A 115,343-nucleotide genomic window follows, 5' to 3' on the forward strand; every position below is an offset into this window, starting at 1 on the left:
AGGGCGGTTTCCCGGGTGGAGTGGTCTGCGGCGGTGGTGCTGGGGCGGCGGCTGACGGCGGTTCCCCGGGCAGGGCCGCCTCCGACGGTGCTCGGGGGCAGGCCGGGGCCGGTGGTGCTCAAGGCTCCCGATCCGGTGGCGGCGGCTCATCGGGCCCGGCGACACCCGACGGCACTACCCGGAGTGCTCGGGCCCCTGCCGGCGGCTCTCCGGGATCCGGGCGCTCGGTCTACGACGTACCGGCCCCGGCCGAACTCGCCGCCGACCCCGACGGCTCCGCCCGCTGGCGTCTCACCGGTGCGAAGTGCTGGATCTCCAACGCGCCCGAGGCCGACTTCTACACCGTCTTCGCGCGGACCACCCCGGGGGCGGGGGCGCGTGGCGTCACGGCGTTTCTCGTGCCGGCCGACCGTCCGGGGCTGACCGGGTCGGGGCTCGACATGCTCTCCCCGCATCCCATCGGCGCGCTCGACTTCGACGCCGTGCCGGTGACGGCCGGCGACGTGCTCGGCGAGGTGGACGGGGGGTTCCGGGTCGCCATGGGGACGCTCAACCTGTTCCGTCCCAGCGTCGGCGCCTTCGCGGTCGGCATGGCCCGCGCGGCGCTCGACGCGACCCTCGCGCACACCGCCGGGCGGGACGCCTTCGGCGGCAAGCTGAGGGACCTGCAGGTCGTCTCCCACCAGGTAGCCGAGATGGCCCTGCGCACGGAGGCGGCCCGGCTGATGGTCTACGCGGCGGCGACGGCCTACGACGAGGGCGCCCCGGACGTGCCCCAGCGGGCCGCCATGGCGAAACTGCTCGCCACCGAGACCGCGCAGTACGTCGTCGACACGGCCGTCCAGCTGCACGGCGCCCGCGCGCTGCAACGCGGTCACCTGCTCGAACACCTCTACCGGGAGGTGCGCGCCCCCCGCATCTACGAGGGGGCCAGCGAGGTCCAACGCGGCATCATCGCCAAGGAGTTGTACGCGGCACACCAGGAGGCCGGATGACCATCGAACGCGTCAACCCGCCCGGCCTCGCCCCGCCGGCGGGCTTCTCGCACGCCGTCGTGGCCTCCGGGTCCAGGCTGGTGTTCCTGGCGGGACAGACCGCCCTCGACGGCGACGGCAAGGTGACCGGCGCGAGCCTGCCGGAACAGTTCGAGAAGGCCCTCACCAACCTGCTGGCCGCCCTCGCGGCGGCCGGCGGCAGGCCCTGCGACCTGGCCCGCGTCACCGTGTACGCCACGGACGTCGCCGCCTACCGCTCCCACGCCCGCGAACTGGGCCGCCTCTGGCGGAAACTGGCGGGCCGTGACTACCCGGCCATGGCGGTCGTCGAGGTCGTCCGGCTGTGGGACGAGGAGGCGTTGGTGGAACTGGACGGCTTCGCGGTGTTGCCGTAAGGACGCGGTGGACTCGCCACCGAAGCTCCTGCTCACCGGCACCTACCGCTGCCGGAGCTCCAGCGGCCCGGTCTTCGTCAGCTCGCTACTCCTGTGCGTGCCGGATGGCGTCCAGCACGATGTGTGCCACATGGTCGTCGGTGAGGGTGTACCGCGTCTCGCGGGCCTGACGCCGGGCGCTGACGATCCGGGACGTGCGCAGCACCCGCAGATGCTGGGAGACCAGCGGCTGGCTCACGCCCAGCGCGGTCACCAGCTCATGGACGTACTTGCCGCCGCCGGACAGTTCGCGCACGATCCCCAGCCGTACGGGCGAGGCCAGCGCGCGCAGCAGCTCGCTCGCCACCTGCAGGGTCTGGTCCGGCTCGTCCGTCGGAGGAGAGGGCGTCATTATCATATGCACACATTAGCATATGACAACGATTTCCAGTATGCCGGGCAGGTGCCTCAGTGGTCGTCCCAGTGTCCCTCGTGGGCGGCGTGCCGGTGACCGTCGTGCACGTAGTCGGTGTGGTCGTCGTGCCGCACGGCCATGTGGCCGCAGTTGTCGCCGTGCTGGTGGTCATGGTTCTGGTGCACCGCGTGGCCGCCGTTCGCGCACTCGTCGACGTGGTCCTCGTGCATCCGGTGGATGTGGCCGTCGTGGGCGTAGTCCGTGTGGTCGCCGTGCGGGAAGGCGACGTGGCCGCAGTCGTCGCCGTGGGCGTGCGTGTGGTTGTCGTGGGTGAGGTGTTCGGCGGTGGTCATGGGGGTGGCTCCTCGCGTGTGCTCGTACTGCCCATGGCGCTTCGGCCCGGGCTGTCATGGCGACATTAACATATAGCGATTCCTGCATGTATTGTCCTGGCGGCCGGCGCCGCCCGCGAGCCGAGGGCGGCGCAGGGGTGACGCCCGGGTCAGCGAACCGCGACGACCACGCAGCTGTCGCCGTACTGCCAGACCGGGCCCGCCGTGGCGAAGCCCGCCTGCCGCAGCAGCTCCAGATGGGCGGAGAGGGGCAGTTCGGCGGGGCGACCGGTGCCCGCGGGCGCCTCGCGGCGGCGGCGCTCGGCGAGCAGGTCCGTCAGCTCGGGGTCGTCGGCTACGGCGGCCCACCAGGAGCCCCAGTCCTCGTGTGCGAACACCTGCTGCCGGTCCGCCCGGCACCGCCCGACGTGGGCGGCGATCCCGGCCGGGCCCGTGTCGTCCTGGGGGAGATGGTCGCCGTTGACCAGGACGCCGCCGGGCCGAAGCAGCGCGGCGAGCTGCAGGTAGACGCGCAGCAGGGTGTCGCGGTCGAGGTAGTGCAGGGCCGTCGTGGAGACGGCCGCGTCCAGGGGCCGGTCCAGGTCCAGGGTCCAGGTCCAGCCGGGTGCGCCGATCTCGGCGTCGACGTAGCGGGCCGCGTCCGGGTGGTGGGTCCGGCCCAGCTCCAGCAGCACGGGATCCCGGTCCACGGCGACGATCTCCGCGTCCGGCAGCCGCCGGACCAGCCGGGCCGCCAGGGAGCCGGGCCCGCAGCCCAGGTCGACGACGAGGGGCCGGGAGCCCTGCCCTGCCGTCACGTGCTCGACGACATCGGCGATCACCGTGAACCGCTCCTCGCGGTCGACCGCGTACCGCCGCTGCTGGAGCTCCCAGCGCTCCACCCATCGCTCCGCCGTCGCCAGACTCAGCCCCATCCGGTCGCGCCACCTTGCCGTCTCGCACCTGATCCTTGCCGGTCCGAGCCTACAGGTGGAAACGGTTCCCATTACGCATAGTCGGGGAGTCGCTTACGCCTGGCGGGGGAGTCACTGGAGTGAAGCGAGGACGGACAGCAGCCGGTCGATCTCCTCCACGGTGTTGTACACATGCAGACTCACCCGGACCGAACCGGTCTTCTCGCCCGCGTCGCCCTGGCAGTGGTTGTCCGAGCGGACCATGAAACCTTGGCTGAAGAGGATGAAACCCAGATCGCCCGAGTCGATGGCGCGGTGCCGCAGGGTGACGATGCCCTGGCGCCGTTGCACGGTCGAGTCGGCGGCCAGGCTCAGCGGGCAGCCGAGGATCTCGTAGGCGTCCAGATGGCGCAGCCCCTCGGTGAGCCGGGCCGCCAGGGCGACCGTCCAGTGCTCGACGCGCTCCAGACCGGCGGCGTCCAGCCAGTCCAGGGCCGCTTCGAGCGAGGCGATCCCGACCGTGTTCGGGGTGCCGCTCCACCCGCCGGGCGTGAACGCCGGGCCGCGCTCCTGCCGGGCCCACACCGCCCCGGATCCGGGCAGGGCCAGCGCCTTGTGCCCGGAGAAGACGACGAAGTCGACGTCCAACTCGGCCACGGACACCGGCAGATGCCCGACGCTCTGCGCCGCGTCCAGACAGATCACCGCGTCCGGGCCGACCGCCCGGCGGATGCGCTGCACGTTCATGTCACCGCCGTAGACATGGTGCACATGGGTCGTGGCGACGAACCGCGTGCGCGGCCCGGCCCGTTCGGCCAGCGCACGGTGGTCGTAGTCGCCGGAACCGCTCTGGTACGGCATCGGCACCACCCGGATGTGCGTGCCCTCGCGGGCGAGCAGCCGCTGGGCCTCCCGCCACGGCGCGATGTTGGCCTGGTGGTCGGCGTCCGGTACGACGATCTCGTCGCCCTCGCGCAGGAACCCCGGCAGCCAGTCGCGGGCGATCGTGCGCAGCCCCTCGGTCGTGCCGCTCGTGAAGTGGACGGCGGAGCGCTCCGGTTGCCGGTCGCCCAGGAACCGGGCGACGCGCTCGCGGGTGCGCTCGACCAGCTCCGTCGTCCGGTTGGCCCACGGGTAGGTGCCGCGTGCCGCGTTGGCGTTGCCGGTGGTGAGATACGTCTGCACGGCGTCCAGCACGGCCTGCGGTTTCTGGGCCGTCGCCGCGCTGTCCAGGTACGCCAGCTCCGGGTGCCCGGTGACGATGGGGAACTGGGCGCGCAGCGCCTGCTGCCACAGGCGCAGATCCTCGCGGATCGCGGGTGCGGTCATGGCGGTCAGTCCCGCACCAGGGGCGCGCCCGCGTCCCGCCAGGCGATGATGCCGCCGGCCAGGCTGCGTACGTGCGGATGGCCCATCCGGGTCAGCAGCGCCGCGTACCGGGCGGACTGCTCGCCCACCGGGCACGCCAGCAGCACCGGGCGGCTCCGGCTGAACGGCAGTCCGCCCTGGAGGAGTTCGGCGAACATCTCGTCGACGATGTTGACCGACCCGTCGATGTGCAGCGCCGCGTACGCGAACGGGCTTCGCAGGTCGACCACGAGCGGTCCCTCGGAGTCGATCCACCGCCGGGCCTCGGCCACCGTGACCGACGGCGCCCCGCCGACCTCCGCCTCGGTGAGATCGGCCGGCGAGTTCTTCCGGGGCGGCCGGCCCAGCAGGTCGGGCCGCCGCTGCCGGACGTAGCTCAGATAGCTCTCCACGCGGTCGCAGACGATGAACACCGCCGTCCGGCGCTCGGTCAACTCCTCGTCGACGGCGCGCAGATGACGCACCGCCCCGTGGTAGGCGGCGCCGCCGGTGGGCCCGCCCAGGATGCCGCAGCGGCGGTTCAGGGTCAGCATCCCCTCGATCGCCTCGTCGGAGCTGACCGACTCCATCGTGTCGTAGGTCTCCGGGTCGAACAGGCCGACCTCCTGCACCTCGTCGAGGGTGCGGATCCCGGGGATGAAGTCGGACTTGGCCGCGACCAGCCCGACCACCCGCACCGAGGGATCCTCCTCCCGCAGGGCGCGGGCCACACCTGTGGAGGAACCGGCCGTGCCCACACAGGCGACGAACCAGTCCGGCACCCGGCCGTCCAGGTCCTTGACGATCTCCGGGCCGGTGCCGGTGAGATGCGCCTCGGTGTTGCGCGGGTTGAAGTACTGGTCCGTGTGGAGGTAGGCGCTGCCGGAGGCGGACAGCGTGCGGTGGAAGAGGGTGAGCGGGTCGTCCGTCGCGGTCGGGTCCAGGCACTCGCTCTGTCCCGGCAGCTCCTCGATCTCCGCGCCGAGCAGCAGCAGGAGGTCCTTGATCTCCGGGACCCGCATCCGATTGGTGACGCTCTTGAAACCGAGGCCGTGCATGCCCGCCAGGACCGCCAGTGCCTTCGCCGTGTTGCCGCTGGACAACTCCACGACCTGGCTGCCCTGTTCGACCGCCTCGGCCAGCAGCGGACGCGCCATGTTCCAGGCCGCCCGGTCCTTGACCGAGCCGAAGGGGTTGAGCATCTCCAGCTTGGCGAACAGGTCGATGTTGCGCAGGCCGTGCACGGCCGGGTCGATCCGTACCAGAGGGGTGTTGCCTATCGCATCGGTGATGCTGTCGTACCTCACTGAGCTCCCCCCGAGGGCGTGATCGGCCAGAACTGCTCGTCCAGGCACCAGCGCCAGACGTCACCGTCCTGCCAGGCGGCGACCTTGCGGGCGGCCGGCTGGTGCTGGGCGCGGGTGGCGTGGAAGTCCATGGCGTAACCGGCGGTGTTGGCGAAGGCCAGCAGGTCGCCGGGGGCCGGGCGGCGCGGCAGGAACACCGTGCGCCGCGTGATCAGATCCGTCTCCAGGCACAGGCCGCCGAAGAGGTGCACGGCGACGGGCCCCTCGCCCGGCCCCGCTCCGCTTCTGGGGATGACGACCGGGTCCATCAGCACTCCGTGGTCCTCCAGGGCGATGTCGTCCGCCTTCGCGGCCAGCCGTACGAGCAGTGCGCCGCCCGCGTCGTGGGAGCGGACCTCCAGCACCTTCGCCAGGGTCAGGCCGCACTGGTCCAGCAGCGCCCGGCCGGGCTCGCTGTGCAGGTCGTACAGGTGCTCCAGCAGCAGCGCGGCCAGCGGGCGGCCGCCCAGCGAGGCGGCGGGCTGGGCCAGCAGCTCGTCGAGATAGGCCGCGCCGGCGACGGACCGGTGGGCGGGGTAGAGGCCGAGCGCGCCGCGCAGGGTGCCGGACTCGCCCCGCAACCCGTAGCCGTGGCCGCCCCAGGTCAGCGGTGGGCGGCGGCCCAGGACGGCGGCCGTGAGCGCGCTCGTGTACGCCTCCCACTGCTCCCGCTCGGCCAGGTAACTGACGCCGAACCCGCCCCCGATGTCCACGGCCCGGGGCCGCAGCCCCCGGCTCCGGCATGCCTCCAGGGCCGCGAGTGACCCTTCGAGGGCGGTCGCCTTCTCCGCGACGCTCGTGGTGTCCAGGTGGTAGGCCACGCCCGTCAGCTCGACCGCGTCACCGTGGCGCTCGACCGCCTCCAGCAGGGGATCCAACTCCCGTACGGGCGTGCCGAACCGGCTGCGCCGGCTCAGCGTCTTCACCCCCGACGTCTCGAAGCCCGACAGCCGCAGCAGCACCCGCACCGGGGCGAGCGCGTGCCCCCGCACCAGTGCGGCGAGCTCGTCCAGTTCGGCGACGCCGTCGACGCCGACCGTGACGCCCGTGCGGGCCGCGAGCCACAGGAACTCGCGGTTCTTCGGACCCGTGGCCATGATCCGGTCGGCTGTGAAACCGGCCCCCAGGGCGTGCTGCAACTCGCCCAGCGACGCGACGTCCACGCCCGCGTCCGTGGCGGCGAGCCGGCGCAGCAGCGCGCTGGACCGGTTCGCCTTGTGGGCGTAGTAGACCTGGCCGGACAGGTGGTGCCCGCGGTACACGGAGCGGAACCGCTCCAGGTTCTCGGCTATCTGGTCCGGCACCACGACATGCAGGGGCGAGCCGAGCCCGTCGGTGAGCGAGTGCAGTGTCCCCGTCGCCGCCAGGAGCGACCCGAGCCGCGGCTCCAGTCGGGGTTCGAGATACAAGGGCCGGCCGTCCAAGCGCACTCCCTCCCCTGTAGCGGCTGTGCCCGGCATCCGGGCACGTCCGACACTCCCCGCGTTTCGCCGTATAGCCCATATCCATTCTTCGGTGGCTTTACGCCCTGTAAGGCCCGGTCCTGTCCCCGCGCCGGTGTGAAGCGGATCACGGGCCGACCGGACGGCGCGCGCCGGGCGCGGGGCCGAGGCGTCCGCCGTTCGGCCGAGGCGGCGGCCCTCCGCTACGACGCAGAGTGGGGTGCGGCCCCCGGCCTCCGCACCGGAGGTCCGGGCCGGCCCGGTAGGCGGCACCGTGACGACGTCGAACAGCGTCACGACATGGGGATGATCACGCAACTTGGCCAGGGCGCGGCGTGTGACGGGCCGGTGACATTCGGGACGAACCCGTAGCGGGTGTACGGGGCAACGTGTGCGGGGGGTGACGGGTCGTAGTGGGTGCAAGGGCGGAAGCCCGCGCATTCACACGAAGACCATGGGGAAAGCATGAACGTCCGTACCCGAGGCATCCGTACCACCGTGGCCGCGCTGGCGGCCGCCGCCGGTGTCGCCGCACTCGCCGTCCCGGCCAATGCCGCCACCGCACCGGCTTCCGGCACACCCCGGTTCCTGGAGCCGGCCGAACTGCCGCCGCACCCGACGTCGCCCTGGTACGCCGGTCCGGTCACCGCCGGCCAGCCGGACCCGCTGCCGGCCTGCGTGGGCGATGCCCTGCCGTCCATCGCCTCCCACCGCTCGTACTGGACCGAGTACGACACCAACGCCCAGCAGATCACGGTCGTGGAGCGCAGTGAACAGCGGGCCAAGGACTTCGCGGCGCTGCTGCGCAAGGATCTCGCCGGCTGCGCGAAGAAGCTGATGGAGCAGGACCCCGACATCACGGCGACGCAGAAGAACTACGGGCGGCTGCATGTCGAGGAGGGCGCCCATGTCTACGGCATCCACACCGCTTCGGCGTGGGGTTCCTCCGACATCGGCCTGTTCTCGGTCGGCCGCGACGGCACGACCGTGACGGTCGTCCGCTGGGGCCAGATGGGCAACTTCCAGCATGCCCAGGTGTCCGACTTCAAGGCCACCACCGTCACGGCGGTCAACAAGCTGTACTGACAGCGCTGGCGGTACTGACGGGCTCAGTCGCGCCCGTCGTACACGAGAAGCGCGTCGTCGCGCAGCCGTGCGCCGGGCGTCGGCGCGTGAGCGCTGAGACGCCCGTCGTGCATGAGGTGGTGAGCCGGTACGCCGCGCGCCAGTACAGCGAAGTCGGCGATCAGCCGGCGGTGGCAGCGCCACCAGACCGCCTCGCTGCACATCACGGCGGTGCGGACGTGCGCGGCCTCGCGCAGCACCCGGTCCATCGCGGTGACGAACTCGGGGGTGCGGGTGTGCGCGGCGTAACCGCGGAAGGAGGCGTTGCGCCAGACAGTGTCCGGGCTGTCCACCGGAGGGGTGCGGAACCCGCCGAGAGCGGGTTCCCACCGGTAGGCGATGCCGCGGCCCGGCATCCACTCGGCGAGCCGCCGCCGCGACAGATCGGGGTCGCGGCGGCTGCCGGGTGCGGTCCGCACGTCCACGACGGCCGTGACACCGGCGTGGCCCAGCAGCTCGGCGATCCGGTCCCGGTCGGCGGTGCTGTGCCCGAAGGTCAGCAGAGGCACGTCCACAGCGCCGGACTTTCCCGTTCTCGCGGTCCTACACCCGACACGCGGTCGATGCCCGGGGCGCGGATCATCCCTTCCGCACCGGTACCACGACCATCCCCGCACAGTGACGTGCGGCGGCGCCGACACCGCGAGGCGAAGGCCTCGCCGATGTCCGGCGGCCAGGGGCTCCATCCCGGAGCGCAGGGGGCAGTGGCTTGAGCAGCCGCCGTCGACGGGCGGCACGACACCGCCGTCGCGGGTGGGGGACGGTGCGGGGACCGGGGCCGGTCATGCGGACTGCTCGGTGATCTCGACGAGCTTCGGCGCGATCCGAGCCAGCTCCTGGGGTGCGGACTGCTTCGCCATACGGTGACTCCTTGCGGTGATGCGAACACGTGACCGGCAGTTCCACTCTGTGTGGCGGAGGGTCTGCCCTGCAGCCGCAGCGCGCTCCGTGGTCTGGTCCGGGCGTCGACCAGCTGCCTGCGATATCGAGGAAGCCCCAGGGCTCACGCGTGCGGAAGGTACCGTCGTGACAGGTACCGACAGGGCCCCTCAGGCCGGGTGAAGCGTGTTTGGCCTGGCTGCATGGACACCGCCCACGCCATCCGCGAGTTCCTCGCCACCCGCCGCGCGAAGCTCACCCCCCAGCAGGCGGGCCTGCCCGCCTTCGGCGGCAACCGGCGTGTCCCGGGCCTGCGCCGCGAGGAGGTCGCCCTACTGGCCGGTGTCAGCATCGGCTACTACGTACGCCTGGAGCGCGGCCACCTCGCCGGGGCCTCCGAGGAGGTCCTCGACGCCGTCGCGAACGCCCTTCAGCTCGACGAGGCCGAACGCGCCCACCTCTACGACCTGGCCGCAGCCCAGCGCACGCGCCCGGCCCGCCGCAGCAAGAAACCGCGCGGGCCCCTCCCCGCCAGCATCCAGCGCGTGCTGGACTCCATCACCGAGAGCCCGGCCTTCGTCCGCAACGGGCGCCTGGGCTGGGCTGCGCCCACCTCTACGACCTGGCCGCAGCCCAGCGCACGCGCCCGGCCCGCCGCAGCAAGAAGCCGCGCGGGCCCCTCCCCGCCAGCATCCAGCGCGTGCTGGACTCCATGACCGAGAGCCCGGCCTTCGTCCGCAACGGGCGCCTGGACATCCTGGCCATCAACCGGCTCGGCCGCGCCCTCTACGCGCCGCTGTTCGCCTCCGGCACCCCACGACCGGTCAACATCGCCCGCTTCCAGTTCCTCGACCCGCCGGCCGCGGGTTCTTCCCCGACTGGGACGCCTCGCTCAACACCACCGTCTCGCTGCTGCGCACCGAGGCAGGACGCGCCCCGCACGATGCCGAGCTCACCGGGCTGATCGGGGAGCTGGTCACCCGCAGCGACGAGTTCCGCATCGCCTGGGCCAAGCACAACGTGCGTCTGCACCACACCGGGCGCAAGCCGTTCCGCCACCCCGAGATCGGCGAGATCGTCCTCGACTTCGATGCCATCGCCCTGCCCGCCCAACCCGGGCTGACCCTCACCGCGTACAGCGCTGAGCCGGGCACCGCGGCCCACGACGGATTGCGCCTGCTGTCCGCCTGGGCGGCCACCGAGGACAGCGACCCCGCCGTCCGCGCTGCCGACCAGCCGCAGGACGCGCCGCTTCCACCGAGCGTCCGCACAGGGAGTCCCGAGAATCCGTCGTTCAGATGTCCCGGAAGATCTCGATCTGCGCCCCGATCGAGTTCAGCCGCTCCGCCAGGTCCTCGTAACCCCGGTTGATGACATACACGTTGCGCAGCACCGACGTGCCGTCCGCCGCCATCATCGCCAGCAGGACGACCACCGCGGGGCGCAGGGCCGGCGGGCACATCATCTCGGCGGCGCGCCAGCGGGTCGGGCCCTCCACCAGGACACGGTGGGGGTCCAGCAACTGCAGTCGGCCGCCGAGGCGGTTCAGGTCCGTCAGGTAGATCGCGCGGTTGTCGTAGACCCAGTCGTGGATGAGGGTCTTGCCCTGGGCGACCGCCGCGATGGCCGCGAAGAACGGGACGTTGTCGATGTTCAGGCCGGGGAACGGCATGGGGTGGATCTTGTCGATCGGCGCCTCCAGCTTGGAGGGCCGGACGGTGAGGTCCACCAGCCGGGTGCGGCCGTTGTCGGCGAAGTACTCGGGCGTGCGGTCGTGGTCGAGGCCCATCTCCTCCAGGACCGCCAGCTCGATCTCCAGGAACTCGATCGGTACGCGGCGCACCGTCAGCTCCGACTCGGTGACCACGGCCGCCGCGACGAGGCTCATCGCCTCGACCGGGTCCTCGGAGGGGGAGTAGTCCACGTCGACGTCGATGGTGGGCACGCCGTGCACGGTGAGCGTGGTGGTGCCGATGCCGTCGACCTTGACGCCGAGCGCCTCAAGGAAGAAGCACAGGTCCTGGACCATGTAGTTGGAGGAGGCGTTGCGGATGACGGTGGTGCCGTCGTGCCGGGCGGCGGCGAGCAGCGCGTTCTCGGTCACCGTGTCGCCGCGCTCGGTCAGCACGATCGGACGGTCGGGGCTGACCGTACGGTCCACCTGGGCGTGGTACTGGCCCTCGGTGGCGGCGATGTCGAGACCGAACCGGCGCAGTGCGATCATGTGCGGCTCGACCGTGCGCGTGCCGAGGTCGCAGCCGCCGGCGTAGGGCAGCTTGAAGTGGTCCATGCGGTGCAGCAGCGGGCCGAGGAACATGATGATCGAGCGGGTGCGGCGGGCCGCGTCCGCGTCGATGGCCGCCAGGTCCAGCTCGGCCGACGGCACGATCTCCAGGTCGACACCGTCGTTGATCCACCGGGTGCGGACGCCGATCGAGCCCAGCACCTCCAGGAGGCGGTACACCTCCTCGATGCGGGCGACGCGGCGCAGCACCGTGCGCCCCTGGTTGAGCAGTGAGGCGCACAGCAGCGCGACGCACGCGTTCTTGCTCGTCTTCACGTCGATGGCGCCGGACAGCCGGCGGCCGCCGACCACCCGCAGGTGCATCGGACCGGCGTAGCCGAGCGACACGATCTCGCTGTCGAGGGCCTCCCCGATACGCGCGATCATCTCAAGGCTGATGTTCTGGTTGCCGCGCTCGATCCGGTTCACGGCGCTCTGGCTGGTTCCGAGCGCCTCCGCCAGCTGCGACTGGGTCCAGCCCCGGTGCTGCCGGGCGTCACGGATGAGCTTGCCGATGCGTACGAGGTAATCGTCTGCCATGCGGTTGAGGTTATCTCAGATATGAGATGGCGCCCGGCCCGGGGGTCCATTCGGGTGAGGGGAAGTCAATCCTCCCCGGTGGCTTCAGGGTCGGCGACTCGTGCGCGTGCGCCGCCATCCGAAAGGTCCGGGCAAATCCATGGATGTCGTACGACGTCCCGTACTGCTGCGGGTGTAACGCGGGCCGTTCTTTCCGCCGCCGGTCGTGATGGACCAGGAACGCTTGTTGATGTTCAGGCGCACCCCCGGAAGGATCCGGAAACTCTTGCGGAACGTGAGCGGCATGCCTGTCTCCTCTCCGTTTGCGGCGTGGACTCCTGGTTCGGATACCCCGGAGAGGGGTGTGCATGACCGCACGGCGGACGCCCGGGCATGACCTTCCGGCCCCGGTGTACTAGAGTTATCTCGACATCGAGATATCTGCCGGGGAGCACCGCAGCCGCCAGCCCCGGTAAGGCGTGCCTAACTTAGCCTTACCTTAGCGGATCGGCCGAGATGCCGTGGCGGCAGGATCGTGGTGGTACGCGCACATCAATGAAGGAGACTGTCGTGTCGGCGAACAGCTTCGACGCCCGCAGCACGCTGCAGGTGGGCGACGAGTCGTACGAGATCTTCCGGCTGGACAAGGTGGAGGGCTCGGCCCGCCTTCCGTACAGCCTCAAGGTCCTGCTGGAGAACCTGCTCCGCACCGAGGACGGCGCGAACATCACCGCCGACCACATCCGTGCCCTCGGCGGATGGGACTCGCAGGCCCAGCCCAGCCAGGAGATCCAGTTCACGCCGGCCCGCGTGATCATGCAGGACTTCACCGGCGTGCCCTGTGTCGTGGACCTCGCGACCATGCGTGAGGCCGTGAAGGAACTGGGCGGCGACCCGGCGAAGATCAACCCGCTGGCGCCGGCCGAGCTGGTCATCGACCACTCCGTCATCGCCGACAAGTTCGGCACGAACGAGGCCTTCGCGCAGAACGTCGAGCTGGAGTACGGCCGCAACAAGGAGCGCTACCAGTTCCTGCGCTGGGGCCAGACCGCCTTCGACGAGTTCAAGGTCGTACCCCCCGGCACCGGCATCGTCCACCAGGTGAACATCGAGCACCTGGCGCGCACGGTCATGGTGCGTAACGGCCAGGCGTACCCCGACACCCTCGTCGGCACCGACTCGCACACCACCATGGTCAACGGCCTGGGTGTCCTCGGCTGGGGCGTCGGCGGCATCGAGGCCGAGGCCGCCATGCTCGGCCAGCCGGTCTCCATGCTCATCCCGCGCGTCGTCGGCTTCAAGCTCACCGGTGAGCTCACGCCCGGCACCACCGCCACGGACCTCGTGCTGACCATCACGGAGATGCTGCGCAAGCACGGCGTCGTCGGCAAGTTCGTCGAGTTCTACGGCGAGGGCGTCGCCGCCACCTCCCTGGCCAACCGCGCCACCATCGGCAACATGTCGCCGGAGTTCGGCTCGACCGCCGCGATCTTCCCGATCGACGACGAGACGATCAAGTACCTCAAGCTCACCGGCCGTTCCGAGCAGCAGCTCGCCCTCGTCGAGGCGTACGCCAAGGAGCAGGGTCTCTGGCTGGACCCGGCCGCCGAGCCCGACTTCTCCGAGAAGCTGGAGCTCGACCTTTCGACGGTCGTGCCCTCCATCGCCGGCCCGAAGCGCCCGCAGGACCGTATCGTCCTCGCCGAGGCCGCCCAGCAGTTCGCGAAGGACGTCCTCAACTACGTCGACGCCCCCGTCGCCCAGCAGGCCGCCGCCTCGGCCTCCCCGGTGGACGAGGCGAGCGCCGAGTCCTTCCCGGCCTCCGACGCCCCGGCCTACGGCCACCAGGAGAACGGCGCCGGCGCGCCGCAGCACGCCGACGGCACCGGTGCCGTCGTCCCGTCGAACCCGGTCACCGTCACCGCCCCCGACGGTACGAAGTACGAGCTGGACCACGGCGCGGTGACGGTCGCGGCCATCACCTCCTGCACCAACACCTCCAACCCGTACGTCATGGTCGCCGCCGCGCTGGTGGCCAAGAAGGCGGTGGAGAAGGGCCTGACCCGCAAGCCGTGGGTCAAGACCACCCTCGCCCCGGGCTCCAAGGTCGTCACCGACTACTTCGAGAAGGCGGGCCTGACGCCCTACCTCGACAAGGTCGGCTTCAACCTCGTCGGCTACGGCTGCACCACCTGCATCGGCAACTCCGGCCCGCTGCCGGAGGAGGTCTCCAAGGCCGTCAACGACCACGACCTCGCGGTCACCTCGGTCCTCTCCGGCAACCGGAACTTCGAGGGCCGGATCAACCCCGACGTCAAGATGAACTACCTGGCGTCCCCGCCGCTGGTCGTCGCCTACGCGCTCGCCGGATCCATGAAGGTGGACATCACCCGTGACGCCCTGGGCACCGACCAGGACGGCAACCCGGTCTTCCTGAAGGACATCTGGCCCTCCGAGGCCGAGGTGAACGAGGTCGTGGCCAACGCCATCGGCGAGGACATGTTCTCCAAGTCCTACTCGGACGTCTTCGCGGGCGACGCCCAGTGGCAGGCGCTGCCGATCCCGACCGGCAACACCTTCGAGTGGGACCCGCAGTCCACCTACGTGCGCAAGCCCCCGTACTTCGAGGGCATGACGATGGAGACCACCCCGGTCTCCGACATCTCCGGCGCCCGCGTGCTGGCCAAGCTGGGCGACTCGGTCACCACCGACCACATCTCCCCGGCCGGTGCCATCAAGGCCGACACCCCGGCCGGCAAGTACCTCACGGAGCACGGCGTCGAGCGTCGCGACTTCAACAGCTACGGCTCGCGCCGCGGCAACCACGAGGTCATGATCCGCGGCACGTTCGCCAACATCCGCCTGCGCAACCAGATCGCGCCGGGCACCGAGGGCGGCTACACGCGTGACTTCACGCAGGAGGGCGGCCCGGTCTCCTTCATCTACGACGCCTCGCAGAACTACCAGGCCGCCGGCATCCCGCTGGTCGTCCTGGCCGGCAAGGAGTACGGTTCCGGCTCGTCCCGCGACTGGGCCGCCAAGGGCACCGCGCTCCTGGGCGTCAAGGCCGTCATCGCCGAGTCGTACGAGCGCATCCACCGCTCGAACCTCATCGGCATGGGCGTCCTGCCGCTGCAGTTCCCGGAGGGCCAGTCCGCCGAGTCCCTCGGCCTGACCGGTGAGGAGACCTTCTCCATCTCCGGCGTCACCGAGCTCAACGAGGGCACCACCCCGCGCACGGTGAAGGTCACCACCGACACCGGCGTCGAGTTCGACGCGGTCGTCCGCATCGACACCCCCGGTGAGGCGGACTACTACCGCAACGGCGGCATCATGCAGTACGTGCTGCGCAGCCTGATCCGCAAGTAAGCGGGCACGTAAGGCAGTTCAGGGTAGTTCGAGGGCCGCGTTCCCGGGTGACCGGGGGCGCGGCCCTCGCCTTGGTGCAGGTCCTGGCGCCGGGTCACTCGCCCCGGTACTTCGCCGCCGCCGCGTGTGCGAGGTCCTGCGACTTCTCCAGGGCCTGGTCCACCGACTGCTGCCCGGCGATGGCAGCGGCGATCTGCTCGGAGACCGCCGTACCGAGCACGGCGAACTCGGGGATGGCCAGGAAGCCGATACCGCTGTAGGGACGGGGGCCGACGCCGGGGTTCCTCGGGTCGGCGGAGTCCGTCGCCGCCGTGTACTCCTGCCGGTACCAGGCACCGGCCGCCTGCTGGTACTCGGGGTTGGCGTAGAGCGACTTGCGGTTCCCGGCGGGCGCCGCGGTCCAGCCCATCTCCTGCCCGACCAGCTCCTGGTACTCCTTGGAGGAGGCCCAGGAGATGAACTTCCAGGCGGCGTCCTTGTTGTCGCTGGCCTTCTGGATGCCCCACGCCCAGGTCCACAGCCAGCCGGCCTTCTCCGTCCTGTCATGCGGCGCCGGGACGTAGCCGACCTTGCCCTTGACCGCCGAGCTGTCGGCCTCGACCGACGAGGCCAGGACGGTGGCGTCGTACCACATGGCACACCTGCCCGCCACGAAGGCGTCAAGGACTTCCAGGAAGCCCATGCGGTGGGCGTTGGGCTGACCGTGCTCGCGCACCAGATCGACGTAGAACCGCACCGCCTTGCGGAACTCCGGTGAGGTGAGCCGGGCGTTCCACTCCATGTCGTACCAGGCGCCGCCGAAGGTGTTCACAACCGTGTTGATCGGGGTCAGGTTCTGCCCCCATCCGGGCAGACCGCGCAGACAGATGCCGCTTGTGCCGTCGGTGCCGTCGATCTCCGCCGCGAGCGAGGCGACCTGGTCCCAGGTCGGGTTCGCGGGCATGGACAGTCCTTCCTTGCGGAAGAGGTCCTTGCGGTACGCCAGGAAGGAACCCTCCCCGTAGAACGGCTGGGCGTAGAGCCTGCCATCGGCCCCGGTCAGAGATTCGACGAGGTTGGGGAAGATGTCGTCCTGGTCGAAGTCCTTGTCCGCCTGCACGTAGGAGTCCAACGGGGCGAGCCAGCCGCGCTCCGAGTAGATCGGCACTTCGTACGCGCTCACGCTTGCCACGTCGTAGTGCCCGGCCTGGCGGGCGAACTCGCTGTCCATCCTCCTGCGGACGTCGTTCTCCGGCAGCAGCGTGTAATTGACCTCTATGCCGGTCTCCGCGGTGAAGTACCTCTTGGTGAGCTTCTTCAGGTCCTGCATCGGAGGGTTGCCCACGCTGAGTACGTTGATGCTGTCGTTCGATCCGCCTGGCGGTGGCGGGTCCGCATCCCCGCAGCCCGAGAGGATCAGGCCGGTGACGGCCATGGCAACCATGGCCAGCCGGGCGAGGCGGCTACGTTTCATGACGCTCCGATGGACAGGATGCCGGTCCTTGGCCCTCGCGTGGCCCCCTACCCACCCCCATCGCACATTTAGACATTTAACCAGAAGAAAGGTCTATCGGGCATAGCGGGTGTCACGGACGGCCTCTCCGGGCCTCCGCGCGTCTGGTGAGCGCGTCGGCCGCGACGGCGGCCAGCAGTACCCCTCCGGTGATCATGAACTGCACGGCGTCCTCCACCCCGAGCAGCCCCATGCCCGAGGCGATCGACTGGATCACCAGCACACCGAGCAGCACGGACCAGGGCGAGCCGCGTCCGCCGAACAGACTCGTACCGCCGATGACGGCCGCCGCGATCGCGTTGATCAGCAGCATCCCGGAGCCGGCGGCACGGGCCGTCGTGGGGCTCGCCGAGGTGAGACCCGAGGCCACGAAGAGGCCACCGAAGGCGGCCAGCGTTCCCGACACCATGAACATCGCGATCCGCACCCGCTCCACCGAGATGCCCGCCCTGCGCGCCGCCTCGACCCCGCCGCCGAGCGCGTACACGCGCCGGCCGTAGCGGGTGCGGCGCAGGACGTAGTCGGAGACGACGAGGACCGTCAGGAGGATCAGCAGGGCGAGCGGAAGCCCCTGGAACCGGTTGAGGGTGTAGGCGGAGGCGAAGGAGATCGCCGCGAGGACACCGGCGCGCACCACGATCTCGGGCGTCTGCCGGTAGGGCATCCCGGCGGCCCGGTGGCGGCTGCGCTTGCGGTGGGCGGCCAGGAGGTACCCGGCGGTCCCCAGCGCCGCCACCGCGTACGCGGCCACGTCGTCGCCGAAGTGCCGACTGGTCAGGGAGGCGACCAGGCCCTCCTCGTCGATGTTGATCGTGCCGCTCGCGCCCAGCAGGTAGAGCGTCAGGCCGTTCCAGATCAACAGCCCCGCGAGGGTCACGACGAACGCGGGCACGCCGAGCCAGGCGAAGAAGAACCCGTGGAAGGCGCCCACGACCATGCCCCCGGCGATCGCCACGAGCACCGCGAGCCCCTCCGGCATCCCCTGGTTCACGTTCAGCACGGCGAACACGGCACCCGCCAGGCCGCTGACCGAACCGACCGACAGATCGATCTCCCGGATCAGCAGCACGAACACGATGCCGACGGCGACCAGGCCGGTCCCGACGATGTCCACGCTGAGGTTGGACAGGTTCCGCGGCGAGAGGAAGTTGTCGTCCAGCGCCTGGAAGAGGCCCCAGATCACGATCAGCCCGGCGATCACCAGGAGCGGTCCGCGCTCGCCCTCCCGCACACTGCCGCGCACCTCCAGGGCGTAGCCGCGCAGCGTGCCGGACCAGCCGCGGGTGCGCGGCGCGCGGCCGGGCGCGACCGGCGGCCCGGCGTCACCGCCCGGCGCGGCCGGCCCACCGCCGCGGTGCGGCCCGCCCCCGGTCACGGCCATGCCTCCCCGCCGCCCTTCGTACGATGTGCCACGGCGTTGTCCGCCGCCCCGGTGACGGAGGAGATGATCTGCTCCTGCGTCACGGTGCTCACGTCGAACAGACCGTTGTTGCGGCCGAGGCGCAGCACGGCGACCCGGTCCGCGACGGCCTTGATGTCGCCCATGTTGTGGCTGATCAGGATGATCGCCATACCGCGGTCGCGCACCTCCTCGATGAGGTCGAGCAGATGGCTGGTCTGCTCGACGCCCAGGGCGGCGGTGGGCTCGTCGAGCAGCAGGACCTTGGGCGCGCCCATGAGCGAGCGGGAGATCGCGACGGCCTGCCGCTGCCCGGCGGACAGCGCCGCGACCGGCATCCGCACGTCGGGGATACGGATCGACAGGGTCCGCATCAGGTCGCGGGCCCGGCGCTCCATCTCCACCTCGTCGAGGATGCCCACCCGGTCGATCTCCCGGCCGAGGAAGAGATTGCCCACGACATCGAGGTTGTCGCACATGGCGAGGTCCTGGTAGACGGTCGCGATGCCCAGGGCGTGGGCGTCGTGGGGGCGTTTGATCTGTACGAGGTGCCCCTCCCACTCGATGACGCCCCGGTCGGCGGGGCTGACGCCCGAGATCACCTTGATCAGCGTGGACTTGCCGGCACCGTTGTCGCCCGCCAGGGCCACGACCTCACCGGCCCGGACCTGGAGATCGACGTCCACGAGCGCCTGCACGCCACCGAACCGCTTGGAGATGCCGCGCAACGCCAGTACGGGCGGATGGGCCACGGGGATCACCTCCCTCACCGGGTGAGCCCGATCCGGTCGCAGGCCGGCCGGAGCTTCGGAGTGCAGATCTGGTCGATCGTGTAGACGCCGTCGCGGACGAGCGTCCGACCGATGGTCTCGGCCGTCACGGCGACCGGATCGAGCAGCAGCGCCGGGACGTCCCGCGTGGTGGGACTGTCCACGGTCGACGTCACGAGCGCGTCCAGGTCGTTGCCGCGCGCCAGGGCGACGGCCATGGCGGAGGCCGCCTCGGTCTCCTGCCGGAAGGGCTTGTAGACGGTCATGTACTGCTCGCCCTTGACGATGCGCCGCACGGCGTCCAGGTCGGCGTCCTGGCCGGTGACCGGGGGCAGCGGCGAGACACGGGCGCTCTTGAGCGACGCGATGACGCCGGCGGCGATCGAGTCGTTGGCCGCGAGCACCCCGTCGATCTGGTTCGGGCCGAGGGCGCTGATCGCGGCGGACATGTGGTCGTGCGCGTTCTCCGTGCGCCACCCGAGGGTGTTGTACGACTTGAGGATGCGCACCTTGTCCCGGAGGACGGACCGGGCGCCGCCCTCGTACCAGGCGGCGTTGGGGCTGGACGGGTCGCCGTTCACCATGACGACGCCGCCGTCGTCGGCCCTGGCTCCCATGCCCTTCAGCAGCGCCTCGCCCTGGAGCCTGCCGACCTGGCCGCCGTCGAAACTGACGAAACCCGAGATCGGGCCCTCGGCGAGCCGGTCGTAGGCGATGACCGGGATGCCCGCGCGGTCAGCCGCGCGGACGGAGGAGCGCAGCGCCTTGGGGTCGACGACGTCCAGGAGCAGGACGGACACACCCCTGGTGATCATGGAGTTCATCTGCTGCCGCTGGCTCGCCGCGTCGTTCTCCGCGTTGGCGTACAGGACCCGGCAGTCGGAGCACAGCTCCTTCACCCGCTTCTCGATCATGGGCTTGTCGGACTGCTCCCAACGGGGCACCGCGCGGCTCGGCAGCAGCAGCCCGACGGTGGACCCGTCCTCGCCGCCGTCCTCGCTGCAGCCGGCCAGCGCCACCGCCATGACAGCCGCGACGAGCCAGGCCCCCACCCGGCACCTACGGCCCCTCATCCCGCCACTCCCTCCTGGGCCCGGCGTCGTTCCCGACGGCGCCCCGGCCCGGGGCCCGGCCCCGGCTCGCGTCGCTGTCCGGGCGCCCGTCCTGGCTCCGGGCCCGACCGCGGTCCGGGGGCTGGCCTCGGTTGCTGTCCGGGGTCTGGTCTCCGCCCGGGTTCGGGTTCCGGTTTCGGTCTTTGGCCTGGTCGTCGTGGTCCGGGGCGCGGTTCTCGCCCTGGTCACGGTCACGGTTCCGGTTCCGGCCCGATCCGGGAGTCCGGCCTTCGCCCGGGTTCGGGTTCCGGTTTCGGCCTTTGGCCTGGTCGTGGTCCGGGGCGCGGTTCTCGCCCTGGTCACGGTCACGGTTCCGGTTCCGGCCCGATCCGGGAGTCCGGCCTTCGCCCGGGTCCGGGTTCCGGTTTCGGTCTTTGGCCCGGTCGTCGTTGGGGTCCGGGGCGCGGCTCTCGCCCGGGCCCTGCTCGCGGTCGCGGTTCCGGTTTCGGCCTGAGCCCCTGGAGCCTCTGCTCCGGTCGCGGCTTCGGCCCATGACCCAGTCTCGGCTGCGGCCGATGCCCCAGCCCCGGTCCCGGGGCGGCTGCGGTTCCTCCGTCGGCGCGCTCGCCGGCTCCGCCTCCGGCGCCGGTTCCGCTTCCGGTTCGCCGTCCGCCTCCGGGCGGGACACGACGATCTCGCTCCACACCTGCTTGCCGCCGCCGACCGGCACCGAGCCCCAGGCCGCCGACAGCGCCTCGACCAGGAAGAGCCCGCGGCCGCCGGTCGACTCCCAGTCGACGACCACCGGCTTGGCCGGGGCCCGCGGCGAGGAGTCGCTCACGGTCACCCGCAGCCGGTCCGCGGCCAGAGTCAGGTCCAGCCGGAGTGCGCCCTGCGTGTGCACCAGCGCGTTGGTGACCAGTTCCGACACCACCAGCAGCACGGTGTCGGCCTCGTCCACGACGTCCCACGACCGCAGCGTGCGCGCGCTGAACCGGCGGGCGTGCATGACCGCGTCCGGCAGCCGCCACACCACCCAGCCCGCCCGCACCGGCCGCACCCGCATCCCGTCGTAGCGCAGCAGCAGCAACGCCACGTCGTCCTCCCGGCGCCCGGCCTCGCCCAGCAGGTCGTCGGCCATCCGCCCCGGGTCGGCAGGGTCCGCCGCGGCGAGCAGCTCACGCACGATCCGCATGCCCTCGTCCACGTCCAGTTCGGCCGACTCGACCAGGCCGTCCGTCACCAGCGCGAGCACCGAGCCGGGCGCCAGCGCCACCGCCGTCAGCGGGAACTCCGCGTCCTCCAGCACGCCCAGCGGAAGCCCGCCCTCGACCGCGATCTCCTCCGTGCCGCCGTCGGGATGACGTACCAGCGGGGACAGATGCCCGGCCCGCACGAACAGCGCGTTGCCCTCCTCCATGTCCAGCTCGACATAGCAGCACGTGGCGAACAGGTCGGTCTCCATGCCGACGAGCAGCCGGTTGGCGTGCGCGACGACCACGTCCGGCGGATGACCCTCCACCGCGTAGGCCCGGACCGCCGTGCGCATCTGGCCCATGATCGTCGCGGCCCCGGCACTGTGCCCCTGCACATCCCCGATGACCAGGGCGACCTTCCCGTCCGACAGGGCGATCACGTCGTACCAGTCGCCGCCCACCTGGAGTCCGCGCCGGGCGGGCAGATAGCGGGCCACGGCGATGCCCCCGGGCAGCTGGGGGAGACGGCGCGGCAGCAGGCTGCGCTGCAGCATCGTCGCGAGTTCCTGCTCGGCGTCGTAGGCGTGCGCGCGGATCAGGGCCTGCCCCACGAGGCCCGCGGTCGCCGTCAGCAGGGCCCGCTCCTCGGGCGCGAACTCGTGCGGCGCGTCCCAGCCGACCAGGCACACCCCGGCCACCCTGCTCTTGGCCGGCAGTGGCAGGACCGCGAGTCCGCCGGGGCCGATCCCCGCGAGGCCGGGTTCCAGCGCGGTACCCGCCGGCCACAGGCTCATACGCCCGTCCCGCAACGCCGCATGGAGCGTGGGCAGGGCGGTGACCGGCGCGTCGGGCCACTCCGAGCGCCACTCGGAACGCCACAGCTCCGGCCAGGCACCGGCACCCGGTGGATCGAGCACGGTGACCGCCAGCCGGTCCTCCAGCAGTTCGGCGAGCGCCACCCGGTCGGCACCCAGCGGCTCGCGCAGCGCGGCGACCACCACGCGGCTGACGTCCCGGACGGTCGTGGCGTCGTCGAGCGCGGCCGTCAGCCACTGGATCCGGGCGACGTCGCTGGCGCTCCGCCGCAGGACCGGAGCCGCGGTCACCACGCCCAGCACCCGCTCCGGGGCGCCGTCGGGCCCCTTGAGCACCCGGCAGCTCAGGCGCAGCCAGCACAGTTCACCGGTGGCCCGGCGGGTCCGGAACTCCAGTTCCCGGCGCCCGGGGGTCTGCGGGGACGGTTCGATGACCGACAGCAGCGCCGGGACGTCCTCCGGGAGGCTGTACGAGAGCAGGCTGTCGGTCTTGCCGTCGAAGCCGCCCTCGGGGATGCCGACCAGTTCGAGCAGGGCCGGATCGGTCTCGACCAGACCGGTGCCGGGTGTCAGGGCGAAGGAACCCACCCCCAGGGCACGCAGCGCGGAATCCAGCAGGGGCGAGGGGGCGGACCGGTCGGCCTCTCCCCGGAGCCGCCCGGAGACGGCCTCGGCGTACCGCTCCAGGAACTCCCGCTGCTCGGCCCCGAACCCCTCCCCGGACTCTCCCACCACGGCCAGGCATCCCAGCCACCCGCCGGCGGCGCCCAGCGGCACCGCCCCGAGCGGCGGGCCCGTGGCCCCGCCCTCCTGCCGGCCCGCGAGCCACAGCGGCCGCCCGCTCCGGAAGGCCTCGACCACGACGGAGCCGCTGTCCCCGGACACCGCCGCATAGCCAGGCGCCGGAGTGGGCGAGGTGCCCCCGCCGTGCCGCACCCGACCCGGCAGCCCGTACCGCTCCGGATCGGCACCGGCGGACTCCACCAGCTGGAGCTCCGCACCGTCCTCGCTCCGTACGTACACAGCCGCCAGTGCGACTCCGGCGAACGCCAGGACTCGCTCCCGCGCGGCGGACTCCGGCGTGGGGCGAGGCAAACCTGCGCCCCCGTTCCCCGGCGCCCGAAGACCGGGAACCGCGGCCCGGGCATCGCCGTAATGGGGCATGTCCGCATCCACCTCCCGTCCATGCCGCAGCCACCGGCAGGTGGGAGTCCCCGGAACTCAGGCGACGACGACGCGGCGGATCCACGCCCACATGAGCGGCAGGACACCCTCACAACAGAATCGCATACCTGGATAACAGCGACATATGGGATGAAGCAGAGAATCGTCCAGGGCTCCACGGAGACCTGCACCCCGCCTACATCCTCACCGGCGACGGCACCTCTCGCGGCGTGATCGACTTCGGCGACTTCTGCGCGGTGCCCCGGCCCTCGGCCTCGCCGCCGCCTGGTCCCTGCTGCGCCGCACCCGCGGCCGGCATGCCGGGCGGTAGGCGCCGGCACGGCCCTCACGCTCGGCTGCCCGTTGGTCCTGAGCGACCTTGTCAACACGGACGTCCGGCGGAGAAGCGTGAGCGGCCTGCTGGAGCGAACGGGCCCGGTGGCCGACGTCCACCGGGCCCGCCCGAAGCGATGGTTCAGCCCACCCGGCAGGGCAGGCTCGTCGTACTGTCACCGCCCGAGCCCGAGACGGTGTATCCGAACGTCGCGCTCCTGCCCGGAGCGAGGGAGCCGTTCCAGCCGGCGTTGTGGACCATCACCGACTGGCCGTTGTAGGTGGCGTTGCCGCTCCACAAGCTCTCGATCTTCTGGCCGGACGGCAGCGTCCAGTCGACCATCCAGCCGAGCATCGGGACGGTGCCGGTGTTGGTGACGGTCACCTCGGACTGGTAGCCGCCGTTCCAGCTGCCGGTCGTCTTGCGGGTGGCCGTGCAGGTGCCGGGTACCGGCTCGGAGGGGGTGCCCGGCTCCTTGATGCCGGTCACCTCGCCCTTGCCGCCGTCGAAGACGACGTCCGAGCAGGAGTAGAAGGTCTCCTGGCTGTCGGAGCGCTGCCAGACCATGTAGATGATGTGGCGGCCCGACTTGCCCTCGGGGAGCTTGCCGGTCCAGGCGTAGTTGGCCTCGACCGTGCCCGGGGAGCCGTTCAGCGGCGGGTGGTCGACGCTCAGGAACGGCCTCTCCTCCATGTCGTTCCAGGTGAGGGTCTTCGTCGGGTCGAAGCCGTCCTTGGTGATGTAGACGTAGAACCAGCCCGGATGCGCCGCCCAGGCGTTGTACGAGAAGTCGACCGTCGCGCCCGAGGTGAGGTGGGTGAGCGGCCAGTCCTTGCTGGGCGTGTTGAATCCGGTGAAATTGGTGTTGCCGCCGCTGCACAGCTCGCCGTCCGGTACGAAGCCCCGGGTGCGGCCGGCGCCGTCCGAGCGGAGCACCGAGAACCAGTTGTAGAACGGCGTGGTGCCGCTGACCTGCTGCGCGGCCCGGCACGCCGGGTTGACCGGCTTGATCTCGCCGGTGTCGGTCAGACCGTCTTGCCAGCACAGGAAGGTACGGCTGCCGGGCTTCATGGGCGTGCCGTGCGCCTCGGCCTCGCCGCCGGCCGTCATGACCAGGCCGAGGGCCGGAACGGTGACGAGGAGGGAGAGCAGGACCAGGAAGAAGGCTCTGGCCCGGGCGGGGGGTGCTAAGCGGGGCGTCGGGGGTCCCCCCGAATTTCTTGTCAGGATCATGACAGCACCGTCCGTTCCTCGAGGATACGGGCCTGTGGATGCGTGCACGTGGATGCGCGGGGTGGGGGCGACTCGAGGGCGGGTTCCGGTCCACCGTTATGGGAGCGCTCCCACCCCGCTGTTGCGGAAGTTAGCGCCGGACGGCGCAGTTGTCTACGGCCGCGGCGCAAGAGCACCGGTCGGGAGGGGCGGCTGTACAGGCGGGCTCATGCAGCCTCACCGTCGCCCGGCCAACTGGCTTTGGGTTTTGTGAAGTTGACTTTGCCTTCCCTTCACGGTTGGCTGCCGATCCGACCTTTCATGATCCGGGGGGATTCCTTTGGACCGCACCATCCGTGCGAACCGCACCATCCGTGCAGCCGTCTGCGCGGTCGCCGCCGCCTCTCTCGCGCTCGGTCTCAGCTCCTGTTCCGAGGCGGTCGACCAGGTCGACAAGGCGGTGGACGAGACGTACGAAGTCACCTACGAGGTCACGGGGAAGAACGTCGACTCGATCGAGTTCCACGGCGGTGGCGGCAAGGCCATGGACCCGAAGATCGAGTCGGTGTCGAAGCCCGAACTGCCCTGGAAGAAGACGGTCACGCTGCGCGGCATCATGCCCGCGGCGGTCATGCCGGTCGCCGCCGATCCCGAGGGTGCCCAGGTCACCTGCAAGATCATCCACAAGGGCAAGGTGATCGAGGAGCAGAGTGCCGACGGCCTGGTGACCGCCGGCGGCTGCACCGCGGAGTCCCCGATCGGGAAGTAGCCCGAGTCGCGAGGCCCTGGGCGGTCCGGCGTCCCGATCCGGGGTCCCGGTCGGACCTCAGGTCGGCGCACCGGGTCCCGGTCGGACCTCAGGTCGGCGCACCGGGTCCCGGCCGGACCTCAGGTCGGCGCACCGCGTTCCGGCCGGACCTCAGGACGCCGCACCCCGAACGGTGACCGAACGGTGACCGCGAACCCTCGCGGTCATCACTCCGGGCCGCTCAACACCTCCCGCACCCATCTCAGTTGACGCGCCACCTGTACCGCGTCACCCCCCTCATGCCCGTTGAACGGATACGCGTGGATCTCCTTGCGAGGAGCCGTGCCCGTCAGCTCGGCGTAGCGGTTGAACGCCGCATACGCCCCGCTCGGCGGACACACCGTGTCCCGCAGCCCCACGCCGAAGTGAGCCGGGGCCTGCGCGCGACGGGCGAAGGAGACGCCCTCGACGTAGGACAGCGTGCGGTAGGCGTCGTGCTCGGTGCCCCGGTGGACGGCGAGGTAGGACGCGATCTCCCCGTACGGCCCCACGTCCGTGAGGTCGAGCGCGCGGCGGATGCCGCACAGCAGCGGGGCGGTGACGAGCAGCGCCGCCAGGTCGGGGACGAGCCCCGCGACGGCGAGTGCCAGTCCGCCGCCCTGGCTGTTGCCGACGGCGACGGTCCGCGCGGGGTCGACGCCGGGCAGTTCCCGTACCGCCGTGACCGCGCGGACCGCGTCCGTGATCAGACGGCGGTAGTGGTAGTCCTCGGGTGAGAGCAGGCCGCGTACCGCCGGGCCGGGCCCGCCCGGCGCGGTGGCGTGCGGATCGGGCGTGTCACCGCCGCACCCGTACGCGTCGCCCTGGCCGCGGTTGTCCATGAGCAGGTGCGCGTACCCGGCGTTGACCCAGGTGAGGCGTTCGTGCGGGAGGCCCCGGCCGCGCCCGTACCCGGCGAACTCCACGACGGCGGCCAGGGGTTCGTCTACCCCGGCGGGTCTGCTGAACCAGGCGCGCACCGGGTCACCCGCGAAACCCCGGAACGTCACGTCCCAGGTCCGGATCAGCCGAAGCCCCGTCTCCACCGGCCGCACCGACACCAGCGGGTCCCGCTGGGCGGCCTCCTTCAGGGTGCGCAGCCAGAACGCGTCGAAGTCGGCGGGCTCCCCGATGTCCGGGCGATGGCGCTCCAGTTCCGTCAGCGGCAGGTCGAACGCGGGCACAGCGGCACCTCGCAGGAGTCGGTGGTCATCCAGAAAGTTGCGATGGACCACGGGAGCAGGCCCCTGGGGTCTACCCAGCTTCGACGCGATTCCAACGCGGCCCAGAGGCCCCAACCGACTGTCGCTGCACCCATTGACAGCGCTTTCTGCTGCCCTTAAGTTGCCGCGAAGTTACCGGTAGAAGCTCGAAAGTTTCGGTTCCGCGTCCCATGCCCACGGGAGGCCCGAGCAATGAGCACGTCCACCACATCGGCCCCGCCGGGCACCGAGGATCCGCCTCCGGCCAGAGCCGCACCCCGACGCGGCAAGCGGGCCCCCGCCCGGACCGGCTGGCGGCGGGCGCTGCGCCGCGACTGGCAGTTGTACTCGCTGGCGGTCCTGCCGCTGCTGTTCTTCCTGGTCTTCCGCTACCTGCCGATGATCGGCAACGTCATCGCCTTCCGGCGTTTCGAGCCGGGCGGGTCGATGTTCGGCGAGGAGTGGGTGGGGCTTCGCTATGTGCAGATGTTCCTCAACGACCCCACCTTCTGGCAGGTGTTCCGCAACACCCTGTGGATCGGCGGGCTCACGCTGCTGTTCTGCTTCCCGGTCCCCATCGTGCTGGCGCTGCTGCTCAACGAGGTGCGCCGGCGCTCCCTGAAGCGGTTCGTGCAGTCGGTGTCGTACCTTCCGCACTTCCTGTCCATCGTGATCGTCGCGGGCATCACGATGCAGATGCTGGCCAGTGACGGACCCGTCAACCACATCCTCGGCTGGTTCGGGCACGACCCGATCCGCTTCATCCAGGAACCCGAGTGGTTCCGCACGATCTACGTCGGCTCGGAGATCTGGCAGACCGCCGGCTGGGGCACGATCCTCTATCTCGCCGCGCTCACCACGATCGATGAGGAGCTGTACGAGGCCGCGCGCATCGACGGCGCCAACCGCTGGCAGCAGATCTGGCACGTCACCCTGCCCGGCATCCGGCCCACCATGGTCACGCTGCTGATCCTCAACATCGGCACGTTCATGGCGGTCGGCTTCGAGAAGGTCCTGCTGCTGTACAACCCGCTGACGTACCCGACCGCCGACGTGATCTCGACGTACGTCTACCGGGCCGGTGTGGAGTCCAACAGCTTCAGCTACGCCGCCGCCATCGGACTGTTCGAGGCGATCATCGGCCTGGTCCTCATCACGTCCGCGAACCAGCTCTCGCGCCGCACAGTGGGGACGAGCCTGTGGTGAAGCCGAGTCGTTCCTACCGGGTCTTCCAGGGCGTCAACGGGGTCGTGCTCACCCTCGTCGTGCTGGTGACCCTGTACCCCTTCGTCAACATCCTCGCGCGGTCCTTCAGCGGGGAGCGGCAGATCCGGGCCGGTGAGGTGACCCTGCTGCCCAAGGGGTTCAACCTCACCACGTACGAGATCGTGTTCCAGGACTCGATGTTCTGGCGGAACTACGGCAACACCGTGCTCTACACGGTCGTGGCGACGGCCGTGGCCATGGTGCTGACGACCTGTTACGCCTATGTGCTGTCGAAGAAGCAGCTCAAGGGCCGCGGTCTGCTCGTCGGTATCGCCGTGTTCACCATGTTCTTCACCGGCGGTCTGATCCCGAACTACATCCTGGTCACCAGCCTCGGCCTGAAGAACAGCGTCTGGGCGATCGCCCTGCCCAACGCGATCAGCGTCTTCAACCTCCTGGTCATGAAGGCCTTCTTCGAGAACCTGCCGACCGAACTGGAGGAGGCCGCGCAGATCGACGGCCTCAGCACGTACGGCATCCTGCTCAAGATCGTCCTGCCGCTGTCCAAGGCGGTCGTCGCGACGATGGTGCTGTTCTACTCGGTGTCCTTCTGGAACTCCTGGTTCAGCGCCTTCCTCTACATGGACCGCACGGATCTGATGCCGGTCACCGTCTACCTCCGCAACCTCATCCAGGGCGCCACCGGCGGCGGCAACGCCGGCGCGGGCACGGAGCAGCTCAGCCAGGTCGGCGCGAACATCCAGTCGGTGACCATCGTCCTCACCGCCCTGCCGATCCTCTGCGTGTACCCGTTCGTCCAGCGCTACTTCGTCTCGGGCGTGATGCTCGGCGCGGTCAAGGGCTGACGCCGCCTTCCCGGCTCGCTTACGGAACAACTCGCTTACGGAACAAAGGAGTCTCCGTGAAGAACGCAGGACAGCTGTCGCGGCGCCAGGTACTCGCCGCCGCCGGCTTCATCGGCCTCGCCACGGTCACCGGCTGCGGCAGCTCAGACGACGGCGGGGACGGCAAGGACCTGTCGAAGAAACAGAACGGCGCGATGAAGAACTACCGGGCCGGGCAGCAGTTCAAGGCCGCCAAGCCGCTGTCCTTCTCGGTGCTGCACAACAACAACCCGGTCTACCCGATGAAGGACGGCTGGCTGTTCTGGAAGGAACTCACCCAGCGCACCGGCGTCACCCTCAAACCGGTCGACGTTCCCCTGGCCGACTACGAGAAGAAGCGCAGCGTCCTCATCGGGGCCGGGGACGCCCCGTTCCTCATCCCGAAGACGTACCACCCCTCCGAGGTCGCCTTCGTCTCGTCCGGCGCGATCCTCCCGGTCAGCGACTACGTGCACCTGATGCCCAACTTCCGCGACAAGGTGCGCAGATGGAAGCTGGAGCCCGAGCTCGACTCCATCCGGCAGTCCGACGGCAAGTACTACCTGCTGCCCGGACTGCACGAGAAGGCCAAGGCCGGTTACTCGCTGTCCTTCCGCACGGACGTCCTCGACAAGCACGGCCTGAGCCTGCCCACCACCTGGGACGAGGTGCACGACGTCCTCAAGGCGCTCAAGGAGGAGTACCCCGGCACGTACCCCTTCTCCGACCGGTGGAGCACCAACACCCCGTTCCCCTGCGGCGCCTTGTTCGGCTACCTCGGCCAGGCCTTCGGCGTCCGGGCCGGATGGGCGTACGACAACATCAGCTTCGACCACAAGGCGCAGAAGTTCGTCTTCACCGGCGCCCAGGACGGCTACCGCCAGATGGTCGAGTATCTGCGCGGGCTCGTCTCCGACAAGCTCATGGACCCCGAGAGCTTCAGCCAGACCGACGACCAGGCCGTGCAGAAGCTCCTCGCGGAGAAGTCCTACGCGATCAGCGCCAACCCGCAGGAGCTGGTGCAGAACTACCGCTACAACCTGGAGAAGCAGGTCGACGGGGCCAGGATCGAGATGGTCCCGGTGCCCCTCGGGCCGGCCGGCCCGGTCGTGCTCGGGGGCACCCGTCTGGAGAACGGCGTCATGGTCGCCGGCAAGGCCCTCAAGAGCGACAGCTTCGTCGCGATGATGCAGTTCCTCGACTGGCTCTGGTACTCGGACGAGGGCCAGAAGTTCTGCAAGTGGGGTGTCGAGGGCGTCACCTACACGGAATCCGGCGGCCGGCCCAAGCTGAAACCCGGCATCTCCCTGATGGGCTCCGACCCGGACGCCCCGAAGGACCTCCAGAAGGACTACGGCTTCTTCAACGGCGTCTTCACCTACGGCGGCAGCTGGGCCCTGGTCTCCTCCTCGTTCAGCCCGGACGAGAAGAAGTTCCAGGACGCCATGGCCCAGCGCCGGCAACTGCCCATCGACCCGGCCCACCCCCTGCAGTCCTTCGAACAGGAACAGGCCACCCTCTGGGACACCCCACTCAAGGACACCGTCATCCAGAACACCCTCAAGTTCGTCCTCGGCAAACGGCCGCTGTCCGAATGGAACGCCTACCTCGCCGAACTGAAGTCGAAGAACATGCAGCAACTCGTCGACCTGCACAACAAGGCCTACGAGCGGTTCAAGAAGGAGAACGGGTGATCCCTGTCCCCGACGCGCCGACGGACCGTCTGCCCGACACCCGCCGACACCGCGCCGACGCCGGCCGCGTCGACCTGCCCCTGATCCCGAGCCGCCATGAGGTCACCCTCGTCGAGCTCACCCCGGTCGTCGACGAGATCCCGCCCTGGTGGGACGAGCGGCACCTGTCCGGCCGGAAGGCGGCATGAGCACCGTACGCACCTCCGACTTCGGAACCGGAGCCCTCTCCCGCGCCTCCGCCCTGATCCACACCCTCCTCACCATCGAGGCGCTGCTGCTCCTCGCCGCCTCCCCGGGCCTGGCCGGACTGCTCCTGGTCGGCCCCGACCCGGCCAACCTCCCCCTCGCGGCCCTGTGCCTGCTGCCCCTCGGCCCGGCCCTGTCCGCCGCGCTCTACGCCCTCCACCACCGCAGCCGGGACCTCACCGAGCTGCGTCCGGCCCGCGCCTTCCTGCGCGGCTGGCGGCTCAACGCCGTACCGGCGCTGAAGCTGTGGGCACCGCTGCTGGCCTGGCTGACGGTCATCGCCTTCACCCTGACCCACTTCTCCGCGACCGGCCTGCCCGGCTGGTGGGCGCTGCTGCTCGCGGCGATCGGCGCCGGCTCCCTCCTGTGGGGCGCGCACGCCCTCGTCCTCACCTCGCTGTTCGCCTTCCGCGCCCGGGACACCGCCCGCCTCGCCGGGTACTTCCTGGTCCGGCACGGCCGCGCCACCTTCACCGCCGCCTCCCTGTTCGTCCTGGCGGCAGCGATGACCGCCCTGCTGACCGAGGCACTTCCCGCCCTGCTGGCCGCCCCGCTGCTGCTGTCCCTGCTGCACGGCAGCCGCACGGTGATCACCGAGACCCAGGAGGACTTCACGGCATGACCGCGCCCCGCACCCCGAAGATCCCCTACGGCGGTGACTACAACCCCGAGCAGTGGCCCGAGACCGTCTGGGACGACGACCATCGCCTGTTCACCCGGGCCGGCATCGACACCCTCACCGTCGGCGTGTTCACCTGGTCCCTCACCCAACCGTCCCCGGACACCTACGACTTCACGGTCCTGGACCGCATCCTGGACCGGGCCGCGGCCGAGGGACGCCAGGTGTGCCTGGCCACCGGCACCGCCGCCCTCCCGCCCTGGCTCGCCAAGCGGCACCCCGAGGTCAACCGCACCGACTTCGAAGGCCGCCGCCACCGCTACGGCCAACGCCACAACTTCTGCCCCAGCTCACCGGCGTACCGCGAGCACGCCACCGCGCTGGCCTCCCGCCTCGCCCAGCGGTACGCCGACTACTCCGCCCTGCTCGCCTGGCACATCAACAACGAGTACGGCGGCGCCTGCTACTGCGAGCTGTGCGCCGAGGCGTTCCGGGAGTGGCTCCGCGACCGGCACGGCACCCTCGACGCCCTCAACGACGCCTGGTGGACCACCTTCTGGTCACACCGCTACACCGACTGGAACCAGATCGAGCCACCCAGCGCCCTCACCGAACACTGGCGCGGCCCCGACCACACCGCCTTCCAGGGCATCACCCTCGACTGGTTCCGCTTCACCACCGACGCCCTCCTCGGCTGCTTCATGGCCGAGAAGGAGGTGATCCGCGCCCACGACCAGGACACACCCGTCACCACCAACTTCATGGGCACCTTTCGCCCCCTCGACTACCACCGCTGGGCGCCCCACCTCGACTTCGCCTCCTGGGACAACTACCCGCCCCTGGACGCCCCGCCGACCCGGCCCGCCCTCGCCCACGACCTGATGCGCGGCCTGAAGGACGGTGCCCCCTTCTGGCTGATGGAGCAGACGCCGTCCACCACCGCCTGCCGTGACGTCAACCCGCTCCGGCGGCCCGGCGAACTCCGCCTCGCCACCTTCCAGGCCATCGCCCACGGCGCGGACGCCGCCCTCTACTTCCAGATGCGCGCTTCACGGGGCGCCTGCGAGAAGTACCACGGAGCCGTCATCGGCCACGCCGGCCGCGACGACACCCGCGTCTTCCGCGAAGTCGCCGAGCTGGGACGGGAACTGGAGTCCCTGGGCGACCGGACCCTCGGCGCCCGGACCCCGGCCCGCATCGCCCTCCTCTTCGACTGGGACAGCTGGTGGGCCCTGGAGCTCTCCGACGGCCCGTCCCGGCTGGTCAAGTACCCGGACGTGGTCCACGCCTACTACCGGGCCGCCCGCGAGGCCGGAGCCGACGTGGACGTGATCCCGCAGAACGCCGACCTCACGCCCTACGACGTGGTGCTCGCCCCCGTCCTCCACATGATCAGGGGTGACCTCGCCACCCGCCTGGAAGGACTGGCCGCACGCGGCGGCACGGTCCTGGCCACCTTCCTCTCCGGCCGCGTCGACGCACACGACCGCGCCTTCCTCACCGACGTCCCCGGCCCGCTCGCGCCGCTGATGGGCGTCCGCGTGGACGAATGGGACGCCCGCCCACCGGAGTTCACCCAGCCCATCCCCGAACTGCAGGCCGAGGCACGGCTCGTCTTCGAGCTCGTGCTGCCACACGGCGCCGAACCGGTCGCCACCTACGGCACCGACTTCTACGCCGGCACCCCCGCGGTCACCCGCAACCGCTTCGGCGACGGCGAGGGCTGGTATGTCGCCACCGCCCTCGGCCAACCGGGCGTCGACCGGGTCGTCCGCCGCGTCCTGGCCCGCCACGACCTGCTCGGCCCCTACGCCGACCACCCGGCGGTGGAGACCGCCACCCGTGTCACCCCCGACGGCACCCCGCTCCTCTTCCTCCTCAACCACGCCCCCGAACCGGCCCGTCTGACGGCTCACACCACGGTCACCGACCTGCTCACCGGCAAACGGGTGGACCAGGGCGAGCCCCTGGTCCTCGACCCCCTGGGCGTCGCGATCCTTCAATGAAGTCCCTCAGTAGATCCGCCGCCCCCGCTCGTCCCGCACCCCCGACTTGCGGAAGAAGTAACTGTTGATCTGGTCGCGCCACTCACGGGCACTGCGGAGCTGCTCCTCGTACCGCTCCGCCACCCGCGCGTGCCGCGCCGGGTCCACCAGGTCCGCCAGGCCCGCCCACACGCGACGGGCCTCCTCGACCTCCTCCACCCCCTCGAAGTGCGTGCCGTAGATGTGCTGGATCACGGTCTTCCCGCTCTTCAGCAGATGCCCGTACGGCACATGGTGGAAGAACAGCAGCAGCTCGTCGGGGCAGGTGTCCGGCGACTCGTACAGCCCGGCCCACGGCTGGGCGTACTGACCGGCGTACCCGGTGCCGGTCGCCACGCTTCGGTCGACGCCGATGCCGTCCCGGTCGGCGAAGTGGTAGGTGCCCCACGGGCTGTACTCGTACCCGTCGACGCTCGGCCCGTAGTGATGGCCCGGCTGCACCATCCATCCCACGCCGAGCGGAGCGGTGTACTTCTCGTACGTCCGCCAGGAGCCGTCGAGTACCGCGTGCAGCCCGTCCGACAGGCGCTCCGGAGCCTCGGGGAAGGTCAGCCCGATCCACTCGTCGAGCACCTCACGCGGCTCGGCGTCCGGCCGCCAGGCCAGCCGTCCGAAGGTGTACAGGTTGGCCTGGGCGAGGGGATGCCCCGTCCAGAACGGATCATCGCCTGCGTTGGACACCGCGACCAGCCCGCCCCCCGCCCGTTCCCCCACGGACGACTCCGGCTCGTGCCGGAACCGCAGCACCTCGCTCCACATCGGCCCCAGCCAGCAGACGTGCCGCTGCTGCCCGGTGTACTCCTGGGTGACCTGCAACTCCACCGCAAGCCGGGTGCGCGGCATCGCGCCGATCAACGGCGACACCGGCTCGCGCACCTGGAAGTCCATCGGCCCGTGCTTCACCTGGAGCACCGCGTTGGCGGCGAACTCGCCGTCCAGCGGCACGAAGTGGTCGTACGCGGCCCGGGCCCGGTCCGTCGTACGGTCCCGCCAGTCCTGGCGGTGGTCGTAGACGAACGCCCTCCAGTGGACGGTACCGCCGTACCGCTCCACAGCGGCGGCCAGCATGTTCGCTCCGTCCGCGTGACTGCGGCCGTAGGCGAACGGGCCCGGCTGGCCCTCCGAGTCGGCCTTCACGACGTACCCGCCGAAGTCGGGGATCGCCTCGTACACCCGTCGTGTCGCCGTGGCCCACCAACCCCGCACCGCCTCGTCCAGCGGATCGGCCGTGGGCAGCCCGCCCAGCACCACCGGCGCGGCGAAGGACACGCACAGGTGGGTGCGGATCCCATAGGGCCGCAGCACGCCGGCGATCGCGGCCACGTCGCCGATCCGGTCGGTCAGCAGGTGCGCCTCGGTCTCGTGCACGTTGACGTTGTTGACGGCGACCGCGTTGATCCCGCACGCCGCGAGCAGCCTGCCGTACGCCCGCACCCGCTCCAGGTCGCCGCGCGCCCGCCCGTCCTCCCAGAACAGCGAGCCGCCCGCGTACCCGCGCTCCACCTGGCCCATCACCGGGTGCACGGCGACGTTGTCCCAGTGGTCGAGCATGCGCAGGGCGAGCGCGGGGCGATGCGTCCGGCGCGCCCGCGCACCGGCGAACGCCGCCTCGCCGAGCCGTACGACATGGAACAGCCCGTACAGCAGCCCCCGCCCGCCGGAGGCGGTGACGACCGTCGTGCCGCCCTCACGCGCGCAGGTGAAGCCCTCGTCACCGAGGCTCTCGTCGCCGAGGTCGAGGACCAGGTCGTAGGTGCCGTCCGGCACGGCACCTCGTACCACCCGGCCCCCGAACCGCCGGCAGGCCTCCGCCACCTCCCCGTGCACCGTCTCCACCAGCGGCCCCGATCCACGGATCAGCGTCCGCCGGCTGCCGACCGCACGGAAGGCGGCGGGCGGCAGCCAGGCCGGGTCGACACCCGCGGGCAGGACGGGCACGGGAAGCGGCATGGGACCCCCAACTCAGCTGCTCAGGCGAGCAGTTCGACCTCCGCCAGGGTGGCCTCGCCGTCGAGGACCAGGCGGTACTTCTCGTACGTACCCGGCGACCTCACGCTGAACGCGCGTGTTCCCCGGAACGCCGGTCCAGCGTCCGCCAGGTCGTGCCGTCCAAGGAGCCCTGGAGCGTCCAGCCACTCGGCGCCTTCACCCGGTCCGCCGACGACGTCAGCGTGTACTGGACCGCTTCGGCGCGCTCGGGGACCGGCAGGTCCACGGACGTCACCGCCGCGTCCGTCGCCGAGGTGTCGTCGAACAGGGCGCCCTCACCACCGAGCACGTCCGCCCGGGGCGTCGGCACCTCGTCGTCCTGAGTGATCGACACCGGCGCCGCGTGCTTGCCCGTGCCCCACGACGACGGCCGCGGACCCATGTCGAACTCCAGGACGCCGCCCCTGGCGACCAGCCAATGGGGCAGGGAGGTCTTCGTCCACGTCCGGCCGTTGACCGTCAGCCCCTGCACGTACACGTTCCGCGCGCTGTTCTCCGGTGCCTTCACCACCAGCTCGCGCCCGTTCTCCAGATGCACGGTCGCCTTCCTGAACAGCGGGGAGCCGATCGCGTACTCGCCGCTGCCCATCACCAGCGGGTAGAAGCCGAGCGCGGAGAACAGGTACCAGGCCGACTGCTCGCCGTTGTCCTCGTCGCCGTGGTACCCCTGGCCGATCTCGCTGCCGGTGTAGAGCCGGGACAGCACCTCGCGGACCTTCTCCTGCGCCTTCCAGGGCTGCCCGGCCGCGTCGTACATGTAGATGGCGTGGTGGGCGACCTGGTTGGAGTGCCCGTACATGCCCATCCGCACGTCCCGTGCCTCGGTCATCTCGTGGATGACACCGCCGTACGAGCCGACGAACTCGGGGGAGGCCGTCTCGGGCGTGGAGAAGTACGCGTCGAGCTTGTCGGCGAGGCCCTTCCGGCCGCCGTACAGATTGGCCAGACCGCGACTGTCCTGCGGGGCGGTGAACGCGTATCCCCAGCCGTTGGTCTCGGTGTAGTCGTGACCCCACACCCGCGGGTCGTACGTCGAGGATTCGACCCGCCAGTCGCCCTTGGCGTCGCGGCCCTGGAAGAAACCGGCCTTCGGATCGAAGAGGTTCACGTAGTCGCGGGCGCGGTCCAGGAAGTACTCCGACTCCTCCTTGTAGCGCCGCTCACCGGTCTCCTCGTACAGCTTCCGTCCCATGCGGGAGATGCCGTAGTCGTTGAGGTAGCCCTCCAGCGCCCAGGACAGGCCCTCGTGGGTCTCGGTGCTCGTGTAGCCGAGGAAGGGGGAGGTGGCCATGCCCTTGCGGCCGACGCCCGGGTTCGGGGGCACGACCGTCGCGTTCTTCACGGCCGCGTCGTACGCCGCCTTCGCGTCGAAGTCGACGCCCTTCATGTAGGCGTCCGCGAACGCCACGTCCGAGGAGGTGCCGGTCATGAGGTCGGCGTAGCCGGGGGAGGACCAGCGTGAGGTCCAGCCGCCGTCCTTGTACTGCTGCACGAACCCGTCGACCAGCTCGCCCGCCCTGCTTGGCGTGAGGAAGGAGTACGCAGGCCAGGTCGTCCGGTAGGTGTCCCAGAAGCCGTTGTTGACGTACACCGTGCCGTCGACGATCTTCGCGCCGGTGTGCGTCGGGGTGTCCGGATTCGGCATGGGGGAGAAGGGCGAGGCGTACTGGTCCTTCCCGCCGACCTTCTCGAAACCGGAGTTCGGGTACAGGTACAGCCGGTACAGGCTGGAGTACAGCGTCGTCAGCTGGTCGGGGGTGGCGCCCTCGACCTCCACCTTGCCCAGCAGCCGGTCCCACTGCCTCTGGGCGTTCCGCTTCACCGCCTCGAAGGAGGTGCCGTCCGGGATCTCCTGGCGGAGGTTGTCCCTGGCCTGGTCGACGCTGATGAGCGAGGTCGCCAGGCGCAGGGTGACGGTCCGGTCGTCGGCCTCGAAGCGGAGGTGGCCCTTCACGCCGGACGTCGAGCTCTCGGTGACCGGCTTGTCGAACTCGCCGTAGACGAACAGCCGGGTCGCGCCCGTCGACAGGCCGGACTTCACGTCCGAGTAGCCGGTGACGATCCCGTTGTCCTGGTCGAGCGTGAGCCCCGCCTGGTCCGTCACGTTGTCGAAGAGGACGCTCGCGTCGTCGCCGGGGTAGGTGAAGCGCAGTGCCGCCGCGTGGTCGGTCGGCGCCATCTCGGCCTTCAGCCCGTTCTCGAACCGCACCCCGTAGTAGTACGGCCGTGCGGTCTCGTTCTCGTGCCGGAAGGCCAGCTCCCGGGCCTCCCGGCCGGTGTCCGGGGTGCCGGAGGCGGCCGACGGCATCACCTGGAAGGTCTGCCGGTCACCCATCCAGGGGCTCGGCTCGTGGCTCGCGCTGAACGCCTGGATGGTCGGCAGGTTGTCCGCGTTGTTCGCACGTGCGTAGTCATACAGCCAGCTGAGCGAACCCGCGTTGGTCACGGGCGTCCAGAAGTTGAAGCCGTGCGGCACCGCCGTCGCCGGGAAGTTGTTGCCGCGGGAGAAGCCGCCGCTCGAGTTGGTGCCGCGCGTCGTGACCGCGTAGTCGGACAGATGCGCCTTCGGCCGCTCGGGTGCGACGGACTCGATGGTCACGTCGTCCAGCCAGCCCCGGAACCTCGCCGGGCCCTTGGGGGAGTCGTACGCCACCAGGATCCGGTCCACGGTCTTCCCGGCCGCGACCGACCCGATCCGCGAGGCCACGTCGTTCCACTGGTTGACGTAGAGGATCTTCGCCGCGCCCTGCCCCTGCGGGGTCAGCGGGAATCCGTGCTGGTCGGTGGCGCGCAGGTCGCTCAGGTGGGTGCCGTCGGTGAAGGCGAGGTCGACGGAGACGTTCGTCGCGTCGTAGTCGAGGTCGCCGTCCGCCATGGACGGGAAGATGCGGTAAGCCAGCCGCGTGTTCCTCCCGACGGCCACGTTCACGTCGAAGACCTTGTTGTACGAGTACGCCCGCCCGTCGGCGGTGTGCCGGCCGGCGTACCGCAGGGCGCGCTTTCCGGTGAACCCGGCGCCCGCCTTGGCGGTGGGGGACCCGCTCGGTCCGCGGTCGACGAGGGAGAGCATGTCCTGCGGGACGGGTCCGTCGCCGCCGCCGGTGGAGAACTGGACGTCGGCGAGCTGGAGGATGTCGCCGCCGTTGTTGGCGGTGACGTCGAGCCGGAAGTGCCGGTACTCCGCCGGCTCCGCAACGTCGTACGTCCTGGTCTGGAACCGCTCGGAGAAGGACTCCCCGGAGCGGGAGTCGAGCGTCTTCCACTCCTTGCCGTCGGCGGAGCCCTTCAGGGCCCAGTCCTTCGGGTCGCGCTCGGCGTGGTCATTGGCCGATGTCAGTGCGTATCGCGCCAGTTCGACCGGCTTGTCCAGGTCGAACTCCACCCAGCCGGTGGGCTCGAAGGCGAGCCACTTGGTGCTCGGTTCCCCGTCGGCGAGGTTCTCCTTCACCTCGCCCCCGCCGGTGTTCTCAGCGCTGGCCCTGACATCGGTGACGTGGTCGGTCACATTGCCCGGTATGCCGCTGCTGTAGCCGCCGTCGACACCCGAGGCGCGTTTGCCGCCGCCGGGGTCGGTGTCCACGGTGTTCAGCCAGTCCGGAACCGGGTCGTCCGCCTCGAAGGAGGAGGCGAAACTCCGGTCGGCCTTCTCGGGGGTTTCGGGCAGTGCGACCGCAACGCCCTGAGAACCCAGGGTCACGGCGAAGGCGGTCGCCGACACGACCGCCGTACCCCATCTGTGCCGAGCTTTCCGTTGCATCAACGGGTACCCTCCCTGCGCAGTGGACAACGTTGTCAACTTCGATGCGCAAGGACCAGTAGTTGCCCAAGTGTCTAGGAGTGTCAAGGGTGTTGGTTGTGGCATTCGGGGGCGATGACCGGGATATTTCCGCCGAGGAACGGGCAGAGCACTCGACTTTCCGTGAGGTCTCAACTCGGATAAGACCCACGCCCAACCCTGTGTTCGATGTTGATCCGCTGGCGGGAAGTGGACTATACCTGTCGCACGCTTCACACGATCCGCACGTCTCCACCCGTACTTCCTGCACGACCCAGCTTGACCCGATCGCGGTGCCGGAAGGGTCCGGTTCACCGCCTGAGTCCTGGAGAAGGCGAGGACTTGAGCATGGGATCCACTTCCGCCGAGAACCACGGCACCGAGGGTGTCGGCCGCCGTGATCTGATCAAAAGGTCCGCCGCGCTCGGGCTGATCTCCGTCCCCACGATGAGCTTCCTGTCCGCCTGCGCCAGCAGCGGCGGCGACGACAGCGGGGACAAGACCAAGGCCGGCAAGAAGACCGCGAAGAACCCGCTCGGCGTCAATGACACCGCGGGCATGGAATTCGTCCTGTTCGACGGCGGTTTTGGCAAGGAGTACGCCGAGGACGCCGTGAAGATCTACGAGAAGAACTTCCCCAAGGCGAAGGTGAAGTTCTCCGCCACCCAGAAGATCCAGTCCACCCTCCAGCCCCGCTTCAACCAGGGCACCCCGCCGGACCTCATCGACAACTCCGGCGCCGAGCAGATGGACATGGGCGTCCTGGTCGGCAAGGACCAGCTCACCGACCTCACCCCGCTGCTGGACGCGCCCTCCTACGACGACCCGAACAAGAAGGTCCGCGACACGCTGCGCCCCGGCATCGTCGAGATGGGCCAGTTCGACGGCGAGAAGGTCTGGATCCTCTACTACGCCTACACGGTCTACGGCGTCTGGTACTCGCAGAAGGCCCTGGACTCGCTCGACGAGCAGTACCCCGAGACCTGGGACCAGATGCTCGCGGTCTGCGAGAAGGCCAAGAAGAAGGGCATGGCGGGCTGGACGTACGCGGGCAAATACCCGTACTACCTCCCCTTCTCGCTCTACCCGATGATCGGCAAGGTCGGCGGACGCGAAGTCCTCGACGCCATCGACAACCTGGAGCCGAACGCCTGGAAGCACCCGGCCGTCAAGGCCTGCTTCGACGCGTACTACGAGCTCTACAAGAAGGGCTACATCCTCAAGGGCACGCCGGGTCTGGACCACATCCAGTCGCAGACCGCCTGGGCCGAGGGCAAGGCCCTGTTCATCCCGAACGGCTCCTGGGTGGAGAACGAGTCGGCGAAGGTCATCCCTGAGGACTTCGACCTGGCCGTTTCCGCGCCCACCGGCCTCGACTCCTCCGACAAGATGCCCTTCGGCACCATCTGGGCCTCCGGCGGCGAGCCCTTCATCGTCCCGGCGAAGGCGAAGAACGCCGAGGGCGGCATGGAGCAGCTGCGCATCATGCTCAGCGAGGCCTCCTCGAAGAACTTCACCAGCAAGGTGAAGTCGCTGACCGCGTACAACGGCGGCACCGACGGCGTCGCCCTCACCCCCGGCCTCAAGTCGGGTGTCGCGGCGCTGGAGAAGGCCGGCGAGAACGTGGTGAACCCCCGCCTTCAGGACTGGTACGTGCAGTTGCAGAAGGAGAAGATCGGCGTCTCCGGCCTCGGCGAGATGATGGCCGGCCGCCTCACGCCGGCCGAGGCCATCAAAAAGATCCAGAACTTCGCCGACGAGACCGCCAAGGACGACTCGGTCAAGCACTACAAGCACCAGTAACGGCACCGGAAACCCAATTTCCGCAACGGCACCGGAGTGGCGATGCAGCACGGCAAGTACCGGTTCATCGTGGGCTTCCTCGCGCTGCCCCTGGGACTGTACGCGCTCTTCGTGATCTGGCCGTTCATCCAGTCCATCTACTACTCGTTCACGGACTGGACCGGCCTGAGTCCCGAATTCAAGATGGTCGGTTTCGACAACTACAGCCGATTGCTCGACGACGAGATCTTCTGGAAGTCGTTGCAGCACAGCCTGCTGTTCGCCCTCCTGCTGCCGGTGGTGACGATCAGCCTCGCGCTGTTCTTCGCCTTCATGATCAACGTGGGCGGCAGAAAGAGAAAGAACGGCCCGGTCGTCTCCGGCGTCCGCGGCTCTTCCTTCTACAAGATCGTCTACTTCTTCCCGCAGGTCCTCTCGATCGCCATCGTCGCGCTGCTGTTCGCGTTCGCGTACAACCCGGACAGCGGCGCGATCAACTCGGTCCTGCGCGGCATCGGACTCGGCGACGTCCAGCCCCTGTGGCTCGGCGACCCCGACCTGGCGCTGTGGGCCGTGATGGCGGTCCTCGTCTGGTCCACGGTCGGCTTCTTCGTGGTTCTCTTCTCCGCCGGCATGGCCTCCATCCCGGGGGAGATGTACGAGGCGGCGCTGCTGGACGGCGCGAACCGCTTCACGACCTTCTTCCGCATCACCCTGCCCCTGCTCTGGGACACCGTGCAGTCGGGCTGGGTCTACATGGGCATCCTCGCCCTGGGCGCCGAGTCGTTCGCGGTCGTGCAGATCATGACGACCGGCCCGGGCGGTCCCGACTACTCGACCACCGTCATGGTCCTGTACGTGTACCAGAAGGCGTTCCGTGACGGGCAGGCCGCCTACGCCACCACCATCGGTGTCGCCCTGCTCGTCGTCACGCTGGCCTTCGCCGCCGTGGTGATGCGGCTGGGCCGTCGCGAGCGGCTGGAGTACTGATGAAGACGACGGAGTCCTCCGCGCCCGTGCCGGCCGAGTCCGGCGCGCCCGTCACCAAGGCCGACCTCCCGCCGGGCCCACCGCCGAAGGAGAAGAAAGAGGGCACGCTCCTCAACGCCTTCTCCCACGGCATCCTCGTCATCTGGGCGGTCATGGTGGTCATGCCGCTGCTGTGGGCGGTGATGACGTCCTTCAAGGACGACCGGTCCATCTTCAGCTCGCCCTGGTCGCTGCCGGACACGCTGCACTTCGACAACTGGTCGCGGGCGTGGACCGAAGCGAACATGAGCGACTACTTCCTCAACACGGTCCTCGTGGTCGGCGGTTCCCTCATCGGCACGCTCGTCCTCGGCTCCATGGCGGCCTACGTCCTGGCCCGGTTCGACTTCCCGGGCAACCGCTTCATCTATTACCTGTTCATCGGCGGCATGAGCTTCCCGATCATGCTGGCGCTGGTCCCGCTGTTCTACGTCGTGAACAACATGGGCCTGCTGAACACCATCCACGGCCTGATCCTCGTCTACATCGCCTACTCCCTCCCGTTCACGGTCTTCTTCCTGACGGCGTTCTTCCGCACCTTGCCGACGTCGGTGGCGGAGGCGGCCTTCGTCGACGGCGCCTCGCACAGCCGTACGTTCTTCCAGATCATGCTGCCGATGGCCAAGCCGGGCCTGGTCAGCGTCGGCATCTTCAACTTCCTGGGCCAGTGGAACCAGTACATGCTGCCCACGGTCCTGAACACCGACCCCGACAAGCGCGTGCTCACCCAGGGCCTGGTCCAGCTGGCGGTCAGCCAGGGCTACAAGGGCGACTGGTCGGGCCTCTTCGCGGGCTTGGTGATGGCCATGCTCCCGGTCCTCGCGGCGTACATCATCTTCCAGCGCCAGGTGGTACAGGGCCTGACGGCGGGGGCGCTGAAGTAACCCCTCCCGGCGGCTGCCCGGACCGGGGCGTTGCGCGGCTCGGTGCGACGAGGTGCGCAACGCCCACCTGTGCCGCCTGGGGGCACCTCCCAGGCCCTCAAGGCGCTGTGGAGGCACGACTGCCCGTCGGCTGAGCGGACCAGCGGGCCCGCACGACGGCCTGCGGCGGCTGAGCGGAACCACGACGCGCCCGCACCCGCGCACGCACGGAAGGGGCCGTGTCGGGGGGTGTCCGCCCGCAGCGGTTGGCGCGTCAACGGACAGTCAGTCGGCGTCCGACCCCATCGCGCCGTTCCGAGGACGGACACCCCCCAGCGCGGCCCCGACCCACCGCACCCCGGTAGGCGCTACGCACACCCCACCGAACCAGCCACAGGCCGCCGCAGGCATACGTAGCCGTCCGCGACCACTCGCACACACGGAGGAATCGGCTCAACCTCTTGACGGGAGGCAACCCGAACGGCTCAGCTTAGAGTTCACTAGTTGGACATGGACGGGGCCTCATCGATGCGGCCCCGCGCGCAGGAGGTCGTCGTGGAGACTCCGGGGTCGCAGTCGTCGCTGCACCGAGCCAACCTGGAGCGGGTCGTACGAGCCGTGCGCCTGGCGGGCTCCCTCACCCAGGCCGAGATCGCCCGGACGACGGGCCTGTCCGCCGCGACGGTGTCCAACATCGTCCGGGAGTTGAAGGAAGGCGGCACGGTCGAGGTCACACCCACCTCGGCGGGCGGCCGCAGGGCCCGCAGCGTGTCCCTCAGCGGGGACGCCGGCATCGTCATCGGTGTCGACTTCGGCCACACCCACCTGCGCGTCGCCATCGGGAACCTCGCCCACCAGGTGCTCGCCGAGGAGTCCGAGCCCCTCGACGTCGACGCCTCGTCGAGCCAGGGCTTCGACCGGGCGGAACAGCTGGTCAGCCGGCTGATCGAGGCCACCGGCGTAGACCGCACCAAGATCGCCGGCGTCGGCCTCGGCGTGCCCGGCCCCATCGACGTCGAGTCCGGCACCCTCGGCTCGACCGCCATCCTGCCCGGCTGGACCGGCACCAAGCCCGCCGAGGAGCTGCGCGAGCGGCTCGGCGTACCCGTGCACGTGGACAACGACGCCAACCTCGGCGCCCTCGGCGAGATGGTCTGGGGCAGCGGCCGCGGCGTGCGCGACCTGGCGTACATCAAGGTCGCCAGCGGTGTCGGCGCGGGCCTGGTGATCAACGGCAAGATCTACCGCGGTCCGGGCGGTACCGCAGGAGAAATCGGACATATTACACTCGACGAGTCCGGCCCCGTATGCCGCTGCGGAAACCGGGGCTGCCTGGAGACCTTCGCGGCCGCGCGCTACGTGCTCCCGCTCCTCCAGTCCAGCCACGGCACCGACCTGACGATGGAAGGCGTCGTACGGCTCGCGCGGGACGGAGACCCGGGTTGCCGTCGGGTGATCGCCGACGTCGGCCGCCACATCGGCAGTGGAGTCGCCAATCTCTGCAACCTGCTGAACCCGAGCCGTGTGGTCCTCGGCGGTGATCTCGCCGAGGCCGGTGAGCTGGTGCTCGGGCCGATCCGGGAGTCCGTCGGCCGCTACGCCATTCCCAGCGCGGCACGCCAGCTGTCCGTTCTCCCCGGGGCGCTCGGCGGCCGTGCGGAGGTGCTCGGAGCGCTCGCGCTGGCCCTCAGCGAGATGGGTGATTCAACCCTTTTGGACGGGACCGCCGTTGGGGCGCTGCAGGCGGCGACCCCTGCCTTCACTTAGAGAACGGATGGCACCGTTGCCATCTCGTTAAGGATTTACTTCTTGACGTCGCACGTGTGGCCGAGTTGACTTCCAGCCACCTCGGCCGCAATGTCGCGGCCTCGTCAGGGAGGTTTCTGAAGTGAACACGCGTATGCGTCGCGCCGCTGTTGCGATTGCCGCCGGTGCGATGGCCGTTTCGCTTGCTGCCTGTGGCAGCGCCAAGGAGTCCGGCGACAGCGCCGACTCCACCGGGTCCGCCAAGAAGGGCGACGACATCAAGGTCGGCCTGCTCCTTCCGGAGAACGCGACCGCCCGTTACGAGAAGTTCGACCGGCCGCTCATCCAGAAGAAGGTCAAGGAACTCACCAACGGCAAGGGCGAGGTCGTCTACGCCAACGCCAAGCAGGACGCCAGCACGCAGAACCAGCAGGTCGACACGATGGTGACCAACAAGGTCGACGTGCTGATCGTGGACGCGGTGGACTCCAAGGCCATCGCCGGCTCGGTGAAGAAGGCCAAGGACGCGGGCATCCCCGTCGTCGCTTACGACCGCCTGGCCGAGGGCCCGATCGACGCCTACACCTCGTTCGACAACGAGACCGTCGGCAAGACCCAGGGCGAGGCCCTGCTGAAGGCCCTGGGCGACAAGGCCAAGGACGGCCAGATCGTCATGATGAACGGGTCGTCCACCGACCCGAACGCCGCCCAGTTCAAGAAGGGCGCGCACTCCGTCCTCGACGGCAAGGTGAAGATCGGCCGCGAGTACGACACCAAGGAGTGGAAGCCGGAGAACGCCAACGCCAACATGGAGGGTGCCATCTCCGCCCTCGGCAAGGACAAGATCGTCGGCGTCTACTCCGCCAACGACGGCATGGCGGGCGGCATCATCACGGCCCTGAAGGCCGCCGGCATCGCCGACATCCCGGTCACCGGCCAGGACGCCGAACTCTCCGGCGTGCAGCGCATCGTCACCGGCGAGCAGTACATGAGCGTCTACAAGCCCTACCCGCAGGAGGCGGACGTCGCGGCCGAGATGGCCGTCGCCCTCGCCCAGGGCAAGTCGCTCGACTCGATCGCCAAGGACAAGGTCGACAGCCCGACCACCAAGGCCATCCCGTCCGTCCTGGTCCCGGTCGTCTCGCTGACCAAGGACAACATCAACGACACCGTCATCAAGGACGGCATCTACACCGTGAGCGAGATCTGCACCGGCAAGTACAAGGCCGCCTGCGACAAGATCGGCCTCAAGTAAGCAGCCACCAAGTCCCCTGAGGGGCACGGGAGCCCGAACCGGGCTCCCGTTACCCCCGTACGGGACCAGGCTGCCCCGAGTTCCTCCGGCGCCCCGCCACACCAGCCCCGCAAGCTCCGCGGGGCGCCGGAGTGATCACTCCTCCCACACTTCTGCACAACCTCCCGCCGGGTCAGGCGGCGAAGGAGATGGTTCACGTGTCCGCTACGCCCGTGCTGGCGTTGCGCGGGGTCTCCAAGCGGTTCGGTGCCGTACAGGCGCTCACCGACGTAGAGCTTGAGGTCCACGCCGGTGAGGTGGTCGCCCTCGTCGGCGACAACGGCGCCGGAAAGTCCACGCTGGTCAAGACGATCGCCGGCGTGCACCCCATCGATGAGGGCGTCATCGAATGGGACGGCAGGTCCGTCCAGATCAACAAACCGCACGACGCCCAGAACCTGGGCATCGCGACCGTCTACCAGGACCTCGCGCTGTGCGACAACATCGACGTCGTCGGCAACCTCTACCTGGGCCGGGAGATCCGCAAGCGCGGCATCCTGGACGAGGTGGAGATGGAGCGCCGCTCCCGCGAGCTGCTCGACACGCTGTCGATCCGCATCCCCAGCGTCCGCATCCCGATCGCCTCGCTCTCCGGCGGCCAGCGCCAGACCGTGGCCATCGCCCGGTCCATGCTCGGCGAGCCCAAGCTGGTGATCCTCGACGAGCCCACCGCCGCCCTCGGCGTCGAGCAGACCGCGCAGGTCCTCGACCTGGTCGAGCGGCTGCGCGAGCGCGGCCACGCCGTGATCCTCATCAGCCACAACATGGCCGATGTGAAGGCCGTCGCGGACAAGGTCGCCGTGCTGCGTCTCGGGCGCAACAACGGCGTCTTCGAGGTCAAGTCGACCTCGCAGGAAGAGATCATCTCCGCCATCACCGGCGCCACCGAAAACGCCGTGACCCGCCGTGCGGCGCGCACGAACGGGGAGGTTTCCAAGTGAGCATCGACAAGACCTCCGCGGCTCCGGACGACCACGTCGTGGAGAACCCCGAGGCGGCCAAGGCCGCCGTCACGGTCGTCGACCCCCGGCTGCTCGTGCGCGAGCAGGGACTCGCCGGCTACGTCACCGAGTTCAAGCGCAAGATGAAGTCCGGCGACCTGGGCTCCATCCCGGTCGTCATCGGCCTGGCGATCATCTGGCTCATCTTCACGAGCCTGAACTCCAACTTCCTCACCGCGGGCAACCTGTCCGACATGTCCGTCGCCATGGTCGGCACGGGCATGATCGCCGTCGGCATCGTGTTCGTGCTGCTGCTGGGCGAGATCGACCTGTCGGTCGGCTCGGTCAGCGGTGTCGCGGGTGCGAGCTTCGCCGTGCTGAACGTCACCAACGGCATGAACGAGTGGCTCGCCTTCGTGCTGGCCATCCTCACCGGCACGGTCGCCGGCCTGCTGCACGGCTTCTTCTTCGCGAAGATCGGCGTCCCCGCGTTCGCCGTCACCCTGGCCGGTCTGCTGTTCTGGAACGGCTTCATGCTCCAGATCCTCGGCGACAACGGCACGATCAACCTCGACCCGGACGGGGTCGTGGCCCAGCTGACCAGCTACTACTTCTCCGACGTGGCCGCCGCCTACGGCCTGGCCGCCGTGGTGACCGTCGCGTTCTTCCTCAGCTCCTTCCTCGGCAACCGGCGCCGCGAGGCCGCCGGCGTGCCGTCGCGGCCGCTGAGCGAGACCATCGTGCGGACGGTGCTGCTGGCGATCGTCGCGTTCGCCGTCGCCATCGTCTTCAACCAGTACAAGGGCCTGCCCCTGGCCGTGGTGATCTTCATCGTGGTGCTGCTGGTCACGGACTTCGTGCTGCGGCGCACGGCGTACGGGCGGAAGGTGTTCGCGCTCGGCGGCAGCGTCGAGGCGTCGCGACGGGCCGGCATCAACGTGGAGATGGTCCGCATCTCGGTGTTCGCGATCTCCGGTACGTTCGCCGCGGTCGGCGGCCTGTTCATCGCCTCGAAGATCGCCGCGGCGAACCAGGGCGCCGGTGGTGGTGACCTGCTGATGAACGCGATCGCGGCCGCGGTGATCGGCGGTACGTCGCTGTTCGGCGGCCGGGGACGGACGTGGAACGCGCTGCTCGGTGTGCTGGTGATCGTGTCGATCCAGTACGGGCTCGCCCTGGAGGGCATCGCCTCTCCGGTGCAGTACATGATCACGGGTGGTGTGCTGTTGGCCACGGTCGTGATCGACGCCGTTACTCGTAAGACGCAGAAGACCGCGGGGCGCGCGTAGCGCCGTAGGGCTGCGCAGGGTGCCCGGTTGCGGGCGGGCTGCGGCTTGCCGTGCGGTTCCCCGCGCCCCTGAGGGCGATGCGGCTGTGCCCCTTTGAAAGAATCTGTGCCCGGTGCCTCGACAGGTGCCGGGCACAGTTGTGTCGTAGGTGTGGCACAAGTGGGGTACAGCCGAATGCGTGATGTATGACGCACGGCCTCGGCGCAGTCCTCAGGGGCGGAACATTAGACTCGACAAGCCCGGCAACTGCTCGAACAGCTCTACTCCAAGGAGGCACGGGTGCCGCTGCTGACCCGTATCAGGGGACCGCGCGATCTGGACCGGCTCAGCCTGGAAGAGCTGAACCAGTTGGCGGAGGAGATCCGGACCTTCCTTGTCGAAGCGGTCTCCAAGACCGGCGGTCACCTCGGCCCCAACCTCGGCGTGGTGGAGCTCACCATCGCCCTGCACCGGGTCTTCGAATCGCCCAAGGACAAGGTGCTCTGGGACACCGGACACCAGTCCTACGTGCACAAGCTGCTCACCGGCCGTCAGGACTTCTCGAAGCTGAAGATGAAGGGCGGCCTGTCCGGCTACCCCTCGCAGGCCGAGTCCGAGCACGACATCATCGAGAACTCGCACGCCTCGACCGTCCTCGGCTGGGCCGACGGCATCGCCAAGGCCAACGAGCTCCTCGAGCGCGACAGCCACGTCGTCGCCGTGATCGGTGACGGGGCGCTGACCGGCGGCATGGCCTGGGAGGCGCTGAACAACATCGCCGACGCCAAGGACCGGCCCCTCGTCATCGTCGTCAACGACAACGAGCGGTCCTACGCGCCGACGATCGGCGGCCTCGCCAACCACCTCGCGACGCTGCGGACGACGGACGGTTACGAGCGGTTCCTCGCCCGCACCAAGGAGGTTCTGGAGCGCACCCCCGTCGTCGGGCGGCCGCTCTACGACACCCTGCACGGCGCCAAGAAGGGCCTCAAGGACTTCATCGCCCCGCAGGGCATGTTCGAGGACCTCGGCCTGAAGTACGTCGGCCCGATCGACGGACACGACCTGGAGGCCCTGGAGTCCGCCCTCGCGCGGGCCAAGCGGTTCGGCGGGCCCGTCATCGTGCACTGCCTCACCGAGAAGGGCCGCGGCTACCAGCCCGCCCTCCAGGACGAGGCCGACCGCTTCCACGCCGTCGGCAAGATCCACCCCGACACGGGCCTGCCGATTGCCTCCTCCGGCGCCGACTGGACGTCCGTGTTCGGCGAGGAGATGGTCAAGCTCGGTGAGGAGCGCGAGGACATCGTCGCCATCACCGCCGCCATGCTCCAGCCGGTGGGCCTGGAGAAGTTCGCCAAGCGGTTCCCCCAGCGGGTCTACGACGTCGGCATCGCCGAGCAGCACGGCGCCGTGTCCGCCGCGGGCCTGGCGACGGGCGGAGTGCACCCGGTGTTCGCGGTGTACGCCACCTTCCTCAACCGCGCCTTCGACCAGGTGCTGATGGACGTGGCCCTGCACAAGTGCGGGGTGACCTTCGTCCTGGACCGGGCCGGTGTCACCGGCACCGACGGGGCGTCCCACAACGGCATGTGGGACATGTCGATCCTCCAGGTCGTGCCGGGGCTGCGGCTGGCCGCGCCGCGTGACGCCGACCAGGTCCGCGCGCAGTTGCGGGAGGCCGTCGCCGTCGACGACGCGCCGACCGTGGTCCGCTTCTCCAAGGGCGCCGTCGGCCCCGCCGTTCCCGCCGTGGGGCGGGTCGGCGGCATGGACGTGCTGCGCGAGCCCGGCACCGACCGGCCCGATGTGCTGCTGGTCTCCGTCGGCGCCCTCGCGCCGATGTGCCTGGAGATCGCCGGCCTGCTCGACAAGCAGGGCATCTCCACCACCGTCGTCGACCCGCGCTGGGTCAAACCCGTCGACGAGGCCATGGCCCCGCTCGCCGAGCAGCACCGCGTGGTCGTCACCGTCGAGGACAACAGCCGGGTCGGCGGTGTGGGATCGGCGATCGCCCAGGCGCTGCGGGACGCGGGCGTCGACGTGCCGCTGCGCGACTTCGGCATCCCGCCGCGCTTCCTCGACCATGCCTCGCGCGCCGAGGTCATGGCCGAGATCGGCCTCACCGCGCCGGACATCGCCCGGCAGGTGACCGGCCTGGTCGCCAAGCTGGACGGGCGGTACGAGCGGAGCGCCGCGGAGGCCGTGGACGCCGTGGAGCCCGCGCGCGACTGACGCCTGCGGCCGCTTCCGCGACGAACCGCCGAATGGGCCGGTTCCACCACCGCGAGGGTGGTGGAACCGGCCCATTGGCGTGAATCCATCGCTGCCGGGGCATACGAACGGTGCCCCCTCTCGATCATGTCGAGGACGACAAGCGTGGGAGGTACCCCGTGAGCAGCACCCTCTTCCGGACGAAGAAGGTCGAGCAGTCCATCCTCGATACCGAGGAGCCAGAGCACGCGCTCAAGAAGTCCTTGTCCGCGCTGGATCTGACCGTCTTCGGCGTCGGCGTGATCATCGGCACCGGCATCTTCGTCCTCACTGGAACAGTCGCCAAGAACAACGCCGGGCCCGCGGTGGCCCTGGCGTTCGTGGCGGCCGGCGTCGCGTGTGCGCTGGCCGCGCTCTGCTACGCCGAGTTCGCGTCGACGGTCCCGGTCGCCGGTTCCGCCTACACGTTCTCGTATGCCTCCCTCGGTGAGCTGCCCGCCTGGATCATCGGCTGGGACCTGGTCCTGGAGTTCGCGCTCGGTACGGCGGTGGTGGCCGTCGGCTGGTCCGGCTACATCCAGTCGCTCATGGCCAACGCGGGCTGGGAGATGCCCGCGGCACTGGGCAGCCGGGACGGCGCCGACGTCTTCGGCTTCGACATCCTCGCCGCCGCGCTCGTCCTCGTCCTCACCGGCATCCTCGTGCTGGGCATGAAGCTGTCCGCGCGGATCACGTCGCTCGTCGTCGCCATCAAGGTGACGGTCGTCCTGGTCGTGATCGTCGCCGGTGCGTTCCTGATCAAGGGGTCCAACTACGACCCGTTCATCCCGAAGGAGAAGGCGGTGGAGGCCGGGAAGAGTCTCGATGCGCCACTGATCCAGCTCATGTTCGGCTGGGCGCCCTCCAACTTCGGCGTGATGGGCATCTTCACCGCGGCCTCCGTCGTGTTCTTCGCCTTCATCGGCTTCGACATCGTGGCCACGGCGGCGGAGGAGACACGGAATCCGCAGCGCGACATGCCGCGCGGCATTCTCGGCTCCCTGCTGATCTGCACCACGCTGTACGTTCTCGTGTCGATCGTCGTCACCGGCATGCAGCACTACACCCGGCTGTCCGTGGACGCGCCGCTCGCCGACGCGTTCAAGGCCACGGGGCATCCGTGGTTCGCGGGGTTCATCAGCTTCGGCGCGGCGGTCGGTCTGACGACGGTGTGCATGATCCTGTTGCTCGGGCAGACCCGGGTGTTCTTCGCGATGAGCCGTGACGGGCTGCTGCCGCGGTTCTTCTCGCGCGTCCACCCGCGGTTCAGGACCCCGCACCGGCCGACCATCCTGCTGGGTGTGGTCATCGCGGTCCTGGCCGGCTTCACTCCGCTGACGGAGCTCGCCGCCCTGGTGAACATCGGCACGCTGTTCGCCTTCGTGGTGGTCGCCATCGGTGTGCTCGTCCTCCGCAAGACCCGCCCCGACCTGCACCGGGCGTTCCGCACGCCGTGGGTGCCGGTCATCCCGATCCTGTCGGTGTGCGCCTCACTGTGGCTGATGATCAACCTGCCCGCCGAGACGTGGGTGCGGTTCGGCATCTGGATGGTCGCCGGGTTCTTCGTGTACTTCCTCTACGGCCGCACGCACAGCCGCCTCGCCAAGGAAGAAACCAGGGAGCCGGAGCCAACGCTCTAGCCTCCGGCGGTTGGGCGGGGTGCCTGCGGCGGCCTGTGGCTGGTTCGGTGGGGGTGTGCGTAGCGCCTACCGGGGTGCGGTGGGTCGGGGCCGCGCCGGGGGGTGTCCGTCCTCGGAACGGCGCGATGGGGTCGGACGCCGACTGACTGTCCGTTGACGCGCCAACCGCTGCGGGCGGACACCCCCCGACACGGCCCCTTCCGTGCGTGCGCGCCGCAGACCGTCGTGCGGGCCCGCTGGTCCGCTCAGCCGACGGGCAGTCGTGCCTCCACAGTGCCTTGAGGGCCTGGGAGGTGCCCCAGGCGGCACGGGCCGCTCCGCCGGGCTGCGCACCCACGCGACCGGGCAGCCGCCGGCAGCTCCCCGCGGCGCCCCGGCCCAGCGCAAAAGGCCGGCCCTACGGCCGTACCGACCGCGGGCCCGTCACCTCCGCCCCCAGCTCTCCGACCCGCCTCCGCAGCTCCCGGTCCGCCGTGACCACCAGCACCGGACGTGCCGCCGCCCCCGCGACCACGTCCACGATGTGATCGTCCCCGCTGCCCGCGGCCGACTCCACCCGAACCCCGGCCACGGACTCGACTCCCCGCGCCGCCCCCTCCACCACGAGCACGATCTCCACCGGCCCGTCGGCAGCCACCCCCGGCACCCCGTCCGAGGCCAACCGGTCCCGCAACCGCTCCGCCGCCCCCTTCCGGTCCCGCCACCAACCGTCCGGCACCGATCCGACGACATTCGCGGCATCGACGACGACAAGCAGGGGAGCGTTGCTGTTCATGTGGTCAGGGTCGCACGGCGGATCTCGGCCGGGCAGGGGGCGGGCGGGACGTCGACACGCCCCGCCCGCGTAAGGTGAACCAGTGAACGGCGACTGGCTCCTCCGCGGCCGCGACGGCCGCCTCACCGTCTACCTGCCCTCCGGCGAAGCCGTCCTGTGCCGTGCGGAACGCGGTCCCGCCGGCTCCTGGGACGGCCCCCGAACCGTCGGCGGCACCCAGAAGCTGCACCCGGGCGTCGCGGTCGGCCAGGGCGCCGACGGCTACGCCCATCTGGCCGCCTGGCGGCCCACTGTGCCCGGCGAGTCCGGGCTCGTGCACTCCACCCACTTCCGGCCCCGTCTCGCACCCCTGGACTGGGTCCCGATCGGGCACCCCGACAAGAAGGGCGACCGGACGGGCGAGCCGGCCGTCGCCGTCGACGCGCAGGGGCGTTGCCATGTCTTCGTCCGTAACAAGGGCGGCGGAGTGAGCCTGCGCAACCAGAAGGAGAAGGGCGGCTGGGGCGCCTGGCAGGACCTGGAGGGGCACGACGTGCAGGGGGAGTTGGCCGCCGTCACGGGGGAGTCGGGACTGGTCGAGGTGTACGCCGCCGCCGGCGGCGGGATTCTGCACTGGCGGCAGGAGGAGCCGGGCCGTACCCCGGTGCGGGGGGAGGGGGCCGATGTGCCCGTGCGTCCGGGGACCCTGCGCGCTCTCGCCACGTCTCCCGAGCGCACCACTCTCTTCTTCACGGACACCTCCGGCGACCTGTGCGCCTGGCGCCCCGGGGAGAAGCCGGTGACGCTCATCGCCTCCGCCGGGCCGGGGCCCGTGTCCGCCGTGCGCTGTGAGATCCAGGGGTACGACTGCACCGTGCTCGCCCAGCGGGCGTCGAGCGGCCGGGTCGCCTTCGCCGCCTATCCGACCGAACAGGAGTCCGCCGGGGCCTGGTGGACCGAGTCCGGCCCTCAGTTGCCCGCCGACGCCACGGTGTCGCTGGCGCTCGACGAGCACGAGGAGGTCGTCGCGGCCTCCCTCTCCCCGTCGACCGGAAAGTTGCTGTTCACCCGCCGCAAGGACGAGCCGGGGCTCGCGCTGCGGGCGTGGCGGGAGATCTGACACGCCGTTGGTGTGGCCCGGCCGGGGCCGTGACGGCATGCAGAAGGGGGTGGGGCGTCCGGATCGTACCGACGCCCCACCCCCCTCAGGGGTTACGCGTTACGCGGGGACGCTCGCCACGCCCTGCGCCAGGAACCTCTTGCCGTTGACCCGCTCGGAGACGCCCTCGCGGTCCAGGTACGGCGTGATGCCGCCCAGGTGGAACGGCCAGCCGGCGCCCGTGATGAGGCACAGGTCGATGTCCTGCGCCTCGGCGACGACGCCCTCGTCGAGCATGATGCCGATCTCCTGCGCGACCGCGTCCAGGACGCGGTCGCGGACCTGCTCCTCCGTCAGGACGGTGTCGCCCTGCTTCAGCAGCGCGGCGACCTCCGGGTCCAGCTCGGGCTTGCCGCTGTCGTAGACGTAGAAGCCGCGCTTGCCCGCCTCGACGACCGCCTTGAGGTTCGGGGAGACCGTGAAGCGGTCCGGGAACGCCTTGTTGAGCGTCTCGGAGACGTGCAGGCCGATCGCCGGGCCGACCAGCTCCAGCAGGACCAGCGGCGACATCGGCAGGCCCAGCGGCTCGACGGCCTTCTCGGCGACCTCGACCGGGGTGCCCTCGTCGATGACGTTCTGGATCTCGCCCATGAAGCGGGTCAGGATGCGGTTCACGACGAACGCCGGGGCGTCCTTCACCAGTACCGCGGTCTTCTTGAGCTTCTTTGCGACGCCGAACGCCGTGGCCAGGGAGGCCTCGTCGGTCTGCTCGCCGCGGACGATCTCCAGCAGCGGCAGCACGGCGACCGGGTTGAAGAAGTGGAAGCCGACGACCCGCTCGGGGTGCTTCAGCTTCGACGCCATCTCCGACACCGACAGCGAGGAGGTGTTGGTGGCCAGGATCGCGTGCGCCGGAGCGACCGCCTCGACCTCCGCGAACACCTTCTGCTTGACGCCCATCTCCTCGAACACGGCCTCGATGATGAAGTCCGCGTCCGCGAAGCCCTCGGCCTTGTCCAGGACACCGCTCACCAGCGCCTTGAGGCGGTTGGCCTTGTCCTGGTTGATGCGGCCCTTGCCGAGCAGCTTGTCGATCTCGGCGTGGACGTAGCCCACACCCTTGTCGACGCGCTCCTGGTCGATGTCGGTCAGCACGACCGGCACCTCAAGGCGGCGCAGGAACAGCAGGGCGAGCTGGCTGGCCATCAGACCGGCGCCGACGACACCGACCTTGGTGACCGGACGGGCCAGGTTCTTGTCCGGGGCACCGGCCGGGCGCTTGCCGCGCTTCTGCACCAGGTTGAAGGCGTAGATGCCGGCCCGCAGCTCGCCGCCCATGATCAGGTCGGCGAGCGCCTTGTCCTCGGCGTCGTAGCCCTGCTGGAGGTCGCCGTTCTTGGCGGCGGCGATGATGTCCAGGGCGCGGTAGGCGGCCGGGGCCGCGCCGTGCACCTTGGAGTCCGCGATGAAACGGCCCTTGGCGACGGCCTGGTCCCAGCCCTCGCCGCGGTCGATCACCGGGCGCTCGACCTCGATCTCGCCCTTGAGGACGGACGCGGTCCAGATCAGCGACTGCTCCAGGAAGTCCGCGCCCTCGAAGAGCGCGTCGGCGATCCCGAGCTCGTAGACCTGCTTGCCCTTGAGCTGCTTGTTCTGGTTGAGGCTGTTCTCGATGATCACCGAGACGGCCTTGTCGGCGCCGATCAGGTTCGGCAGCAGCGTGCAGCCGCCCCAGCCCGGGACCAGGCCGAGGAACACCTCGGGGAGCGAGAACGCCGGGAGGGCCGCGGAGACGGTCCGGTAGGAGCAGTGCAGACCGACCTCGACGCCACCGCCCATCGCGGCGCCGTTGTAGTACGCGAAGGTCGGTACGGCCAGCTTCGACAGCCGCTTGAAGACCTCGTGGCCGCCCTTGCCGATGGCGAGGGCGTGCTCGTACTCCTTGAGGATCTCCACGCCCTTGAGGTCGGCGCCGACCGCGAAGATGAACGGCTTGCCGGTGATGCCGACGCCGACGATCTCGCCGTCCGCGGCCTCCTTCTCCACCTGGTCGATCGCGGCGTTCAGGTTCGCCAGCGAGGCCGGGCCGAAGGTGGTCGGCTTGGTGTGGTCGTGGCCGTTGTCCAGGGTGATCAGGGCGAAGCGCCCGGCACCCGCGGGGAGGTCGAAGTGGCGTACGTGCGCCTGCGTGACGACCTCGTCCGGGAACAGCTCGGAAGCCTGCTTCAGAAGCTCGGCGGTGGTGCTCACTTGTCCCCCTCGAAGTGCGGGTTCTCCCAGATGACCGTCGCGCCCATGCCGAAGCCGACGCACATGGTCGTCAGGCCGTAGCGGACGTGCGGCTGCTCCTCGAACTGGCGGGCCAGCTGCGTCATCAGACGGACACCGGAGGAGGCCAGCGGGTGGCCGAAGGCGATGGCGCCGCCGTACTGGTTGACGCGCTCGTCGTCGTCGGCGATGCCGTAGTGGTCGAGGAAGGCCAGCACCTGGACGGCGAAGGCCTCGTTGATCTCGAACAGGCCGATGTCGGAGATCGACAGGCCCGCCTGGGCCAGCGCCTTCTCCGTCGCCGGGATCGGGCCGTAGCCCATGACCTCCGGCTCGACGCCCGCGAAGGAGTAGGCGACCAGGCGCATCTTCACGGGGAGGTCGTTCTCCCGCGCGAACTCCTCGGAGGCGATGAGCGAGGCGGTGGCGCCGTCGTTCAGACCGGCCGCGTTACCGGCGGTGACCCGGCCGTGGACGCGGAACGGGGTCTTGAGGCCCTGGAGGTTCTCCAGGGTCGTGCCCGGGCGCATCGGCTCGTCGGCGGTGACCAGGCCCCAGCCCGTCTCACCGGCCTCCGCGTTGGTCCGGCGAACCGAGACCGGCACCAGGTCGGCCTGGATCTTGCCGTTGGCGTACGCCTTGGCGGCCTTCTCCTGGGAGCGCACGGCGTACTCGTCGGCGCGCAGCTTGGTGATCTGCGGGTAGCGGTCGTGCAGGTTCTCCGCGGTCATGCCCATGAACAGGGCCGACTCGTCGACCAGCTTCTCGCTGACGAACCGCGGGTTCGGGTCGACGCCCTCGCCCATGGGGTGACGTCCCATGTGCTCGACACCGCCGGCGATGGCGATGTCGTACGCGCCGAAGGCGACGGAGCCGGCGACCGTGGTGACGGCGGTCAGGGCGCCGGCGCACATGCGGTCGATGCTGTAGCCCGGGACGGACTGCGGCAGGCCGGCGAGGATCCCGGCCGTGCGGCCGATGGTGAGGCCCTGGTCGCCGATCTGCGTGGTCGCGGCGATGGCGACCTCGTCGATCTTCTTCGGGTCGAGGCCGGGGTTGCGGCGCAGCAGCTCCCGGATCGCCTTCACGACGAGGTCGTCGGCACGGGTCTCGTGGTAGATGCCCTTCGGGCCCGCCTTGCCGAACGGGGTGCGGACGCCGTCTACGAAGACGACGTCCCTGACGGTACGAGGCACGATGGCTCTCCTCCAGGGTCCAGGACGCTGAGCGCTTGCTCATCCCATGCTACTTATGAGTAACGTAGCTGCCCAGTCCTGACATGGCGAGCGGTGAAGGTCACACAATCTCCGGTGGGGCAGCGCCTCGCTTGTCAGGGGCGCGGGGCGGTGTCAATGTGCGGCTCCGCCGCGTGGGCGCGACCAGCCACGTCGGACCCGCACGCCCCTACGGCGCCGACCGAGGCGGCGCGGTGGAGCCCCGAGGTGTCAGAACAGGCGTCGGCACAGGATGCGACCCGTTCTCACCCCCGGTGATCACCGAGAACAACGTCCGGGCCACCTCCGCCCCGAACCCGTGCACGTCATGACTCATCGCGGACAGCGTCGGATGCGTCAACCGGCACAGCTGCGAGTCGTCCCAGGCCAGCAGCGACACGTCCTCCGGCACCCGCAGTCCCATCTCCGCCGCCACCGACAACCCCGCCACCGCCATGACGTCGTTGTCGTACACGATCGCGGTCGGCCGGTCCGGCGGCGCGGCCGTCAGCAGGGAGCGCGTCGCCCGCGCCCCCGCGTCCCCGGAGAAGTCCGTCGCCACCTGCCACGCCCCGGCCAGCGCCAGCGTCCCCGCCGCCTCGTCGAACGCCGCCGTCCGGATGGCCGTGTGCCCGAGGGCCGCCGCCCCGCCCACCCGGGCGATCCGCCGGTGTCCCAGCGCGGCCAGATACCGCACCGCCTCCGTCACGGCCGTCGCGTCGTCGGTCCACACGGAGGTGAGCCCCCCGGTCAGCGAGGGATGCCCCACCGCCACCACCGGCAGCCCGAGCCGCTCCACGAGGTCCACCCGGGGATCGCCGGCCCGGAAGTCGACGAGGATCGACCCGCCGATCTGCCGCCCCCGCCACCACGCCTCCTGGACCCCCAGCTCCTCGTCCAGATTCCGTACGAGTCTCAGCAGCAGGGAGCAGGAGTGCTCGGCCAGGACGCTCTCCACGCCCGAGACGAACTCCATGTACCAGGGTTCGAGCCCGAGCATCCGGGCCGGCCGGCACACCGCGAGCCCCACCACGTCCACGCGCGAACCGGCCAGCGTCCGCGCCGTGAGGTTCGGTGCCCAGCCCAGCTCCCGTGCCGCCCGGAAGATACGGTCCCGGGTCGCCTCCGACAGGCCGGGCTTGTGGTTGAACGCGAGCGATACGGCCCCCTTGGACACGCCGGCGCGCGCGGCGACGTCCTTGATGGTGACGCGGGGGGCCGGCGTCGCCGTCATCGGGTGGGCTCCGCGCAGTACAGGGCCGAACGAGCACGATCCGCGTCCGGGGTCTTCCAGCCGCGCACCCCGATGGTCACCTCGTCGCCCGGCAGCAGCGTGACCAGCCCCCGGTCGGCCCGCGCCCCCGGATCCAGCCGGTCGGCCTGGAGCAGCAGGTCCCGTACCAGGGTGCGGGCGGTGACGGTGATGCCGTCGGGGGCGAGCGAGACATCGAACTCCGGCGTGGGGTAGGCGACCTCGCGGTCCGGCACCGGGAAGTGCACCGCCCGCAATCCCTCCGCGTCCGCGACCAGAAACTCCTTCGGCCCGTCGGGCGTCAGCTCCCGCGGAACATCGACACGGGCCACCGCCCGCCCCCCGGCCGCCACCGCCACGGCCGCCTGCCCCAGCACCTCGCCCCCGACGGACATCCGCCGCAGGGTCAGCGCCGGCGTCCAGTCCCCGGCCGCCTGGTTGACGGCGGCCAGCACCAGCCCGCCGTCCCGCGGCCGGAGCGTCAGCAACCGGTCCGCGTACAGCCGCTTCAGCTCGTGGTACAGCGGCTTCTCCCGTCCGTCCCCGTCGATCGCCGCCCAGGACGTCACCGGCCAGCAGTCGTTGAGCTGCCAGACGACCGTGCCCGCGCACACCGGCCAGTGCGAGCGCCAGTGCTCGATCCCGGCCGCCACCGCACGGGCCTGGTTGACCTGCGTCAGGTAGTGCCAGCGGTCGAAGTCCCCCTTCGGCACGGCGAAGTGCCGGGCCAGCCCCCGCTCCAGCTTGCCGTTGCCGTCGTCGGCCTTCTGATGGTGCAGCATGCCGGGGGAGTCCGGCGCGAGTTCCTCCCCGGGCAGTGCCCGCCGCAGCGTGGCGTACGCGGGCGGCGCCTGCCAGCCGAACTCGGCGACGAACCGGGGGACGCTGAGCCGGTAGTCGGCGTAGTCCTCCCGGTTCCACACCTCCCAGGAGTGGTGCGTACCGTGCGCCGGATCGTTCGGATGCCGGGTCCAGGACCCGGACCAGGGGCTCCCCGCCGCGTACGGCCGCGTCGGATCCAACTCGGCCACCACCCGCGGCAGTACGCCCAGGTAGTACCCCTCGCCCCAGGAGTCGCCGGCCAGCCGCGGCTCCCAGCCCCAGTCCCTGAAGCCCCACAGGTTCTCGTTGTTGCCGTTCCACAGCACCAGCGACGGATGCGGCATGAGCCGTACGACGTTCTCCCGGGCCTCGGCCTCCACCTCGCCGCGCAGCGGCTGTTCCTCCGGGTAGGCCGCGCACGCGAACGGGAAGTCCTGCCAGACCAGCAGCCCGAGTTCGTCGCAGGCGTCGTAGAAGTCCTCGCTCTCGTAGATCCCGCCGCCCCAGACCCGTACGAGGTCCACCCCCGCCCCGGCGGCCTGCTCCAGCCGCTCCCGGTAGCGCTCGCGGGTGATCCGGGACGGGAAGACGTCGTCGGGGATCCAGTTGACGCCCCGCGCGAAGAGCCGTTCGCCGTTGACGACGAGGGTGAAGCCGGTGCCGTGCGCGTCGGGCCGCCGGTCCAGTTCCACGGTTCGGAAGCCGATCCGCCGCCGCCACACGTCCAGCGCGGCATCGCCGTGCAGCAGCCGCAACTCGACGTCGTACAGCGGCTGTTCGCCGTAGCCACGCGGCCACCACAGCCGGACGTCCGGTACGCGCAGCCGTACGACCCCGCCCGCCCCGTCGATCTCCGCCCGGGCCCGCACCCCGCTCACCGTCGCCTCCAGGGCGAGCGGCACCTCCACCCGGGTCCGCTCGACGTCCACGGCCAGCTCGACGACGCCGACCCCCTCGTCGACGGTGACCAACGGACGCACCCGGGCGATCCGGGCCGTCGACCAGTGCTCCAGGCGCACCGGTCGCCAGATCCCGGCCGTCACCAGGGTCGGCCCCCAGTCCCAGCCGAACGAGCAGGCCATCTTGCGCAGGTACTGGTAGGGCTCGGCGTAGGCGGCGGGCCGCTCGCCCAGCCGTCCCCGCACGGCCTCGGCCTCGGCGTAGGCGGAGACGAACCGCACGGACAGCCGCCCGGACAGCCCCGTCACGTCGAACCGGTACGAGCGGTGCATGTTCCGCACCTTGCCCAGCAGCCGCCCGTCCAGGGAGATCTCGGCGACGGTGTCGAGCCCGTCGAAGACCAGGTCGGTCTGCTCCTGCGCGGACGCGCTCGTGAGCTCCCGTTCATACGTCCAGTCCCGGCGCCCCACCCACGCCACCTCGGACTCGCCCAGACCCAGGAACGGGTCCGGGATCACTCCGGCCGCCATCAGGTCGGTGTGCACGCAGCCAGGCACGGAGGCCGGGAGCGGGTCCGGCTCGTGCCGCAGGATCCATCCGTCGCCCAGCGGTGTGGCCTCCAGCATGCGCGCTCCCTTAACCGGTCCAGTGAACAGTCGTGTACAGGTCTTCGCAGCGTTGGCGGGAATGGGACTTTACCGGTTGAGAAAGCGCTGTCAGAGTGCCGAACCAGCCATACCGCACGTGCTCTTCCGTCCCGAGTTCCTCTCCGCGAACGGAGCTGACGCACATGAACCGCCGTACCCTCCTCGCCCTCGCTGCGGGCGCCGCCCTGCTGGCCTCCGGCTGCACCGGCACCGGTGGCCCCTCGAAGGGGGCCGACGCCGAGGCGCCCGACGACCCCTCCAAGGCCGGCGGGACCATCACCGTCCTGACCCACCGGACCGACCTCGTGCAGGACGGGACGTTGAAGAAGTACGCCGCCGAGTTCAACAAGACGTATCCCAAGGTGAAGGTCGAGTTCGACGGCATCACCGACTACGAGGGCGAAGTCAAGATCCGTATGAACACGGAGAACTACGGGGACGTCCTCATGATCCCCGCGGTGATCGAGAAGAAGGACTACCCGAAGTTCTTCGCCTCGCTGGGCAGTCAGGAGGAGCGGAGCAAGAAGTACCGCTTCACCGACTACACCACCGTCGAGGGCAAGGCCTACGGCCAGAGCCCGCTCGGCGCGGTCCCGGGGTTCATCTACAACAAGAAGGTGTGGAGCGAGGCCGGGGTCACCGACTGGCCCACGACACCGGCCGAGTTCCTCGCCGGCCTCAAGGCGATCAAGTCGAAGACCGACGCGATCCCCTACTACACCAACTTCAAGGACGGGTGGCCGCTCAGCCAGTGGACGGGGGTCAGGGGCTCGGTCAGCTGCGACGAGCAGGCCACCACCAGGTGGGCCGAGGGCAACCCCTGGGCCGAGGGCGCCGAACTGCGGGTGGCGGACACGCTGCTGTACGACATCGTGCACGAGGGGCTCATCGAGAAGGACCCGACGACCACCAACTGGGAGGCGTCCAAGCCCAAGCTGGCCAAGGGCGAGATCGCCACCATGTGGCTCGGCTCCTGGGCGGTCATCCAGATGCAGGGTGCGGCGAAGCAGGCCGGTACCGACCCGGACGACATCGGGTTCATGCCCTTCCCCGCCCAGAAGGACGGCAGGTTCTGCGCGGTGACGTCACCCGACTACCAACAGGCCGTCAACATCCACTCCAAGCACAAGCAGGCCGCCCGTGCCTGGATCGACTGGTTCACCGACAAGTCCGGCTACGCGCAGGACAACCTGGCGCTGTCCCCGCTCAAGGACGCCCCGCTGCCCGACATCCTGAAGCCGTACGAGGAGGCGGGCGTCAAGCTCCTCGACCTCGACGACAGCAAGGGTGCCAGGCTGAAGACCATCGAGAACCAGTCCGAGGTCGGCATCAACAAGCCCGACTACCGCCGGGAACTCGTCGACATGGCCCGCGGCGCCAGGAAGGGTGACCCGGACGCCTTCCTGGACGGCCTCGGCAAGAAGTGGACCGAGACCCAGAAGTCGCTGGGGTCCTGATGACGGGAACGACCGAGACGGCGGCCGTCAAGGCCGCCGCGGGGGCGGGGGCAGCCGCCCCCGCCCCGCGCCGGGCACGTCTGTGGCGCGGGACCACGCCCTGGCTCTTCCTGCTCGCCCCGCTCGCCCTCCTGATCGTCTTCACCTACGCGCCGATCGCCAACATGGTCGCGTACAGCTTCACCGACTGGGACGGAGTGAGCCCCGAGCTGCGCTACACGGGCACCGGGAACTACGCCGAACTCTTCACGCGCCCAGAGCTCTTCGAGGTCTTCTGGGTCAGCGGCTACTACCTGGTGGCGTCGGTGATCCAGATCGTGGCCGCGCTCTACTTCGCCACGATCCTCAGCTTCGACGTCCGCTTCCGGAACTTCTTCAAGGGCGTGCTGTTCTTCCCGTACCTGATCAACGGCGTGGCGATCGGGTTCGTCTTCCTCTACTTCTTCCAGGACGGCGGCACCCTCGACTCGGTGCTGAGCCTGTTCGGAGTGGAGACGGACCGGGCGTGGCTGGGCACCCCGACATCGGCGAACACGTCCCTCGCGGCCGTCTCCGTCTGGCGCTACCTGGGCCTGAACTTCGTCCTCTTCCTGGGGGCGATCCAGTCGATCCCCGGGGAGCTGTACGAGGCGGCCGAGCTGGACGGCGCGAACCGCTGGCACCAGTTCCGCTACATCATCGCGCCGGGCATCAAGCCCATCCTGTCCCTCACCGTGGTCCTGTCGATCTCGGGCTCCCTGTCGGTCTTCGAGATCCCGTACATCATGACCGGCGGCGCGACCGGTACCGAGACGTTCGTGATCCAGACCGTGAAGCTGGCGTTCCAGTTCAACAAGACGGGACTCGCCTCGGCGGCCGCGCTGGTGCTGCTGCTGATCGTCCTGGCGGTGACCTGGGTGCAGCGGCGCCTCGCCCCCGACGACAAGGCGGACCTCGTATGACGCGCCGCGCGGTGGCCCGCGTCCTCGTGTACCTGTCGCTGATCGCCGCGACCGCGGTGGTCCTGCTCCCGCTGGCCGCGGTGTTCCTGACATCCCTGAAGTCCGGGAAGGAGATGGCGGACGGCAGCGGAGCGCTCGCGCTCCCCGGCGACCCGTTCAACTTCGGCAACTACGTGACGGCGTTCCAGGACGGCCGGATGCTCTCGGCGTTCGCCAACACCGCGATCATCCTGGTCGTCGCCATCGGCGGCACGGTCCTCATCGGCTCGATGACCGCCTACGCCATCGACCGCTTCCGGTTCCGCTTCCGCACGTGGGTCCTGGCCCTGTTCCTCATCGCCGCGCTGGTCCCCGGAGTGACCACCCAGGTGGCCACCTTCCAGATCGTCAACAGCTTCGGCATGTTCGACAGCCTCTGGGCGCCGATCGCCCTCTACATGGGCACGGACATCGTCTCGATCTACATCTTCCTGCAGTTCGTCCGGTCGATCCCGGTCTCCCTGGACGAGTCGGCCCGCATCGACGGCGCCAACGCCTTCACGGTCTACCGCAAGATCATCTTCCCGCTGCTGAAACCGGCGATCGCGACGGTCGTGATCGTGAAGGGGATCACCGTCTACAACGACTTCTACATCCCCTTCCTCTACATGCCCTCCGAGGATCTTGGCGTGATCTCGACGTCCCTGTTCCGCTTCAAGGGCCCCTTCGGAGCTCACTGGGAGACCATCTCGGCAGGCGCGATCCTGGTCATCGTCCCGACGCTGATCGTCTTCCTGGTCCTCCAGCGGTTCATCTACAACGGTTTCACCCGAGGCGCCACGAAGTAGGGGGCCTTCTTCCAAGGAGACGCGGGGAACTGCGCGAACCACCACGTCCAGCCCGCAGCCGCCGTACGACGGGAAGGTCTACGGCGGCTAGGCCTCCTTCGCGGACAACGCCTCCACCAACACAGGCGTCACCAGCTCCACCTGCCACGGCCGCGCACCGTACCCTGCGAGCGCGGCCGCCACCGACTCCGCATCCACCACCGCCGGCGGCTCCCAGCACACCCGCCGAACCGTGTCCGGCGTCATCAGATTCTCCTGCGGCATGGTGAGCCGCTCGGCCAGCGCCGAAACACCCGCCCGGGCCGCGGACAGCCGAGCCGCGGCCGCCGGATCCTTGTCCGCCCAGGCCCGCGGCGGCGGAGGCCCGGTCACCGGCTGCCCCGGCTGCGGCAACTGCGCCTCGCTCAACGCCTTCGCCCGGTCCACGGCCGCCTGCCACTGCTCCAGCTGCCGCTTGCTCATCCGGTGTCCGAAACCGTTCAGCGCGGCCAGCGCGTGCACGTTGGCCGGAATCGCCAGCGCGGCCTCCACGATCGCCGCGTCCCCGAGCACCTTGCCCGGCGAGACGTCCCGCCGCTGCGCGATCCGGTCCCGGGTCTGCCACAGCTCGCGTACGACGGCCAGCTGCCGCCGCCGGCGCACCTTGTGCATGCCGGACGTACGCCGCCAGGGGTCCTTGCGCGGCTCGGGCGGCGGCGCGGAGGCGATCGCGTCGAACTCCTGGCGGGCCCACTCCAGCTTGCCCTGCCGGTCCAGCTCCTTCTCCAGCGCGTCGCGCAGGTCGACGAGCAGCTCGACGTCCAGCGCCGCGTACCGCAGCCAGGGCTCGGGCAGCGGCCGGGTCGACCAGTCGACGGCGGAGTGTCCCTTCTCCAGGACGAAGCCGAGGACGCCCTCGACCATCGCGCCGAGGCCGACCCGGGGGAATCCGGCGAGCCGCCCGGCCAGCTCCGTGTCGAACAGCCGCGTCGGCACCATGCCTATCTCACGCAGGCAGGGCAGGTCCTGGGTGGCGGCGTGCAGCACCCACTCGACGCCGGACAGAGCCTCGCCCAGGGCGGACAGGTCGGGGCAGGCGACGGGGTCGATGAGAGCCGTTCCGGCGCCCTGGCGGCGCAGCTGGACCAGATAGGCGCGCTGGCCGTAGCGGTAGCCGGACGCCCGCTCGGCGTCGACGGCGACCGGTCCGGAGCCCGCCTCGAAGTCGGCGATCATCCGGGCCAGGGCGGCCTCGTCCGCGATCACGGGCGGAATGCCCTCACGCGGTTCCAGCAAAGGGATCGGCGCCTCCGTAGCAGAAGATCCGCCGTCGTCCGGAGGAGCGCCTCCGGTGGTTCGCAGTGAGCTGTCTGCTGCGGTCTCGTGGGCGTCGGTCACATGTCAAGGGTATCCGTGTATGGACAGCGCCCGTCGACGGAACGTTCCGTCGACGGGCGCCGGGGGGTCGCAAACCAGTCAGGCCGGGGAAGTGTCGGGTCCGCGAACCGTGAGTGACATGAGCGGGAGCCGGGGCCGGCCCCGTTCACGTGAGTAAATGATCACAAAGGGGCATCGTGGAGCGGGTCAGTGGATGATTCCGGTCCGCAGGGCCACCGCGACCATCCCGGCGCGGTCGCCCGTGCCGAGCTTGCGGGCGATGCGGGCGAGGTGGCTCTTGACGGTCAGCGCGGACAGGCCCATCGAGACCCCGATCGCCTTGTTCGACTGGCCCTCCGCGACCAGCCGCAGTACCTCGACCTCGCGGCCGGACAGTTCGCGGTAGCCGCCCGGGTGGCTCGGGGTACCCGGGGGGCGGCGGTGCAGGCGCGCGGCGGCGGCGCCGATGGGGGCGGCGCCCGGCCGGGTGGGGAGCCCGACGTTGGTGCGCGTGCCGGTGACGACGTAGCCCTTCACACCGCCGGCGAGCGCGTTGCGCACGGCGCCGATGTCGTCGGCGGCGGAGAGGGCGAGCCCGTTGGGCCAGCCCGCGGCGCGGGTCTCCGACAGCAGGGTGAGGCCGGAGCCGTCGGGCAGGTGGACGTCGGCGACGCAGATGTCGCGGGGGTTGCCGATGCGGGGACGAGCCTCCGCGATGGACGAGGCCTCGATGACATCGCGCACACCGAGCGCCCACAGGTGGCGGGTGACGGTGGAGCGGACGCGCGGGTCGGCCACGACCACCATGGCGGTCGGCTTGTTCGGGCGGTAGGCGACCAGGCTTGCGGGCTGCTCGAGGAGAACGGACACCAGGCCTCCTGGGGTGCGGGACGGGGCCGGCTCGTGGGGGGTGAAGCCGGGACGAACCGTGCTTTCAAGGTCACAGTCGTCTTCGGCACCCCACCCGTCCGCCTTTAGGGAATGATCACGAATCGGTGATAACAATCCGTACAATTCGGACACGCGGTCGATCATTCGAAGGCCGGACGGTTTCGGTCTGCGTCGGTACGCGGTCGAAAGTGGCCGTATCGACAAAGTGATTCGGCCAAGAGGGGGACGCAGGTGTGATCGTCGGCAGGGCAGTGTTGACCGCCCCGTACAGGTTCGATCAGTACGGGGTCGGAACAGGTTCGATCAGCGGGACTGCGGTCCTCGCCGCTGCGGCAGCGTCACCACCGACGCGTCCCCCGGCCCGGCCGGCGGCAGCCCCGCGACCTGGGCGAGCAGATCACACCAGGACGCCAGATGCGCGGCCGTGTCCGGGATCCCGCCCAGCCCTTCACGCGGCGTCCAGGAGGCGCGGATCTCGATCTGCGAGGCGGCCGGGCGCGCGGCCAGACCGCCGAAGTAGTGCGAGCTCGCCCGCGTGACGGTGCCGCTCGGCTCCCCGTACGTCAGCCCGCGCGTCTGGAGCGCGCCGGTCAGCCAGGACCAGCACACCTCCGGCAGCAGCGGGTCCGCGGCCATCTCCGGCTCCAGTTCCGCGCGCACCAGAGTCACCAGCCGGAACGTGCCCTGCCAGGCGTCGTGTCCCGCCGGGTCGTGCAGCAAGACCAGCCGGCCGTCTGCCAGGTCCTCGTCGCCGTCGACGACCGCGGCCTCCAGCGCGTGGGCGTAGGGGGCGAGCCGCTTCGGCGGGGGCGTCGGCTCCACCTCGATCTGGGGCCGCAGCCGCGCCGCCCTGAGCGCGTCGACGGCGGCCCGGAAGGGCCGCGGGGCGGTGTCCGCCTCCCGCCGGTCTTTCTCGGTGTCCTTCGCTTCGTCCATTCCGCCAGCGCCGTCCGACAGTCGTCCCTGAGCCGCAGCCATGCCGGAAGGTTACGGGGACCGGAGCCCGGGTGCCGGGCTAGACACCCCGCGCCTCTCCAGGGGCTGAATCACGCCCATCGGGGGCGTGCGAAACTTGGCCCGTGAGTGCCAATGACGCCCCCCGGGCCCAGCAGCCGTCCGCCCCGTACGACTCAGCCTTCCTCAAGGCCTGCCGGCGCGAGCCCGTGCCGCACACGCCGGTGTGGTTCATGCGGCAGGCCGGGCGCTCACTGCCGGAGTACCGCAAGGTGCGCGAGGGCATTCCGATGCTCGAGTCCTGCATGCGGCCCGAGCTGGTCACCGAGATCACGCTCCAGCCGGTGCGCCGGCACGGCGTCGACGCGGCGATCTACTTCAGCGACATCGTCGTCCCGCTCAAGGCCATCGGCGTCGACCTCGACATCAAGCCAGGCGTCGGCCCGGTCGTCGAGCGCCCGATCCGCACCCGTGCCGACCTCGCCCAGCTGCGCGACCTGACCCCCGAGGACGTCTCCTACGTCACCGAGGCCATCGGCCTGCTCACCCGCGAACTCGGCAGCACGCCCCTGATCGGCTTCGCCGGCGCCCCCTTCACCCTCGCGAGCTACCTCGTCGAGGGCGGCCCGTCCCGCACGTACGAGAACGCCAAGGCGATGATGTACGGCGACCCCGAGCTGTGGGCCGACCTGCTCGACCGCCTCGCCGACATCACGGCCGCCTTCTTGAAGGTCCAGATCGAGGCGGGCGCCTCCGCGGTCCAGCTGTTCGACTCCTGGGCCGGGGCGCTGGCTCCCGTCGACTACCGGCGCTCGGTGCTGCCCGCGTCGGCGAAGGTCTTCGAGGCCGTGGCCGGTTACGGCGTCCCGCGCATCCACTTCGGCGTCGGCACCGGCGAGCTGCTGCGGCTCATGGGCGAGGCCGGCGCGGACGTCGTCGGCGTCGACTGGCGCGTCCCGCTGGACGAGGGCGCCCGCCGCGTCGGCCCCGGCAAGGCGCTCCAGGGCAACCTCGACCCGACCGTGCTGTTCGCCCCCACGGAGGCCGTCGAGGCGAAGACCCGCGAGGTCCTGGACTCGGCGGCGGGGCTGGAGGGGCACATCTTCAACCTCGGCCACGGCGTCATGCCGTCGACGGACCCGGACGCGCTGACGCGGCTCGTGGAGTACGTGCACACGCACACCGCCCGCTGACTCACCAGGTGTGCCGGGGCCGCGCCCGCCTGCCGAAGAGGATGCCGCGCGGCTCGGGCGGCGGTGGCGTGCCGGGGCGCAGCGGCCAGGAGATCAGCATGCCGGCGACGAAGCCCACGACGTGTGCCGCGTACGCCACCGTGCCGGCGTCGGAGATGCCCTCGCCGGAGGAGTACACCGCCTGGAGCACGAACCACAGCCCCAGCACGATCCAGGCGGGCAGCCGGAGCGGCAGGAAGATCAGGAACGGGACGAGGACCCAGACCCTGGCCCTCGGATACAGCACCAGATAGGCGCCCAGCACCCCGGCGATCGCCCCCGAGGCGCCGATCAGGGGTGCGCCCGAGCCGGAGTTGAGGAGCGCGAAGCCGTACGACGCCGCGTAGCCGCAGACCACGTAGAAGAGCAGGAAGCGGACGTGGCCCATGCGGTCCTCGATGTTGTTGCCGAAGATCCACAGGAACAGCATGTTGCCCAGCAGATGCAGCCAGCTGCCGTGCAGGAACACCGCCGTCAGGACGCTCAGTTCCGGCGACTTGTCGTAAGGCGGCGGACCGACCACGCAGCCGGCTCCCTGCGGGCCCACCCCGATGTCACCCGTGGGCACCAGCCGGGGCATCTGATGGTGGATCAGCTCCCGTGGCACCGCCGCGTACTGGTCGAGGAACGCCTGGAGGTGACACAGCTGGGCCAGGCTGCTCTCGCCCACCACGGAACCGGCCATGCCGGGAGTGAGCAGGAACACGACGATGTTGGCGGCGAGCAGCGCGTACGTCACCCAGGGGGTGCGCCGCACCGGGTTCACGTCATGAACGGGAATGACCACGCCACACGTGTGCCCGGGGCGCCGCCGGTGAATCGGTCCGGCCGGTGAACGCAGCGGTCAGGGCGTGCGTATGTCTCGGCAACCGCCCGCGGCGCGGGGAAGGCGGGTCGCGGGGCCGACGTGAGGAACAGGCGATGAACGACCGAGTTACTCCTCCGATGCACGCACTGCCCGACGGTGAGGCGGAGCTGACGCTGGTGGTGCGGCTCCCCTGGGAGGACGTGGCCCGGCTGGGCCAGGATGCCGGGCGGCTGGCGGCCCAGATGCGGCGGCCGGTGACGCTGGAGGAGGCGGTGAGTCACCGGTTGCGGTCGACCCGGGTGGCTTCCCACGCCAAGCCGGCCGGGGAGCAGCCGCCGGCGGTGACGGCTTCGGCGTCGGTGTCCTCCTTGCCGTCGCGGCCGCCGGCGGAGCAGGCTCGGCAGGCGATCGACCGGATCAACGGTACGGCTGGGACTGCGTAGGGCTTCGCCGTAGGGGTGCGGGTGCGTTGCCGGGTGCGGGCCCGTTGTGGCTTGTCGCGCCCGCGCGGCGGAGCTGCGGATCGATACAGCCCCGCGCCCCTGACCCCCACACCGTCCCTTACAGAGAACCGCGGACCTGTGCCGCCGCCTTGCGGGCTGCCACCAGCACCGGGTCCCAGACCGGGGAGAACGGTGGGGCGTAGCCGAGGTCCAGGGTCGTCATCTGTTCCGCCGTCATGCCTGCCGTGAGGGCGACCGCCGCGATGTCGACTCGTTTGCCCGCGCCCTCCCGGCCGACGATCTGGACGCCGAGGAGGCGGCCCGTGCGGAGTTCGGCGAGCATCTTGACCGTCATGGGGGAGGCGTCCGGGTAGTACCCCGCGCGGCTGGTCGACTCGATGGTGACCGCCTCGAAGCGCAGGCCCACGCGGTGGGCGTCCTTCTCGCGCAGTCCCGTGCGCGCGATCTCCAGGTCGCAGACCTTGCTGACCGCCGTGCCGACCACGCCCGGGAAGGTGGCGTAGCCGCCGCCCACGTTGGTGCCGATGACCTGGCCGTGCTTGTTGGCGTGGGTGCCGAGCGCGATGTGCCGTTCCTGGCCGGAGACCAGGTCGAGGACCTCGACGCAGTCGCCGCCCGCCCAGATGTTCTCGTGGCCGCGCACCCGCATCGAGCGGTCCGTGAGGAGGCCGCCGTGGGCACCGAGAGGCAGGCCGGCGGCCTTCGCGAGGCCCGTCTCGGGGCGGACGCCGATGCCGAGCACGACGACGTCCGCCGGGACGTCGCGGTCCTGGGTGGCCACCGCCCGGACCCGGCCGTCGTCCCCTGTCACGATCTCGGTGACCTCGGCGTCGTTCACCATCGTGATGCCCAGGCCCTCCATGGCCTTGTGCACCAGGCGGCCCATGTCGGGGTCGAGCGTCGACATGGGCTCGCTGCCACGGTTGACGACCGTCACCTCGTAGCCGCGGTTGATGAGCGCCTCGGCCATCTCCACGCCGATGTAGCCGGCCCCGACGACCACCGCGCGGCGGCCACGCGTGCGTGCCAGCGTGTCGAGCAGCGCCTGGCCGTCGTCCAGCGTCTGCACGCCGTGCACCCCGGGGGCGTCCATGCCCGGCATCTCCGGCCGGATCGGCCGGGCACCGGTCGCGATCACGAGTTTGTCGTACGAGGTCCAGGACTCGGCGCCGGAGTCGACGTCACGCGCGCGTACCCGCTGCCCGTCGAGGTCGATGTCCGTGACCTCGGTGCGCAGTCGCAGATCGATGTCCCGCGCGCGGTGCTCCTCGGGGGTGCGGGCGATGAGCCGGTCCCGGTCGGTGACGTCGCCGCCCACCCAGTACGGGATGCCGCACGCCGAGTACGACGTGAAGTGGCCGCGTTCGAACGCCACGATCTCCAACTCGTCGGGGCTCTTCAGCCGGCGTGCCTGCGACGCCGCGGACATCCCCGCGGCGTCGCCGCCGATCACGACCAGTCGCTCCCTGCGCGTACGGCTCATGTTCATGCGAACACGCTACGGGAGCAGGGCATTTCAGTCCTGCTCGTGAGGCTCGTCAGGAGTGCGCGCGGGCGTGGAGCGCGGGGCCGGCCGGGCCGTCGGCAGCGGGCCCAGGGCGCTCGTGGCGGGCGCGGGGCGCGGGCGGCGCGGAAGGCGGGGGCGGACGACGCGCAGCCACAGCAGCGTGAGCAGGGCGGCCGCCGCCGCGAACGGCAGGACCGCGCCGAGTGCCACAGCGAGCCAGCGCAGCACGGTCACGAACGCGTTCCAGCCACCCGTGACCGCGTCCACGAACCCCGGGTCGTCGTCCTTCGCCTTCTCCTTCTTCACCGGGGTTTCGGACAGCGACAGGGTGATGGTGGCCAGGCTCGTGCGGTCCTTCAGGGACTCCTGGCGTGCGAGCAGCGCCTCCAGGTCGGCCTGGCGGGTGCTCAGCTCGCCCTCCAGGGTCACCACATCGCTGAGCTTCGTCGCCCGGTCCATCAGCTCGCGGATCCGGGCCACACTCGCGCGCTGCGACGTGATGCGGCTCTCCACGTCCACGACCTGGTCGGTGACGTCCTCCGCCTTGGCACTGCGGTCGAGGAGCTTGCCCGCGCCCTCCAGCTCGGTGAGGACCTCGTCGTACTTCTCGACGGGCACGCGCAGCACGACCCGGGTGCGCTCGCGGCCCTCGGCGTCCCGGGTGGTGGTCTCGTTGCCGACGTAGCCGCCCGCGTTCTCGGTGCTGGTGCGGGCCTCCTCCAGGGCCTTCGGGACGTCCTTGACCTGCACGGTCAGCGAGGCCGTGCGGATGATGTGGGTCGTGGGGAGCTTCGGCGGGGCGGTCGCCCGGGCTCCGCTTCCGGCGCCGCCGGGGGCGGCCTCGTTCGCGCCGGCCTTGGCGTCCGACTGCGGGGCGGCGGCCCCGCGGTCGGCGCCGCTGCCGGCGGAGTCCGCGCCCGCGCCGCTGCATCCGGTGAGCGCGAGAGCCGCGGCCACCAGGAGCGCCGTGAGTGCGGGGACGGGGTGGCGGGCGGATCGTCGTGTGCGCATGTGGGCATCCCCCGGGGATCGGTTCGGCTGACGCTTCTTCGACGCCCGGGGGGTGCCGGACGTTTGGTCCGGGACGGTTCCGATGCGGTCACGGTCGGGACTCGTGCCGGACACTCGTACCGGACACCGGGGCGCGGGAGCGCTGTCAGTGGCATCTGAGAGGCTGGGGGCATGCGCGAAGTTCAGGCCCGTGCGGGCATGGGGCAGGTCGTCGTCATCGGGGCGGGCATCGCGGGACTGGCCGCGGCGCACCGGCTGCTGGAGCGCGGGGCGCGGGTGACCGTGCTGGAGGCCTCCGGCCGGGTGGGTGGCAAGCTGCTGCCCGGGGAGGTCGCGGGCGCGCGCGTGGACCTCGGCGCCGAGTCGATGCTGGCCCGCCGCCCCGAGGCGGTGGCGCTCGCCCGGGAGGTGGGCCTCGCCGACCGGCTCCAGCCGCCCGCGACCGCGACGGCCGCGATCTGGACCCGGGGCGCGCTGCGCCCCATGCCCAAGGGCCATGTGATGGGCGTGCCCGGCACCGCCGCCGCCCTGTCGGGTGTGCTGTCCGATGAGGGCCTCGCCCGCATCGACCGCGACGCCGAACTGCCCCGCACGGAGGTCGGCGACGACGTGGCCGTCGGGGAGTACGTGGCGGAGCGCCTCGGCCGCGAGGTCGTCGACCGCCTGGTGGAACCCCTGCTGGGCGGCGTGTACGCGGGCGACGCGTACCGCATCTCGATGCGCTCGGCCGTCCCGCAGCTCTTCCAGGCGGCCCGGAGCCATGCCTCCCTGACGGAGGGGGTCCGCGAGATCCAGGCGAAGGCGGCCGCCGCCCAGCAGACCGGCCCGGTGTTCATGGGCGTCCAGGGCGGCGTCGGCACGTTGCCCCTCGCGGTGGCCGAGTCGGTACGGGCCCGCGGGGGCGAGATCCTCACGGGGACGCCGGTGACGGAGCTGAGCCACAGCGCGGCCGACGGCGGATGGCGCGTGGTCGCGGGGGAGCGGGTGCTGCGCGCGGACGCGGTGGTGCTCGCCGTCCCGGCCCCCGCCGCCGCCCGGCTCCTGCGCACGGAGTCCCCGGGGGCCGCCGCCGAGCTCGGCGGCGTCGAGTACGCCTCCATGGCGCTGGTCACCCTGGCCTATCGACGTGCCGAGGCGGGTCTGCCCGAGGGCAGCGGCTTTCTCGTGCCGCCGGTGGACGGCCGCACCATCAAGGCGTCCACGTTCGCCTCGCAGAAGTGGGGCTGGATCGCCGGCGAGAACCCCGACCTCGTCGTCCTGCGCACCTCCGTCGGACGGTACGGCGAGACGGAGATCCTCCAGCGCGACGACAGCGAGCTCGTGGCGGTCTCCCGGCGGGACCTGAAGGCCGCCACCGGTCTGGAGGCCGCACCCGTCGACACCCGCGTCACCCGCTGGGACGACGGCCTGCCCCAGTACCCCGTCGGCCACCACGCGCGCGTGGCCCGCGTCCGCGAGCACGTGGCGAAGCTCCCGGGCCTCGCCGTGTGCGGTGCGCCGTACGACGGTGTCGGCATCCCGGCGTGCATCGCGAGCGCGTACGCCGCCGTCGACCAGATCCACAGTGACCTGCGGGGTGTGCAGGAGCTCACCGCCCACCCGGTGCAGAGCCTGCACGGCGGAGCGGGAGAATGAGGGCATGAGTGACGACGCCTCCACCACGGCCTCCAGCACCGAGCCCGACCGCATCCCGAACAAGGGCAAGCTGGCCAAGGACCTCAACGAGGTCATCCGCTACACGCTCTGGTCCGTCTTCAAGCTGAAGGACGTCCTCCCCGAGGACCGCGCCGGGTACGCCGACGAGGTCCAGGAGCTGTTCGACCAGCTCGCCGCCAAGGACGTGACCATCCGCGGCACGTACGACGTCTCGGGCCTGCGCGCCGACGCCGATCTCATGATCTGGTGGCACGCGGAGACCAGCGACGCGTTGCAGGAGGCGTACAACCTCTTCCGCCGCACGAGGCTGGGCCGGGCGCTCACGCCGGTGTGGTCGAACATGGCGCTGCACCGCCCCGCCGAGTTCAACCGCTCGCACATCCCTGCGTTCCTCGCCGACGAGACGCCCCGCAACTACGTGAGCGTCTACCCCTTCGTGCGTTCCTACGACTGGTACCTGCTGCCCGACGAGGACCGCCGCCGCATGCTCGCCGACCACGGCAAGATGGCCCGCGGCTTCCCGGACGTGCGTGCCAACACGGTCGCCTCGTTCTCCCTCGGCGACTACGAGTGGATCCTCGCCTTCGAGGCCGACGAGCTGTACCGCATCGTCGACCTGATGCGTCACCTGCGCGCCTCGGAGGCCCGTCGGCACGTCCGCGAGGAGGTCCCGTTCTTCACGGGCCGCCGCAAGGACATCGCCGAGCTGATCGCGGGTCTGGCCTGATCAGCCGAGCGGTCCGCCGGCCCCGGGCTGCTCCGGGGCCGCCGCCCGCGGCGGCGACTGCGGCTGGAACTGCGGCTGGGACTGCGACCGTGGCCGGGGCTGCGGCTTCGGTTCCGGATGCGCGGCGCAGTCCGTACGCCGTCCCGGCAGCCGGCCCTCCAGCAGATACGCCTCCACACGGCCGTTGACGCAGGCGTTCGGCCCGCCCGCCAGTCCGTGCGCGCCGGCGTCCCGCTCCGTCACCAGGACCGAGCCCGCGAGGCGGCGGCGGAGTTCGAGGGCCCCGTCGTACGGCGTGGCGGCGTCCCGCTCGGCGGCCAGGATCAGCGTCGGCGGCAGTTCCCCCGGCCGGGTGCCGACGTCGAGCGGCCGCTGCCGCGGCCCCTCCCAGTAGGCGCAGGGCAGGTTCGTCCACACGTTGTCCCAGGTCTCGAAGGGCGCCCGCCGCGCGAGTCGGGTGTTGTCCCGGTCCCACACCTCCCAGTCCGTCGGCCAGGGGGCGTCGTTGCACTCGACGGCGACGTAGACCGCGCGTGAGTTCTCCGCCTCGGCGGCGGCCTCCGGGTGCTGCTCGGCCTGTTCGACCAGCGGCCCGGGATCGCCCTTGAGGTACGCCGACAGCGCGTGCGCCCGATGTGGCCACTGGTCGTCGTAGTACCCCGCCTGGAGGAACGCCCCCTGCAACTGCCCGGGCCCGACCTTCCCGCCGGCCGGCTCGGCGGCCAGCCGCGCGCTCGCCCGCTCGTAGCTGAGCCGCACCTCCCGCGCGGTCCTGCCCAGCCCGTACACGTCGTCGTGCCGGGCGATCCACTTCCGGAAGTCCCGCCAGCGGCGCTCGAACGCCGCCGACTGGTCGAGGTTGTTGCGGTACCAGATCTGCTCCGGGTCGGGGTCGACCGCCGAGTCGAACACCATCCGCCGTACGTGGCCGGGGAACAGGGTCGCGTACAGGGCTCCGAAGTACGTGCCGTACGACGAGCCCATGAACGTCAGGCGTTCCTCGCCGAGCGCGGCGCGCAGGACGTCGAGGTCGCGGGCGTTGTTCAGCGAGTGGTAGTGCCGCAGCGCGCCGCCGGCCCACTCTGCGCAGCCGCGCGCGTACGCCTTCGCCTGCGCGATGCGTTCCTTCTTGTACGACTCGGAGGGGTGCGTCGGTGACTGGGTGGGCCCTTTGAAGAACTTCTCGGGGTCCGTGCAGGACAGCGGTGCGGAACGGCCGACCCCGCGCGGGGCGTAGCCGACGAGGTCGTACGCGGCCGCGATCCGCTTCCACTCGGGGAGCAGGCCGACGAGGGGGAAGTACAGGCCCGAGGCGCCCGGACCGCCCGGGTTGTAGACCAGGGCGCCCTGGCGGCGGACCGCGCGCTTGTCCTGGTGCGGGTCTTTGCGTGTGGCCCGGGCGCGGCCGACGGCGAGTTCGATCTGCCGGCCGTCGGGCCGGGCGTAGTCCAGCGGGACGGTGACCGTGCCGCACTGCATGCTGCCGGGGAGGTCCTGTGCGTCGGGACAGGGGCCGAAGTCGATGCCGGCCGCCTTCGCCCGTGCGGCGGCCACCGCGGTGCCGCGCAGCTCGGCCGCCGCTCTCGAGCCGTCGGTGTCCGGGACGGCGGTGAGGGCGCTCAGCAGCAAGGATCCTGCGGCCGAGTAGAGGAGGGCGGCTCTCATCGCGTATCCCTTCGGTGCACGGTGGTGGCAAAAGGGATGTTTGGTGCGGTGGTTGGGGAAGGCAAGCACTGTCCGCCGGTGTCGGCGCCAATGCCCCTGGGCGCCCCCGGCCGGTCAGTCGTGTCCCGGAGCGTGCCTGCTAGCGGTGCGTGAAGGCGGCGCGCAGGTCCGGTTCACCGATCGCGCTGACGCCGCGTACGGCCACGGAGGTGAGGTACGTGCGGTCGTCGGCGGTGCCGTCCGCGTTGCGGGTCAGGGCGCCGAGCAGTCGCTGTCCGGCCGGGGACGCCCAGCGCGAGTACGGGTGGATCTCGATGCGGGCGACGGCGAGGGAGCTCAGGGTCAGGGTGAGCGGCAGTGCGAACCACAGGGCGATCAGATGGCGCGGCATGTCCGGCGGAGCGGGCGTCAGCAGCGCGGCGACGCCGAGAGCGAGGACGGCCACGGCCGCCGAGCGCACCTGCCGGACGGCCGCCGCGACCGTCGTACGGGCGCTGTCGGGCACCGCGAGCCCCGCGCGCACCAGCCGGTCGGCGATAGCGCGCACCGCGTCCGCCGTGGCGGCGGTGGTCCGCACCGGCGCTATCCGGGACTGCCCCTCGGGGCCGATGGCCCCGATGACCGACCGCTCCATCTCGTCCCGCCCGCGCGGATCGACGACGGTCGCCCAGCCGGTGTGGGCGAGGAGCAGCCGGCGCTGGCGCGCCATGGCGACGAGCGTCACGTCGGCGACCCGCCGGGGTCCGCCGGAGAGGAACGCGGCCTCGTACAGCGTGAGTTCATGGATCCGGCCGGTGTCCGTGCCGCCACCCGCACCGCGTACGGCTGCCAGGCACAGGCGCGTGCACGCCGTGCCGGCCACGGCCCAGGCCGCCAGCAGGAAAAGAACCCAGAGCATATGTTGTTTGTATGTGACACGGTCCCGAAAACACCATGCCTTGTTCACGATCCGGACGGAGCGTTGTCGGTATGTGACGTTCCGTTTCACTGTTCCGGCGGCGGGCGGAACGTGGGGGGCGGAAGCGTGGTGGCCGGGTCCGGGGCCGGAATCGAGGGTGCGGCCGGGGCGGGTGCGGCCGTCGGGGGAGGGCTCGCGCCGGCCATGTCGCGGGCCATGGCGTCGAAGTCGACGTAGCCCGTGGCCTCCAGGACCTTGATGTGGTCGAGGACGGTCGTGTTGGCGTCGTCGGCGAGGTCGCGCACCAGGGAGTTGCGGGTGCTCGCGCGGACCTGGGCGACGACCGAGAAGACCCTGCCGTGCGCCAGCCGCAGGATGTTGGCGAACTGGCGGTCGTACTCGGCGCCCTGTGCCGCGTCCAGGGTTTCCAGCCACTGCTTCTGCTGGTCGCTGGGCTCGTCCGGCAGGGCGAGGTTCAGCCGCGCGGCGACACCGCGGACCCGTTCGTCGAGGAACCCGTGCCCCTCGACGAGATGCCGGCCCGCCGTCCGGACGGCCGGCGTGGTCCCCTTCGTCTGCGCCTGCCGCCCCGCCGGCAGCTCCCACAGCCCGGCCAGCCGGACCTTGACGAGGAAGTCCTGGTCGAGTGCGGACAGCGGGCCGTAGCTCGTGCGCAGAGTCTGGGCGCTCAGCACGTCCGGTCCCGTCCCCGGCCGGTCGGTGTACGACCAGAGGGAGAAGACCAGCGCGGCGAGCGTCGCCGTCAGGCACGTGACGATCAGCCCCGTGCCGCTGACGATGCCTCGGCCCTTGACGGGCGGTCGCGGTCGCATGGTGGTGCCTCCTGGTACGGCACCGCACGCTAATGGGCTTCAGGTGCGGAGTTGACATGTTACTGCGGGGTCTACGTCAACTTCCGTACAGGGGTGAATCATTGCATCAGGGGCAGGGCGGGGCGATCGCTGCACGCGGGCCGAGGGACCCGCCGGGGCAAAGAGGTGCAAAACATTCCATGGTTCCGGGCGGGCGAGACCCGGCTGTGAACCCCGGCACACTCGCGTGCGGACGGGCGAGACCGGGTGACCAGCCCACCCGGGTCCTCAGGGCCACCGGGACGCCGGCGCGGTGGTGTGGCCACGGGCCCGCGTCCTCGGCGGCTGCGCGGCCGCCGCCGACGTGGTGCCGAAGGGCGAGGCCGTATCGAGGAGCTGACGTCCCCGGCTCAGCGCCGGAGCAACACCTTCCGGGTGGCGCGGGCCAGCCGACGGACCGGGCGCCGCGAGCGCGGCGCCGGTCCCGACCGCTCCAGCCACCACTCCCGCAGCTCCCGCCGCGCCGCGGCGTCCCCGGGCCGCCCGGCGGACAGCAGGTGTTCGGCGAAGGTGAGCGCGTCGCGCCGGTAGCCGCCGGTCATCGGCTGCGTCTGGGCGTACGCGACGAAGGCCGTACGGTAGTCCGCCCCCAGGATCTCCGGCAGCTCGGGCGCGACCTTCGCCACGACGTCCGCCCGCTTCGCGGCGAGCGCCCGTGCCTGTACGCCGACCCGCACCCGGTCGAACCCCTCGGGCACGGGCGTCCCCGCGACCAGCGCGGACAGCAGCGCGGCCTGAGCGACCCCGAGCCGCTGCCGGGCCTCGTCGGTGCCCCGGTGTTCGGGCCGGCCGGTGGCGCCCCGTGTCGCCCCGGCCGCCCCGGTCTCATGGCCCCGCGGCGGCGCCCCGTCACTGCGCGCGGGGGCGCCGGCGTGGACCTCGCTCCAGTCGGGCGCTGTCCCCGGCCGCCCCGCGGCGATCGCGTGGCCCGCCGCGCGCACCTCCGCCTTCACCCGCTCGACGGCCCCCGCCTCCACGGCCCGCCGGATCGAGGCCAGCTCGGCCTCCAGCTCCGCCGGTTCCGGGAAGTTCTCGTCGCGTTCCAGCAGGACCCCCGGAGGGGACACGCGGGACGCGAGGTCGGTCAGGATGTCGAGGACCGGCCGGGGGACGGGGTGGGCGTGGCTGTCGTGCCAGACGCCGTCGCGTTCGAAGCCGCCGGCGACATGGACGTAGGCGATGGCCTCCAGGGGCAGCTCGGCCAGGGCCTTGGCCGGGTCCTCGGCACGGTTGACGTGGTTGGTGTGCAGGTTGGCCACGTCGATGAGGAGCCGGACGCCCGTGCGGTCGGCGAGCTCGTACAGGAACTGGCCCTCCGTCATCTCCTCGCCCGGCCAGGAGATCAGCGCGGCGATGTTCTCGACGGCCAGTGGCACCGGCAGCGCCTGCTGCGCGATGCGCACGTTCTCGCACAGCACGTCGAGCGCGTCCCGGGTCCGGGGGACGGGCAGCAGATGACCCGCCTCCAGGTGCGCAGTCGCCGTCAGGGAACCACCGGCCCGTACGAACGCGATGTGCTCGGTGACCAGCGGTGAGCCCAGTGCCTCCACCCGCTCGGCCAGCGCGGCCAGACGGCCTTCGTCGGGCCGGTCCGCACCCCCGAGGCCGAGCGAGACGCCGTGCGGCACCACGGTGACGCCGCGCTCGCGCAGCCGCCGCAGCGACTCCGGCAGATGCCCGGGGCAGACGTTCTCGGCCACCGTCTCGACCCAGTCGATGCCCGGCATGCGCTCCACGGCGTCCGCGATCTCCGGTCGCCACCCGATGCCCGTCCCCAGTCGCTCCATCGTCCCCTCCTCCGCACCGCCGGTTCCTCGAACGTGAGGGGGGTATGGCCCAGCCGCCCGCCCTCGAACCCCGCCGGGGGCGCCTTCAGAGGAACATTTGAGGTTCGGGCCGCCGACGGCACCGGCTCCACAGTCGGCCGCCGGCCCCACCGACGGAGGCACCGGGGTCGCGCCACCTCCTGAAGCGTCGTAGACCGGACGCATGAGCGATGGCAACGAACAGGTGGCCCCGGCCTCGACCCGGTGGGTGTGGGCCGCTGCCGGGGGACTGGTGGCCGCCGTCGGAACGGCCTATTTCCTGCTCCCGCTGGAGGGCCTCGGCGACGACCGCGCCTGGCTGGGCTGGCCGCTGTTCGCCCTGTGCCTGGGGCTGCTGGCCACGCTGCTGCTGCGCCAGGTGCGCGACGTCGTGCTGGAGAAGCCGGACACCCGGCCGGGCGTCATGATTCCGCTGCTGATGTGCCTGGCCGTGCTGGTCTTCTCGTCGGGGTACTACGCCCTCGCCCAGCAGCCGGGCCAGTTCACCGGCCTGAGCACCCGCGCCGACGCGCTGTACTTCACCATTGTCACGCTCGCGACCGTCGGCTACGGGGACATCGCCCCGAGCGGGCAGGAGGCCCGCCTGGTGGCCGTCACTCAAATCCTGTACACGTTCGTCTTCCTCACGGCGGGGGCCACCGCGCTCTCGCGCCGGCTGCACGCGGTGGTCGCCGCGCGCGACCGGCGTCCGCCGCGCTCCTGACCCGGACGGCTCGTCACGCCGCGCGGGTGGAGCGGTAGTTGAACAGCGACCACAGCACGAACAGGCCGGTCAGGATCATGATGATCGACCAGAACGGCTGGTACGGCAGCCACATGAAGTTCGCGATCAGCGCCAGCCCGACCACGACCGCGCCCACGACCCGGGCCCAGGCGGCCCCGGTGAACAGGCCGAACCCGGCCGCCACCACGAGCACACCGACGATCAGGTGGATCCAGCCCCACGCGGTCAGGTCGAACTCGAAGACGTAGTCGCCGAAGCTCGTGTACACCTCGTCGTCGGCGATGGCCGTGATGCCCTGGAGCACCGCGAACAGGCCGTAGACGACCATCAGGGTTCCGCCGAGAGCGAGACCCCCGGTCGCCAGGGGGTCGCCGGGGCCGCCGGGCGTCCGGTCGTCGGGGGCGGGCGGAGCGGGGGGAGGGGGCGCGGCGCTGGTCATGGCTGCCTCCTGGTCGGTTTGTCTGGTAACCCCACTGGAGCACCCGGCCGCGACCGGCGCGCCTGCGGCTACGCCGGACGGGTGACCGCCGGGCCGTCCGGAGCGTACGGCTCCCGGCGCAGCGCCGGGTGGTCCGCGACCACCGTGCACGAGCCGGGCGCGATCTCCGTGAACCCCGCGTCGCGGACCAACGGCAGCCCGCTGCCCGTCAGTTCGGGCCAGCGGTCCGGGTCGGCCGTCCGCACGGCGAGCGGGAAGCCCGCGTCGTGCCAGGCGGCCCGCTCCTCGTCGGGCAGCTCCCACCAGGCCAGTTGCGCGGCGTGTCCGGCCTGGGCCATCGCCTTGCCCGCCGACATGCCGAGGTCGGGGTTGAGCCACAGCACCGGAGCGGCCGGGTCCGCCTCCACCGGCGGTTCCGCGTCGTCCAGGTCGGTGCCGGAGACCTGGAGGCGGGCCAGGTCCTTGGGCCAGCCGTCCAGCGGGACCGGCGGGAAGACCCGCACCTCGGCCGCCTTGCCGGTGACCGTGATGCCGGGCAGGGCCTCGGCCCGCCGCCACTCGGCGCCGCGCGCCCGCCGCACCACCTTGCGGATCCGCGCGTCCTGCCAGTCCCGCACCGCCCGCGCCCACGGGCCGTCGCCGGCCGACCGCTCGTCGCTGAGGATCGTCAGCACGGCCCGCGCGGCCGTCTCCAGCGCGTCCGTGCGCGCCGGCGGGTCCGCCCGCTCGATCCGCACGACCAGCGGCAGCACGAACTGCGGCGCCGTGTCGCGGTCCGAGGGCTCGGAACGGAAGGGGCTGTCACTCACGGGCGTCGGGTCTTCGCTCACGCATCCCAGTGTGCCAGCCGGAAGATCGTGGAGGATGGGGCCCATGCGACCCGACCTCTGCCTGGAGAACGCAGGCCGGCGCTACGGCCTGCGCTGCCCCTGGGTGTTACGTGGTGTCGATCTGACGGTGGCCCCGGGCCGGCTCGTCCGCGTCGAGGGCGGCAACGGCACCGGCAAGTCGGCTACGGGCGTCATCCGGCCGTCAGATGTCCCGCTGCTCCAGCGGCTTGGTCGCCGGGCCCTGGATCACCTTGCCGTCCGTGTCGAAGCGGGAGCCGTGGCAGGGGCACTCCCAGGCGCGTTCGGCCGAGTTGAAGGAGACCAGACAGCCCAGGTGGGTGCAGCGGGCGGAGACGGAGTGCAGGTTGCCGTCGTCGTCCCGGTAGACCGCGAGGCGGTGGTGCCCGTCGGCGCGGACCACGGCGCCCTCCCCGGGCGGCAGGGACTCCACCGGTGGCGAGGGCCGCAACCGGTCCCCGACGAAGTGGCCGGCGACCTTGGCCTGGGTCTTGAGGAACGACGGCGCCTCCCGCACGGCGGGCTTCAGCCGGCGCGGGTCGTACAGCCCGCTCCACTCCCGGTCCTCGCCCTTGATCTGCGCGGTGAGCAGGCTGCCCGCCATGATGCCGCCGGTCATGCCCCAGCCGCCGAAGCCGGTGGCCACGTAGGCGTGCCGGGCGCCCGGGTGCAGCGGGCCGACCATCGGCACGGTGTCGGTGGGGTCGATGTCCTGCGTGGCCCACCGGTGCGTGACCGCCAGGTCCGGGAAGTGCTCGGTGGCCCAGGCGGTCAGATGCCCGAAACGGATCCGTGTGTCGCCCGTGCCCGGCGTGAAGTGTTCGCCGGTGACCACGAGCAGGCGCCGGTCGCCCGCGGCGGGCGCGGTGCGCACCGAGCGGACGCCCTCGTCGGGCGTGATGAACATGCCGTCCGGGTCCTGGTCCGCGGGGATCGTCCCGGCGACGACCAGCTCGCGGCGCGGTGACAGCCGGGCGAACAGCAGGGCCCGGTCGAAGATCGGGTAGTGCGTCGCGACGACGACGTCCCGGGCCCGCACCGTCGCCCCGGTCCTGGTCGACAGCCGGCACGGCTCGCCCTCGTCCAGGCCGAGGACCGTGGTGTCCTCGAAGATCCGCCCACCGTGCTCGACCAGGTCGGCGGCGAGGGCCAGCAGGTACTTGCGGGGGTGGAACTGGGCCTGGCCGGTGACCCGGACCGCGCCCGCCACCGGGAAGGGCAGCCCGGTCTCCGTCACGAACGAGGCGGGCAGCCCGGCCTCGGCCGCCGCCCGCGCCTCGGCGCGCAGCTCCTCCACCCGGCCCGCGTCCCGGGCGTAGGTGTAGGCGCTCCTGGCCTCCCACTCGCAGTCGATGCCCAGTTCCCCGGCGATCCCGGCCGCGCGCTCGATGGCCTCGGACTGCGAACGGGCGTACAGCCGCGCGCCCTCGGGGCCACGGGTGCGGCGGAGCTTGTCGTAGACGAGTGTGTGCAGGGCGGTGACCTTGGCGGTGGTGTGCCCGGTGACCCCGGCCGCGACTCGCCCGGCCTCCAGCACCGCCACGCTCCGCCCGGCCCGCGTCAGTTCCCACGCCGTGCTCAGTCCTGCGATCCCGGCGCCGATCACCGCCACGTCGACGTCCAGGTCCTCCGTCAGGGCCGGATGACGGCCGTCCGGTGCGGTCTCCATCCAGTACGAGCTGCTGACCTGCTGCTTCTCGCTCATGAGCCACCGAGTACCCCCGACTGACCGGCTTCAGCATCCGGTGTGCCGCTTTACAGAAGGGATCGGCAGGGCTAACGTACAACCAAATGGTTGTAGAAGTGGATGAGCTGAACGACGAGACGGTGGACCGGCTGTTCCACGCCCTGGCCGACGCCACGCGCCGGGACATACTGCGCCGCTGCGTGCGCGGGGAGCTGTCGGTCTCGCGGCTGGCCGAGGCCTATCCGATGAGCTTCGCGGCGGTGCAGAAGCACGTCGCGGTGCTGGAACGGGCCGGCCTCGTCAGCAAACAGCGCAGCGGACGGGAGCAGCTCGTGCGCACCGACCCCGACGCGGTGGGCCGCGCCCGCCAGGCCCTCGACGAGCTCGAGTCGGCGTGGCGCGGACGCGTGGACCGCATGGCCCGGCTGCTCGCGGAGGACCCCGGCAGGCAAGAGCCGGAAGAGCCCGGCATCGAAGCACCGGGAGCTCCCGGTACCGAAGAGAACGACACCCCGGAAGGATCCCGCAGATGAGCGTCACCAGTGTCGACAAGGACCTCGACAACCTCACCCTCACCCTGGTCGCCGACTTCGCCGCCCCCGTGGAGCGGGTGTGGCGGCTGTGGGCCGACCCCCGGCAGCTGGAGCGCTGGTGGGGGCCGCCGACCTATCCGGCGACCGTGGAGGAGCACGACCTGACACCCGGCGGAGAGGTCACGTACTTCATGACCGGCCCGGAGGGCGACCGCCACCGCGGCTGGTGGCGGATCACCTCGGTCAGCGAGCCGACCTCCCTGGAGTTCACCGACGGCTTCGCCGACGACGACGGAAAGCCCAAGGACGACATGCCGACCACGTCCGTGACCGTGCGGCTCAGCGAACACGGCGGCGGCACCCGAATGGAGATGCGTTCCCTCTTCGACTCCCGAGAGCAGATGGAGCAGCTGGTCTCCATGGGCATGGAGGAGGGTCTGAAGGAGGCCGTCGGCCAGATCGACGCCCTGCTGGCCGCCTGACCGCCCGGATCAGGACCGACCGCCCCGGTCAGGACTCCCGCAGCAGCCGTTTCCGGCACTCCGCCACGTCGAAGTCCGGCTCCGGATACCGCGGATCCAGCTCCCGCAGATGCTCCAGGAGCAGCGTGCTGACCGCCCAGTTGCGGTACCACCTGTGGTCGGCGGGGACCAGGTACCAGGGCGCGTACGAGGTGCCGCAGCGCTCCAGGGCCCTCTCGTAGGCGTCCTGGTACGCGGGCCACAGGGCGCGGTCGTCGATGTCGGAGGGGGCGAACTTCCAGCGCTTCTCCGGCTTGTCGAGGCGCCTGAGCAGGCGGCGGCGCTGCTCGTCGTAGGAGATGTGCAGGAAGCACTTCACCAGGGTCACGCCGTCGTCCGCGAGGGACCGCTCGAAACGGTTGATCCGCTCGTAGCGGCTCTCGACCACGGCGCGTGGCGCGAGTTCCCGGACCCGGGCGACCAGCACGTCCTCGTAGTGCGAGCGGTCGAAGATGCCCAGTTCGCCGGGGAGCGGAAGCGCCTTCTCCACGCGCCACAGGAAGGAGTGCGCGCGCTCCTCGGCGGTCGGAGCCCTGAACGCCGTGATCCGGCAGCCGGCCGGGTTGAGCAGCCCGATGACGTGCTTCACCGTGCCGCCCTTGCCGCTGGTGTCCATGCCCTGCAAGACCAGCAGGACGCGGCGCCGGTCGCCCGCGGTGCTCGCCGCCCACAGCCGTTCCTGAAGTCCGGCCAGCCGCTCGCCGATCCGGGCCGTGGCGGCCTTGCCTGCGGCCTTGCCGTCCGGGCCGCCGGGGGTGGCGGCGGCGTCGTGGCGGGACAGGTCGACCGGCTCACCGCCGGGGAGGCGCAGCCGCTCCCCCAGTGAGGCCCCGCGCGCGTCCCCGTCCTGCTTCCCTCTGCCCTTCTCCGTCACCGGGCCCCCTTCCGGTCCTGTGCCTCGATCGTCCGCCGGGGCGCCGGGTCGCGCATCCGGCGCCCCGGACGGGAGCGGAGCCGCGCTTACCGGCGCCAGGGACCCGTCACGGCGAACGTGGTGCCGGGGGTGTAGCAGTTGACGTACATCGTGTCGCCGTCGGGCGAGAAGGTCACCCCGGCGAACTCGCCCCACTCGGGCTCCTCCGGGGTGCCGATGTTCTGCCTGCCCCGGGCCATCGGGTACACCTCGCCGCGCCGGGTGACGCCGTAGACGTGCTGGGCGCCGTTGCCGTCCTCGCAGACCATGAGGCCGCCGCTGGGCGCGAGGCAGATGTTGTCCGGCGACTCTCCCGGCAGCTGGACGTCGGTGTCCGGGCCGAAGACGATCACCAGGGTGAGCCGTCGCCGGTCCGGGTCGTAGCGCCAGATCTGCCCGAAGTGGTCGGCCGCCGACCCCTCCGCGCTGCGGGCGAACGACGACACGAAGTACACCGACCGGCCGCCCCAGTAGCAACCCTCCAGCTTCTGCGCGTGCGTGATGCCCCCGCGGCCGAAATCCTGGAGCCGGATCGGGGTCTGCGCCGCCTGCGGATCCGGTACGTCCACCCACTCGATGCCGTCGAACTCCGCGCCGATGTCCTGGATCGAGGACAGGTCGGGGACGCCGGGCACGCGCATGGCCTGGAGCCGGCCGCCCGCGCGCAGCGAACCCCGCCCGCCGAGCGGCCTGTCCGGCAGGAAGCGGTAGAACAGGCCGAAGGGCTTCTGGAAGGCGTCCTCCGTCTCGTACACCACGCCCCGCCGGGGGTCGACGGCGATCGCCTCGTGCTGGAAACGGCCCATCGCCGTCAGCGGCACGGCTCCCGTGCGGTGCGGGTCGGCCGGGTCGACCTCGAAGATGAAGCCGTGGTCCTTGGTGTAGCCGTTGGTGCCCGCCCTGTCCTCGGTCTCCTCGCAGGTCAGCCAGGTGCCCCAGGGGGTGGGGCCGCCCGCGCAGTTCACGGCCGTGCCGGCGATCGCGACGCGTTCCGACAGGACGTGGTTGCGGGAGTCCAGCGTCAGGGCCGTGCAGCCGCCCTTGCCCGCCGGGTCGTAGGTGAGGCCCTCGACCGTCGGGACGGGGACCCTGCCGTCGGCGCGGTTCTCGTGGTTGCGGACCAGATGGACACGACCGCCTCTGCCCGCGAAGGCCGACATGCCGTCGTGGTTGGAGGGGACCGCGCCCTCGCCGGAGCGCAGCGGATCACCCTCGCGGGACAGGACCCGGTAGCGGAAGCCCTCCGGCAGGTCGAGCAGGCCCTTCGGGTCGGGGGCGAGCGGTCCGTAGCCGCCGCCGTGGCCGAGGTCCTGGGCGGCGGCGGTGCCGGCGAAGAGTTCGGACAGGGCACCGGAGAACGCGATCCCGACGCCCAGGGCGCCCGTCCCGGCGAGTACCTGACGTCGTGTGGCGATACGACTGGATTCGGTCATGGGGAAACCTTCCTGCTGGCGGACAGGAACTGTGATCCCGCTGTGTCTATCACCTGCTGCGAGTCGCGGGAACCACGCGCGTAGCGTGGCTCACTGCTCGACCGCGCGCCGCAGCTCGTCGATGGCCTGTTCGGTCGTGTCGACGGGGTGGTCCGCCGGCGCCGGTGCCGACCGGTCCCCCTCCTGGTCGGCCCCTTCCTGGTGGCCCGGCTCCTGGTGACCCCTCTCCAGGAACCGCAGCAGCTCCACGGGGATGGGCAGCACCAGCGTGGAGTTCTTCTCCGCCGCCACGGCCATGACCGTCTGGAGCAGACGGAGTTGGAGCGCGGAGGGTGTGTCGGCCATCTGCTGGGCGGCCTGGGACAGCTTCTTCGAGGCCTGGTACTCCGCGTCGGCGTTGATCACCCGGGCCCGACGCTCGCGGTCGGCCTCGGCCTGGCGGGCCATGGAGCGCTTCATCGTGTCCGGCAGGGACACGTCCTTGATCTCCACGCGGTCGATGGTCACGCCCCACTCCACGGCCGGACTGTCGATCATCAGCTCCAGGCCCTGGTTGAGCTTCTCCCGGTTGGACAGCAGGTCGTCCAGTTCGCTCTTGCCGATGATCGAGCGCAGGGAGGTCTGCGCCATCTGGGAGACGGCGAAACGGTAGTCCTCGACGTTGACGACCGCGGCCGCCGGGTCCACGACCTTGAAGTACACGACCGCGTCGACCCGCACGGTCACGTTGTCCCGGGTGATGCCCTCCTGGGCGGGCACCGGCATGGTCACGATCTGCAGGTTGACCTTACGCATCCGGTCCACCGCGGGGACGATCAGGTTGAACCCGGGCCGCCGCACCTCACCGTGCAGCCGCCCGAGCCGGAACACGACCCCGCGCTCGTACTGCTTGACGACCCGCGCCGCCGAGGCCAGATACACGAGCGCCCCGGCTCCGGCCGCCACCACCGCCCCGATCAGCTCTTCGACCATGTCGACCTCCCCGTCCAGAGGTCCCGATTCGTCTGTTGCTGTAACGATATGCCTGGAATCGAGCCTGGGGCCATGCCCGAGGAGCCGGGCCGTACACGCGAAGGTCCGGGGCGCGCCGCTGGGGCGTGCCCCGGACCAGGGGGTGTCGGAGTGGGGTCCGGCTACGTCGCTACGCGGCCGTGACCTTCTCGGCCTCCGGTGCCGGTTCCGGCTCCGTGACCTTCACCGGCTCCGTGCCGGTCGCGCTGTGGCGTTCGGCCCAGCTCTCCAGGGCCGTGCGGCAGGCGTGGTCGAGGTGGTGCAGACCCGAGAGGTCCAGCTCGACCGGGCGGTCCTGGGGCAGGCTCTCCAGGTTGTCGAGGATCTTCGGCAGCCGCAGGAACGTCGCGTTGCCCGACAGGTACGCCTGGATCGGACCGGCGCCCTTGTCGATGACCTCCAGCTTGACGTGCGAGGCCTCCCAGGCGGTCTTGACGACCGACAGGGCCAGACCGATCAGGACGCCCTCGAACATGTTCACCGCGACGATCGACACGGCGGTGACCACGAGGATCAGCGCCTCGCCCTTGTGGGCCCGCCACAGCGCCACGACCTGGCGGAACGGGATCAGCTTCCAGCCCGCGTGCACCAGGATGCCGGCGAGGGCGGGCAGCGGGATCAGGGCCAGTGCCCACGGCATCGCGGCGGCGAACAGCAGCAGCCACACGCCGTGCAGCACACGGGACGCCTTGGTCTTCGCACCCGCGTTGACGTTCGCCGAGCTGCGGACGATCACCGCGGTCATGGGCAGCGCGCCGAGCAGACCGCACACGGTGTTGCCCGCGCCCTGGGCGATCATCTCCTTGTTGTACTGGGTGCGCGGACCGTCGTGCAGCCGGTCCACGGCCGCCGCGCTGAACAGGCTCTCCGCGGAGGCGATCAGCGCGAACGCGATGATCGTGCCCCAGATGGCCGGGGCGGCCAGCTGGCTGAGGGCCTCGGTCCCGGGCGGCTGGATGACGCCGAGGAGGCCCTCCACCTCGACGGTGGCGACGGGCAGATTGAAGGCGAGCGTGGCGAGCGTGGCCAGGACCACCGCCGCGAGGGCGCCCGGCACGGACTGCACGGCCTTCGGCAGCTTCTTCCACAGCACGATGACGGCGATGGCGCCCGCGCCGATGGCGAGCGAGGTCATGGCCTCGGTGCTGCCCAGGGCGTCGGTGAACGCCCCCGGCAGCCCCACGATCTTGCCGATGCCGGACTCCGGGGCCTTCAGGCCCGCCGCCGCGTAGAGCTGCCCGGCGATGATCACCAGGCCGATGCCGCAGAGCATGCCCTCGACGACGGAGACGGATATCGCCCTGAACCAGCGGCCGATGCCGAGGAAGCCCATGGCGAGCTGGAGCAGACCGGCCATCAGCACGATCACACCGAGCGCGGCCACCCCGAACTCGCTGACGGCCTCGAAGACCAGCACGGTCATGCCCGCGGCCGGCCCGGACACCTGGAGGCTGCTGCCGCGCATGACGCCGGTGACGAGGCCGCCCACGATGCCGGTGATCAGGCCGAGTTCGGCCGGGACGCCGGAGGCGACGGCCACGCCGATGCAGAGCGGCACGGCGACGAGGAAGACGACGATGGAGGCGAGGAAGTCCTGCCTCAGGTAAGGGAACTTGGTCATGGTGTCCCTCACAGGGTCTCGAAGGTGTCGGTCTCCGCCTGGTGCTGCCACACGGTTCCCGTGTGCACTTCGTAGAACCATGCGTGCAGGCCGATGCGGCCCTCCGCCAGTCGGCGCTCGATGCACGGGTACGACCGCAGTCGCAGCACCTGGGCGAGGACGTGGTTCTGCACGGCTTCGGCGACCGTCGGGTCGGCCGGGTCTTCGCACTTGGGCTCTTCGGCGGCATGCGCGAGCCAGTCGCGCACCGCCGGTACGGCGTCGAGGTCGTCGCCCCGGACCACCGCGCCCACGGCACCGCAGTGCGAGTGGCCGCAGACCACGATGTCCTTGACGCCGAGCACTTCAACGGCGTACTCGATGGTGGCCGCCTCGGACGTGGGGTGCTCCAAGGCGTACGGCGGGACGATGTTGCCCGCGGTGCGCAGCTCGAAGAGCTCGCCGGGCCGGGCGCCCGTGATCAGGGCCGGTACGACCCTGGAGTCGGAGCAGGTGATGAACAGGACGTCGGGGGACTGGCCCTCGGCGAGGCGAGCGAACTCCTCAGGGCGCTGTCCGAACGTGCGGGCGTTGTCGATGAGGGGCTGCATGAGTGTGGTGACTCCTCCTGGCGCGCAGTGGGGGCGCGTCGGACGGGCATGACAGAGGTGGGGGGAACTGCTCTGTTCCTCAGCAGCGGAAGACTTGAAGTGCTGCCGGAGTGTGCGACGTCGAGGATCTCGACGTGCGTTCGTGCGCGACGCCGGGTGTGGCCCGGTCCGGTGCTGTCGGCGGGATGTGCCTGAGCAGGTGCCGATCGGGCGCCGAGGGCCCGGAGTCGGTGATGTGGAACCGGACGCGGGTCCGCAGGGGGCCGGTCGGGCCTCCGTGGTGTCCGGCGCGGCAGGTCGCGATCTCGTCGCGCAGAGCCTTCCCGGAGAGCTTGGTTCCGGGGCGCGAAGACTTGCCGGAGGGTTCAGTTCCGGGCTGAGCCTTGGCCTCGACTTCACTGGGCGTGTGCGCTGATGCGAAGGATGACGTCGGTGCGAAGAACTGGAGGGCGAGCAGGACGGCGGCGAGGAGCGAAACCACGGTCCGTGCCGTCGTACCTCGGTACATGCGCCCCCCTTCAGTTGATTCGCACGTCTAGCACTGACCAACACTTGGTCAATGCCTGGTCAAGAAACACGTTAACCCTGCAAGGCCGTTTGCAGGGTTAACTTAACGTTTCAAGCTGAAGAGAGCCTGAAAACCGCAGGTGGGCTGGCTTGAACTGCACCTTGTCCCACGGTGGTTCGGCGCGATATGGGGGTTGTGGTTACCGGGCGTTCGCCAGCTTGCCCGCGTCGCGGGCCAGGGCGGTGAGCCGGGAGATGGCGCGGAAGTACTTCTTGCGGTAGCCGCCGTTCAGCATCTCCTCGCTGAACAGCTGGTCGAAGGGCACTCCCGAGGCCAGCACGGGCACCTCACGGTCGTAGAGCCGGTCCGCGAGGACGACGAGCCGGAGCGCCGTCGACTGGTCGGGAACCGGCCGTACACCGGTGAGGCAGACGGCCTTGATTCCGTCGGTCAGGGCGCCGTACCGGCTGGGGTGGACGCGGGCCAGGTGTTCCAGGAGGGGCGAGAATGCGTCGAGGGACGCGCCCTCGGTGGCGTGCGCCGCCTTGGTCACCTGTTCGTCGGAGTGCGGCGGCGGCGCCTCGGGCAGGCCGCGGTGGCGGTAGTCCTCGCCGTCGATGCGCAGGGCGCGGAAGTGGGCGGACAGTCCCTGGATCTCGCGCAGGAAGTCGGCCGCGGCGAAGCGGCCCTCGCCGAGCTTGCCGGGCAGCGTGTTGGAGGTGGCGGCGAGGGCGACGCCCGCGTCGACGAGCTTGCCGAGCAGGGTGGAGACCAGGACGGTGTCGCCGGGGTCGTCGAGCTCGAACTCGTCGATGCACAGCAGGCGGTGGCCGGACAGGGTCTGCACGGTCTGCTGGAACCCGAGGGCGCCGACCAGGTTGGTCAGCTCCACGAAGGTGCCGAACGCCTTGAGCGCGGGCTCGGCCGGGGTGGCGTGCCAGAGGGACGCCAGCAGGTGGGTCTTGCCGACGCCGTAACCGCCGTCGAGGTAGACGCCGCGTGGGCCGGCCGGGGCCTTCTTCGGCGCCCTGCCGAACCCGAACAGCCGCCGCTTGCCGGAACCGCCCGTTCCTTGGTCGAGGCCTGCCGCGAAGCCCTCCAGGATCCGGACGGCCTCCGTCTGGCTGGGCTGGTTCGGGTCCGGGATGTACGTGCTGAACCGCACGGAGTCGAACCGCGGCGGCGGCACCATCTCGGCGACCAGCCGATCCGCGGGCACGTGCGGCTCACGGGCGCACAGCGAGAGCGGGGCCGCGTCGGCTATCGGGCCGGTTCCGGAAGGGGCGGGAGAAGGAGACACGGTTCACCATGCTACGGCGCGTGGAACACTGCACGGCATGCGACGTCTGTTCCCTGTGACCGATGAAACAGCAGCTCCGGACTCGGGCGGGAGGCCCGGGGAAGAGGATCGCGGCGGGGCCGGACGGGAGTGGAGTCTGGCCGAGCTGGCCGCCGCGTACGCCTATCCCGCGGCGGAGCCCGGCGGGCCGCTGCCGTGGCTGCGCGCCAACATGGTGTCCACGCTGGACGGGGCCGCCCAGTACGACGGCCGTTCGCAGCCCATCTCCAGCAAGACCGACATGCGGATCTTCGGCACCCTGCGGGCGCTGGCGGACGTCGTGGTCGTCGGCGCGCAGACGGTCCGCCAGGAGGGCTACCGGCCGGCACGCGCGCGTGCCGAGTTCGCGGAGCTGAGGGAGGCGGCCGGGCAGGGCCCCGCTCCCGCGATCGCGGTGGTCTCCGCCAGCCTGGACCTGGACTTCTCACTGCCCCTGTTCACCTCCCCCCTGGTGCCTACCCTGATCCTCACGGGAGCCTCGGCCGCCCCGGACCGGGTCGCCGCCGCCGAGAAGGCGGGCGCCCGGGTGGTCACCGCCGGGGACGGCATCGGCGTGGACCCGGCCCTCGCCGTCCGGGCCCTCGCCGCCCTCGGCCACACCCGGCTGCTGACCGAGGGCGGCCCGCGGCTGCTCGGGCAGCTGGTGGCGGCCGGCGTGCTCGACGAGCTGTGCCTGACCGTCTCCCCGCTGCTCACCGCGGGTAACGCGCAGCGCATCGCCGGGGGGCCCGCCGTCACGGTGCCGCAGCGCTTCAGGCTGGTGTCGATGCTGGAGGAGGACGGCTTCCTGTACACGCGGTACGGGCGGTCCTGACGTACTGAAACACGCGGCACGGGGTAAAGGTCTCGGCGTCCGGGATGCCGAACCGGCCGGTAGGCCCGGAATCGGTACGGTGGTCGCCGCCGGTCCGGCCCGCCGGTCCGGCCCGGTCCGGTCGGCCGGTCCGGTCATCGTCGGAATGTGTCGTTCCGTTTGGTTTCGGGAGGGCACACTGGATCCGGCAGTGCCCGTGCGACCACGGGGCAGGATGGTTTCCGCAGGGCCGCGGCGGCCCACGGAGGAGTGGGGCCGCAGGCCCCCGGGAGCAGAAGGGGCGCCTGGTGTTCACAAGCGTATTGATGATCGAGAAGGCCCTGACGTCCGCCGACGTGGAGTTCGTCACGACGTTGCACGGGGAGGAGCCGGTCTCCTTCCAGGTGCTGCTCCAGCCGCGCGGCGAGCAGGCGGACCGGCTGCTGCGGGCCATCGACGACGTCGCTCTCGGCGAGCTCGACGAAGCCGTCCGCGAGGGGGAGACGCCGGAGGGCGAGGAGGCGCTGAGTGTCGGGCAGCGGGCTCTGGAGGTCTCGCTCGCGGCGCTGCGGGCCTCCGGGAGCGGGGCCGAGGGGCGGCTGATCGAGGATCATCCGCTGGACGCGCTGAAGTCTCTGGTGGAGGAGGTCGGCGCGGACGAGGTCATCGTGCTGACCGACCCCCATTACGTGGAGGAGTTCTTCCACCGGGACTGGGCGTCGAGGGCACGGCACAAGGTGGGGGTGCCGGTGCTGAAGCTGTTCTCGCACAGCAAGGCGTAGTGCCTGGCGCGGTGCCGCGCGCTCCTGAAATAGGCTGTGGGCGCTAACCGTCCTTGAACGCTCTTGGAGATCCGCATGGCACCCGGCCTTCCCACCGCCATGGACCGACCGCACTTCATCGGCATCGGCGGGGCCGGAATGTCGGGGATCGCGAAGATCCTCGCGCAGCGTGGGGCCGTCGTGGCGGGCAGTGACGCCAGGGAGTCGGCGACGGCCGAGGCGCTGCGGGCGCTCGGGGTGACGGTGCGCATCGGGCACGCCGCCGAGCACCTGGCCGACGACGCCAGCTGTGTGGTCGTGTCCTCGGCGATCCGGCCGGACAACCCCGAGCTGGCCCGCGCCGCCGAGCTCGGCATCCCCGTCGTGCACCGCTCCGACGCGCTCGCCGCCCTGATGGAGGGCCTGCGCCCGATCGCGGTCGCCGGCACGCACGGCAAGACGACCACGACCTCCATGCTGGCCGTGTCGCTGAGCGAGCTGGGCCTGAAGCCGTCGTACGCGATCGGCGGCGATCTGGACGCGCCCGGCTCCAACGCGCTGCACGGCGAGGGCGAGATCTTCGTCGCCGAGGCGGACGAGTCGGACCGCAGCTTCCACAAGTACGCGCCCGAGGTCGCCATCGTCCTCAACGTCGAGCTGGACCACCACGCCAACTACGCGTCGATGGACGAGATCTACCAGTCGTTCGAGACGTTCGTGGACCGTGTCACCGAGGGCGGCACGCTGGTGGTCGCGGCCGATCACGAGGGCGCGCGGGAGCTGACGCGCCGGGTCACGGGACGCGGTGTGCGGGTGGTGACCTACGGCGAGTCGCAGGACGCCGGCGTGCGCATCCTGTCGGTCGTCCCGCAGGGCCTGAAGAGCGAGGTCACCGTGGTGCTGGAGGGCAAGGAGCTGACCTTCACGGTCTCCGTGCCCGGCCGCCACTACGCGCACAACGCGGTGGCCGCGCTCGCGGCGGGCGTGGCGCTCGGCGTCCCCGCCGAGGAGCTGGCCCCGGCGCTGGCGGCGTACACGGGCGTGAAGCGGCGGCTCCAGCTCAAGGGCCAGGCCGCGGGGGTGCAGGTCATCGACTCCTACGCGCACCACCCCACCGAGATGACCGCCGACCTGGAGGCCATGCGCGGGGCGGCGGGCGACGCCCGGATCCTGGTCGTCTTCCAGCCGCACCTCTTCTCGCGGACCCAGGAGCTGGGCAAGGAGATGGGCCAGGCCCTGGCCCTGGCGGACGCCTCGGTCGTGCTGGACATCTACCCGGCCCGTGAGGACCCGATCCCCGGCGTGACCAGCGAGCTGATCATCGAGGCGGCTCGGGCGGCGGGCGCGGACGTGACGCCGGTGCACGACAAGGCGGACGTGCCCGCCGTGGTCGCGGGAATGGCCAGGCCGGGGGATCTCGTTCTCACCATGGGAGCGGGCGACGTCACCGACCTCGGCCCGCACATCCTGGACCGTCTGTCGAACTGAGGGGCTGGAGGCTCATGCCGTACGACGTCGAGAAGCCGGACGAGCAGTGGCGCGCGGAGCTGACCCCGGGCGAGTACGCGGTCCTGCGCCAGGCGGCCACGGAGCCCGCCTTCACCGGTGAGTACACCGACACCAAGACCCGGGGCGTCTACTCCTGCCGCGCCTGCGGGGCGGAGCTGTTCACCTCGGACGCGAAGTTCGAGTCCCACTGCGGCTGGCCGTCCTTCTTCGACCCGAAGGACACCGACGCGGTGGAACTGATCGAGGACCGTTCCCACGGCATGGTCCGCACGGAGGTGCGCTGCGCCCGCTGCGGCTCCCACCTCGGGCACGTGTTCGAGGGTGAGGGGTATCCGACGCCCACCGATCAGCGGTACTGCATCAACAGCATCGCGCTGCGGCTGGCGCCCGAGTAGGGCTGAGGCGGGCCGCGGCGGTCACCGGATCCGGCACTCCTTCTCTGTGAGGGGCTTCGTGTCCCCCGCGATGCGGCCGCACAGCGCACGGGGCTCGGCGGTGCCGTCGCCGGCGCGGCGGACCCGCTTGAGGACGATGCTGTGGCCGGTGCGGTCGCCGTACAGCGGGGCCCGGGTGAAGTCGATGGTGCCGGTGGCCATACCCCCGATCTTGACGTTGCGCAGGTTCACCCACGTCGAGGCGCGGCTCTGGGGCCGGTCGTCGCGGGTGGCCGCCCAGTACAGGGCGCGGGTCGCGTCGTGGGCCAGGGCGGTCTGGCCGCTGGCCAGGGCGGGACTGTCGTAGCGCACGCGACGGTCATCAAGACCCGGCAGATACCTGGCGGCCGCCAGGTAGAAGGTCGTCCCGGTGGCGGCCGTCTCCAGCTCGGCCAGGGCCGCGTGGTACAGCGTGACCTTCGGCGCGACGGACTGCCCGCCGGTGGTGAAGTTCGCCTTGGACAGGTCGTCGCCCGTGAGGATGGACAGGGGTCTTCCGGCGCAGCCCGGCTCGGTGCCCAGCTGGGTCATCAGGGGATCGATGTCCTCCACCCGGCCCGCGAAGTAGATCACGGACGGGACCTGGCCGCCCCGGCAGATCTCCTGGGCGTGCGAGCGGAGCTCGGGCTTGCCGCCGCTGAGGACGTAGCGGCGCTGCCTGAGCACGGCGAAGCCCTGCCGGCGCAGCATCCGCTGGCCGTAGCGGGCTTGTTCGTCGGTGTACAGGTCGTCGGTCTTCGCCGTGTCGCGGGCGAGGACGAGGGCGTACTGCCGTCTGCCCGGTGTGCGCAACTGGGCGGCGATCAGGCCGAGTTGCTCGGTCTGCCACTCGTCCGTGGCGGCCAGGCTGAACCAGTTGGCGAACTCGCGGGGCAGATAGGTGGCGGAGTTCGTGCCGGAGACGATCGGCAGGCCGGCCTCCATCAGCGTGCGCGTCGTCGCCCTGCTCGACTTCAGGTCGCGTCCGGTGCCGACGACCCCCACCACTGTCGGGTCGTCGGCGGCGTACGCGGCGATCGCCTCGGCCATCTCCTCCTGGTGGCCCAGGTCCACGCCGCCGTTGGCGACCAGGACGCGCAGTCTCACACTGGAGTTCTTGTTGATGACGGCCTGCGCCAGGTAGACACCCGCCAGCTCCTCGGTGCCCTTCACGAACGAGGAGCCGGTCGTGGGGTCGCCGCTGAGCGGCCCGGCGTAGACGACGGTGACGTACTTGCCGGAGTGGTGTGCGAGGACGTCCGCGTTCTGCCTGGCGATGCGGTCCTCCAGTTCGTCCACCGTCCAGGGCGCTTCGTTGTCGGCCGTCAGAGTCCTGAGCTCGTCGGAGGGCTCGGGGGCGGGTAGCCAGTCGGCGAAGCGGACGCCGCCCGTCGCTATGCCTATGCACTCCGTGCCGCCGCCGGGTGCCCGTGCGAGCCGGGTGTCCCGGTTGGCGGTCAGGACGGACGCCGAGCAGTACCGGTCCTGGAGGGCGTCGGCCCGCATGACGGTGCCCGCGGCCAGCAGGGCGACGACCAGGACCAGGGTGTGCAGGGCCCACACCAGCCGGGCGAGCGTCGGCCGGGTGGCGGCCCGCAGATGGCAGCGGCGTTCCTCGACGGGAGCGAGCTGGTCGTGCGGCAGCGGGATCTTCATCACCCAGGGCAGGACGGACCGCTCCCTGCTGGGCGACTGCTCGGCGCGCAGGTTGTGTGCCCACTCCCGGTACCAGGTGCGCAGCCGCTCGCCGAACCTGGGCGGTGTGGGGTCCGGGTCGGGCGCCGTCCGGACCACGCCGCGCTCCAGGCGCGGCACGTCGTCGGTGCGCACCGCGGCCACCACCAGCAGCGGATCGAGTTCGCTGCGTCGGCTGCGGACGTCGCTGATGGCCCGGATCAGTTCGATGCCGCCGTTGCAGTCGTCCGCGCGCGGCAGGAACAGCATCGGCGGGCGCGGCCGTTTGAAGCCGCGCAGGTCCCAGCTCCAGCGGCGGTGGTTGTCCCGCAGGTCCTCCCGCAGCGCCAGCACGCACAGCTGGAGGTGGAAGTCGCCGCCCGCCGTGAGCGCCTCGGCCACGTCGTACGCCCGGGCCGCTATCGCCTTCCAGGAGCGCACCGGCCGCAGCAGCGACACCTCGGTGGGATCGTCCTGGTCCGCCGCCCTGAGGAAGGTCGTCGTCATGAACCAGCGGCTCTCCCGGCGCAGCCACAGGAAGATCGGCGCCCGACCCGGCAGGACGTAGTTGAGGACGGTCAGCAGCAGCAGGAAGGCGAGACCGGCGGCCACGGCCACGAACCAGTCGCTGCGGGCGAGGAGCGCGGCGAGCACGGTCACGAGACTCGCGGGCAGGATGTGCGCCATGTCGAACAGCGGCAGGCCCGAGCGCCAGCGTGTGGTGCCCTCCGGGCGCCAGCGCTGCCGGGCCAGCTGGTCGAGCAGCCGCTGCCGCTGGTCCTGCCCGGCCTCGGGGCTGCCCGAGGCGGGCGCCGGCCAGGTGTCGCCGAGTGCCGCGACCGCGTCGTCGATGGCGTGCACCAGCCGCAGCCGCGGGAACGCGTAGCGCCGGTAGACCGCCTTCGGGCCGTCCCACTTCTTCGGGTCGCTCAGCGCCCGCACCATGGCCGCGGCCCGGCGTACCTCCGTGGGGCCCTCGTAGCGGTCCTGCGCCACCGCGCAGCGCGTGCCGTGCGCCCCCTGGCCCGCGTGCAGCTGCCGGACCAGACCGGCCACCGCGTCGTCGTCCGCGCTCTCCTGCGCGTGCACGACGAACACCGGCATCGGTGGCTCGGCGCTCGTGCGGAAGTCCTGGATGAGGATTTCGAGCTGATCCTGGAGGTGGACTCCGGCGCTGCTCTCCGGCATGCCGTCATGTCCCCCAGGGCAGTCCGGCGGCGTGCGATCAGCGTTCACCATGGGCAACCCCCGTTCACCTTCGGTGACTTACGAGGCTAGCCGCTGCCGGTGAGGTGCGAGTGGGTGATGCGCGAACTTCATGAACGATTCGGCCGGTCCGCTCGACGGCGAGTGCTGAATGAGCGAGCCATTGATGTGTTGACTTTTGGCTGTGCGAGCCACAGGATTCCCGGGGTGACCCACTCCGCGCCCCTGTCTCCCGGTCTCGACGAGGCCGCCCACCGCTGCCTCGTCGCCGGTTTCGCCGGCACCACGATCGTGCCCGACGCCCTCAAGCGGCTCATCGACCAGGGCCTCGGCGGGGTCATCCTCTTCACCCGGAACGTGCGCGACGCGCAGCAGGTGCGACGGCTCACGGACGCGCTGCGGGCCCTGCGCCCCGACCTGATCGTGGCCATCGACAACGAGGGCGGCGGCATCGGCCACCTGGCCGGCGCGGGCGCGCCGGACGTGCCCGGCTCCTTCGCCCTCGGCGTCGCCGACGACCCGGCGCTCACCGCCCGCTGCGCCGACGCGCTCGCCGGGCATCTGGTCACGCTCGGCATCACCGCCTCCTACGCCCCCGTGGCCGACCTCCAGCACCATCCGCGCAACCCGATCGTGCGCACCCGCTCCTTCGGTGCCGAGCCCGCGCTCGCCGCCCGGCATCTGCGGGCCTGGATCACCGCCACCGAGCGGCGGGGCGTCGCCTCCTGTGCCAAGCACTTCCCCGGCCACGGAGGCACCGAGACCGACAGCCATCACGGCATCGCCGTCGACCCGCGGTCGTACGACGAACTGCGCGCCGACCTCGAACCGTTCCGCGCGGCCGTCGACGCGGGCGTGCCGATGCTCATGAGCGCGCATGTCGTCTTCCCGGCGCTGGACCCCGAGCGGCCCGCCACCCTGAGCCGTCGCATCCTGGGCGATCTGCTCCGCCACGAGCTCGACTTCGACGGCGTCCTGGTCAGTGACGCGCTGGAGATGAAGGCGATCGCCGACCGCTACGGCGAGGCCGCCGGGGCGCGGCTCGCCCTCGCGGCGGGTGCCGACCAGGTCGTCGTGGCCGTGCCGGACCTGGAGGTCACCCTGGCCTGCCGGGACGCGGTGCGCGGCGCGCTGCGCGCCGGTCTGCTGGCCGAGGAGCGGCTGTGGGAGGCAGCCGGGCGGGTGCGGAGGCTCGCCGCACGGTACGCGGTGATGGACGGCACGGTCGGGAGCTGGGACGCGGGGGCCGGTCTGGAGGCCGCCCGCCGGGCCGTCCGCGGCGGTCCGGTGCCCGCCGGCGTGCGGGGGGCCCACGTCGTCGATCTGTTCCCGCCGCCGCACCCGGCGCTCAACTGGGGCGGGGAGGACCTGCTGACGGCGGTGGGCGCCGTCGACCCCACGGCCACGGGGACGGCGGTCACCGGGGAGCCGGCGGATCCGGCGGCCGTGGTGGCGGGCATCCTCGGCGCGTCGGGTGACACGCCGCTGGTCGTCGCCACCTGCGACGCCGGGCTGCACCCCTGGCAGGAACGGCTGCGGGCCGCCCTGCTGGCCCGGCGGCCCGATGCCGTACGGGTCGACACCGGGCTGCCGGAGGGGGGAGCGCTGTGCTCCTACGGGCGGGGGCGGGTGAATCTGCGGGCGGTCGCGGAGGTACTGGCGGGCGGCTGAGCCCTACGGCATCCCTACCGCGTGCCCCTATACGGCACCGCATCCCCTACGGCACCCGTACGACCTCCTTGATGCCGCGTGCCGCCAGGTACGCGGCGTCGTCCGCCCTGGCCGCCAGGACCACCGCTGGGCGGACGCCCTCGGTGCGCAGGGCCATCCACGCGTCGAAGTACGCGCCTCCCGGGCCGGACACGGAACGCGTGGACGGCGTGCAGTCGAGGAGGAGGGCCGTGTCGCGAGGGCGGGCCGGGTGGTGCCCCGCGCGGACCTCCGCGACCGTCTCGGCGAGGGCGGTCGCGATCGGCTTGGCGCTGCCCCGGGCGTCGAACAGGCCCAGGGTGTACTCGAGTTCCGGGTAGTCGGCCAGGGCGCGGTCCACGTCGTGGGAACACCACCACGTCACGCCCCACAGGCCCTCGCATCCGGCCGCGTTCCGTACGGTCGCCCGGGCGAACTCGGGCGCGTCGGCCGCCGGGATGTGCGGTTCGGGGGCGCCCGTCTCCTGGACCCAGACCGGGCGGGCCGGGTCCTCGGCGTAGGCCTTGGCGAGTTCCGTGCCGTACTCGGCGAGGTGCAGCACCTGCGGGGAGCGGGGGCCGTAGCGGCGGGCGCAGTCGCCGGAGAACACCCAGGGGTGGACGGTGGTGACGTCGCCCTTGCGGGCCGAGGCCTCAGGGGTGAAGGGGTGGTCGTCGCCGTACCAGGCGGCGTCGTAGGCGGAGTGGGTCGCGAGCCGGCCCGGGGGCAGGTGCTCGCGGGTGGCGGCCAGCAGGGTGTCGAGGTAGTGGTCCACCTCGTCCGGGGTCACCGGGTTGTGCTCGACCAGGTTGTTGAGCTCGTTGCCGAGCTGGAGACCGATGAGGTTGGGGCGGCCCGCGAGGGCGCGGCCGAGGGTCCGCATGAGCTCGGCCTGGGCGGCGACGGCCTCCGGGTCGGTGAAGACGTTGCGGTGGTGCCAGCCGCGGGTCCACTCCGGGTAGAAGTCGAAGCTGGACAGATGGCCCTGCACGCCGTCCACGAGGACGTCGAGACCGGCCTCGGCGGCCAGGTCGACCAGGTGCGCCAGCTGGTCGACGGCGGCGGTGCGGATGAGTGTGCGGTTGGGCTGGAGGAGCGGCCACAGGTGGAAGACCCGGACGTGGTCGAGGCCGAGCGCGGCGATCTGGTCAAGGTCCTCGCGGGCGTGCTTCGGGTCGAAGTCGTGCCAGGAGTGGAACCAGCCGCGGCGGGGCGTGTAGTTGACGCCGAAGCGGAGCGTGGGGATGGGATCCTCCTCGGGTCGAGGCGTGCCTGGTGCTTGCCCTGGGTGAATGCATCAATCACCATAGTCGGTAATGGGTAATGAATTGAACCAGGAGCGTCAAGGCGTCTCGGCCCTGGTGATCGGTATCGACGCGGGCGGCACGCGGACCCGGGCGGTCCTGGCGACAGCGGACGACGGGCGTCCGGTGGGCGAGGGTGCCGCCGGGCCGGGCAACGCGCTGACCGTGCCGTTGCCGCAGCTCACCGAGCACCTCGCCGAGGCCGTCGGACGGGCCGTGCCGGAGCCGGTCCGGGACCGGGTCGTGGCCGTGGCCGGTGGTTTCGCGGGCGCCTCCGGCACCGCAGCCGACGAGCCGGGGCGGCGCAACGCCTCGACCGCCCTCACCGCCGCCCTGCACCGGCTGGGCATCGACGCCGGCCCGCCGGTCATCGGCAGCGACATCGAAGCGGCCTTCGCCTCCGCCCCGGGCGCCCCGTCCGACGGTCTCGCCCTGGTGGCCGGCACGGGCGCGGTCGCCATGCGCATCACCGAGCGCCGTGCCACCACCACCGTGGACGGCGACGGCTGGCTCCTCGGCGACGACGGCAGCGGTTTCTGGATCGGCCGCGCGGCGGTACGGGCCGCGTTGCGCATGGCCGACGGCAGGGGCGCGCCGACCCTGCTGGCGGAGGTGGTGGGGCGGGAACTCGGGCTGCCGGGCGACGTCCTGCCCGGCGGTGGCACGGCTGGTGGCGCGGTGCGGAGACTGTCCCCCGACGTGGTCCCGGGCACCGCGGAGGGCACGCCGCGTGACGGGCGGCAGGAGGGGGTACCGCCGGTGACGGGGCCGAGCGCTGCGGGTGGGCGGCCGGTGGGCCCGGGGCGGTCCGGAGGGGCTGGGGTCGTGGGTGAGGGGCCTGCGGGCCAGGCGCACGGTGGTGCGGTCGGCGGCGCGGGTGGAAGACCGGTGGGCCCGGGGCAGGCCGGTGCCGGGGGCCCGGGACAGGCGGGAGTGGGCAGGGGCGCCCCGCAGTCCGGCGTGGCCCAGGGCCCGGGGCAGGCCGGTGTTGGCGGGGCCTTGCCCGGTGTGGCTGGGGCTTCGGTCGTCGGGCGGCGGCCCCTTCCGCCCCACGACCACATCCCCTGGTCCCGCCCCCACCGCGAGGCCTACCGCAGGCACCTGCTCCCCGCCGTCATGGCCGAGCCCCCCATCCGCCTGGCACGGCTCGCGCCGCTCGTCGTCGCGGCGGCCCGGGACGCCGAGGATCCGGTCGCCCTGGCGATCCTTGACGAGGCGGCGGATCAACTCACCGAGAGTGTGCGTGCGTTGGAGCCGAGGGCCGGAGAGCGGGTGGTCGCCACCGGCGGACTGCTCGGGCCCGACGGGCCGCTCACCGGCCGCCTCGAGGCCCGCCTCCGTGCCCTCGGCCTGACCCTCGACTGGGTCCCCGACGGCTGCCGGGGCGCCGTCGCCCTGGCCCGTCTCGCCCGCGGCGGCCGTACGTGACCGCCACCCGGCAGGGCACGCCCCTGTACCGCGACCCCAACGCCCCGGTCGACGCCCGCGTCCGCGACCTGCTCTCCCGTATGACCCTGCGCGAGAAGGCAGGCCAGCTCAACCAGCGGATGTACGGCTGGGACGCCTACCGCCGCACTCGCGACGGCGGCTTCGAGCTCACCGACGCCCTGTACGCCGAGACCGAGCGCTTCGCCGGACTCGGCGCGCTGTACGGGCTGCTGCGCGCCGACGCCTGGTCCGGGGTCGACCACGCCACCGGATCCGGCGCCGAGGACGGCGCCGAACTGGCCCACCTCGTCCAGCGCCACGTCGTCGAGCGCAGCCGCCTCGGCATCCCGGCCCTGTTCGTCGAGGAGGTGCCGCACGGGCACATGGCCCTCGACGGCACGGTCCTGCCCGTCAACCTGGCCGTCGGCGCGACCTGGGACCCCGGACTGTACGAACGGGCCGCCGCGCACGCCGCCGCCGAACTGCGCGCCCGCGGCGGGCATGTCGCCCTGGTCTCGGCGCTCGACATCGCCCGTGATCCACGCTGGGGGCGGACCGAGGAGTGCTTCGGCGAGGACCCGTATCTGGCCGCACGGCTGACGGAGGCGTTGGTGCGCGGCATGCAGGGCGCGCCCGCCGCGTACTTCCCCGCCGACAAGGCACCCGTCGTCCTCAAGCACTTCGCCGGACAAGGAGCCACCGTCGGCGGCCGCAACTCCGCCGAGTCCGAGCTCGGGCTCCGGGAGCTGCACGAGATCCACCTCCCCGCCGCCCGCGCCGGGGTCCGGGCCGGAGCCGCCGCCGTCATGGCCGCCTACAACGAGGTCGACGGCCTGCCCTGCTCCGGCAACCGCGCCCTGCTCCGCGAACTGCTCCGGGAGCACTGGGGTTTCCAGGGGCTCGTCATGGCGGACGGGCTCGCTGTCGACCGGCTGGCCCGCATCACCGGGGACAAGGTCTCCGCGGGGGCCCTCGCGCTCGACTCGGGGGTGGATCTGAGCCTGTGGGACGAGGGGTTCACGCATCTGGAGACGGCGGTCGAGCGCGGCCTGGTGAGCGAGGCCGCTCTCGACGAGGCCGTGGCGCGCGTCCTGCGGCTGAAATTCCGCCTGGGACTGTTCGAACAGCCCTACCGCACCTGCCCGTTGCCGCCCCCGGCCGTCGGGCGCGACCTGAGCACCGCCGTCGCCCGCGCCGCCGTCACCCTCCTGCGCAACGACCACGGCGTGCTGCCCATATCGCCGGCGACCGTCTCCCGTATCGCCGTCCTGGGCCCGCACGCCGACACCGTCGCCCACCAACTGGGCGACTACACCGCCCCCCAACGCCCCGGCACCGGCACCAGTGTCCTCGACGGGCTGCGGAAGCTCGCCCCGGCCGGCACCGACGTACGCCACGCCCGGGGGTGCGCCCTCACCGGCGGCGACCTGTCGGGCATCCCCGAGGCGATCTCCCAGGCCGCCGCGTGCGACGCCGCCGTGCTGGTGCTGGGCGGCAGCAGCGCGCGCTCCGCCGGGACCGGGTTCGACGCCAACGGGGCCGCGCGCACCGCCGTGTCCGAAATGACCTGCGGCGAGGGCGTCGACCTGGCCGGACTGCGGCTGGGCGAGGCACAGTACGCCCTCCTGGACGCCGTCGTCGCGACGGGGACGCCGACCGTGGTCGTGCTGATCCAGGGCCGCCCGCACGTCGTGCCGGACACGGCGGCCGCGCTGCTCACCGCCTGGTACCCCGGCCCGTGGGGCGGTGAGGCGATCGCCGAGGTGCTGCTCGGGCTCGCCGAGCCGGCCGGCCGGCTGCCGGTCTCCGTGCCCCGCTCCGCGGCCCAGCTCCCCGTCCACTACAACCACAAGGACACCGAGTACGGCGGCTACGTGGACGACAGCGCCGAGCCGCTGCACTCCTTCGGGCACGGACTGTCGTACACGAGCTTCGCCTACGGCCCACCGCGGCTGTCCGGGCACGGCGTCGAGGCGGACATCACCAACACCGGTCGGCGACACGGCCGTTCCGTCGCCCAGCTCTATCTGCGCCGGCTGCGCACCCGCGTCTGGCCACGCACGCTCGAACTGCACGGCTTCCGGGCCGTCGACCTGGCGCCGGGCGAGACCCGCACGGTCGCGTTCCCGCTCGGCGCCGACTTCGCCGCCGCCGTGCCGCCCGGCACGGTGGTCGAGTTCCGCGTCGCCGCGTCCGCGCGGGCCGCCCTGACCGCCGTACCGACTCAGAGCTTCACGGCCCCCGAGGAAACCCCCTTGTAGAACCAGCGCTGGGTGATGACGAACAGCACCAGCACGGGAATCACCGAGATCACCGAGCCCGCCATCACCATCCGCTGGTCGTAGCCGAAGGACGAGGTCTGGAGCCGCGCCAGGCCCAGCGTCAGCGTGAAGTGGCCCTCGGTGCGCAGCACGATCAGCGGCCACAGGAAGTCGTCCCAGGCGCTGATGAAGGTGTTGATGGTGACGACGAGGATCGCGCCGTAGGCGGAGGGCAGATACAGGTACCGGAAGCGTTTCCACTCGCCCGCCCCGTCCAGCATCGCCGCGTCCTCGATCTCGCGCGGCACCGCGAGGAAAGCGGCCCGCATGATGAGGACGTTGATCGCGGCGACGAAGCCGGGCAGCCAGACGCCCACCAGGTTGTCGACCAGGCCCATGTCCCGAATGCTGAGGAACAGCGACACCATGATCGACTCGAAGGGGAACATCATGGACGCCAGCAGCACGATCCAGACCAGCTTGCGGCCCTTCCAGCCGGGCTTGGACAGCATGTAGCCGGCCATCGTGGAGAAGACGAGCTGGCTGGTGATGGACAGCAGGGCGACGAACACGCTGTTGCGGATGTACGTCCACACCGGTACCTGGTCGAAGACCTCCCGGTACGCCCGCAGTGACGGGTGATGGGGGAGCAGGGAGGCGCCCGCGCCGAAGACGTCCTCGCCCGCGCCCTTGAGGGACGACAGCAGCTGCCACAGCAGCGGGCCGACGGTGATGAACAGGACGAACACCAACAGCAGGTAGCGGACGACCAGTTCGCGCGGGCGGCCGTAGTCCCGCCAGCGGGGCATCGGACGCCGGGGCTTGTCGACGGCGGTCGTCATGCCTCGTCCTCCTTCGTCAGGCGCTGGGCGAGCAGCGTGAGGCCAAGGGTCAGGGCGAACAGGGCGACACTGACCGCCGCGCCGTAGCCGGCGTTGCCGGTGAGCGGGTCGAGGCCCACGTCGCGGATGTAGAAGGGCAGCGTGCGGTCGGCGCCGCCGGGACCACCGGTGGAACCGCCCAGCATGTAGATCTCGGTGAAGACCCGCAGGGAGCCGATGCCGGTCAGGGTGCCGACCAGCATCATCGACTGGCGTACGCCGGGCACGGTGATGTGCCAGAAGCGGCGCACCGCGCCGGCGCCGTCCACGGCCGCCGCCTCGTGCAGCTCCCTGGGGACGTTTCCCAGGGCGGCCAGATAGAAGATCATGTACCAGCCCAGGCCCTTCCACAGCGTCAGGCCCATCGCCGACAGCAGGATCAGCCACGAGTCGGACAGGAACGGGATGGCCTCGCGGATGAGGTGGGCCTTCTGCAGCCAGGTGTTGATCAGTCCCTGGTCGCTCAGCAGCCACTGCCAGCTCAGGCCGACAACCACGCTGGAGGCGAGGACGGGCGTGTAGAACGCGGAGCGGAAGAAGCCGATGCCCGGCAGGTTCTTCTCGACGAGGATCGCGAGCAGCAGCGGCAGCAGCACCATCAGCGGGACGACGAACAGCGCGTACAGCAGGCTGTTGCGGGTGGCGAGCCAGAAGTCCGGATCGCCCAGCATCCGGCGGTAGTTCTCCAGGCCGACGACGTCGTACGCCCCACCGAGCGGCTTGGCGTCGGTGAAGGAGACGACGACCGTGTTGAGGAACGGGAAGACCCCGAACACGGTCGCGCCGACGATCGCCGGGGTCATCCACAGCCAGGGCAGCCACCAGCGGCGGTAGAGCGCCGCGCCCCCCGCGTCGGCGCTCGGGCCGGGCAGGACGAAGCGGAGGACACGGCGCAGGGACCCCGGCGTGCCGGGCGAAGGGGATGCGCCGGTGCGCCCGGCGCCCGCACCCGGGGGAGCGGGAACGGGCGCCTCGTGGACGGTCGGTTGGGTCATCCTCAACTGCCCTGCTCGATCAGCTGGTTCGCCTTGGACTGCGCCTCCTTCAGAGCGTCCTCGGCGCTCTTCTTGCCCTGCATGGCCAGCTGGATCTGGGCCGAGATGGCGTTCAGCTCGCCGGGCGTCAGCGCGATCTCGTCGGCCGTGGCGGTCTTGCGGTCACTGGCGACGATCTTGCGGGCCTCGGCGAACGGGTCGTCGCCCTTGACCGACTGGAAGAACGGGTCGTTCAGGGAGGCCGTGGTGGACGGGAAGATGACGACGTTCGGGTCCTTGGCCCACTCCAGCTGGTTCTCGGCGTTCGTCAGGAACCGCGCGAAGGCCAGCGCCGTCGAGGCGTTCTTGCTGGTGGACGCGACGCCGATGTATTGCGGGGCGCCGACGGTGTGGCCGAGGGCGTCCAGCATGAAGGGGGCCACGCCGGTCTTCTTGTAGACGCTCGGGTTGTTCTGCTGGATGAACCGCAGGAAGTTGGGGTTGGTGGGGCCGTAGACCAGCTTGCCCTGGCCGTAGACGTTGGCCGGGTCCTGTGTGGAGGACAGGGAGTCCCTCGGCATGCCGCCGGCCTTGTAGAGCTTCGTCATGGCCTCGACCCACCGGGCCGTCTTCGGATCGTCGGCGAAGGTGAACTTCTTGCCGTCCGGGGAGAGGATCCTGATGCCCATCTGCTGCCAGTCGGCGGGGATGCGCAGCTGCGGGTTGGCGAGGAACGCGTAGTACTCGCCGCCGGAGGCCTTGGCTATCTTCTCCGCGTCGTCGAACAGGCCGAGCACGGTCGTCGGAGGTTTGGCCGGGTCCAGGCCCGCTTTCTTCATCAGGTCGGTGTTGAAGGTCTGCACGATGCCGCCGGAGTACCAGGGCAGCACGCTGTGCACCTTCTTGCCGTCCGCGTCGGCGTACATGCTGGACTTCCACAGCGCGGGCGCGAACGGCTTGCCCGCGTCCGGGGCCTTGTCGTCCAGGTTCAGCAGGTAGCCGTTCTTCGTCAGCGCCACCGCCGTGTTGACGTTGATGTTCACCACGTCCGGCAGCGTGCAGCCCTGCGCGTCGGCCACCAGGCGCTGGGTGAAGGTGGCGTCGCCCGGATCGTCGATCCAGTTGACCTTGGTGCCGGGATGGGCCTGCTCGAAGGCGTCGATGACGCCGTTGAAGTACTTCCCGAAGTCCTTCTTCAGGTTGGTGGTCTGGAAAGTGATCTTTCCCTTGACGTCCCCGGAGAGCTTGCCGGAACCGACGTTGCCCTTGTCGACCTTGCAGCCGCCGGCCGTGGCGTCGCCGCCGTCGGAACCCCCGCCGGACAGGCCGCAGCCGGCGGCCGTCAGCGTCAGGACGACCAGACAGGTCAGGGATCCGGTGAGTCTTCTTGCGCGCATTGCTGCCCTCCTGGGACCAGTCATGCTGGATCAAATCACCAAGTTGGACTTCGATTGATGAAAAGGTGGACCAGAATTCATCGGAGGTCAATGGTTTGCGGTGTTGCTGTTCGGTTGCGTACGGCGGTCAGTGGCGGTGTTCGTGGTCCGGCTGGGAGGGGTCGCCGGGGTGTTCGTGGCCTTCGGCGTACACGACGTCCGCCCTTGCCTGGTCGAGCCAGTCGAAGAACGCGCGGCGGGCCGCGGCGTGGCGCAGCTGTTGCGCGATGCCGTCCTGGACGTGCTCGTAGGGGTGGATGTCCGACGGCTCCACGGTGTTGAACGGGTCGACACCGCACCTCAGCGCCTCGGGCGTGAGGAAGCGGTCTGTGTTGCGGTCGTAGTAGTCCCGTACGGCCGTCTCCGGGATGTGTTGCTCGCGCTCCAGGGCGGCGAGCAGGGCTCGGGCGGCGGGGGAGTGGGCGAGGGCTGCGGCGATGATGCTGCCCAGATCGGCGACGTCGGTTTCCGGGATGGTGAGCAGGTGCATCGGCAGGACGTCGTCCGGTGGGGGAAGGCCGCGTTCCGCGCAGGCCTGTCGGGCGAGTTCGTCGGTGACGATGACCTGGGTTGCCCAGCGTCGTCGTTGGCGGTGTCGTCGTGCTCGTGCGGCGGTGTCGTGGCTGGTCGCGCGGTTCCCCGCGCCCCTGGGCAGACTGGTGCCCAGGAATGTTTCCACGCGCTGCTTGGGGATCGGTCTGCCTCGGATGCTTGCCGCGTACTCCTCCCTCATGGCGTCACCTCCAGCTCGATGGCCCTCGTGTAGGCCACGCAGCCGTGCCAGGCCGTCTTCGCCATCAGCCAGTACGAACCCGGTGGGATCGCGTCGCCGTTCACCTCGATCACGGACTCCACCTGTTCCCCACCGGGCACCGTGAAGCCCTGGCAGCCTGGTGTGACCCCGGGCCAGGTGCCCCAGGAGGAGACGGCCCACAGGGTGCCGTTGACGGGGCCGCGGGTGGGATTTCGCAGGCTCACGGGGACCCGGGTCCGTTCACCCCGGCGTACGCTCACCCGTTCGACTCCCAGATCCGCCACCAGAGTCGGGCCCGTGTGCCCGTCCGGCACGTCCAGGGCCACCACGTCCTCGTAGGTCTGGCCGCCGTAGGACAGTCGCGCGGCGAGCCAGTGCCGGCCGGGGACGGGGTCCGGCGGGGGTGTCACCGTGATGTCCGTGAGGGTGAAGCCGCCGGGGCCGAGCGTGTACGGGAGAGTGGCGGGCTCGGTGCTCCAGCCGGGCGGCACGTCGAAGGTCACCGTGCCAGAGACAGGCGCGTCGGTGAGTTCCGAGGAGACCCGGACGGTCGCGGTGACCGGACCGTCGGCGGTGAGGGCGGTGGGGGAGAGATACACGGCGACCGGCATGTTGCCGCGTGGGGCGGGGCCGGAGTTGTGCAGCCAGTAGCGGGTGGCGACGGGCTGGGCGGGCTCGTGGGCGGCGATGCCCGGCCCGGACGCCTGGTGGGGCGGCTGGGCGGGCGTGGCGAGGAGGGTGGCGACCTCGAAGCCGGTCAGGTCGGCTTCGAGGTCGCCGGTCTCGTCCGGGGCGAGGGGCGCCCCGGGCCTCTCCAGGACGTCGGCGCGGGCGCCCGCCGCCCATGCCACCGGCCCGGTGAGGCGTGCCCGTACCGGCCGGCCGTCGACCTCGTGCACGCGGACGACGAGGCCCCGTCCGGGATCCACGGGTGCCTGGCTGCCCCGGGCCAGCGGGGAGCCGAGCGGCTTGAGCGCGTCGAGCAGCACCTCGCCGGCGGGTTCCAGACCGAGCAGGGTGGCTTCCCGGGGCAAGGCACCGGCGGACTGCCGCAGCCGTGCCGTCAGCGGGCGGTTGTACGCGTGCCCCGCCTGCGGCAGCCGCAGTCCGCGCCAGTCTCCGGTGCCCGCGACGACGGCGTACTCGAACGTGTGCGACCAGCGCTGGAGCTGGAACCCCGAGCCGTCGGGCGCCGTGCGGCGCGGTGGGTCCACCCAGATCCCGGACGGCCAGCCGGTGCAGGAGCGCATCAGGGACATGTAGAGGTCGCCGGAGGACGTGACCACGCAGCCGGGCGTGCCGCGGTTGAGGACCGCGAAGCTGCGGCCGTCCCAGGCGTCGCCGGGCGGCAGCGCCTCGCCGCCGCCGGCCGCCGTGGCCGTCACCGTGAAGTCGTCCAGGTCGGCGACGATCGCGTCGACCGCCTTGGCGTCGTCCTGGGGGCGGGCGCCCGCCACCACCAGCAGCGGCAGGCGTTCCAGGTCGCGCAGATCGGCACCGGGGACCCACTCCTCTCGCAGGCAGGCCCGCGGGGCGACCCACACGGCGGCCACGCCCCGTTCGGCCAGTTGGCGCTTCAGCTCCCGGCCGGCCGCCGGGTCCCAGCCGAGCGCCTCGGCGACCACGGCGTTGCGGTCGGGGCCGCCGACGGCGATCCGGACGTCCGGGAGGTTGGAGTCGACCTCCAGGTCGCCGTAGCGCGGGCCGCCCGCGATCGTCGTGGTCGCCGTGACCCCGGCGCGGACCAGGGCCGCCGCGAGCGGGGCGCCGAGGTCGCCCGCGATGTCCCAGTCGGGGTAGACGAGTTCGGCGACGCCGATGGAGCGGTGTCCGAGGAGGACGCCGGAGTCGTCGTGGACGGCGACGCGGGCGGTGGAGCCGAGGCCGAACCAGGTGTTGGCCGGGTTGTCCAGGGTCCACGGGAACCGTTCGCTGTCGACCTCCACGAAGCCGAACCCGCGCCCGATCACCGCGTCCGCCACCTCGTGCACCGGCAGCCCGCCGCGTACGTCCGAGGGCCAGCGCACCCGGATCAGCCGGTCGGCGCCGTCGTACCCGTCGACGGTCGTGGTGACGTCGAGCCGGTCGACGCCCTGCCACAGCGTCAAGCGCTGGGTGTAGCGGAAGAGGCCGAGGTCGGCGGTGACGGTGAGACGCGAGCCGGCGGGGGAGTGCTCGGCGCGTACCTCGGCGGTCACGTCCCGGCCGCGGGCCGCGGTCGTGCCGGTCGGGGTGAGGTGCCAGGGGCCCTCGCCGAAGCGCGGATGCCTCGGGTACTCCTCCTGGACGACGATCTCGTTGCCGATGTCACCGGGGCGCAGCAGCTCCCGGCCGCCCTCGGCCAGGGCGCGCAGACCGCTGACGCCGCCGCCGCGCGCCGGGTCGACCGTCACCTCGTAGTACTCGTTGCGGATGGTGAGGCCCTCGCCGGGCGTCCAGCCGGGGGCCGACCCCTCGGCCAGCGGGAGCGCCGTGAGGCCCATGCCGGGAACATGCGGGACGACGACATGGAGCCGGCCGTCTTCCAGGACCGCGGGCAGCCCCTGCGGCACGAGCCCTGGGTCGTCGACGGTCAGGACGTCACGGCGCTCCCAGGTCGCGGAGTTGAACACGACCAGGTCGGGGCCGTCGCCCGGGGCGACCTGGTCGGCCAGGGCCTGGGTCGCGTCGGCGTGCACGCTCCGGGCGAGGTCGTGCAGCTCCCGCCAGCCGGTCATCAGGTCGATGTAGACCTGGTCCGACTCCGAGCCGGTGATGGCGTCGTGGTGGGCGCCGTAGACGAGTTGCCGCCAGGCCTTGTCCAGGGCCGCGTCCGGATAGGGGCGGCCGGTGACGAGGGAGGCGAGCGTCGCCCAGGCCTCGGCGTCGGCGAGGAGGGTCTCGCCGTACCGCTGGGCCTGCTTGGTGTCGATGTAGGAGACGTCCTTGCCGGTGTAGACGGGGTTCATGTCGCGGGTCTGCGGGGAGGCCTTGCGGCCCTGCGTCTGAAGTTCCGCGCGGACGGCGGCGAAGAAGTCCCGGGGGATCGCGCTGACGAAGCGGGGCCAGACGTACCGGGCGTTCCAGTCCCGGTGGATGTCCATGACCCAGCGGCACGGCGGGGCGTAGTCCCCGCCCACCGGGAGCAGCACGTTGCGGGTGAGGGCGACCTGCTTGAGCCGCTGGAACAGCTTGTACGCGGCGGCCTCCGCCTCGGGCAGGTTGGGCGCGTTGTCGATGGCCCAGCCGGCGCCGTAGTGGTTGACCATGTACGCGGTCAGCAGGCCGCGTCCCGACGGGGCGATCCAGTCGAACTCCGCCGGGAACTGCATCCGGCCCGGGTCCCTCGGCTCCTCGCCGAACACCGACAGCGTCGGCCCCCACTGGTGGAACGGCCCGCGCGCCCACGAACTGGAGCCGACCCCCGCGTCCGCCATCAGCCCCGGGAACTGCGGGTCGTGCCCGAAGGCGTCCAGCTGCCAGGCGGTTTCGGGGGACGCCCCGATGATGCCGCGCTGGAAGCCGTCGCCGTACAGGGCGTTGCGGATCGTCGCCTCGGCGCCGGTGAGGTTGGTGTTGGGCTCGTTGTAGGTGCCGCCCATGATCTCGACGCGGCCGGTGCGGATCAGCTGCCGCAGGAAGGCGCGCTCCTCCGGGAAGGCGTCCCAGTAGGGCTTGAGGTAGTCGACCTCGGCGAGCACGAAGGTGTACGCCGGGTCGCGGCGGGCCAGGTCGCAGTGGGCCCGGACCAGGCTCATGCCGGACTGGCCGCGCGAGTCGAAGGTGCGGGCGGGCAGGCCGGTGGAGGCGGGGTCGTCGGCGACGTCCCAGGTCTCGGTGTAGGCGCCCTGGGTGTTCCACCAGACGGGGTCGTAGTGGAAGTGGCTGACCATGAACATGGTCCAGCCGGGCTCGGCCGCCGTGAACTCGCCGGTGCGGGAGGTGACTTCGTCGCCGTCGGCCGCGGTGACCGTGATCTCGCGGCGGTCGCCGGGCACCAGGTCCTCGCCGGTGACGGGGATCTCGGCGCGAACGGTGCCGTCCTCGCCGGCGGTGGCATCCGCGGCGCCGGCGAGGCCCGGACCCTCGACGGTGAGCCGCACGGTCCGGCCCGGAGTGTGGCTCAGTTCGACGGCCACCACCTGGCGCGGCTGCTCGGTGATCCCGGTGAAGAGCTCGGTCGACTCGACAGAGGTGACGCGCATGGGGCTCCTACGAGTGCTCTGGGGAGCCCCATCCTGCACGGCAGGAGTGATTCAAACAACCATCTTCACGTCAACTTGGTGGTTCATCCATGCACGCTCGGCCGGGTCACCTGGCCCGCCGGGACTTCACCGCGTGCTGTGGGGTGATGTGGTCGGTCAGCGCCAGCGAGGCGCTCGCGCGCTGGTAGGTGAGCTGGGCGACCCGCACGTACAGGCAGTCGACGAGCATCAGGACGGAGTGCCGGCTGCTGATGCTCTCGGCCCGGAAACTGGTCTCCGAGGAGGACGAGATGAGCCGGATGTCGGCGGCCCTGGACAGGGGTGAGCGCGGATCGGTGGTCAGCGCGATCGTGGTGGCGCCCCGCTCCTTGGCCATTTCGAACGGTTCGAGGGTCTCGCGGGTCGCCCCGGAGTGGGAGATGCCGATGGCCACGTCCGCGGGGGTGAGCAGGGCCGCGGAGGTGGCGGCCGCGTGCACCTCGGTCCAGCCGCGGACCGCGCAGCCGATGCGGAACAGCCGGGTCTCCGTCTCCTGCGTCACCGCCCCGCTGCCGCCGACGCCGTACACGTCGATCCGGCGGGCGCGGGCCAGGGCCTGGGCCGCGCGTTCCAGCGCGTCGAGGTCGATCCGGTCGATGGTCTGCTGGATGGCCCGCAGGTCGGCCGTGCCGACGACCTGGACGACCCGTTCGAGGCTGTCGTCCGGGGAGATGTCCGGGCCGATCTCGGCGGTTCCCCAGTCGGACGCCTCGCCCCGGCCGCGCTCCTGGGCCAGTTCGATCAGCAGGTGCTGGTAGGAGTCGAGCCCGATGGCCCGGCAGAAACGGGTCACCGTCGCCTGGGAGGTGCCGGTGCGGCGGCCCAACTCGGCGGCCGAGCAGTGGGTGACGGCGGCCGGATCCTCCAGGATCAGCTCGCCGACCTTCCGCAGGGACCCCGCCAGCCGGGGCAGCTCGGTGCGGATCAGTGTGGTGACGTCCGTGGGAGGCATGGGGAGAAGGTACCAGCCACCCTTCCAGGCATGGATTGAATACCAGGACCCGACCCATGACTCGATCGATGCCCGATTGATGGCCGGGAAGGTGTGTGATTTATTGATTCATCAGTGCAGAAGTGTAGGGTGAATCAATCCATCAATGGGGAGTGTGACGCGTGTCCGTCGAGTCTGTGAGCGCCCAGGGGTTCGCGCGGGAGAGCCTCGCCGTCCTCCAGCACGTCATCGAATCCGCCCGGGACGACGTGGCCGCCGCCGCGGACCTGGTCGCCGAGTGCGTCCGCGCGGAGGGCGTCGTCCAGGCGTTCGGCACCGGTCACTCGCAGGCGCTCGTCCTCGAACTCGCCGGCCGCGCGGGCGGACTGGTCCCCACCAACCGGCTGAGCATCGCCGACCTCGTCCTCTACGGCGGCGAGGACCCGGCCGTCCTCGACGACCCGCTCCTCGAACGCCGGGCCGGGGTGGCCGCCCGGCTCTACGAACTGGCCGCCCCGAACCCTCAGGACCTGTTCGTCGTCATCTCCAACTCCGGCGTCAACAACGTCATCGTGGAGATGGCCCTGCACGCCGGGGAACACGGCCATCGCGTCCTGGCCCTCACCTCCCTCGCCCACACCCGGGCCGTCCCCGCCGCTCATCCCAGCGGCCGGAAGCTGGCCGACATCGCCGACGTCGTCCTCGACAACGCGGCCCCGCGCGGCGACTCCCTGCTCGAACTCCCCGGCGGCGGCGCGGTCTGCGCCCTGTCCACGCTCACCGGCGTGATGCTGGTCCAGATGACGGTCGCCGAGGCGGCCGGCCGCCTCCTCGCCTCCGGCGAGCGCCCCCCGGT

At 71.2% G+C, this 115,343-nt stretch carries 87 protein-coding genes and 3 pseudogenes (1 of these 90 running past the window's edge); 40 read left to right on the top strand and 50 right to left on the bottom strand.

The genetic code is table 11. The features are described from left to right. Both AC07F0_RS19080 and AC07F0_RS19085 read left to right on the top strand, forming a co-directional pair. Positions 1–995, top strand: a 995-nt coding sequence (locus AC07F0_RS19080; protein WP_478980251.1) for an acyl-CoA dehydrogenase family protein, incomplete at its 5' end; no start/stop codon positions are given. Continuing rightward, on the top strand, positions 992–1,390 hold the full coding sequence (locus AC07F0_RS19085) for a RidA family protein (protein WP_478980253.1): 399 nt from the start codon (positions 992–994) through the stop codon (positions 1,388–1,390). The genes AC07F0_RS19080 and AC07F0_RS19085, both read left to right, overlap by 4 nt. Before the next feature lie 85 nt (positions 1,391–1,475). Here AC07F0_RS19085 and AC07F0_RS19090 read toward each other — a convergent pair whose 3' ends face one another. From AC07F0_RS19090 to AC07F0_RS19115, 6 genes are all read right to left on the bottom strand, one after another. Beyond that, positions 1,476–1,781: an ArsR/SmtB family transcription factor gene (locus AC07F0_RS19090; protein ID WP_478980255.1), complete on the bottom strand. Its 306-nt coding sequence runs from the start codon at positions 1,779–1,781 to the stop codon at positions 1,476–1,478. A gap of 56 nt (positions 1,782–1,837) precedes the next feature. Next, entirely contained in the window at positions 1,838–2,137 is a 300-nt protein-coding gene (locus AC07F0_RS19095; RefSeq protein WP_478980257.1) for a hypothetical protein, read from the bottom strand. 149 nt (positions 2,138–2,286) lie between these two features. Continuing rightward, complete coding sequence (locus tag AC07F0_RS19100; RefSeq protein WP_478980259.1) at positions 2,287–3,051, bottom strand: class I SAM-dependent methyltransferase; 765 nt, start codon at positions 3,049–3,051, stop codon at positions 2,287–2,289. 111 nt (positions 3,052–3,162) lie between these two features. Then, positions 3,163–4,359 carry an aminotransferase class V-fold PLP-dependent enzyme gene (locus AC07F0_RS19105; protein WP_478980261.1) on the bottom strand — a complete coding sequence of 399 codons (1,197 nt, stop codon included), beginning with the start codon at positions 4,357–4,359 and terminating at the stop codon, positions 3,163–3,165. 5 nt (positions 4,360–4,364) lie between these two features. Further along, positions 4,365–5,684, bottom strand: a complete 1,320-nt coding sequence (locus AC07F0_RS19110; RefSeq protein WP_478980263.1) for a pyridoxal-phosphate dependent enzyme — start codon at positions 5,682–5,684, stop codon at positions 4,365–4,367. Further along, complete coding sequence (locus tag AC07F0_RS19115; RefSeq protein ID WP_478980265.1) at positions 5,681–7,183, bottom strand: Y4yA family PLP-dependent enzyme; 1,503 nt, start codon at positions 7,181–7,183, stop codon at positions 5,681–5,683. The genes AC07F0_RS19110 and AC07F0_RS19115 overlap by 4 nt, the downstream gene beginning before the upstream one ends. Positions 7,184–7,630: 447 nt before the next feature. Here AC07F0_RS19115 and AC07F0_RS19120 point away from each other — a divergent pair, with 447 nt between their 5' ends. Further along, on the top strand, positions 7,631–8,251 hold the full coding sequence (locus AC07F0_RS19120; RefSeq protein ID WP_478980267.1) for a hypothetical protein: 621 nt from the start codon (positions 7,631–7,633) through the stop codon (positions 8,249–8,251). A gap of 23 nt (positions 8,252–8,274) precedes the next feature. Here AC07F0_RS19120 and AC07F0_RS19125 read toward each other — a convergent pair whose 3' ends face one another. Beyond that, positions 8,275–8,805, bottom strand: a complete 531-nt coding sequence (locus AC07F0_RS19125) for a DUF488 domain-containing protein (protein ID WP_478980269.1) — start codon at positions 8,803–8,805, stop codon at positions 8,275–8,277. Between the two features lie 567 nt (positions 8,806–9,372). On the opposite strand from AC07F0_RS19125, the pseudogene AC07F0_RS19130 reads away from it, so the two are divergent. Then, positions 9,373–10,372: pseudogene (locus tag AC07F0_RS19130) on the top strand (helix-turn-helix domain-containing protein); the annotation flags it as partial. Between the two features lie 91 nt (positions 10,373–10,463). Here the strand turns inward: AC07F0_RS19130 and AC07F0_RS19135 are convergent. Together AC07F0_RS19135 and AC07F0_RS19140 are read right to left on the bottom strand one after the other, a co-directional pair. Continuing rightward, the gene (locus AC07F0_RS19135; RefSeq protein WP_436725568.1) at positions 10,464–11,993 is read right to left on the bottom strand and encodes a helix-turn-helix domain-containing protein; all 1,530 of its coding nucleotides are present in this window, start codon (positions 11,991–11,993) and stop codon (positions 10,464–10,466) included. Between the two features lie 84 nt (positions 11,994–12,077). Then, positions 12,078–12,278, bottom strand: coding sequence for a DUF4236 domain-containing protein (locus AC07F0_RS19140; protein WP_086602445.1), 201 nt, complete (start codon positions 12,276–12,278; stop codon positions 12,078–12,080). A 264-nt stretch (positions 12,279–12,542) separates the two neighbouring features. Here AC07F0_RS19140 and AC07F0_RS19145 point away from each other — a divergent pair, with 264 nt between their 5' ends. Beyond that, positions 12,543–15,341, top strand: coding sequence for an aconitate hydratase (locus AC07F0_RS19145; protein ID WP_478980271.1), 2,799 nt, complete (start codon positions 12,543–12,545; stop codon positions 15,339–15,341). A gap of 94 nt (positions 15,342–15,435) precedes the next feature. Here AC07F0_RS19145 and AC07F0_RS19150 read toward each other — a convergent pair whose 3' ends face one another. The 6 genes and pseudogenes from AC07F0_RS19150 to AC07F0_RS19175 all read right to left on the bottom strand — a co-directional run bounded on the left by AC07F0_RS19150 (position 15,436) and on the right by AC07F0_RS19175 (position 24,796). Continuing rightward, positions 15,436–16,794, bottom strand: a complete 1,359-nt coding sequence (locus AC07F0_RS19150) for an ABC transporter substrate-binding protein (RefSeq protein ID WP_478980273.1) — start codon at positions 16,792–16,794, stop codon at positions 15,436–15,438. Between the two features lie 112 nt (positions 16,795–16,906). Then, entirely contained in the window at positions 16,907–18,214 is a 1,308-nt protein-coding gene (locus AC07F0_RS19155) for a sugar ABC transporter permease (RefSeq protein ID WP_478980275.1), read from the bottom strand. Further along, positions 18,205–18,984 carry an ATP-binding cassette domain-containing protein gene (locus tag AC07F0_RS19160; protein WP_436725563.1) on the bottom strand — a complete coding sequence of 260 codons (780 nt, stop codon included), beginning with the start codon at positions 18,982–18,984 and terminating at the stop codon, positions 18,205–18,207. The genes AC07F0_RS19155 and AC07F0_RS19160 overlap by 10 nt, the downstream gene beginning before the upstream one ends. A 14-nt stretch (positions 18,985–18,998) precedes the next feature. After that, positions 18,999–20,075 (bottom strand): substrate-binding domain-containing protein, encoded by a 1,077-nt coding sequence (locus AC07F0_RS19165; RefSeq protein ID WP_478980277.1) that lies wholly within the window; start codon positions 20,073–20,075, stop codon positions 18,999–19,001. A gap of 619 nt (positions 20,076–20,694) precedes the next feature. Continuing rightward, a pseudogene (locus AC07F0_RS19170) lies at positions 20,695–23,229 on the bottom strand (SpoIIE family protein phosphatase); the annotation flags it as partial. 475 nt (positions 23,230–23,704) lie between these two features. Next, positions 23,705–24,796 carry a lytic polysaccharide monooxygenase auxiliary activity family 9 protein gene (locus tag AC07F0_RS19175; RefSeq protein ID WP_478980279.1) on the bottom strand — a complete coding sequence of 364 codons (1,092 nt, stop codon included), beginning with the start codon at positions 24,794–24,796 and terminating at the stop codon, positions 23,705–23,707. Positions 24,797–25,115: 319 nt separating this feature from the next. Between AC07F0_RS19175 and AC07F0_RS19180 the strand changes: the two genes are divergently transcribed. Next, positions 25,116–25,544, top strand: a complete 429-nt coding sequence (locus AC07F0_RS19180) for an MmpS family transport accessory protein (protein ID WP_478980281.1) — start codon at positions 25,116–25,118, stop codon at positions 25,542–25,544. A gap of 206 nt (positions 25,545–25,750) precedes the next feature. On the opposite strand, the gene AC07F0_RS19185 is transcribed toward AC07F0_RS19180, so the two are convergent. Beyond that, positions 25,751–26,746 (bottom strand): acetylxylan esterase, encoded by a 996-nt coding sequence (locus AC07F0_RS19185; RefSeq protein ID WP_478980283.1) that lies wholly within the window; start codon positions 26,744–26,746, stop codon positions 25,751–25,753. A 231-nt stretch (positions 26,747–26,977) separates the two neighbouring features. Here AC07F0_RS19185 and AC07F0_RS19190 point away from each other — a divergent pair, with 231 nt between their 5' ends. From AC07F0_RS19190 to AC07F0_RS19215, 6 genes are read left to right on the top strand one after another with little or no spacing between them, the layout of a single operon-like run. After that, entirely contained in the window at positions 26,978–27,970 is a 993-nt protein-coding gene (locus AC07F0_RS19190; protein WP_478980285.1) for an ABC transporter permease, read from the top strand. After that, entirely contained in the window at positions 27,964–28,836 is an 873-nt protein-coding gene (locus AC07F0_RS19195; protein ID WP_478980287.1) for a carbohydrate ABC transporter permease, read from the top strand. The genes AC07F0_RS19190 and AC07F0_RS19195 overlap by 7 nt, the downstream gene beginning before the upstream one ends. 56 nt (positions 28,837–28,892) lie before the next feature. Beyond that, a complete protein-coding gene (locus AC07F0_RS19200) occupies positions 28,893–30,548 on the top strand; it encodes an ABC transporter substrate-binding protein (protein ID WP_478980289.1) in 1,656 nt (551 codons plus the stop codon). Continuing rightward, positions 30,545–30,736: a hypothetical protein gene (locus AC07F0_RS19205; RefSeq protein WP_478980291.1), complete on the top strand. Its 192-nt coding sequence runs from the start codon at positions 30,545–30,547 to the stop codon at positions 30,734–30,736. The genes AC07F0_RS19200 and AC07F0_RS19205 overlap by 4 nt, the downstream gene beginning before the upstream one ends. Beyond that, positions 30,733–31,416, top strand: coding sequence for a hypothetical protein (locus AC07F0_RS19210; protein ID WP_478980293.1), 684 nt, complete (start codon positions 30,733–30,735; stop codon positions 31,414–31,416). Before AC07F0_RS19205 ends, AC07F0_RS19210 begins: the two co-directional genes overlap by 4 nt. Beyond that, positions 31,413–33,419: a beta-galactosidase gene (locus AC07F0_RS19215; RefSeq protein ID WP_478980295.1), complete on the top strand. Its 2,007-nt coding sequence runs from the start codon at positions 31,413–31,415 to the stop codon at positions 33,417–33,419. Before AC07F0_RS19210 ends, AC07F0_RS19215 begins: the two co-directional genes overlap by 4 nt. Before the next feature lie 6 nt (positions 33,420–33,425). On the opposite strand, the gene AC07F0_RS19220 is transcribed toward AC07F0_RS19215, so the two are convergent. Continuing rightward, entirely contained in the window at positions 33,426–35,408 is a 1,983-nt protein-coding gene (locus AC07F0_RS19220) for an alpha-glucuronidase (RefSeq protein ID WP_478980296.1), read from the bottom strand. A gap of 20 nt (positions 35,409–35,428) precedes the next feature. Further along, a pseudogene (locus AC07F0_RS19225) lies at positions 35,429–39,204 on the bottom strand (GH92 family glycosyl hydrolase). Between the two features lie 366 nt (positions 39,205–39,570). Between AC07F0_RS19225 and ngcE the strand changes: the two are divergent. The 9 genes from ngcE (at position 39,571) to AC07F0_RS19270 (ending at position 52,035) form a co-directional block, all read left to right on the top strand. Next, positions 39,571–41,025, top strand: coding sequence for an N-acetylglucosamine/diacetylchitobiose ABC transporter substrate-binding protein (ngcE, locus tag AC07F0_RS19230; RefSeq protein ID WP_478980298.1), 1,455 nt, complete (start codon positions 39,571–39,573; stop codon positions 41,023–41,025). 42 nt (positions 41,026–41,067) lie between these two features. Then, a complete protein-coding gene (locus tag AC07F0_RS19235) occupies positions 41,068–41,994 on the top strand; it encodes a carbohydrate ABC transporter permease (RefSeq protein WP_478980300.1) in 927 nt (308 codons plus the stop codon). Next, positions 41,994–42,917, top strand: coding sequence for a carbohydrate ABC transporter permease (locus AC07F0_RS19240; protein WP_478980302.1), 924 nt, complete (start codon positions 41,994–41,996; stop codon positions 42,915–42,917). The genes AC07F0_RS19235 and AC07F0_RS19240 overlap by 1 nt, the downstream gene beginning before the upstream one ends. A gap of 534 nt (positions 42,918–43,451) precedes the next feature. After that, positions 43,452–44,663: an ROK family transcriptional regulator gene (locus AC07F0_RS19245; protein WP_478980304.1), complete on the top strand. Its 1,212-nt coding sequence runs from the start codon at positions 43,452–43,454 to the stop codon at positions 44,661–44,663. Positions 44,664–44,796: 133 nt separating this feature from the next. Continuing rightward, complete coding sequence (locus AC07F0_RS19250) at positions 44,797–45,897, top strand: ABC transporter substrate-binding protein (protein WP_436725682.1); 1,101 nt, start codon at positions 44,797–44,799, stop codon at positions 45,895–45,897. A gap of 188 nt (positions 45,898–46,085) precedes the next feature. Continuing rightward, complete coding sequence (locus AC07F0_RS19255; RefSeq protein WP_478980306.1) at positions 46,086–46,877, top strand: ATP-binding cassette domain-containing protein; 792 nt, start codon at positions 46,086–46,088, stop codon at positions 46,875–46,877. Next, positions 46,874–48,166: a sugar ABC transporter permease gene (locus tag AC07F0_RS19260; protein WP_436725548.1), complete on the top strand. Its 1,293-nt coding sequence runs from the start codon at positions 46,874–46,876 to the stop codon at positions 48,164–48,166. The genes AC07F0_RS19255 and AC07F0_RS19260 overlap by 4 nt, the downstream gene beginning before the upstream one ends. A 279-nt stretch (positions 48,167–48,445) precedes the next feature. Next, the gene (dxs, locus tag AC07F0_RS19265; protein WP_478980308.1) at positions 48,446–50,377 is read left to right on the top strand and encodes a 1-deoxy-D-xylulose-5-phosphate synthase; all 1,932 of its coding nucleotides are present in this window, start codon (positions 48,446–48,448) and stop codon (positions 50,375–50,377) included. Between the two features lie 158 nt (positions 50,378–50,535). Next, positions 50,536–52,035 carry an amino acid permease gene (locus AC07F0_RS19270; protein ID WP_478980310.1) on the top strand — a complete coding sequence of 500 codons (1,500 nt, stop codon included), beginning with the start codon at positions 50,536–50,538 and terminating at the stop codon, positions 52,033–52,035. A 397-nt stretch (positions 52,036–52,432) separates the two neighbouring features. Here the strand turns inward: AC07F0_RS19270 and AC07F0_RS19275 are convergent, their stop codons facing one another. Then, the gene (locus tag AC07F0_RS19275) at positions 52,433–52,810 is read right to left on the bottom strand and encodes a PIN domain-containing protein (protein WP_436725545.1); all 378 of its coding nucleotides are present in this window, start codon (positions 52,808–52,810) and stop codon (positions 52,433–52,435) included. An 82-nt stretch (positions 52,811–52,892) separates the two neighbouring features. On the opposite strand from AC07F0_RS19275, the gene AC07F0_RS19280 reads away from it, so the two are divergent. After that, positions 52,893–53,909 carry a PLL family lectin gene (locus AC07F0_RS19280; protein WP_478980312.1) on the top strand — a complete coding sequence of 339 codons (1,017 nt, stop codon included), beginning with the start codon at positions 52,893–52,895 and terminating at the stop codon, positions 53,907–53,909. A 99-nt stretch (positions 53,910–54,008) separates the two neighbouring features. Here AC07F0_RS19280 and AC07F0_RS19285 read toward each other — a convergent pair whose 3' ends face one another. The 4 genes from AC07F0_RS19285 to AC07F0_RS19300 all read right to left on the bottom strand — a co-directional run bounded on the left by AC07F0_RS19285 (position 54,009) and on the right by AC07F0_RS19300 (position 60,970). Next, positions 54,009–56,138 (bottom strand): 3-hydroxyacyl-CoA dehydrogenase NAD-binding domain-containing protein, encoded by a 2,130-nt coding sequence (locus tag AC07F0_RS19285; protein WP_478980314.1) that lies wholly within the window; start codon positions 56,136–56,138, stop codon positions 54,009–54,011. Continuing rightward, entirely contained in the window at positions 56,135–57,352 is a 1,218-nt protein-coding gene (locus AC07F0_RS19290) for a thiolase family protein (RefSeq protein WP_436725542.1), read from the bottom strand. Before AC07F0_RS19290 ends, AC07F0_RS19285 begins: the two co-directional genes overlap by 4 nt. A 208-nt stretch (positions 57,353–57,560) precedes the next feature. Further along, a complete protein-coding gene (locus AC07F0_RS19295) occupies positions 57,561–58,604 on the bottom strand; it encodes a LacI family DNA-binding transcriptional regulator (RefSeq protein WP_478980315.1) in 1,044 nt (347 codons plus the stop codon). Next, positions 58,601–60,970 (bottom strand): glycoside hydrolase family 2 protein, encoded by a 2,370-nt coding sequence (locus tag AC07F0_RS19300; protein WP_478980317.1) that lies wholly within the window; start codon positions 60,968–60,970, stop codon positions 58,601–58,603. Before AC07F0_RS19300 ends, AC07F0_RS19295 begins: the two co-directional genes overlap by 4 nt. A gap of 164 nt (positions 60,971–61,134) precedes the next feature. Here AC07F0_RS19300 and AC07F0_RS19305 point away from each other — a divergent pair, with 164 nt between their 5' ends. Genes AC07F0_RS19305 through AC07F0_RS19315 form a run of 3 tightly spaced genes read left to right on the top strand, consistent with a single transcriptional unit; the run spans position 61,135 to position 64,216 of the window. Beyond that, complete coding sequence (locus AC07F0_RS19305) at positions 61,135–62,448, top strand: ABC transporter substrate-binding protein (protein ID WP_478980319.1); 1,314 nt, start codon at positions 61,135–61,137, stop codon at positions 62,446–62,448. Then, complete coding sequence (locus tag AC07F0_RS19310) at positions 62,448–63,389, top strand: carbohydrate ABC transporter permease (RefSeq protein ID WP_478980321.1); 942 nt, start codon at positions 62,448–62,450, stop codon at positions 63,387–63,389. Before AC07F0_RS19305 ends, AC07F0_RS19310 begins: the two co-directional genes overlap by 1 nt. Continuing rightward, the gene (locus AC07F0_RS19315; protein ID WP_478980323.1) at positions 63,386–64,216 is read left to right on the top strand and encodes a carbohydrate ABC transporter permease; all 831 of its coding nucleotides are present in this window, start codon (positions 63,386–63,388) and stop codon (positions 64,214–64,216) included. Before AC07F0_RS19310 ends, AC07F0_RS19315 begins: the two co-directional genes overlap by 4 nt. 87 nt (positions 64,217–64,303) lie before the next feature. Here AC07F0_RS19315 and AC07F0_RS19320 read toward each other — a convergent pair whose 3' ends face one another. From AC07F0_RS19320 to AC07F0_RS19330, 3 genes are all read right to left on the bottom strand, one after another. After that, entirely contained in the window at positions 64,304–65,593 is a 1,290-nt protein-coding gene (locus tag AC07F0_RS19320; RefSeq protein ID WP_478980325.1) for a ribonuclease D, read from the bottom strand. A 186-nt stretch (positions 65,594–65,779) separates the two neighbouring features. Beyond that, positions 65,780–66,442, bottom strand: a complete 663-nt coding sequence (locus tag AC07F0_RS19325) for a LuxR C-terminal-related transcriptional regulator (protein ID WP_279541410.1) — start codon at positions 66,440–66,442, stop codon at positions 65,780–65,782. Between the two features lie 324 nt (positions 66,443–66,766). Next, on the bottom strand, positions 66,767–67,441 hold the full coding sequence (locus AC07F0_RS19330; RefSeq protein ID WP_478980327.1) for a DUF3000 domain-containing protein: 675 nt from the start codon (positions 67,439–67,441) through the stop codon (positions 66,767–66,769). 101 nt (positions 67,442–67,542) lie between these two features. Between AC07F0_RS19330 and hemE the strand changes: the two genes are divergently transcribed. Then, positions 67,543–68,610, top strand: a complete 1,068-nt coding sequence (gene hemE / locus AC07F0_RS19335) for a uroporphyrinogen decarboxylase (RefSeq protein ID WP_478980329.1) — start codon at positions 67,543–67,545, stop codon at positions 68,608–68,610. A 1-nt stretch (position 68,611) separates the two neighbouring features. Here hemE and AC07F0_RS19340 read toward each other — a convergent pair whose 3' ends face one another. Further along, positions 68,612–69,436, bottom strand: coding sequence for a rhomboid family intramembrane serine protease (locus tag AC07F0_RS19340; RefSeq protein WP_478980331.1), 825 nt, complete (start codon positions 69,434–69,436; stop codon positions 68,612–68,614). Between the two features lie 134 nt (positions 69,437–69,570). Here AC07F0_RS19340 and AC07F0_RS19345 point away from each other — a divergent pair, with 134 nt between their 5' ends. Continuing rightward, a complete protein-coding gene (locus AC07F0_RS19345) occupies positions 69,571–69,900 on the top strand; it encodes a hypothetical protein (RefSeq protein ID WP_306962402.1) in 330 nt (109 codons plus the stop codon). A 118-nt stretch (positions 69,901–70,018) separates the two neighbouring features. Here AC07F0_RS19345 and AC07F0_RS19350 read toward each other — a convergent pair whose 3' ends face one another. Together AC07F0_RS19350 and AC07F0_RS19355 are read right to left on the bottom strand one after the other, a co-directional pair. Further along, positions 70,019–71,410, bottom strand: coding sequence for an FAD-dependent oxidoreductase (locus tag AC07F0_RS19350; RefSeq protein ID WP_478980333.1), 1,392 nt, complete (start codon positions 71,408–71,410; stop codon positions 70,019–70,021). A gap of 27 nt (positions 71,411–71,437) precedes the next feature. Beyond that, complete coding sequence (locus AC07F0_RS19355) at positions 71,438–72,439, bottom strand: DUF4349 domain-containing protein (RefSeq protein WP_478980334.1); 1,002 nt, start codon at positions 72,437–72,439, stop codon at positions 71,438–71,440. Positions 72,440–72,610: 171 nt separating this feature from the next. Between AC07F0_RS19355 and hemG the strand changes: the two genes are divergently transcribed. Further along, the gene (gene hemG / locus AC07F0_RS19360; protein ID WP_478980336.1) at positions 72,611–74,074 is read left to right on the top strand and encodes a protoporphyrinogen oxidase; all 1,464 of its coding nucleotides are present in this window, start codon (positions 72,611–72,613) and stop codon (positions 74,072–74,074) included. Between the two features lie 4 nt (positions 74,075–74,078). After that, a complete protein-coding gene (gene hemQ / locus AC07F0_RS19365) occupies positions 74,079–74,822 on the top strand; it encodes a hydrogen peroxide-dependent heme synthase (protein WP_478980338.1) in 744 nt (247 codons plus the stop codon). Here hemQ and AC07F0_RS19370 read toward each other — a convergent pair whose 3' ends face one another. From AC07F0_RS19370 to AC07F0_RS19385, 4 genes are all read right to left on the bottom strand, one after another. Then, on the bottom strand, positions 74,823–76,487 hold the full coding sequence (locus AC07F0_RS19370) for an alpha/beta hydrolase (RefSeq protein WP_478980340.1): 1,665 nt from the start codon (positions 76,485–76,487) through the stop codon (positions 74,823–74,825). Between the two features lie 139 nt (positions 76,488–76,626). After that, a complete protein-coding gene (locus tag AC07F0_RS19375; protein WP_478980342.1) occupies positions 76,627–77,385 on the bottom strand; it encodes a TIGR04222 domain-containing membrane protein in 759 nt (252 codons plus the stop codon). Between the two features lie 86 nt (positions 77,386–77,471). After that, positions 77,472–78,218 (bottom strand): DUF4142 domain-containing protein, encoded by a 747-nt coding sequence (locus tag AC07F0_RS19380; RefSeq protein WP_478980344.1) that lies wholly within the window; start codon positions 78,216–78,218, stop codon positions 77,472–77,474. Positions 78,219–78,607: 389 nt separating this feature from the next. Further along, the gene (locus tag AC07F0_RS19385) at positions 78,608–80,044 is read right to left on the bottom strand and encodes a multinuclear nonheme iron-dependent oxidase (RefSeq protein WP_478980346.1); all 1,437 of its coding nucleotides are present in this window, start codon (positions 80,042–80,044) and stop codon (positions 78,608–78,610) included. A gap of 202 nt (positions 80,045–80,246) precedes the next feature. On the opposite strand from AC07F0_RS19385, the gene AC07F0_RS19390 reads away from it, so the two are divergent. Further along, positions 80,247–80,786, top strand: coding sequence for a potassium channel family protein (locus AC07F0_RS19390; protein ID WP_478980348.1), 540 nt, complete (start codon positions 80,247–80,249; stop codon positions 80,784–80,786). A gap of 13 nt (positions 80,787–80,799) precedes the next feature. Here AC07F0_RS19390 and AC07F0_RS19395 read toward each other — a convergent pair whose 3' ends face one another. From AC07F0_RS19395 to AC07F0_RS19405, 3 genes are all read right to left on the bottom strand, one after another. After that, positions 80,800–81,246, bottom strand: a complete 447-nt coding sequence (locus tag AC07F0_RS19395) for a DUF7144 family membrane protein (protein ID WP_478980350.1) — start codon at positions 81,244–81,246, stop codon at positions 80,800–80,802. A 68-nt stretch (positions 81,247–81,314) separates the two neighbouring features. Then, the gene (locus AC07F0_RS19400; protein WP_478980352.1) at positions 81,315–82,076 is read right to left on the bottom strand and encodes a peptidyl-tRNA hydrolase; all 762 of its coding nucleotides are present in this window, start codon (positions 82,074–82,076) and stop codon (positions 81,315–81,317) included. 202 nt (positions 82,077–82,278) lie between these two features. After that, complete coding sequence (locus AC07F0_RS19405) at positions 82,279–83,799, bottom strand: FAD-dependent oxidoreductase (RefSeq protein WP_478980354.1); 1,521 nt, start codon at positions 83,797–83,799, stop codon at positions 82,279–82,281. An 86-nt stretch (positions 83,800–83,885) separates the two neighbouring features. Here AC07F0_RS19405 and AC07F0_RS19410 point away from each other — a divergent pair, with 86 nt between their 5' ends. Continuing rightward, positions 83,886–84,314 (top strand): ArsR/SmtB family transcription factor, encoded by a 429-nt coding sequence (locus AC07F0_RS19410; RefSeq protein WP_478980356.1) that lies wholly within the window; start codon positions 83,886–83,888, stop codon positions 84,312–84,314. Beyond that, positions 84,311–84,796 (top strand): SRPBCC family protein, encoded by a 486-nt coding sequence (locus AC07F0_RS19415; protein ID WP_478980358.1) that lies wholly within the window; start codon positions 84,311–84,313, stop codon positions 84,794–84,796. The genes AC07F0_RS19410 and AC07F0_RS19415 overlap by 4 nt, the downstream gene beginning before the upstream one ends. Positions 84,797–84,824: 28 nt before the next feature. Here AC07F0_RS19415 and AC07F0_RS19420 read toward each other — a convergent pair whose 3' ends face one another. The 6 genes from AC07F0_RS19420 to zapE form a co-directional block, all read right to left on the bottom strand. Then, positions 84,825–85,709 carry a PPK2 family polyphosphate kinase gene (locus tag AC07F0_RS19420; protein WP_478980360.1) on the bottom strand — a complete coding sequence of 295 codons (885 nt, stop codon included), beginning with the start codon at positions 85,707–85,709 and terminating at the stop codon, positions 84,825–84,827. Positions 85,710–85,795: 86 nt separating this feature from the next. Continuing rightward, on the bottom strand, positions 85,796–87,181 hold the full coding sequence (locus AC07F0_RS19425; RefSeq protein ID WP_478980361.1) for a PhoX family protein: 1,386 nt from the start codon (positions 87,179–87,181) through the stop codon (positions 85,796–85,798). Between the two features lie 90 nt (positions 87,182–87,271). After that, complete coding sequence (locus tag AC07F0_RS19430) at positions 87,272–88,153, bottom strand: slipin family protein (RefSeq protein ID WP_478980363.1); 882 nt, start codon at positions 88,151–88,153, stop codon at positions 87,272–87,274. A gap of 169 nt (positions 88,154–88,322) precedes the next feature. Further along, complete coding sequence (locus AC07F0_RS19435; protein ID WP_478980365.1) at positions 88,323–89,813, bottom strand: SulP family inorganic anion transporter; 1,491 nt, start codon at positions 89,811–89,813, stop codon at positions 88,323–88,325. An 8-nt stretch (positions 89,814–89,821) separates the two neighbouring features. Further along, complete coding sequence (locus AC07F0_RS19440; protein ID WP_478980367.1) at positions 89,822–90,403, bottom strand: carbonic anhydrase; 582 nt, start codon at positions 90,401–90,403, stop codon at positions 89,822–89,824. 707 nt (positions 90,404–91,110) lie between these two features. Beyond that, positions 91,111–92,211: a cell division protein ZapE gene (gene zapE / locus AC07F0_RS19445; protein WP_478980369.1), complete on the bottom strand. Its 1,101-nt coding sequence runs from the start codon at positions 92,209–92,211 to the stop codon at positions 91,111–91,113. A 37-nt stretch (positions 92,212–92,248) separates the two neighbouring features. Between zapE and AC07F0_RS19450 the strand changes: the two genes are divergently transcribed. From AC07F0_RS19450 to msrB, 4 genes are all read left to right on the top strand, one after another. Continuing rightward, positions 92,249–93,064: a pyrimidine reductase family protein gene (locus AC07F0_RS19450; RefSeq protein WP_478980371.1), complete on the top strand. Its 816-nt coding sequence runs from the start codon at positions 92,249–92,251 to the stop codon at positions 93,062–93,064. A 287-nt stretch (positions 93,065–93,351) separates the two neighbouring features. Then, on the top strand, positions 93,352–93,825 hold the full coding sequence (locus tag AC07F0_RS19455) for a hypothetical protein (protein ID WP_010034099.1): 474 nt from the start codon (positions 93,352–93,354) through the stop codon (positions 93,823–93,825). 75 nt (positions 93,826–93,900) lie between these two features. After that, positions 93,901–95,292: a UDP-N-acetylmuramate--L-alanine ligase gene (murC, locus tag AC07F0_RS19460; RefSeq protein ID WP_478980373.1), complete on the top strand. Its 1,392-nt coding sequence runs from the start codon at positions 93,901–93,903 to the stop codon at positions 95,290–95,292. Between the two features lie 14 nt (positions 95,293–95,306). Continuing rightward, positions 95,307–95,708: a peptide-methionine (R)-S-oxide reductase MsrB gene (gene msrB / locus AC07F0_RS19465; RefSeq protein WP_478980375.1), complete on the top strand. Its 402-nt coding sequence runs from the start codon at positions 95,307–95,309 to the stop codon at positions 95,706–95,708. 21 nt (positions 95,709–95,729) lie between these two features. Here msrB and AC07F0_RS19470 read toward each other — a convergent pair whose 3' ends face one another. Next, entirely contained in the window at positions 95,730–98,588 is a 2,859-nt protein-coding gene (locus AC07F0_RS19470; RefSeq protein WP_478980377.1) for a type 1 periplasmic-binding domain-containing protein, read from the bottom strand. A gap of 225 nt (positions 98,589–98,813) precedes the next feature. On the opposite strand from AC07F0_RS19470, the gene AC07F0_RS19475 reads away from it, so the two are divergent. Next, a complete protein-coding gene (locus AC07F0_RS19475) occupies positions 98,814–100,277 on the top strand; it encodes a glycoside hydrolase family 3 N-terminal domain-containing protein (protein WP_478980379.1) in 1,464 nt (487 codons plus the stop codon). Between the two features lie 46 nt (positions 100,278–100,323). On the opposite strand, the gene AC07F0_RS19480 is transcribed toward AC07F0_RS19475, so the two are convergent. Further along, positions 100,324–101,589 carry a glycoside hydrolase 5 family protein gene (locus AC07F0_RS19480; RefSeq protein WP_478980451.1) on the bottom strand — a complete coding sequence of 422 codons (1,266 nt, stop codon included), beginning with the start codon at positions 101,587–101,589 and terminating at the stop codon, positions 100,324–100,326. 22 nt (positions 101,590–101,611) lie between these two features. Here AC07F0_RS19480 and AC07F0_RS19485 point away from each other — a divergent pair, with 22 nt between their 5' ends. Both AC07F0_RS19485 and AC07F0_RS19490 read left to right on the top strand, forming a co-directional pair. Next, positions 101,612–103,027 (top strand): N-acetylglucosamine kinase, encoded by a 1,416-nt coding sequence (locus AC07F0_RS19485; protein WP_478980381.1) that lies wholly within the window; start codon positions 101,612–101,614, stop codon positions 103,025–103,027. Between the two features lie 80 nt (positions 103,028–103,107). Further along, positions 103,108–105,288, top strand: coding sequence for a glycoside hydrolase family 3 N-terminal domain-containing protein (locus AC07F0_RS19490; RefSeq protein ID WP_478980453.1), 2,181 nt, complete (start codon positions 103,108–103,110; stop codon positions 105,286–105,288). Here AC07F0_RS19490 and AC07F0_RS19495 read toward each other — a convergent pair. The 6 genes from AC07F0_RS19495 to AC07F0_RS19520 form a co-directional block, all read right to left on the bottom strand. Further along, the gene (locus AC07F0_RS19495; protein WP_478980382.1) at positions 105,252–106,130 is read right to left on the bottom strand and encodes a carbohydrate ABC transporter permease; all 879 of its coding nucleotides are present in this window, start codon (positions 106,128–106,130) and stop codon (positions 105,252–105,254) included. The two genes, AC07F0_RS19490 and AC07F0_RS19495, sit on opposite strands and share 37 nt — an antisense overlap. Then, the gene (locus AC07F0_RS19500; RefSeq protein ID WP_478980384.1) at positions 106,127–107,164 is read right to left on the bottom strand and encodes a carbohydrate ABC transporter permease; all 1,038 of its coding nucleotides are present in this window, start codon (positions 107,162–107,164) and stop codon (positions 106,127–106,129) included. Before AC07F0_RS19500 ends, AC07F0_RS19495 begins: the two co-directional genes overlap by 4 nt. Before the next feature lie 2 nt (positions 107,165–107,166). Continuing rightward, entirely contained in the window at positions 107,167–108,540 is a 1,374-nt protein-coding gene (locus AC07F0_RS19505) for an ABC transporter substrate-binding protein (RefSeq protein ID WP_478980386.1), read from the bottom strand. Between the two features lie 127 nt (positions 108,541–108,667). Further along, positions 108,668–109,258 (bottom strand): peptidyl-prolyl cis-trans isomerase, encoded by a 591-nt coding sequence (locus AC07F0_RS19510; RefSeq protein WP_478980388.1) that lies wholly within the window; start codon positions 109,256–109,258, stop codon positions 108,668–108,670. Positions 109,259–109,308: 50 nt separating this feature from the next. Further along, the gene (locus AC07F0_RS19515; RefSeq protein ID WP_478980390.1) at positions 109,309–113,517 is read right to left on the bottom strand and encodes a glycoside hydrolase family 38 N-terminal domain-containing protein; all 4,209 of its coding nucleotides are present in this window, start codon (positions 113,515–113,517) and stop codon (positions 109,309–109,311) included. A gap of 106 nt (positions 113,518–113,623) precedes the next feature. After that, positions 113,624–114,508, bottom strand: a complete 885-nt coding sequence (locus tag AC07F0_RS19520) for a MurR/RpiR family transcriptional regulator (RefSeq protein WP_478980391.1) — start codon at positions 114,506–114,508, stop codon at positions 113,624–113,626. 161 nt (positions 114,509–114,669) lie between these two features. Between AC07F0_RS19520 and AC07F0_RS19525 the strand changes: the two genes are divergently transcribed. Further along, positions 114,670–115,343: the 5' portion of a sugar isomerase domain-containing protein gene (locus AC07F0_RS19525; protein ID WP_478980393.1), read on the top strand. The gene runs 91 nt beyond the window's last position; the window shows 674 of its 765 coding nt (coding positions 1–674); its start codon is at positions 114,670–114,672; the stop codon falls past the right edge of the window.

The organism is Streptomyces sp. NPDC045955, assembly GCF_056430805.1.

What these genes read in the sequence shown, in the direction of transcription:
- AC07F0_RS19085 (WP_478980253.1), top strand. Translation starts at nt 992, where the DNA reads ATGACCATCGAACGCGTCAACCCGCCCGGCCTCGCCCCGCCGGCGGGC.
- AC07F0_RS19090 (WP_478980255.1), bottom strand. Translation starts at nt 1,781, where the DNA reads ATGACGCCCTCTCCTCCGACGGACGAGCCGGACCAGACCCTGCAGGTG.
- AC07F0_RS19095 (WP_478980257.1), bottom strand. Translation starts at nt 2,137, where the DNA reads ATGACCACCGCCGAACACCTCACCCACGACAACCACACGCACGCCCAC.
- AC07F0_RS19100 (WP_478980259.1), bottom strand. Translation starts at nt 3,051, where the DNA reads ATGGGGCTGAGTCTGGCGACGGCGGAGCGATGGGTGGAGCGCTGGGAG.
- AC07F0_RS19105 (WP_478980261.1), bottom strand. Translation starts at nt 4,359, where the DNA reads ATGACCGCACCCGCGATCCGCGAGGATCTGCGCCTGTGGCAGCAGGCG.
- AC07F0_RS19115 (WP_478980265.1), bottom strand. Translation starts at nt 7,183, where the DNA reads ATGCCGGGCACAGCCGCTACAGGGGAGGGAGTGCGCTTGGACGGCCGG.
- AC07F0_RS19120 (WP_478980267.1), top strand. Translation starts at nt 7,631, where the DNA reads ATGAACGTCCGTACCCGAGGCATCCGTACCACCGTGGCCGCGCTGGCG.
- AC07F0_RS19135 (WP_436725568.1), bottom strand. Translation starts at nt 11,993, where the DNA reads ATGGCAGACGATTACCTCGTACGCATCGGCAAGCTCATCCGTGACGCC.
- AC07F0_RS19140 (WP_086602445.1), bottom strand. Translation starts at nt 12,278, where the DNA reads ATGCCGCTCACGTTCCGCAAGAGTTTCCGGATCCTTCCGGGGGTGCGC.
- AC07F0_RS19150 (WP_478980273.1), bottom strand. Translation starts at nt 16,794, where the DNA reads ATGAAACGTAGCCGCCTCGCCCGGCTGGCCATGGTTGCCATGGCCGTC.
- AC07F0_RS19155 (WP_478980275.1), bottom strand. Translation starts at nt 18,214, where the DNA reads ATGGCCGTGACCGGGGGCGGGCCGCACCGCGGCGGTGGGCCGGCCGCG.
- AC07F0_RS19165 (WP_478980277.1), bottom strand. Translation starts at nt 20,075, where the DNA reads ATGAGGGGCCGTAGGTGCCGGGTGGGGGCCTGGCTCGTCGCGGCTGTC.
- AC07F0_RS19175 (WP_478980279.1), bottom strand. Translation starts at nt 24,796, where the DNA reads ATGATCCTGACAAGAAATTCGGGGGGACCCCCGACGCCCCGCTTAGCA.
- AC07F0_RS19190 (WP_478980285.1), top strand. Translation starts at nt 26,978, where the DNA reads ATGAGCACGTCCACCACATCGGCCCCGCCGGGCACCGAGGATCCGCCT.
- AC07F0_RS19210 (WP_478980293.1), top strand. Translation starts at nt 30,733, where the DNA reads ATGAGCACCGTACGCACCTCCGACTTCGGAACCGGAGCCCTCTCCCGC.
- AC07F0_RS19215 (WP_478980295.1), top strand. Translation starts at nt 31,413, where the DNA reads ATGACCGCGCCCCGCACCCCGAAGATCCCCTACGGCGGTGACTACAAC.
- AC07F0_RS19220 (WP_478980296.1), bottom strand. Translation starts at nt 35,408, where the DNA reads ATGCCGCTTCCCGTGCCCGTCCTGCCCGCGGGTGTCGACCCGGCCTGG.
- ngcE (WP_478980298.1), top strand. Translation starts at nt 39,571, where the DNA reads ATGGGATCCACTTCCGCCGAGAACCACGGCACCGAGGGTGTCGGCCGC.
- AC07F0_RS19235 (WP_478980300.1), top strand. Translation starts at nt 41,068, where the DNA reads ATGCAGCACGGCAAGTACCGGTTCATCGTGGGCTTCCTCGCGCTGCCC.
- AC07F0_RS19240 (WP_478980302.1), top strand. Translation starts at nt 41,994, where the DNA reads ATGAAGACGACGGAGTCCTCCGCGCCCGTGCCGGCCGAGTCCGGCGCG.
- AC07F0_RS19250 (WP_436725682.1), top strand. Translation starts at nt 44,797, where the DNA reads ATGCGTCGCGCCGCTGTTGCGATTGCCGCCGGTGCGATGGCCGTTTCG.
- AC07F0_RS19255 (WP_478980306.1), top strand. Translation starts at nt 46,086, where the DNA reads ATGGTTCACGTGTCCGCTACGCCCGTGCTGGCGTTGCGCGGGGTCTCC.
- AC07F0_RS19275 (WP_436725545.1), bottom strand. Translation starts at nt 52,810, where the DNA reads ATGAACAGCAACGCTCCCCTGCTTGTCGTCGTCGATGCCGCGAATGTC.
- AC07F0_RS19295 (WP_478980315.1), bottom strand. Translation starts at nt 58,604, where the DNA reads ATGACGGCGACGCCGGCCCCCCGCGTCACCATCAAGGACGTCGCCGCG.
- AC07F0_RS19300 (WP_478980317.1), bottom strand. Translation starts at nt 60,970, where the DNA reads ATGCTGGAGGCCACACCGCTGGGCGACGGATGGATCCTGCGGCACGAG.
- AC07F0_RS19305 (WP_478980319.1), top strand. Translation starts at nt 61,135, where the DNA reads ATGAACCGCCGTACCCTCCTCGCCCTCGCTGCGGGCGCCGCCCTGCTG.
- AC07F0_RS19310 (WP_478980321.1), top strand. Translation starts at nt 62,448, where the DNA reads ATGACGGGAACGACCGAGACGGCGGCCGTCAAGGCCGCCGCGGGGGCG.
- AC07F0_RS19315 (WP_478980323.1), top strand. Translation starts at nt 63,386, where the DNA reads ATGACGCGCCGCGCGGTGGCCCGCGTCCTCGTGTACCTGTCGCTGATC.
- AC07F0_RS19330 (WP_478980327.1), bottom strand. Translation starts at nt 67,441, where the DNA reads ATGGCTGCGGCTCAGGGACGACTGTCGGACGGCGCTGGCGGAATGGAC.
- AC07F0_RS19345 (WP_306962402.1), top strand. Translation starts at nt 69,571, where the DNA reads ATGAACGACCGAGTTACTCCTCCGATGCACGCACTGCCCGACGGTGAG.
- AC07F0_RS19350 (WP_478980333.1), bottom strand. Translation starts at nt 71,410, where the DNA reads ATGAACATGAGCCGTACGCGCAGGGAGCGACTGGTCGTGATCGGCGGC.
- AC07F0_RS19355 (WP_478980334.1), bottom strand. Translation starts at nt 72,439, where the DNA reads ATGCGCACACGACGATCCGCCCGCCACCCCGTCCCCGCACTCACGGCG.
- hemG (WP_478980336.1), top strand. Translation starts at nt 72,611, where the DNA reads ATGCGCGAAGTTCAGGCCCGTGCGGGCATGGGGCAGGTCGTCGTCATC.
- hemQ (WP_478980338.1), top strand. Translation starts at nt 74,079, where the DNA reads ATGAGTGACGACGCCTCCACCACGGCCTCCAGCACCGAGCCCGACCGC.
- AC07F0_RS19370 (WP_478980340.1), bottom strand. Translation starts at nt 76,487, where the DNA reads ATGAGAGCCGCCCTCCTCTACTCGGCCGCAGGATCCTTGCTGCTGAGC.
- AC07F0_RS19375 (WP_478980342.1), bottom strand. Translation starts at nt 77,385, where the DNA reads ATGCTCTGGGTTCTTTTCCTGCTGGCGGCCTGGGCCGTGGCCGGCACG.
- AC07F0_RS19380 (WP_478980344.1), bottom strand. Translation starts at nt 78,218, where the DNA reads ATGCGACCGCGACCGCCCGTCAAGGGCCGAGGCATCGTCAGCGGCACG.
- AC07F0_RS19385 (WP_478980346.1), bottom strand. Translation starts at nt 80,044, where the DNA reads ATGGAGCGACTGGGGACGGGCATCGGGTGGCGACCGGAGATCGCGGAC.
- AC07F0_RS19390 (WP_478980348.1), top strand. Translation starts at nt 80,247, where the DNA reads ATGAGCGATGGCAACGAACAGGTGGCCCCGGCCTCGACCCGGTGGGTG.
- AC07F0_RS19395 (WP_478980350.1), bottom strand. Translation starts at nt 81,246, where the DNA reads ATGACCAGCGCCGCGCCCCCTCCCCCCGCTCCGCCCGCCCCCGACGAC.
- AC07F0_RS19405 (WP_478980354.1), bottom strand. Translation starts at nt 83,799, where the DNA reads ATGAGCGAGAAGCAGCAGGTCAGCAGCTCGTACTGGATGGAGACCGCA.
- AC07F0_RS19410 (WP_478980356.1), top strand. Translation starts at nt 83,886, where the DNA reads ATGGTTGTAGAAGTGGATGAGCTGAACGACGAGACGGTGGACCGGCTG.
- AC07F0_RS19415 (WP_478980358.1), top strand. Translation starts at nt 84,311, where the DNA reads ATGAGCGTCACCAGTGTCGACAAGGACCTCGACAACCTCACCCTCACC.
- AC07F0_RS19425 (WP_478980361.1), bottom strand. Translation starts at nt 87,181, where the DNA reads ATGACCGAATCCAGTCGTATCGCCACACGACGTCAGGTACTCGCCGGG.
- AC07F0_RS19430 (WP_478980363.1), bottom strand. Translation starts at nt 88,153, where the DNA reads ATGGTCGAAGAGCTGATCGGGGCGGTGGTGGCGGCCGGAGCCGGGGCG.
- AC07F0_RS19435 (WP_478980365.1), bottom strand. Translation starts at nt 89,813, where the DNA reads ATGACCAAGTTCCCTTACCTGAGGCAGGACTTCCTCGCCTCCATCGTC.
- AC07F0_RS19440 (WP_478980367.1), bottom strand. Translation starts at nt 90,403, where the DNA reads ATGCAGCCCCTCATCGACAACGCCCGCACGTTCGGACAGCGCCCTGAG.
- AC07F0_RS19450 (WP_478980371.1), top strand. Translation starts at nt 92,249, where the DNA reads ATGCGACGTCTGTTCCCTGTGACCGATGAAACAGCAGCTCCGGACTCG.
- murC (WP_478980373.1), top strand. Translation starts at nt 93,901, where the DNA reads ATGGCACCCGGCCTTCCCACCGCCATGGACCGACCGCACTTCATCGGC.
- msrB (WP_478980375.1), top strand. Translation starts at nt 95,307, where the DNA reads ATGCCGTACGACGTCGAGAAGCCGGACGAGCAGTGGCGCGCGGAGCTG.
- AC07F0_RS19470 (WP_478980377.1), bottom strand. Translation starts at nt 98,588, where the DNA reads ATGCCGGAGAGCAGCGCCGGAGTCCACCTCCAGGATCAGCTCGAAATC.
- AC07F0_RS19485 (WP_478980381.1), top strand. Translation starts at nt 101,612, where the DNA reads ATGGGTAATGAATTGAACCAGGAGCGTCAAGGCGTCTCGGCCCTGGTG.
- AC07F0_RS19490 (WP_478980453.1), top strand. Translation starts at nt 103,108, where the DNA reads ATGACCCTGCGCGAGAAGGCAGGCCAGCTCAACCAGCGGATGTACGGC.
- AC07F0_RS19495 (WP_478980382.1), bottom strand. Translation starts at nt 106,130, where the DNA reads ATGACGACCGCCGTCGACAAGCCCCGGCGTCCGATGCCCCGCTGGCGG.
- AC07F0_RS19500 (WP_478980384.1), bottom strand. Translation starts at nt 107,164, where the DNA reads ATGACCCAACCGACCGTCCACGAGGCGCCCGTTCCCGCTCCCCCGGGT.
- AC07F0_RS19505 (WP_478980386.1), bottom strand. Translation starts at nt 108,540, where the DNA reads ATGCGCGCAAGAAGACTCACCGGATCCCTGACCTGTCTGGTCGTCCTG.
- AC07F0_RS19515 (WP_478980390.1), bottom strand. Translation starts at nt 113,517, where the DNA reads ATGCGCGTCACCTCTGTCGAGTCGACCGAGCTCTTCACCGGGATCACC.
- AC07F0_RS19520 (WP_478980391.1), bottom strand. Translation starts at nt 114,508, where the DNA reads ATGCCTCCCACGGACGTCACCACACTGATCCGCACCGAGCTGCCCCGG.